Origin of the sequence: Pseudomonas sp. AM8 (genome assembly GCF_036346475.1) — a bacterium.
Lineage (GTDB): Bacteria > Pseudomonadota > Gammaproteobacteria > Pseudomonadales > Pseudomonadaceae > Aquipseudomonas > Aquipseudomonas marginalis.
Genome location: NZ_JAOTNX010000011.1, coordinates 1 through 115,343, shown reverse-complemented (window position 1 = coordinate 115,343; position 115,343 = coordinate 1). Strand labels below are relative to the sequence as shown.

Annotated in this window: 94 protein-coding genes and 3 tRNA genes; 34 read left to right on the top strand and 63 right to left on the bottom strand. The window is 61.0% G+C overall.

Annotation, left to right across the window (positions count from 1 at the left end):
• Nucleotides 1-105: 105 nt before the first annotated feature.
• Both V3W40_RS24235 and colR read right to left on the bottom strand, forming a co-directional pair.
• Nucleotides 106-1,386, bottom strand: coding sequence for a sensor histidine kinase (locus V3W40_RS24235; RefSeq protein ID WP_330215769.1), 1,281 nt, complete (start codon nucleotides 1,384-1,386; stop codon nucleotides 106-108).
• Nucleotides 1,376-2,059, bottom strand: a complete 684-nt coding sequence (gene colR, locus V3W40_RS24230) for a two-component system response regulator ColR (protein WP_027605482.1) — start codon at nucleotides 2,057-2,059, stop codon at nucleotides 1,376-1,378. The genes V3W40_RS24235 and colR overlap by 11 nt, the downstream gene beginning before the upstream one ends.
• Nucleotides 2,060-2,260: 201 nt before the next feature.
• Between colR and V3W40_RS24225 the strand changes: the two genes are divergently transcribed.
• Nucleotides 2,261-4,210, top strand: coding sequence for an LTA synthase family protein (locus V3W40_RS24225; protein WP_330215768.1), 1,950 nt, complete (start codon nucleotides 2,261-2,263; stop codon nucleotides 4,208-4,210).
• A gap of 51 nt (nucleotides 4,211-4,261) precedes the next feature.
• Nucleotides 4,262-4,978 carry a phosphatase PAP2 family protein gene (locus V3W40_RS24220; RefSeq protein ID WP_330215767.1) on the top strand — a complete coding sequence of 239 codons (717 nt, stop codon included), beginning with the start codon at nucleotides 4,262-4,264 and terminating at the stop codon, nucleotides 4,976-4,978.
• 78 nt (nucleotides 4,979-5,056) lie between these two features.
• Here V3W40_RS24220 and groL read toward each other — a convergent pair whose 3' ends face one another.
• The 5 genes from groL to V3W40_RS24195 all read right to left on the bottom strand — a co-directional run bounded on the left by groL (nucleotide 5,057) and on the right by V3W40_RS24195 (nucleotide 9,674).
• Nucleotides 5,057-6,703 carry a chaperonin GroEL gene (groL, locus tag V3W40_RS24215; protein WP_065925015.1) on the bottom strand — a complete coding sequence of 549 codons (1,647 nt, stop codon included), beginning with the start codon at nucleotides 6,701-6,703 and terminating at the stop codon, nucleotides 5,057-5,059.
• Between the two features lie 50 nt (nucleotides 6,704-6,753).
• On the bottom strand, nucleotides 6,754-7,050 hold the full coding sequence (locus V3W40_RS24210) for a co-chaperone GroES (protein WP_003175874.1): 297 nt from the start codon (nucleotides 7,048-7,050) through the stop codon (nucleotides 6,754-6,756).
• Nucleotides 7,051-7,297: 247 nt separating this feature from the next.
• A complete protein-coding gene (locus tag V3W40_RS24205) occupies nucleotides 7,298-7,774 on the bottom strand; it encodes an FxsA family protein (RefSeq protein WP_024077215.1) in 477 nt (158 codons plus the stop codon).
• A 66-nt stretch (nucleotides 7,775-7,840) separates the two neighbouring features.
• Entirely contained in the window at nucleotides 7,841-8,572 is a 732-nt protein-coding gene (locus V3W40_RS24200; RefSeq protein ID WP_065925014.1) for a HugZ family pyridoxamine 5'-phosphate oxidase, read from the bottom strand.
• 94 nt (nucleotides 8,573-8,666) lie between these two features.
• Nucleotides 8,667-9,674 carry a DUF481 domain-containing protein gene (locus V3W40_RS24195; protein ID WP_074847561.1) on the bottom strand — a complete coding sequence of 336 codons (1,008 nt, stop codon included), beginning with the start codon at nucleotides 9,672-9,674 and terminating at the stop codon, nucleotides 8,667-8,669.
• A gap of 144 nt (nucleotides 9,675-9,818) precedes the next feature.
• On the opposite strand from V3W40_RS24195, the gene V3W40_RS24190 reads away from it, so the two are divergent.
• The 4 genes from V3W40_RS24190 to V3W40_RS24175 all read left to right on the top strand — a co-directional run bounded on the left by V3W40_RS24190 (nucleotide 9,819) and on the right by V3W40_RS24175 (nucleotide 14,602).
• Entirely contained in the window at nucleotides 9,819-10,181 is a 363-nt protein-coding gene (locus V3W40_RS24190) for an MGMT family protein (protein WP_330215766.1), read from the top strand.
• A 43-nt stretch (nucleotides 10,182-10,224) separates the two neighbouring features.
• Complete coding sequence (locus V3W40_RS24185; RefSeq protein ID WP_092488974.1) at nucleotides 10,225-11,757, top strand: AmpG family muropeptide MFS transporter; 1,533 nt, start codon at nucleotides 10,225-10,227, stop codon at nucleotides 11,755-11,757.
• Between the two features lie 155 nt (nucleotides 11,758-11,912).
• Nucleotides 11,913-13,628: a proline--tRNA ligase gene (locus V3W40_RS24180; protein ID WP_065925012.1), complete on the top strand. Its 1,716-nt coding sequence runs from the start codon at nucleotides 11,913-11,915 to the stop codon at nucleotides 13,626-13,628.
• 20 nt (nucleotides 13,629-13,648) lie between these two features.
• Nucleotides 13,649-14,602, top strand: coding sequence for a hypothetical protein (locus tag V3W40_RS24175; protein WP_065925011.1), 954 nt, complete (start codon nucleotides 13,649-13,651; stop codon nucleotides 14,600-14,602).
• Between the two features lie 64 nt (nucleotides 14,603-14,666).
• Here V3W40_RS24175 and dinB read toward each other — a convergent pair whose 3' ends face one another.
• On the bottom strand, nucleotides 14,667-15,725 hold the full coding sequence (gene dinB / locus V3W40_RS24170) for a DNA polymerase IV (protein WP_330215765.1): 1,059 nt from the start codon (nucleotides 15,723-15,725) through the stop codon (nucleotides 14,667-14,669).
• A 283-nt stretch (nucleotides 15,726-16,008) separates the two neighbouring features.
• On the opposite strand from dinB, the gene V3W40_RS24165 reads away from it, so the two are divergent.
• The 4 genes from V3W40_RS24165 (at nucleotide 16,009) to V3W40_RS24150 (ending at nucleotide 20,610) form a co-directional block, all read left to right on the top strand.
• Nucleotides 16,009-16,085: transfer RNA gene (locus V3W40_RS24165), tRNA-Met, on the top strand.
• A gap of 259 nt (nucleotides 16,086-16,344) precedes the next feature.
• Nucleotides 16,345-16,421 (top strand) — tRNA-Met (locus V3W40_RS24160).
• Between the two features lie 266 nt (nucleotides 16,422-16,687).
• Nucleotides 16,688-19,330: a bifunctional lysylphosphatidylglycerol flippase/synthetase MprF gene (gene mprF, locus V3W40_RS24155; protein ID WP_065925010.1), complete on the top strand. Its 2,643-nt coding sequence runs from the start codon at nucleotides 16,688-16,690 to the stop codon at nucleotides 19,328-19,330.
• A complete protein-coding gene (locus tag V3W40_RS24150) occupies nucleotides 19,330-20,610 on the top strand; it encodes a virulence factor family protein (RefSeq protein ID WP_027605469.1) in 1,281 nt (426 codons plus the stop codon). Before mprF ends, V3W40_RS24150 begins: the two co-directional genes overlap by 1 nt.
• A gap of 133 nt (nucleotides 20,611-20,743) precedes the next feature.
• Here V3W40_RS24150 and recJ read toward each other — a convergent pair whose 3' ends face one another.
• Both recJ and V3W40_RS24140 read right to left on the bottom strand, forming a co-directional pair.
• A complete protein-coding gene (gene recJ / locus V3W40_RS24145; protein WP_330215764.1) occupies nucleotides 20,744-22,453 on the bottom strand; it encodes a single-stranded-DNA-specific exonuclease RecJ in 1,710 nt (569 codons plus the stop codon).
• Between the two features lie 98 nt (nucleotides 22,454-22,551).
• Nucleotides 22,552-23,094 (bottom strand): YaeQ family protein, encoded by a 543-nt coding sequence (locus tag V3W40_RS24140; protein ID WP_032890801.1) that lies wholly within the window; start codon nucleotides 23,092-23,094, stop codon nucleotides 22,552-22,554.
• Nucleotides 23,095-23,242: 148 nt separating this feature from the next.
• On the opposite strand from V3W40_RS24140, the gene V3W40_RS24135 reads away from it, so the two are divergent.
• Together V3W40_RS24135 and V3W40_RS24130 are read left to right on the top strand one after the other, a co-directional pair.
• Complete coding sequence (locus V3W40_RS24135) at nucleotides 23,243-24,442, top strand: CaiB/BaiF CoA transferase family protein (RefSeq protein WP_027605466.1); 1,200 nt, start codon at nucleotides 23,243-23,245, stop codon at nucleotides 24,440-24,442.
• Complete coding sequence (locus V3W40_RS24130; RefSeq protein ID WP_065924826.1) at nucleotides 24,442-25,326, top strand: TIGR02285 family protein; 885 nt, start codon at nucleotides 24,442-24,444, stop codon at nucleotides 25,324-25,326. The genes V3W40_RS24135 and V3W40_RS24130 overlap by 1 nt, the downstream gene beginning before the upstream one ends.
• A gap of 170 nt (nucleotides 25,327-25,496) precedes the next feature.
• On the opposite strand, the gene V3W40_RS24125 is transcribed toward V3W40_RS24130, so the two are convergent.
• Nucleotides 25,497-25,781, bottom strand: coding sequence for a DUF3509 domain-containing protein (locus V3W40_RS24125; RefSeq protein WP_065924827.1), 285 nt, complete (start codon nucleotides 25,779-25,781; stop codon nucleotides 25,497-25,499).
• Between the two features lie 311 nt (nucleotides 25,782-26,092).
• Here V3W40_RS24125 and V3W40_RS24120 point away from each other — a divergent pair, with 311 nt between their 5' ends.
• The gene (locus V3W40_RS24120) at nucleotides 26,093-26,314 is read left to right on the top strand and encodes a hypothetical protein (protein WP_027605463.1); all 222 of its coding nucleotides are present in this window, start codon (nucleotides 26,093-26,095) and stop codon (nucleotides 26,312-26,314) included.
• Between the two features lie 85 nt (nucleotides 26,315-26,399).
• On the opposite strand, the gene thrC is transcribed toward V3W40_RS24120, so the two are convergent.
• From thrC to ffh, 9 genes are all read right to left on the bottom strand, one after another.
• The gene (gene thrC / locus V3W40_RS24115) at nucleotides 26,400-27,809 is read right to left on the bottom strand and encodes a threonine synthase (protein ID WP_065947907.1); all 1,410 of its coding nucleotides are present in this window, start codon (nucleotides 27,807-27,809) and stop codon (nucleotides 26,400-26,402) included.
• A 103-nt stretch (nucleotides 27,810-27,912) separates the two neighbouring features.
• Nucleotides 27,913-29,217, bottom strand: a complete 1,305-nt coding sequence (locus tag V3W40_RS24110) for a homoserine dehydrogenase (RefSeq protein ID WP_330215763.1) — start codon at nucleotides 29,215-29,217, stop codon at nucleotides 27,913-27,915.
• Between the two features lie 129 nt (nucleotides 29,218-29,346).
• The gene (locus V3W40_RS24105) at nucleotides 29,347-30,078 is read right to left on the bottom strand and encodes a thioredoxin fold domain-containing protein (protein ID WP_027605460.1); all 732 of its coding nucleotides are present in this window, start codon (nucleotides 30,076-30,078) and stop codon (nucleotides 29,347-29,349) included.
• A 142-nt stretch (nucleotides 30,079-30,220) separates the two neighbouring features.
• Nucleotides 30,221-31,117 (bottom strand): site-specific tyrosine recombinase XerD, encoded by an 897-nt coding sequence (gene xerD / locus V3W40_RS24100; protein WP_065924830.1) that lies wholly within the window; start codon nucleotides 31,115-31,117, stop codon nucleotides 30,221-30,223.
• A gap of 112 nt (nucleotides 31,118-31,229) precedes the next feature.
• A complete protein-coding gene (rplS, locus tag V3W40_RS24095; protein WP_003175895.1) occupies nucleotides 31,230-31,580 on the bottom strand; it encodes a 50S ribosomal protein L19 in 351 nt (116 codons plus the stop codon).
• A 45-nt stretch (nucleotides 31,581-31,625) separates the two neighbouring features.
• Entirely contained in the window at nucleotides 31,626-32,399 is a 774-nt protein-coding gene (gene trmD, locus V3W40_RS24090) for a tRNA (guanosine(37)-N1)-methyltransferase TrmD (RefSeq protein WP_173390389.1), read from the bottom strand.
• A complete protein-coding gene (rimM, locus tag V3W40_RS24085; RefSeq protein WP_027605457.1) occupies nucleotides 32,381-32,917 on the bottom strand; it encodes a ribosome maturation factor RimM in 537 nt (178 codons plus the stop codon). The genes trmD and rimM overlap by 19 nt, the downstream gene beginning before the upstream one ends.
• Before the next feature lie 5 nt (nucleotides 32,918-32,922).
• On the bottom strand, nucleotides 32,923-33,174 hold the full coding sequence (rpsP, locus tag V3W40_RS24080; RefSeq protein ID WP_003238923.1) for a 30S ribosomal protein S16: 252 nt from the start codon (nucleotides 33,172-33,174) through the stop codon (nucleotides 32,923-32,925).
• A 250-nt stretch (nucleotides 33,175-33,424) separates the two neighbouring features.
• Nucleotides 33,425-34,801, bottom strand: a complete 1,377-nt coding sequence (gene ffh / locus V3W40_RS24075; RefSeq protein WP_065924831.1) for a signal recognition particle protein — start codon at nucleotides 34,799-34,801, stop codon at nucleotides 33,425-33,427.
• Nucleotides 34,802-35,035: 234 nt separating this feature from the next.
• Between ffh and V3W40_RS24070 the strand changes: the two genes are divergently transcribed.
• The 3 genes from V3W40_RS24070 to V3W40_RS24060 all read left to right on the top strand — a co-directional run bounded on the left by V3W40_RS24070 (nucleotide 35,036) and on the right by V3W40_RS24060 (nucleotide 38,767).
• On the top strand, nucleotides 35,036-35,848 hold the full coding sequence (locus V3W40_RS24070) for a cytochrome C assembly family protein (RefSeq protein WP_065924832.1): 813 nt from the start codon (nucleotides 35,036-35,038) through the stop codon (nucleotides 35,846-35,848).
• 12 nt (nucleotides 35,849-35,860) lie between these two features.
• On the top strand, nucleotides 35,861-37,099 hold the full coding sequence (locus V3W40_RS24065) for a transporter associated domain-containing protein (RefSeq protein WP_065924833.1): 1,239 nt from the start codon (nucleotides 35,861-35,863) through the stop codon (nucleotides 37,097-37,099).
• 357 nt (nucleotides 37,100-37,456) lie between these two features.
• Complete coding sequence (locus tag V3W40_RS24060; protein WP_065924834.1) at nucleotides 37,457-38,767, top strand: MFS transporter; 1,311 nt, start codon at nucleotides 37,457-37,459, stop codon at nucleotides 38,765-38,767.
• A gap of 97 nt (nucleotides 38,768-38,864) precedes the next feature.
• On the opposite strand, the gene purT is transcribed toward V3W40_RS24060, so the two are convergent.
• The 5 genes from purT to V3W40_RS24035 all read right to left on the bottom strand — a co-directional run bounded on the left by purT (nucleotide 38,865) and on the right by V3W40_RS24035 (nucleotide 42,122).
• On the bottom strand, nucleotides 38,865-40,046 hold the full coding sequence (purT, locus tag V3W40_RS24055) for a formate-dependent phosphoribosylglycinamide formyltransferase (protein WP_330215762.1): 1,182 nt from the start codon (nucleotides 40,044-40,046) through the stop codon (nucleotides 38,865-38,867).
• A 69-nt stretch (nucleotides 40,047-40,115) separates the two neighbouring features.
• Complete coding sequence (locus V3W40_RS24050; protein WP_065924836.1) at nucleotides 40,116-40,583, bottom strand: VUT family protein; 468 nt, start codon at nucleotides 40,581-40,583, stop codon at nucleotides 40,116-40,118.
• 164 nt (nucleotides 40,584-40,747) lie between these two features.
• Nucleotides 40,748-40,963 carry a DUF1289 domain-containing protein gene (locus tag V3W40_RS24045; RefSeq protein ID WP_330215761.1) on the bottom strand — a complete coding sequence of 72 codons (216 nt, stop codon included), beginning with the start codon at nucleotides 40,961-40,963 and terminating at the stop codon, nucleotides 40,748-40,750.
• A complete protein-coding gene (locus tag V3W40_RS24040; protein WP_065924838.1) occupies nucleotides 40,960-41,484 on the bottom strand; it encodes a gamma carbonic anhydrase family protein in 525 nt (174 codons plus the stop codon). Before V3W40_RS24040 ends, V3W40_RS24045 begins: the two co-directional genes overlap by 4 nt.
• Before the next feature lie 35 nt (nucleotides 41,485-41,519).
• The gene (locus V3W40_RS24035; protein ID WP_015885706.1) at nucleotides 41,520-42,122 is read right to left on the bottom strand and encodes a CoA pyrophosphatase; all 603 of its coding nucleotides are present in this window, start codon (nucleotides 42,120-42,122) and stop codon (nucleotides 41,520-41,522) included.
• A gap of 146 nt (nucleotides 42,123-42,268) precedes the next feature.
• Here V3W40_RS24035 and V3W40_RS24030 point away from each other — a divergent pair, with 146 nt between their 5' ends.
• From V3W40_RS24030 to V3W40_RS23995, 8 genes are all read left to right on the top strand, one after another.
• Nucleotides 42,269-42,820, top strand: coding sequence for an NUDIX hydrolase (locus V3W40_RS24030; protein WP_065924840.1), 552 nt, complete (start codon nucleotides 42,269-42,271; stop codon nucleotides 42,818-42,820).
• 37 nt (nucleotides 42,821-42,857) lie between these two features.
• Nucleotides 42,858-43,361, top strand: coding sequence for a L,D-transpeptidase family protein (locus V3W40_RS24025; protein WP_330215760.1), 504 nt, complete (start codon nucleotides 42,858-42,860; stop codon nucleotides 43,359-43,361).
• Between the two features lie 262 nt (nucleotides 43,362-43,623).
• Nucleotides 43,624-44,382: a GntR family transcriptional regulator gene (locus V3W40_RS24020; protein WP_330215759.1), complete on the top strand. Its 759-nt coding sequence runs from the start codon at nucleotides 43,624-43,626 to the stop codon at nucleotides 44,380-44,382.
• 10 nt (nucleotides 44,383-44,392) lie between these two features.
• Nucleotides 44,393-45,499: an N-acetylglucosamine-6-phosphate deacetylase gene (gene nagA, locus V3W40_RS24015; RefSeq protein WP_065924842.1), complete on the top strand. Its 1,107-nt coding sequence runs from the start codon at nucleotides 44,393-44,395 to the stop codon at nucleotides 45,497-45,499.
• Nucleotides 45,480-46,502 carry an SIS domain-containing protein gene (locus V3W40_RS24010; RefSeq protein ID WP_330215758.1) on the top strand — a complete coding sequence of 341 codons (1,023 nt, stop codon included), beginning with the start codon at nucleotides 45,480-45,482 and terminating at the stop codon, nucleotides 46,500-46,502. The genes nagA and V3W40_RS24010 overlap by 20 nt, the downstream gene beginning before the upstream one ends.
• A gap of 29 nt (nucleotides 46,503-46,531) precedes the next feature.
• Entirely contained in the window at nucleotides 46,532-49,042 is a 2,511-nt protein-coding gene (ptsP, locus tag V3W40_RS24005; RefSeq protein WP_330215757.1) for a phosphoenolpyruvate--protein phosphotransferase, read from the top strand.
• A gap of 26 nt (nucleotides 49,043-49,068) precedes the next feature.
• Entirely contained in the window at nucleotides 49,069-50,775 is a 1,707-nt protein-coding gene (gene nagE / locus V3W40_RS24000) for an N-acetylglucosamine-specific PTS transporter subunit IIBC (RefSeq protein WP_330215756.1), read from the top strand.
• 80 nt (nucleotides 50,776-50,855) lie between these two features.
• Entirely contained in the window at nucleotides 50,856-56,582 is a 5,727-nt protein-coding gene (locus V3W40_RS23995) for a membrane-targeted effector domain-containing toxin (RefSeq protein ID WP_330215755.1), read from the top strand.
• A gap of 94 nt (nucleotides 56,583-56,676) precedes the next feature.
• Here V3W40_RS23995 and V3W40_RS23990 read toward each other — a convergent pair whose 3' ends face one another.
• Nucleotides 56,677-56,988, bottom strand: a complete 312-nt coding sequence (locus V3W40_RS23990) for an NGG1p interacting factor NIF3 (protein ID WP_065924847.1) — start codon at nucleotides 56,986-56,988, stop codon at nucleotides 56,677-56,679.
• A 4-nt stretch (nucleotides 56,989-56,992) separates the two neighbouring features.
• Complete coding sequence (purL, locus tag V3W40_RS23985; RefSeq protein ID WP_330215754.1) at nucleotides 56,993-60,889, bottom strand: phosphoribosylformylglycinamidine synthase; 3,897 nt, start codon at nucleotides 60,887-60,889, stop codon at nucleotides 56,993-56,995.
• Between the two features lie 286 nt (nucleotides 60,890-61,175).
• On the opposite strand from purL, the gene mltF reads away from it, so the two are divergent.
• The gene (mltF, locus tag V3W40_RS23980; RefSeq protein ID WP_027605438.1) at nucleotides 61,176-62,636 is read left to right on the top strand and encodes a membrane-bound lytic murein transglycosylase MltF; all 1,461 of its coding nucleotides are present in this window, start codon (nucleotides 61,176-61,178) and stop codon (nucleotides 62,634-62,636) included.
• A gap of 131 nt (nucleotides 62,637-62,767) precedes the next feature.
• Here the strand turns inward: mltF and V3W40_RS23975 are convergent, their stop codons facing one another.
• The 5 genes from V3W40_RS23975 to treP all read right to left on the bottom strand — a co-directional run bounded on the left by V3W40_RS23975 (nucleotide 62,768) and on the right by treP (nucleotide 70,160).
• On the bottom strand, nucleotides 62,768-63,040 hold the full coding sequence (locus V3W40_RS23975; protein WP_065924849.1) for a PTS transporter subunit EIIB: 273 nt from the start codon (nucleotides 63,038-63,040) through the stop codon (nucleotides 62,768-62,770).
• A 2-nt stretch (nucleotides 63,041-63,042) separates the two neighbouring features.
• A complete protein-coding gene (gene ptsP / locus V3W40_RS23970; RefSeq protein WP_330215753.1) occupies nucleotides 63,043-65,568 on the bottom strand; it encodes a phosphoenolpyruvate--protein phosphotransferase in 2,526 nt (841 codons plus the stop codon).
• A 61-nt stretch (nucleotides 65,569-65,629) separates the two neighbouring features.
• Nucleotides 65,630-66,850: a maltoporin gene (locus V3W40_RS23965; RefSeq protein WP_065947919.1), complete on the bottom strand. Its 1,221-nt coding sequence runs from the start codon at nucleotides 66,848-66,850 to the stop codon at nucleotides 65,630-65,632.
• A gap of 164 nt (nucleotides 66,851-67,014) precedes the next feature.
• Nucleotides 67,015-68,661, bottom strand: coding sequence for an alpha,alpha-phosphotrehalase (treC, locus tag V3W40_RS23960; RefSeq protein ID WP_330215752.1), 1,647 nt, complete (start codon nucleotides 68,659-68,661; stop codon nucleotides 67,015-67,017).
• A 56-nt stretch (nucleotides 68,662-68,717) separates the two neighbouring features.
• Complete coding sequence (gene treP / locus V3W40_RS23955) at nucleotides 68,718-70,160, bottom strand: PTS system trehalose-specific EIIBC component (protein WP_330215751.1); 1,443 nt, start codon at nucleotides 70,158-70,160, stop codon at nucleotides 68,718-68,720.
• Nucleotides 70,161-70,398: 238 nt separating this feature from the next.
• Between treP and treR the strand changes: the two genes are divergently transcribed.
• Together treR and V3W40_RS23945 are read left to right on the top strand one after the other, a co-directional pair.
• A complete protein-coding gene (treR, locus tag V3W40_RS23950) occupies nucleotides 70,399-71,103 on the top strand; it encodes a trehalose operon repressor (protein WP_330215750.1) in 705 nt (234 codons plus the stop codon).
• Nucleotides 71,104-71,168: 65 nt separating this feature from the next.
• A complete protein-coding gene (locus tag V3W40_RS23945) occupies nucleotides 71,169-74,228 on the top strand; it encodes a membrane-targeted effector domain-containing toxin (protein ID WP_330215749.1) in 3,060 nt (1,019 codons plus the stop codon).
• 71 nt (nucleotides 74,229-74,299) lie between these two features.
• Here the strand turns inward: V3W40_RS23945 and guaA are convergent, their stop codons facing one another.
• From guaA to V3W40_RS23925, 4 genes are all read right to left on the bottom strand, one after another.
• A complete protein-coding gene (guaA, locus tag V3W40_RS23940) occupies nucleotides 74,300-75,877 on the bottom strand; it encodes a glutamine-hydrolyzing GMP synthase (RefSeq protein WP_027605430.1) in 1,578 nt (525 codons plus the stop codon).
• Between the two features lie 80 nt (nucleotides 75,878-75,957).
• Nucleotides 75,958-77,427 (bottom strand): IMP dehydrogenase, encoded by a 1,470-nt coding sequence (gene guaB / locus V3W40_RS23935; RefSeq protein ID WP_017478674.1) that lies wholly within the window; start codon nucleotides 77,425-77,427, stop codon nucleotides 75,958-75,960.
• 104 nt (nucleotides 77,428-77,531) lie between these two features.
• Nucleotides 77,532-78,080: a sugar ABC transporter ATPase gene (locus V3W40_RS23930; protein WP_065924854.1), complete on the bottom strand. Its 549-nt coding sequence runs from the start codon at nucleotides 78,078-78,080 to the stop codon at nucleotides 77,532-77,534.
• Nucleotides 78,081-78,171: 91 nt separating this feature from the next.
• Nucleotides 78,172-78,939, bottom strand: a complete 768-nt coding sequence (locus V3W40_RS23925) for a sulfite exporter TauE/SafE family protein (RefSeq protein WP_065947923.1) — start codon at nucleotides 78,937-78,939, stop codon at nucleotides 78,172-78,174.
• Nucleotides 78,940-79,038: 99 nt separating this feature from the next.
• On the opposite strand from V3W40_RS23925, the gene V3W40_RS23920 reads away from it, so the two are divergent.
• From V3W40_RS23920 to leuA, 5 genes are all read left to right on the top strand, one after another.
• A complete protein-coding gene (locus V3W40_RS23920; RefSeq protein WP_330215748.1) occupies nucleotides 79,039-79,929 on the top strand; it encodes a LysR family transcriptional regulator in 891 nt (296 codons plus the stop codon).
• A 10-nt stretch (nucleotides 79,930-79,939) separates the two neighbouring features.
• Complete coding sequence (gene xseA, locus V3W40_RS23915) at nucleotides 79,940-81,319, top strand: exodeoxyribonuclease VII large subunit (protein WP_065924857.1); 1,380 nt, start codon at nucleotides 79,940-79,942, stop codon at nucleotides 81,317-81,319.
• A 3-nt stretch (nucleotides 81,320-81,322) separates the two neighbouring features.
• Entirely contained in the window at nucleotides 81,323-82,144 is an 822-nt protein-coding gene (locus tag V3W40_RS23910) for a M23 family metallopeptidase (RefSeq protein ID WP_074847583.1), read from the top strand.
• 231 nt (nucleotides 82,145-82,375) lie between these two features.
• The gene (locus tag V3W40_RS23905; protein ID WP_330215747.1) at nucleotides 82,376-86,629 is read left to right on the top strand and encodes a membrane-targeted effector domain-containing toxin; all 4,254 of its coding nucleotides are present in this window, start codon (nucleotides 82,376-82,378) and stop codon (nucleotides 86,627-86,629) included.
• 408 nt (nucleotides 86,630-87,037) lie between these two features.
• Nucleotides 87,038-88,717 (top strand): 2-isopropylmalate synthase, encoded by a 1,680-nt coding sequence (gene leuA / locus V3W40_RS23900; protein ID WP_027605424.1) that lies wholly within the window; start codon nucleotides 87,038-87,040, stop codon nucleotides 88,715-88,717.
• Between the two features lie 90 nt (nucleotides 88,718-88,807).
• Here leuA and V3W40_RS23895 read toward each other — a convergent pair whose 3' ends face one another.
• The 21 genes from V3W40_RS23895 to trmJ form a co-directional block, all read right to left on the bottom strand.
• Nucleotides 88,808-89,599 (bottom strand): amidohydrolase, encoded by a 792-nt coding sequence (locus tag V3W40_RS23895; RefSeq protein WP_315872527.1) that lies wholly within the window; start codon nucleotides 89,597-89,599, stop codon nucleotides 88,808-88,810.
• On the bottom strand, nucleotides 89,587-90,735 hold the full coding sequence (locus V3W40_RS23890; RefSeq protein ID WP_065924862.1) for a pyridoxal phosphate-dependent aminotransferase: 1,149 nt from the start codon (nucleotides 90,733-90,735) through the stop codon (nucleotides 89,587-89,589). The genes V3W40_RS23895 and V3W40_RS23890 overlap by 13 nt, the downstream gene beginning before the upstream one ends.
• Nucleotides 90,736-90,870: 135 nt before the next feature.
• Nucleotides 90,871-92,340 (bottom strand): ribosome biogenesis GTPase Der, encoded by a 1,470-nt coding sequence (der, locus tag V3W40_RS23885; RefSeq protein ID WP_027605422.1) that lies wholly within the window; start codon nucleotides 92,338-92,340, stop codon nucleotides 90,871-90,873.
• Nucleotides 92,341-92,544: 204 nt separating this feature from the next.
• Nucleotides 92,545-93,696, bottom strand: a complete 1,152-nt coding sequence (bamB, locus tag V3W40_RS23880) for an outer membrane protein assembly factor BamB (RefSeq protein WP_065924864.1) — start codon at nucleotides 93,694-93,696, stop codon at nucleotides 92,545-92,547.
• The gene (locus tag V3W40_RS23875; protein WP_027605420.1) at nucleotides 93,689-94,330 is read right to left on the bottom strand and encodes a YfgM family protein; all 642 of its coding nucleotides are present in this window, start codon (nucleotides 94,328-94,330) and stop codon (nucleotides 93,689-93,691) included. Before V3W40_RS23875 ends, bamB begins: the two co-directional genes overlap by 8 nt.
• A 41-nt stretch (nucleotides 94,331-94,371) precedes the next feature.
• Complete coding sequence (gene hisS, locus V3W40_RS23870; RefSeq protein WP_330215746.1) at nucleotides 94,372-95,661, bottom strand: histidine--tRNA ligase; 1,290 nt, start codon at nucleotides 95,659-95,661, stop codon at nucleotides 94,372-94,374.
• Nucleotides 95,662-95,684: 23 nt separating this feature from the next.
• Nucleotides 95,685-96,794, bottom strand: a complete 1,110-nt coding sequence (gene ispG / locus V3W40_RS23865; protein ID WP_003175952.1) for a flavodoxin-dependent (E)-4-hydroxy-3-methylbut-2-enyl-diphosphate synthase — start codon at nucleotides 96,792-96,794, stop codon at nucleotides 95,685-95,687.
• A gap of 2 nt (nucleotides 96,795-96,796) precedes the next feature.
• Nucleotides 96,797-97,798: a RodZ family helix-turn-helix domain-containing protein gene (locus tag V3W40_RS23860; protein ID WP_330215745.1), complete on the bottom strand. Its 1,002-nt coding sequence runs from the start codon at nucleotides 97,796-97,798 to the stop codon at nucleotides 96,797-96,799.
• Entirely contained in the window at nucleotides 97,798-98,556 is a 759-nt protein-coding gene (gene pilW, locus V3W40_RS23855) for a type IV pilus biogenesis/stability protein PilW (RefSeq protein ID WP_330215744.1), read from the bottom strand. The genes V3W40_RS23860 and pilW overlap by 1 nt, the downstream gene beginning before the upstream one ends.
• Before the next feature lie 12 nt (nucleotides 98,557-98,568).
• Nucleotides 98,569-99,717 carry a 23S rRNA (adenine(2503)-C(2))-methyltransferase RlmN gene (gene rlmN / locus V3W40_RS23850; protein ID WP_027605416.1) on the bottom strand — a complete coding sequence of 383 codons (1,149 nt, stop codon included), beginning with the start codon at nucleotides 99,715-99,717 and terminating at the stop codon, nucleotides 98,569-98,571.
• Nucleotides 99,718-99,746: 29 nt separating this feature from the next.
• Entirely contained in the window at nucleotides 99,747-100,172 is a 426-nt protein-coding gene (gene ndk, locus V3W40_RS23845) for a nucleoside-diphosphate kinase (RefSeq protein ID WP_017846179.1), read from the bottom strand.
• Nucleotides 100,173-100,263: 91 nt separating this feature from the next.
• A complete protein-coding gene (gene iscX, locus V3W40_RS23840; protein WP_065924868.1) occupies nucleotides 100,264-100,464 on the bottom strand; it encodes a Fe-S cluster assembly protein IscX in 201 nt (66 codons plus the stop codon).
• Between the two features lie 14 nt (nucleotides 100,465-100,478).
• Nucleotides 100,479-100,820 carry an ISC system 2Fe-2S type ferredoxin gene (fdx, locus tag V3W40_RS23835; RefSeq protein ID WP_065924869.1) on the bottom strand — a complete coding sequence of 114 codons (342 nt, stop codon included), beginning with the start codon at nucleotides 100,818-100,820 and terminating at the stop codon, nucleotides 100,479-100,481.
• A gap of 3 nt (nucleotides 100,821-100,823) precedes the next feature.
• Complete coding sequence (gene hscA, locus V3W40_RS23830; protein ID WP_065939251.1) at nucleotides 100,824-102,686, bottom strand: Fe-S protein assembly chaperone HscA; 1,863 nt, start codon at nucleotides 102,684-102,686, stop codon at nucleotides 100,824-100,826.
• A gap of 53 nt (nucleotides 102,687-102,739) precedes the next feature.
• Nucleotides 102,740-103,261, bottom strand: coding sequence for a co-chaperone HscB (gene hscB, locus V3W40_RS23825; protein WP_027605413.1), 522 nt, complete (start codon nucleotides 103,259-103,261; stop codon nucleotides 102,740-102,742).
• A gap of 8 nt (nucleotides 103,262-103,269) precedes the next feature.
• Nucleotides 103,270-103,593 carry an iron-sulfur cluster assembly protein IscA gene (iscA, locus tag V3W40_RS23820; RefSeq protein WP_024077295.1) on the bottom strand — a complete coding sequence of 108 codons (324 nt, stop codon included), beginning with the start codon at nucleotides 103,591-103,593 and terminating at the stop codon, nucleotides 103,270-103,272.
• Nucleotides 103,594-103,621: 28 nt separating this feature from the next.
• The gene (gene iscU / locus V3W40_RS23815; protein ID WP_028617851.1) at nucleotides 103,622-104,008 is read right to left on the bottom strand and encodes a Fe-S cluster assembly scaffold IscU; all 387 of its coding nucleotides are present in this window, start codon (nucleotides 104,006-104,008) and stop codon (nucleotides 103,622-103,624) included.
• Between the two features lie 99 nt (nucleotides 104,009-104,107).
• On the bottom strand, nucleotides 104,108-105,322 hold the full coding sequence (locus V3W40_RS23810; protein ID WP_017530022.1) for an IscS subfamily cysteine desulfurase: 1,215 nt from the start codon (nucleotides 105,320-105,322) through the stop codon (nucleotides 104,108-104,110).
• A gap of 50 nt (nucleotides 105,323-105,372) precedes the next feature.
• The gene (iscR, locus tag V3W40_RS23805) at nucleotides 105,373-105,864 is read right to left on the bottom strand and encodes a Fe-S cluster assembly transcriptional regulator IscR (RefSeq protein ID WP_003194020.1); all 492 of its coding nucleotides are present in this window, start codon (nucleotides 105,862-105,864) and stop codon (nucleotides 105,373-105,375) included.
• Nucleotides 105,865-106,173: 309 nt separating this feature from the next.
• On the bottom strand, nucleotides 106,174-106,956 hold the full coding sequence (cysE, locus tag V3W40_RS23800) for a serine O-acetyltransferase (protein ID WP_065924871.1): 783 nt from the start codon (nucleotides 106,954-106,956) through the stop codon (nucleotides 106,174-106,176).
• A 2-nt stretch (nucleotides 106,957-106,958) separates the two neighbouring features.
• Nucleotides 106,959-107,729 carry a tRNA (cytosine(32)/uridine(32)-2'-O)-methyltransferase TrmJ gene (gene trmJ, locus V3W40_RS23795; RefSeq protein ID WP_027605410.1) on the bottom strand — a complete coding sequence of 257 codons (771 nt, stop codon included), beginning with the start codon at nucleotides 107,727-107,729 and terminating at the stop codon, nucleotides 106,959-106,961.
• Nucleotides 107,730-107,874: 145 nt separating this feature from the next.
• On the opposite strand from trmJ, the gene suhB reads away from it, so the two are divergent.
• Nucleotides 107,875-108,690: a type III secretion system regulator SuhB gene (gene suhB, locus V3W40_RS23790; protein ID WP_003175971.1), complete on the top strand. Its 816-nt coding sequence runs from the start codon at nucleotides 107,875-107,877 to the stop codon at nucleotides 108,688-108,690.
• A 108-nt stretch (nucleotides 108,691-108,798) separates the two neighbouring features.
• On the opposite strand, the gene V3W40_RS23785 is transcribed toward suhB, so the two are convergent.
• The 6 genes from V3W40_RS23785 to queA form a co-directional block, all read right to left on the bottom strand.
• Nucleotides 108,799-109,341: a glycine zipper 2TM domain-containing protein gene (locus V3W40_RS23785; RefSeq protein WP_015885750.1), complete on the bottom strand. Its 543-nt coding sequence runs from the start codon at nucleotides 109,339-109,341 to the stop codon at nucleotides 108,799-108,801.
• Nucleotides 109,342-109,465: 124 nt separating this feature from the next.
• Nucleotides 109,466-110,380 carry a protein translocase subunit SecF gene (gene secF, locus V3W40_RS23780; RefSeq protein ID WP_330215743.1) on the bottom strand — a complete coding sequence of 305 codons (915 nt, stop codon included), beginning with the start codon at nucleotides 110,378-110,380 and terminating at the stop codon, nucleotides 109,466-109,468.
• 9 nt (nucleotides 110,381-110,389) lie between these two features.
• The gene (gene secD / locus V3W40_RS23775) at nucleotides 110,390-112,258 is read right to left on the bottom strand and encodes a protein translocase subunit SecD (RefSeq protein ID WP_027605408.1); all 1,869 of its coding nucleotides are present in this window, start codon (nucleotides 112,256-112,258) and stop codon (nucleotides 110,390-110,392) included.
• A 62-nt stretch (nucleotides 112,259-112,320) separates the two neighbouring features.
• A complete protein-coding gene (gene yajC / locus V3W40_RS23770) occupies nucleotides 112,321-112,659 on the bottom strand; it encodes a preprotein translocase subunit YajC (RefSeq protein WP_003175975.1) in 339 nt (112 codons plus the stop codon).
• A 43-nt stretch (nucleotides 112,660-112,702) separates the two neighbouring features.
• Complete coding sequence (gene tgt / locus V3W40_RS23765; RefSeq protein WP_161985738.1) at nucleotides 112,703-113,818, bottom strand: tRNA guanosine(34) transglycosylase Tgt; 1,116 nt, start codon at nucleotides 113,816-113,818, stop codon at nucleotides 112,703-112,705.
• Nucleotides 113,819-113,823: 5 nt separating this feature from the next.
• Nucleotides 113,824-114,873: a tRNA preQ1(34) S-adenosylmethionine ribosyltransferase-isomerase QueA gene (gene queA, locus V3W40_RS23760; RefSeq protein ID WP_330215742.1), complete on the bottom strand. Its 1,050-nt coding sequence runs from the start codon at nucleotides 114,871-114,873 to the stop codon at nucleotides 113,824-113,826.
• A gap of 108 nt (nucleotides 114,874-114,981) precedes the next feature.
• On the opposite strand from queA, the gene V3W40_RS23755 reads away from it, so the two are divergent.
• Nucleotides 114,982-115,066, top strand: a tRNA-Leu gene (locus V3W40_RS23755).
• The last annotated feature ends 277 nt before the right edge of the window (nucleotides 115,067-115,343 follow it).

The following is a 115,343-nucleotide window of genomic DNA, read 5'->3' as shown; positions in this document are numbered from 1 at the left end:
TGTCCAATCTCATATATTTCAAGACTTTACAGATACAAGCAATATCATGGGGCCATCTTCGCCGAATTACGGGGATCTCTGGCAGGATAACGGCAGGGGAAACGGTCAGGCGTTGACCGGACTCAACTGGACATGAAAGCGACAGCCGTTAGGCTCCATGGTGCTGAGGGTAACGCTCCAGCCCTGGTTCTCGCAGATGCGCTGGACCAGTGACAAACCCAACCCCAGGCCCTCGCCGCGCTTCTCACTGCCGCGGACGAACGGCTCGAACATCGCTTCGCGCTTGTCTTCGGGAATGCCGACGCCGCTGTCTTCCACCACAAACCCGGTCGGCTCCAGGGTCAGCCGGATAAAGCCGCGTTCGGTGTAATGCAGGGCATTGCGCAACAGGTTGCCCATCACGGCATGCAGGAAGGTCGCGTTGTAGCGGGTATCCAAAGGGTTGCCCGGTTGGTAGATCAACTCCAGGCCCTTGTGCTCGATGGGCTCGCGCCAGATGCCGAGTAGGTCATCAGCCACCTGCGACAGGTTGACCTTGGGCGACATGCTGCCATCGTCATGTTGGGCACGGGCGAGCATCAGGAAGGTCTGGACCAGTTCACGCATTTCTTCACAGGCACGGGCGATTCGCTCGACCTGGTTACGCCCACGCTGATCGATGGCGGGGTTTTCCAGCAGCAGTTCGCAGGAGCTGGCCAGCACCATCAGGGGCGTGCGCAGTTCGTGACTCACATCGCTGGTAAACAACTGCTCGCGGGACAACGCCTGACGCAGGCGCCCCAGCGTGGCGTCAAAGGCCACGGCCAACTCGCCCACTTCGTCGGCGGCGTAGTCCGGTGCCAGCGGCGGCGCCAGGCCCAGCAACTGGTCGCGGTGCCGCACCTGGCGGGCCAGGCGCACCACCGGCGCCATCACCTTACGGGCCAGCACCCAGCCGAGGAACACCGCCAGCGCCAGGCTGAGCACGAAGCCCACCAGCACCACGGCAAACAGCACGCGCTCGCGCTCTTCGAAATCGCTTTGATCCTGCAGCAGCACATAGCGCCGACCGTCGACCACTTCTACCATCGCGTGGTACGACAGCGCCTCACGAAACACCTCATGAAACCCTGGTTCCAGATGCCGCAGGTCCTTGGGCAATTCAAAATCGCCGGGGCCACCGCTGAAGTAAAACAGCTGGTCGGGCTCGGGCCGGTGCCGCCAGTCCTCGACGGTGTCCATCAACAGCAGGCGCTGCAAGTCACCGCCCAAGCCTGCCGAGATCAACTTCTCTTCCACCAGGTGCACGGTCGCGACGATGCCCATGGCGAAGGCCCCCGCCACCAACGCACTCATCAAGGCAAAGGCGATGATGATCCGCTGGGCAAGGCTTTGCTTAAACTCCATCACGGCCCTCGGCCAAGCGGTAACCCACACCATGCACCGTTTGCAGCAACGGTTTGGCGAACGGTTTATCGATCACTTGACGCAACTGGTGCACGTGGCTGCGCAGGCTGTCGCTGTCGGGGCAGTCATCGCCCCACAGGGCCTCTTCAAGCACTTCCCGACGCAGCACATGGGGACTTTTCTGCATCAAGACCGCGAGCAGCTTCAGGCCGACCGGGTTGAGTTTGAGCAGGCGCCCTTCGCGGGTCACTTCCAGGGTATCGAGGTCGTAATTCAGATCGGCCACTTGCAGGGCGCGGCGACCGCCACCTTGGGCACGGCGCAGCACGGCTTCGATGCGCGCGGCCAATTCCGACAGGGCAAACGGTTTGAGCAAATAATCATCGGCGCCGGACTTGAAGCCCTGCAGCCGGTCATCCAACTGGTCGCGGGCAGTGAGCATGATCACCGGCGTGTCGCGGCGCGCGTCCTCACGCAGGCGTTTGCACAGGGTGTAGCCATCGATGCCAGGCAGCATGATGTCGAGCACGATCAAGTCGTAATGCTCGGTGGCGGCCAGGTGCAGGCCCGACAAACCGTCCTGCGCACAGTCCACGGTGTAGCCTTTTAGCCCCAGGTAGTCGGCCAGGTTGGCCAGAATATCGCGGTTGTCTTCAACCAATAGAATTCGCATGGGCAGTGTCTCCGTACGCGGTAACGGCCGTGTTGGCTCGCGCAGCTTAAGGCCAAGTGTGGCTCAGGGATAGAGCGGAAAGGCGTGCCAATATAGGTTTTCAACCGATTCAGCCTACCAACGAGTTTTTCACTATAGCTTCACAAACTGACTACAGTGTCAGGCAGAAGATCGCCCCCCATTGATATAAGGAACATGGACATGGGGTTGCTCAAGACGGCGCCAATGCGCTATTTGCTGTTGGTAACCGGTGCCTGGCTGGTTATTTTCCTGCTCACTCGCAGCGTACTGCTCATCACTCATTTGGATGAAGTCGGCGGCAACCTGCTGCCGGTGTTTGGCGTGGGCCTGCTGTACGACCTGGGTTTCCTGGCCTATGCGGCACTGCCGCTGGGGCTGTATTTGCTGCTGTGCCCACCCGCGCTGTGGCGCCGTCGCGGCCACCGCTGGTTCCTGCAGGCGGTGCTCACCGTCAGCCTGTTCGCCATGCTGTTTACCTCGGTGGCCGAGTGGCTGTTCTGGGATGAGTTCGGCGTGCGCTTCAACTTCATTGCCGTCGATTACCTGGTGTACTCCGATGAGGTATTGAACAACCTGCTCGAGTCCTACCCGATCGGCAAACTGCTGAGCCTGCTCGCCATGCTGGCGATTGTCTTGAGCCTGGCCTTGCGCAAGCCGTTCAATGCGGCGATGAGCGCCCCACTGCCGCCGATGCGCGGTCGCCTGGTGAATGCCCTGGCCCTGTTGGTGATTGCTGGCCTCAGCCTGCAACTGGTCAGCCAGGACAGCCCGCGAGCCCAGGGCGGCAACGCCTACAAGAACGAACTGGCCAGCAATGGTCCGTATCAGTTTTTCGCCGCATTCCGTAACAACGAACTGGATTACCCACAGTTCTACAAAACCCTGCCGACTGAGGTTATCGCCACGCAACTGCGTACAGAGCTGAGCGAACCCAACGCCCGCTTTATCGGCCAGGACTCGCTGGATATCCGCCGCGCCATCACCAACCCGGGCACGCCGCGCAAACCCAATGTCGTGCTGGTGACCATCGAAAGTTTCAGCGCCAAGTACATGGGCAGCAACGGCGACGAGCGCAACCTCACGCCTAACCTGGATGCGCTGCGTAAACAGAGCCTGTATTTCAATAATTTCTATGCCACCGGCACTCGCACCGACCGTGGCCTGGAGGCGATCACCCTGGCGATTCCACCCACGCCCGGGCGCTCGATCGTCAAGCGCATCGGTCGTGAAAGCGGCTTCGCCAGCCTGGGGCAACAGCTCACGGCCGTCGGTTACGACAGCGTGTTTGTGTACGGCGGGCGCGGGTACTTCGATAACATGAACGCGTTTTTCAGCGGCAACGGTTATCGCGTCGTGGACCAGAGCAGCGTGCCCGAGTCAGAAATCTCGTTCAAGAACGCCTGGGGCATGGCTGACGAGGACCTGTATAACCAAACCCTGAAACTGGCCGACATCGACTACGCCAAGCAGCAGCCCTTTTTGCTGCAACTGATGACCACTTCCAACCACCGCCCCTACACCTACCCGGATGGGCGTATCGACATCAAATCCGGGAATGGCCGCGACGGCGCGGTGAAATACACCGACCACGCCATTGGCCAATTCCTGGAAGCCGCCCGCCAAAAACCCTGGTTCGATAACACGATCTTCATCTTCGTCGCCGACCACACCGCCGGCAGCGCAGGCAAGGAAGACCTGCCCATCACCAACTACCAGATTCCGCTGTTCATCTATGCGCCCAAGCTGATCGACGCACGGGAAAGCGCACAACTGGCCAGCCAGATCGACCTGGCGCCCACGCTGCTGGGCCTGCTCAACCTGAGCTACGAATCCACCTTCTTTGGTCGCAACCTACTGCAAGACAACCCACTGCCACCTCGGGTGGTGCTCGGCAACTACCAGCACCTGGGCCTGTTCGACGGCAAGGACCTGGCCATTCTCAGCCCACGCCTGGGCCTGCGCCGCCACGACCAGGCCCTGGGTGAGAGCCAGGAGTTGCGGGTCGGCAGCGATGACCCGTTGATCCAGCGGGCGATCACCTACTACCAGGCCGCCAGCTATGACTTCAAACAACAGTTACTGAGCTGGAGAGCGCCCAAGGAAGAGGCCCCGGCACTGAGCACGCGCTAACCAAAACGCCCCGTACAGGTCAGTACGGGACGTTTTTCACCAGGGTCCACCATGGGAACCACCCCCGCCGTCCCCGTATCCAAACCTCTCAACCTATGGCTCTGCCTGGGCATCCCCGGCGGCGCTGCGCTCCTATTGCTGCTGGAGCTGACCTCGCTGGACATGAACCTCGCCAAGCTGTTCTACAACGGCGCGGAGGGCGGCTTCATCGGGCGTTACAGTTTCTTCCTCGAAGACATCCTGCATGATCGTGCCAAACAGTTGGTCATCCTGTTCTCGGTCCTGGCGATCCTGGGATTTGCCGGCACGTTTATTCTCCGACGGCTCAAACCCTATCGTCGTGAACTGGGCTGCCTGGTGCTGTCACTCGGGCTGGCGACCGCGTTTGTCGCTCCGCTGAAAACCATCACCGGCGTCCAGTGCCCGTGGAGCGTCCAGGAATTCGGCGGTCAGGAAACCTACAGCAAACTGCTGAGCCCTCGCCCGCCCACCGATAAACCGGGACGCTGCTGGCCAGGCGGTCATGCCGCCACCGGGTTCGCCTTGTTCGCCCTGTTTTTTGCACTGCGTGACCGGCAGCCGCGCCTGGCGCGCTACGCATTCATCTTCGCCGTCGGCTTGGGCAGCGTTTTTTCCGTCAGCCGTATGATGCAAGGCGCGCACTTCTTTTCCCATAACGTGTGGACGGCAATTTTCTCCTGGCTGATCTGCCTGGGGCTGTATTGCCTGTTGCTGTACCGGCCCTCCAAGCGCGCGGCGCCCACCTGAGCCCAAGCCGCCGCCCACAAAAAAGCCCCGCCTGCATCACTGCAGGCGGGGCTTTTTCAGTACAGGGGTAAGGCTGGCTTACATCATGCCGCCCATGCCACCCATGCCGCCCATGTCTGGCATACCGCCGCCAGCCGAGCCTTCAGCCTTTGGCTTGTCAGCGATTGCAGCTTCGGTGGTCAGGATCAGACCACCGATGGAGGCTGCGGCCTGCAGCGCGGAACGAGTCACCTTGGTAGGGTCCAGGATGCCCATTTCGATCATGTCGCCATAGACGCCAGTCGCAGCGTTGTAACCGTAGTTACCTTTGCCGTTCTTGACTTCGTTGACCACAACACTTGGCTCGTCGCCGGAGTTGGCAGCGATCTGACGCAGCGGTGCTTCAACCGCACGACGCAGCACAGCGATACCGACGTTCTGGTCAGCGTTGTCGCCGGCCAGGTTGGTCAGGGCTTCCAGGGCACGGATCAGCGCGACGCCACCGCCAGGTACCACGCCTTCTTCGACGGCTGCGCGGGTTGCGTGCAGGGCGTCTTCAACGCGGGCTTTCTTCTCTTTCATTTCAACTTCGGAACCCGCGCCAACCTTGATCACTGCAACGCCGCCGGACAGCTTGGCCAGGCGCTCTTGCAGTTTTTCACGGTCGTAGTCCGAAGACGTCTCGGCAACCTGGGCACGGATCTGAGTGATGCGCGATTGGATGTCGCCGTCAACGCCAGCACCGTCAACGATGATGGTGTTTTCCTTGGAGATGGTCACGCGCTTGGCGCTACCCAGGTTTTCCAGGGTGGCGCTTTCCAGGCTCAGGCCGATCTCTTCGGAGATAACGGTACCGCCGGTCAGGACGGCAATGTCCTGCAGCATGGCCTTGCGACGGTCGCCGAAGCCTGGAGCCTTGACGGCTGCGACTTTAACGATGCCACGCATGTTGTTCACAACCAGGGTCGCCAGGGCTTCGCCTTCAACGTCTTCGGAAACGATCAGCAGTGGGCGGCCGGCTTTGGCAACGGCTTCCAGCACTGGCAGCATTTCGCGGATGTTGGAAATCTTCTTGTCGACCAGCAGGATCAGCGGGCTGTCCAGCTCGGCAACCATGGTTTCCGGCTTGTTGACGAAGTACGGGGACAGGTAGCCACGGTCGAACTGCATGCCTTCGACAACCGACAGTTCGTTTTCCAGGCCAGTGCCTTCTTCAACGGTGATCACGCCTTCTTTACCGACTTTTTCCATGGCTTCGGCAATGATGTCGCCGATGGAGCTGTCGGAGTTGGCGGAGATGGTGCCTACCTGGGCGATAGCCTTGGTGTCGGCGCAAGGCTTGGACAGGTTTTTCAGCTCAGCGACGATGGCGATGGTGGCCTTGTCGATGCCGCGCTTGAGGTCCATCGGGTTCATGCCGGCAGCAACGGCCTTGTAGCCTTCGTTGACGATCGCCTGAGCCAGAACGGTGGCGGTGGTAGTACCGTCGCCTGCGTCATCGTTGGCACGGGAGGCAACGTCTTTGACCAGCTGCGCGCCCATGTTTTCGAAACGGTCTTCCAGTTCGATTTCTTTGGCGACGGAAACGCCGTCCTTGGTGATGGTCGGAGCGCCGAAGCTCTTCTCGATGATCACGTTACGGCCTTTCGGGCCCAGGGTCGCTTTTACTGCGTCAGCCAGGATGTTGACACCGGTGAGCATTTTCTTACGGGCGGAATCGCCGAATTTAACTTCTTTAGCAGCCATGATCGATATTCCTTAAATACTTTGTAGTAACGGGAAAATGAGCGGGGAAATCAGTCTTCCAGAACGGCGAGAATCTCGTTCTCAGCCATAACCAGCAGGTCTTCGCCGTCGACTTTCACAGTGTTGCTGCCGGAGTAAGGGCCAAATACAACCTTGTCACCGACTTTAACGGCCAGCGCACGTACGTCACCGTTTTCCAGAGTCTTGCCTGGGCCTGCAGCGACGATCACACCGTGGTTGGCTTTTTCAGCAGCCGAACCTGGCAGAACGATACCGCCAGCGGTTTTCTTTTCTTCTTCGCTGCGACGGATTACGACGCGGTCGTGCAGAGGACGAAGCTTGCTCATTGTCGATCTCTCCTAATTGTGTTTTTCATCGGCCGGTATCGATACCGGCGGGTTGTATTCCGGCAGTGCCGGTCGCGGTTCGCTGGGCGAAACACGGAAGTCTGTCCGGTGTCGCCACCAGAAACCTTGCGGTGACCGTTACATAAGGGCGCATAAGCTTATTACAAGGGGCCGGCGATGATTTTTTTTGCGTCTGCCAGCCTATAAAAGCACCACGGCACCCGAAGGTGCCGTGCCAGTGAAGCGGTTATTTGCTGTCGCGGTGTTCGAACTCGCCTTCGATCACGTCGCCTTCTCGCCCCAACGGTTGGCGCGGAGCCGGGCCGCCACGGGGTTGCAGGTCGTCGGCGAACGCACGTTGGCGAATAGCGGCCTCTTCGGCGCGCTGGCGCATCTTGCCCGCCAGCAATTTGCGGGTGAACGGCAGCAGCATCACCAGGCCCACTACGTCGCTGATAAAGCCCGGCAGGATCAACAGGCCGCCCGCCAACGCCATCATCAGGCCTTCGAGCATGGTCTGGGCCGGCAGTTCGCCGCGGTTCAGGCTCTCACGGGCACGCAGCGCCGTGGCCAGGCCGGCGACGCGCAGCACCAGGACGCCGAGCATCGAGCCGAGAATGATCAGCAACAGGGCCGGGAAAAACCCGATCGCACCGCTGACTTGAACGAATACGAACAGCTCCAACACCGGGAACAGCAGAAAGAGCAATAAAAAAGGGCGCATCAAAAGGTTCCTCAACGCAAGAATGCCTTGCCAGTCCACCTTAGATGACGTCGCCGTTTCGTGAATTCAAGCTTCAGCGGCGGCTTTTTTCGGCCAGACCTCGGCGTGGGCCAATGAAACCAGGGCTTCGCGTACTTGTGTCGGCGTGTTGCAAGACGCCGCAAACGGCAGCCAGTGCAGGGCCTGGCCGATGCGCAGGTGCAGGCCTTCGCTGTCGATGCCGGCCAATTGCGCAGGTTCGAAAGCAGGCAAGCCGGCCAACTCGACGTAATGGGCAATGGCCTTGGTGTGGTCGCTGTTCATGTGCTCGATCATGCTGCGCTCGGCCTTGCCCGCGAAGGGGTTGGCCAGGGTCAATTGGTCGACCCAGTGAATCGCGCCAAACCCGCCGATATAACGGTGACGCACCGGCTTGAGCACCCAGAAATCGAAATCGTGGGCCTGGTGGTAGTTGGCCGAATCGGGGAAGTAGCGGTAATAGCGCTCGGCCGCTGCTTCGATGGCGACCGGGTCCTCGAGTTTCTCGGCTTCGGCCAGGTAGGTCAGGCGCCCCACGGCCTGCACATCATCCGCTTCACGCTCGCCGACCAGCAGCGAACACTTGGGATCTTTTTGCAGGTTATGGGTGTGCTGGGCGATACGGCTGATCAGAATCAGCGGGCGGCCCTGCTCGTCGAGGCAATACGGCACGACCGAGCCGAACGGAAAGCCGGGCATGGCCTTGGACAGTGTGGAGAGAGCCCCACGGTATTCCTTGAGCAACAGCTCTCGGGCGTTCTTGGCAACCTGCGTGCTCAACGTATGACTCCTCGGGTATTCGGCCGCCCATAGCGTATGGGAATGGATCTCAACACAAGGTAATCAATCTACGCGCCGGTTGCCAGCGGCTCGATTACCAGGCGACGCCGAAGCCTGCGGTATAGCGGGTCTTGCTCAGGCTGCTTTCCGAATCGCCGCTGATCACGTCGCGCTCGGCCTTGAGGTTGAGCGACGCCCACTCGGTGACTTTATAGCGCAGGCCCATTTCCGCATCCAGGGAGTACTCGGCCGGGCCGTCGATAGGCTTGCCCACCTCGCCATTGGTGAAGAACTCAACGGTCTTGCCCACCAGGTAGCGGTTGTAGTTCCACTTCATGGCCAAGGAATAGAAGTTGTCCTTGCCGCCATCGGCGTACTCGTAATCGGTGCGGTTGACCAGCGAGCCGAGGGAGAACGCCCCCAGTTCGTCGTCCCAGAACTGGTAGCCCGGGCCGGTACCGACGGTACGTTGGCGCGCCAGGTCTTCAACCTTGTCGCGCTTGTAGGTCAGGCGCCCCTGCCAGAACCAGTGCTCGGTGATGAAGCGGTCCAGGTCATACTCCAGCGCCCAGTTGTCGGTGGTGGTGACGTCGTCCTGGAACTCGCGGTTGTACTCGCCCTGCCCGGTATGGCGCCATTGGCCATGGCGCGCGGTGGTCTTGAAGTCGATGTCGTAGTCATTGGTGTCTTTTTCGGCGCGCTTGTAGTCCAGCGCCATGTCGACATTGCCCTTCCACATCAGGTCTTCGATCACCGGCTTGGGCTTGATGATCTGCTGGATACTTGCCAGCTCGACGGTCTTGGGCGCCTCGCCATTGGCCAGCACCACCTTGCCATCGTCCGCCGCCTGCAGGGACTTGGCCTTCTCGCCGGTGTAGGCGTCCTGCTTGACCAGCAACTCCTGGTCGCTCTCCAGGGTTTTCACCTGCTTCCAGTCCACCGGAATGGCGCCGGCGTAGTCGGTCTGGATCAGCAGCTTGCCACCGTCGAAGACCTTGATCTTGCCGGTCAGGCGATCACCGTTTTTTAACCAGACGGTATCGGCCAGCAGGGGCGTGGAGGCACTGAAGACAGCGAGGCACAGCAGGGTTCTGGACAACATAAGCGGATGGGGAGCTCAAGGTTGGCGAAAAGGGGCGATTATCGTGTTAGATAGCTAGGACTGACTCAAGGATTTGTGTTGAGTTCAATTCTCAACAGCATACTTACAGACGTTTCTTACAAAAGACCGAAGATCCCAACGGATATGCCCACAGTCAATCAGCCTGCCGATTCCCCACAAACCCCCGCCGAAATGCGCCGCACCGCGCTGTACCTGACCCTGGCGCAAGTCCCCGCCGGTTGCGTGGTGAGCTACGGCGAACTGGCGCAACTGGCCGGGCTGGGGCGCGCCGCGCGCTGGGTGGGTCGTACCTTGAGCCAACTTCCCGAGGGCACCACATTGCCCTGGCATCGCGTGCTGGGTGCCGGTGGTCGGATAAGTCTGCCGGTGGGCAGCGCCTCAGGCGACGAGCAACGGGCGCGCTTGCGTGATGAGGGCGTCACGGTGCGCAACAATCGCGTGGATATTCAGCGCCATGGCTGGCGCCCGGTAGAGCACAGCGGTTAGAGTGCGCGCTTTGTTTCCGTGAATCTGAGGCAGACTCCAGCCCATGCCCCGTAAAACCTGGCGCGCCGCGCTCGCCGCCTATGCCAGCCCCTCGACGTTAGTGCTGTTGTTGCTCGGCTTTGCCGCCGGCTTGCCTTACATGTTGGTGTTCTCGACGCTTTCGGTGTGGCTGCGTGAGGCCGGTGTGGCCCGCGAGACCATCGGCTATGCGAGCCTGATCGGTTTGGCGTACGCCTTCAAATGGGTCTGGTCGCCGCTGCTCGACCAATGGCGCCTGCCACTGCTCGGTAAACTCGGACGTCGTCGCTCCTGGCTGGTGCTTGCACAGTCGCTGGTGATCCTCGGATTGATCGGCATGGGGTTCTGCGACCCGCAGAAACACCTGTCCTGGCTGATCGCCATTGCCGTCGTGGTGGCCTTCGCTTCCGCCACCCAGGACATCGCGGTCGACGCCTATCGCCTGGAGATCGCCGACGACAGCCGCCAGGCCGCCCTGGCCGCCAGCTATATGTCCGGCTACCGCATCGCCGCCCTGCTGGCCACGGCCGGTGCGCTGTTCTTTGCCGAAGGCTTCGGCTCCACCGGCTTCAACTATAAGCACTCGGCCTGGACCGGCACCTATGTGCTGTTCGGCGTGCTGATGATCCCGGCGCTGCTGACCACGCTGTTCATGCGCGAACCGAATGTACCGCTGCGCACCCAGTTGCAGGCCGGGCGCTACAGCTTCGTGCATCAACTGGTGTCGGTGTTCGTGCTGATCGTGTTGCTGGTGTCCGTACCGGCGATGTTCACCCAGCTGTTCAACACCGACTTCGCCAGCGTGCTGTTCCAGGGCGTCAGCCTGTGGGACTTGCTGATGGACGACCGCGCGTTCCTGCGCGCCATTCTCTATATCATTCTCACCACACTGTGCCTGTCGGCCATGGGCCGACGGGGCCTGGCGCCGGTGCTCACGCCGGTCAACGACTTTATCCTGCGCTACCGCTGGCAGGCATTGCTGCTGCTGGGGCTGATCGCCACCTATCGCATGTCCGACACGGTGATGGGCGTGATGGCCAACGTGTTCTATATCGACCAGGGCTTTACCAAGGATCAGATCGCCGGGGTCAGCAAGATCTTCGGCCTGATCATGACCCTGCTCGGTGCCGGCATGGGCGGCCTGCTGATCGTGCGCTTCGGCATCCTGCCGATCCTGTTTATCGGCGGCGTGACGTCGGCGGGGACCAACCTGCTGTTCGTGATGCTCGCCGACATGGGGCCCGACCTGCAGATGCTGATCTTTACCATCTCCCTGGATAACTTCAGCTCGGGCCTGGCCACGTCGGCATTCGTGGCGTACCTGTCGAGCCTGACCAACCTCAAGTTTTCCGCCACCCAATATGCGCTGCTCAGCTCGATCATGCTGTTGCTGCCGCGCCTGATCGGCGGGTACTCGGGGGTGATGGTGGAGAAGTTCGGGTACCACAACTTCTTCCTGATCACCTGCATGCTGGGCGTGCCGACATTACTGCTGATTGCGTTGCACTGGTATCAGGAGAATCGGCGGATGCGGTTGAATCCGCCGGTAGAGGACTGATTCTGGGGCCCCTTTAAAAGCCAGACCGCGGCGCCCCCATCGCAAGCGAGCTCTGCGCCTACAGACAGCCCTGCATTCTGATGCCTGTACGGCGGCAGTTTGCGCCCGTACAATCCCAAGTCATTTCAAGTTCAAGCAACCGACAACGGCCTACCATGCGTACCAGTCAATATTTGCTCGCCACACAGAAAGAAACGCCTTCCGATGCGGTCGTGATCAGTCACCAGCTGATGCTGCGCGCCGGCATGATCCGCAAACTGGCCTCGGGCCTGTACACCTGGCTGCCCATGGGCTTGAAGGTGATGCGCAAGGTCGAAGCCATCGTTCGCGAAGAAATGAACGCCGCCGGCTCTCTCGAAGTGTTGATGCCGAGCACCCAACCGGCCGAGCTGTGGCAGGAATCCGGGCGCTGGGAAGAGTACGGCCCTGAGTTGCTGCGCTTCAAGGACCGTCATGGCCGCGACTTCTGCGCCGGCCCGACCCATGAAGAAGTGATCACCGACCTGATGCGCAACGAGTTGAGCAGCTACAAACAGCTGCCTCTGAACCTGTATCAGATCCAGACCAAATTCCGCGATGAAATCCGCCCACGCTTCGGCTTGATGCGCGGCCGTGAATTCATCATGAAGGACGCCTATTCGTTCCACGCCGACCAGGCATCGCTGCAGGCCACCTACGACCGCATGCACCAGGCCTACTGCAACGTGTTCACGCGCCTGGGCCTGAAGTTCCGGGCGGTTGAAGCGGACAATGGCTCCATCGGCGGTGCAGGCTCCCACGAATTCCACGTGCTGGCCGAGTCCGGCGAAGACGATATCGCGTTCAGCAACGGTTCCGACTACGCGGCGAACATCGAGAAAGCCGAAGCCGTGCCACGGGAAACCTCCCGTCCAGCCCCGGCTGAAGAACTGCGCCTGGTGGATACGCCAGAAACCAAGACCATCGCGGCCCTGGTGGAGAAATTCAATCTGCCGATTGAAAAGACCATCAAGACCCTGATCGTGCACGCCGAAGAAGAAGGCAAGCTGATCGCCCTGGTGATCCGTGGAGACCACGAACTCAACGAAATCAAGGCCGCCCAGCAACCTGGCGTGGCCAGCCCGCTGGTCATGGCCAGCGATGCCGAACTGCGCGACGCCATCGGCGCCGGTGCCGGTTCCCTCGGCCCGCTGAACCTGCCGTTGCCGATCATCATCGACCGCTCGGTCGAGTTGATGAGCGACTTCGGTATCGGCGCGAACATCGACGACAAGCACTACTTCGGCGTGAACTGGGAGCGTGACCTGCCGGTGCCGACCGTGGCCGACCTGCGCAACGTGGTGGCCGGTGACCCAAGCCCGGACGGCAAGGGCACCCTGGAAATCAAGCGCGGCATCGAAGTCGGGCACATCTTCCAGCTGGGCAACAAGTACAGCAAGGCGATGAAGTGCGAAGTGCTGGGCGAGAACGGCAAGCCGATCACCCTCGACATGGGCTGCTACGGCATTGGCGTTTCCCGCGTGGTTGCCGCTGCCATCGAGCAGAACAACGACGAGAAAGGCATTATCTGGAGTGACGCCCTCGCGCCTTTCCAGGTGGCCCTGGTACCACTGCGTTACGAAACCGAGCAAGTACGCGAAGCCACCGACAAACTGTATGCCGAACTCACGGCCGCTGGTTTTGAAGTGCTGCTGGATGACCGGGACAAGAAAACCAGCCCGGGCATCAAGTTCGCCGACATGGAGCTGATTGGCATCCCGCACCGGATCGTGGTCAGTGACCGCGGCCTGGCCGATGGCAATCTGGAATACAAGAGCCGGACCGAAGCCGAAGCCCAACCCTTGCCGGTGGCTGACGTGCTGTCTTTCCTCCAGGCGCGTATTCGTCGCTGAAAACCAGATCAAGAGAAGTCATGTTCAAGCGAAACACCAGAGCCCTGGGGGGCGCCGCCTTGTGCGGCGCCCTGCTGGTCAGCGGCTGCGCCAACCAGATGTCGCAACGCAGTGAGCACGAGGAGCGGGTCGAGCGTAAGTTGCTCGACCACAGCCTGCAGATCGATGTAGGCGAACCCAAAGTGCTGGAGCTGCCGCAACGCCGGGTTCGCATTCACGAGCAAAAGACCTTTGAGGTCACCGAATTCGAAGTTACCCGTCGTTACGACCGCTACACGCCCTACCAGCCCTGGCGCAAACTCTATGAGATGCCCCTGGGTGCAGTGGCTTTGGTCGCGGGTGCGGGCGCCAACGTGGCGAACATCTTCGCCCTCGGTAACCTGCCGACCAGCATGACCCACGACTGGCTGACCTACGGCGTGGACGGTCTCAACCCGTTCATGAACGTGCAATCCCATGGGCGCGCGCAACAGAACCTGGCGGGTATCGATGAAGTCCAGCGCGACAAACGCGTGGAGTATTCGAGCCTGCCCTGGAGCGAGCGCCCGGTCCAGGTCACCGCCGGCAAACAGACCCATGAGCTGACCACCGACCGCAACGGCGTGCTGCGCCTGAACCTGTTGGACAGCCCGTTTGCCGAGCAGGACCTGAACCGCGTCACGACCTTGAAGATCAGCGTGGAAGATGGCCAGGACGACGTGCACTCGGACTCGACCCTGGCGATCAGCAGCACCCTGCGCGGCAAGTTGCTGGAAGCCCACGGCCTGATCTACGACGACCTGGAAGACGATGAAGTCAGCCAGTGGGTGCACCGGGTCAAGCGCCTGTCGGAGCTGGGCCTGGAGGAAGAAGCCAGCGAACTGGAACAAAGCCTGATCGAACTGACCCGCAATGATCCCGAGTTGCAGCAGGAATTCCTGCAGGCGTTGACCAAGGATGCGGGGCGGTTGGTGGCGGATCCCGGAGCACGCTGAGGCTTCGAAAACGCTGCAGATCCAAATGTGGGGGCTTGCTTCCTCCCACATTTTTTCCCGGCTTCTACCAGAAGAACTCTAACTGTTCGTTCCCGCCACTCAGGTCCAGCAACCGCACCCCAATCCCCAACAACCGCACCGGTTTCCCACCGCGATTGAACGCCTGGGTCATCAACTGTTGATAACTCTCCAGATCCCGCGCCGCGCCCGCCTGCTCCAACGTTGTCTGGGTAAAGTCATGAAACTTCACCTTAACGAACGGCTTGCCCGCCTTGTAGCTGCTGTCGATACGCGCCATGCGCCCTGCCAGGGTCTCCATCAGTTCGGGCAGTTTCGCCAGGCAGCTTGAGAGATCCGGCAGGTCCACATCGTAGGTATTTTCCACACTGATGGACTGCCGCCGGCTGTCGTTCTGCACCACACGTTCATCTATCCCACGGGCCAGGCTCCACAAGCGCTCGCCAAAGCTGCCGAACTCACGTACCAGCGCCAGCTTGTTCCATTCGCGCAATTGCAGGCAGTCTTCGATGCCCAGGCGCGCCAGCTTGTCTGCCGTCACCTTGCCCACGCCGTGCAACTTGCTTACCCGCAGTTGGGAGACAAAGTCCTCGACCTGATCCGGGGTGATGACAAACAGGCCGTTGGGCTTTTTCCAATCGCTGGCGATCTTGGCCAAGAACTTGTTCGGCGCCACGCCGGCGGACACGGTGATGTGCAATTGGTTGGAGACCCGGCGCCGAATGTCCTGGGCGATGCGCGTGGCGCTGCCGCCAAAGTGCGGGCTATCGGAGACATCCAGGTAGGCCTCGTCCAGCGACAGGGGCTCGATCAAGTCGGTGTAGTCGCGAAAGATCGTCTGGATTTCCTTCGAAGCCTCCTTATAGGCATCCATGCGCGGCTTGACGATGGTCAGGTCCGGGCAGAGCTTCAGGGCATGTCGCGACGACATGGCGGAACGCACCCCATACGCCCGCGCTTCGTAGTTGCATGTAGCGATCACGCCCCTTCGATCTGCCGACCCACCTACTGCCAGGGGCTTTTGCGCCAGGCTCGGGTCATCACGCATCTCAATGGCGGCGTAGAAGCAATCACAGTCAACGTGGATGATTTTGCGCTGCGTCATAAGTAGAAAGGCGGGTGTAATCCAACGGGTGGCCAGTATCGCATCCACCCCTGTATATAGCACCAGTAGTTTGAATCTTCCGTCTGAGCGGTAGGAAATTTCCCAGATGAATTTATTTTCTCAATCGAAATTAGCGCCCCAATAGAGCTGAAACCCTTGGCCCTTCTGGCCCGAACCCCTCAAACGGCTCTACATGGAGAGCTAACCGATTGAACCACAAGCGCTTTTCTTCGATTCACCGGTTGACACACTCGCGATCCTCTGTAGAATGCCGACACACAGACGCGGGATGGAGCAGTCTGGTAGCTCGTCGGGCTCATAACCCGAAGGTCGTCGGTTCAAATCCGGCTCCCGCAACCAAACATCAAAAAAGGCTACTCGAAAGAGTGGCCTTTTTTGTTGTGGCTGTCCCGTCCTGGGCTGCGAAGCAGCCCCACACAAGATAGTGTGCACTTCACCACGGACTGCTCCGCAGCCCGGCGCGGGCAAGCCCGCTCACTACAAAAAGCGTTTTCAATCGCGAACTTAGGTTACATGTCAGCTATTTCACACTTATTTGACCCATCGGCTCATTAACGGTTGACACCTCGCCATCTGGCTGTAGAATGCCGCCCACAGACGCGGGATGGAGCAGTCTGGTAGCTCGTCGGGCTCATAACCCGAAGGTCGTCGGTTCAAATCCGGCTCCCGCAACCAAACATCAAAAAAGGCTACTCGAAAGAGTGGCCTTTTTTGTATTCGATGAAAAAGTTCTTCTGAAACAATGGCATGGCATCTTTCATGAAACCGTACACGGTTTGTAGAGTCCATCTCATTGCACGCTATGCTTACGCCTCTACGACCAATGGCCGCAGTCGCCGCCCCCGGTGATCCGCGTTAATATTTGTAATTATTTTGTCCATAGGGATTGGTAACTTGGCTGGATACCTCCATCCTGTCGCGCACAATCCACGAGGTGATTGATGCGCGCCAACTCGTCTGAACCACAAGACACCGTCACAGCAGAACAACCTATCGCCCCCACCCGCTTGCGCTGGCTGGATCTGTTGAGCAAATACCGGCAACCCATCGGGCTGGCCGTTACCTTGTTGCTGTTCGCAATCGCCCTGATCGCCTGTCGGCACCTGCTATTGGAGCTGGATCTCTACGCCCTCCACGACTCGATCCTGGAAGTGCCCAAACCCGCATTGCTCGGTGCGTTCGCCGCCGCCGTCGCGGGGTTTGTCATTCTGTTGGGCTATGAGTTTTCCGGCGCACGTTATGCCGGGGTGAACCTGCCGGCGAAGACCTTGGCCCTTGGCGGCTTTACTGCCTTTGCGATCGGCAATGCCATTGGCCTGTCGATGCTCTCGGGCGGCTCGGTACGCTACCGTTTATATGCACGCCATGGCATCGGGGCTTCGGAAGTTGCCCACATGACCGTGTTCGCCAGCCTGGCACTGGGCTGCGCCCTGCCCCCGCTGGCTGCATTGGCCACGCTGAGCAACTTGCCGGCAGCGTCGACCTACCTGCATTTGCCACAAACGGTGCTCGGCGGCGTTGCCGGCGCAGTGCTGTTGCTGTCGGCCATGTTGTGCATCGGCATCTATCGCCGCCGCCTGCCGGAACAACCCTACCCGGACAACCTGCTGGTAAAAGCCGGGCGTCGGACCCTGCGTCTGCCCGGTCGCCGCCTGACATTCCTGCAACTGATCATCACCGCACTGGACGTTGCCGCTGCCGCCACCGTCCTTTATATGCTGCTGCCGGAAGCACCGCCTTTCGGCCCGTTCCTGCTCGTGTACCTGCTGGCGCTGGCCGCTGGTGTGCTCAGCCATGTGCCAGGGGGCGTGGGCGTATTTGAAGCCATCCTGCTCGCCGCATTCGCCGACAAGCTCGGTGCCGCGCCATTGGCTGCCGCCCTGCTGCTGTACCGCATGATCTACGTGGTCCTGCCGCTGCTGATCGCCTGCGTATTCCTGCTGGTCAACGAAGCGCAGCGCCTGTTCCAGACTCAGCAAAGCCTGCGGGTAGCCTCGGGTTTGGCGGCGCCGGTGCTGGCCGTACTGGTTTTTTTGTCCGGCGTGGTCCTGCTGTTTTCCGGCGCCACGCCAGAAATCGACTCACGCCTGGAAAACATCGGCTTCCTGATCCCCCACCGCCTGATTGACGCCTCGCACTTCGGTGCCAGCCTGATCGGCGTGCTGTGCCTGTTGCTGGCCCAGGGCCTGCGTCGACGCCTGTCGGCTGCGTGGATGCTGACCATGGTGCTGCTGCTGGTGGGCGCCCTGCTCTCGCTGCTCAAGGGGTTCGATTGGGAAGAAGCCAGCCTGATGACCATGACGGCGATACTGCTGGCGATCTTCCGCCGCTCGTTCTATCGCGCCAGCCGCCTGACCGAGCTGCCTTTCTCACCGCTGTATCTGGTGGCCAGCGTCTGTGTGCTGGGGGCTTCTATCTGGCTGCTGCTGTTCGCGTATCAAGATGTACCGTACAGCCATCAACTGTGGTGGCAGTTCACCCTCGATGCCAATGCCCCGCGCGGCCTGCGCTCGCTGCTGGGCGCCGCCGTGCTGCTGGTCATCGTCTCGCTGACCTGGCTGCTGCGCACCGCACGCCCGGTGATCCACCTGCCGACACCCGAGGAGCTGGAACGCGCCAGCAAGATCCTGATGGCATCGTCGCAACCCGACGGCGGCCTGGCGCTGACCGGCGACAAGGCGCTGCTGTTCCACCCGAATGACGAAGCGTTCCTGATGTATGCCCGTCGCGGCCGCAGCCTGGTGGCCTTGTATGACCCGATCGGTCCGACCCAGCCCCGTGCCGAAATGATCTGGCAGTTCCGCGACCTGTGCGACATCCATCATGCGCGCCCGGTGTTCTATCAGGTACGCGCCGAGAACCTGCCCTATTACATGGACATCGGCCTCACCGCGATCAAGCTGGGCGAGGAAGCCCGCGTCGACCTGAAACGCTTTGACCTGGAAGCCAAGGGCAAAGAGATGAAGGACCTGCGCTACACCTGGAACCGTGGCACCCGGGACGGCCTGTCCCTGGAGATCTTTGAACCCGGCACGGCACCGATGGATGAATTAAAAGTCATCTCGGACGCCTGGCTTACCGGTAAGAATGTGCGGGAAAAAGGCTTTTCCCTCGGACGCTTCAGCGACGACTACCTCAAGCACTTTCGTATCGCGATCATTCGCTTCGAAGGCCGCCCGGTGGCCTTCGCCAACCTGCTCGAGACCTACAACCACGACCTGGCCAGTCTCGACCTGATGCGCGCCCACCCGGATGCGCCCAAGTTGACCATGGAATTCATGATGGTCGGCCTGATTCAACACTATAAGAGTCACGGCTACGCCCGCTTCAGCCTCGGCATGGTGCCATTGTCGGGCCTGCAACCGCGACGCGGCGCGCCGCTGACCCAGCGCCTGGGCTCGATGGTGTTCCGTCGCGGCGAGCAACTGTATAACTTCCAAGGCTTGCGCCGCTTCAAAGACAAGTTCCAGCCTGACTGGGAACCCCGTTACATGGCCGTGCCCGCAGGACTTGACCCGCTGGTGGCACTGGCCGATACCGCCGCCCTGATCGCGGGCGGCTTGACTGGATTGGTGAAACGCTGATGATTCGACGCTCCTGGCGGTATGTATTGGCCTTTGTAGTGCTGCTCGCCCTGGTCCTGGGTGGCGGCTTTTGGTTCTGGAACCGCCCTGCCCCGCAGCCGACCCTGGAGCAACTGCCCCAGGCCGACGGCTCGGTGATGACCCGCGTGACCCCGGCCGGCACCCCGAAAGCCCGCGTCGCGGTGGCGGTGATGGCTGACGAAACACTGACCGATAGCCAGTTGATTACCCTGAGCCAGGGCGGCAAGGCGCAGATCGTCCAGGTGATCCTGCCAAAGGATGACTGCAAGCTCCAGGAACAAGCGCTGCAAAGCGCCCTGGGCCAGCTCAAGGGCCCCGCGACCCTGGTCAGCGGCATCGGCCCTGGCGCCGCCCTCGCCTGGCGCTGGCTGGCCACTCAGAGCGACGACAAGGCCAACGCCATCTCCGTTGGCTTCGCGTTGGTGCAGGAAGGGTGCAAGGACCCACTGCCGAAAACCGCCGCACACGGTAATTGGCTGGTGGCCTGGAACGACAACCCTGACGATGAAAGCGCCAGTTTCGTACGTGACACCCCGCGCGCCACTACCAGTATCAGCGACTACGACATTCACTATCCGCAAGTGCTGAACAACGAACTGCGCAAGCAACTGGTGGGTTCGGACAACGGCGGCCTGGCGATTCCCGTGGTGGAAGTGCCGGCTGGCCAGGCCAAGGACACCGTGACGTTGTTCCTTTCCGGTGATGGCGGCTGGCGTGACCTCGACCGCGACGTGGCCGGCGAAATGGCCAAGATCGGCTACCCGGTGGTCGGCATCGACACCCTGCGCTACTACTGGCAGCACAAGACCCCGGAACAAAGCGCCAAGGACCTCACCGAGCTGATGCAGCACTACCGGCAGAAGTGGGGCACCAAGCGCTTTGTACTGACCGGTTACTCGTTCGGTGCCGACGTACTGCCGGCGATCTACAACCGCCTGCCGGAAAACGAACAACAGCGTGTGGACGTCATCATCCTGCTGGCCTTCGCCCGCACCGGCAGCTTTGAAATCGAAGTGGAAGGCTGGCTGGGCAACGCCGGCAAAGAAGCCGCGACCGGCCCGGAAATGGCCAAGCTGCCGGCTGACAAGGTGGTGTGCATCTACGGTGCCGAAGAAGTCGACGAGAGTGGCTGCACCGACAAGACCGCCGTGGGCGAGGCGGTGAAACTGCCGGGCGGGCATCACTTCGATGAGAACTATCCGGCACTGGCCAAGCGGTTGGTGGATATCATCGTCAAGCACCAGGCCAAAAGCGAATAAACCCAGGCCTTACACAAATCAAACTGTGGGAGGGGGCTTGCCCCCGATAGCTGAGCACCAGTCAACAATGCTATGACTGACCCAACGCTATCGGGAGCAAGCCCCCCACAGTTTTTTGCGGCGTGGGTAAGATCTAGCGCGGTTCGATGTGGGCAATCATCAGTTGCACGGTTTCATTGCCACGAAACTCGTTCACATCCAACTTGTAGGCCAACTCCACCCAACGCACGGTCGGGTTCGGCCAGACTTCACGGTCGACGCCGAAGGCAATGCCATCGAGCTTCACCGACCCGCATTCGCTCTTGAGCACCACTTTCAGGTGCCGCTCCCCTACCACCCGCTGCTCCACCAGCTGGAACACGCCATGGAACAACGGCTCGGGAAAGTGCTGGCCCCACGGCCCGGCGTGGCGCAGTGCGCGCGCCAGCTCCAGGTGAAACTCTTCCACCGCCAGGGTGCCGTCGGACAGCAGGCGCCCGGTGAGGTCTTCTTCGCGCAGCTGCCGACGCACTTCGGCGTCAAAGGCCTCGGCAAACAGTGGGAAATGTTCCTCGGGCAAGGTCAACCCCGCCGCCATGGCGTGGCCGCCGTATTTGGCGATCAGGTTGGGATGCTGGCTCGCGACCACCGCCAGGGCATCGCGGATGTGAAAGCCCTGCACAGAGCGTCCAGAGCCCTTCAGCAGCCCGTCACCGGCATCGGCGAAGGCGATGGTCGGGCGGAAGTACCGCTCCTTCATGCGCGACGCAAGAATGCCGATCACGCCTTGGTGCCAATCCGGATCAAACAGGCACAAGCCGTAGGGCATTGAGTCCACCGGCAAGTCCTTGAGCTGAGCCAGGGCTTCGCGCTGCATGCCCTGCTCGATGGATTTGCGGTCCTGGTTCATGCCGTCCAGTTGTGCGGCCATTTCCCGTGCGGCGGCGAAATCCGTGGTGAGCAGGCATTCGATGCCCAGGCTCATATCGTCCAGGCGCCCGGCGGCGTTCAAGCGTGGCCCGAGGATAAAGCCGAGGTCGGTGGAGGTGATGCGCGCCGCATCCCGCTTGGCCACTTCGAGGATCGCCTTGATCCCCGGCCGTGCGCGACCGGCACGAATACGCTCCAGGCCCTGATGCACGAGGATGCGGTTATTGGCGTCCAGGGGCACCACGTCGGCGACGCTGCCCAGGGCGACCAGGTCGAGCAGCTCGCCAATGTTGGGTTGAGGCTTGTTTTCATACCAGCCCAAACTGCGCAAACGCGCGCGCAGGGCCATCAGTACGTAGAAGATCACGCCCACGCCGGCCAGGGCCTTGCTCGGGAACTCACAGCCCGGCTGGTTCGGGTTGACGATGGCATCCGCCGCCGGCAGCTCATCACCAGGCAAGTGGTGATCGGTCACCAATACCTGCAACCCCGCCGCTTTCGCCGCCGCCACGCCTTCGACACTGGAGATGCCATTGTCCACGGTGATCAGCAACTGCGGCTCGCGCTGCAGGGCCACAGCGACGATTTCCGGGGTCAGCCCATAGCCGTATTCGAAGCGGTTGGGCACCAGGTAATCGACATGGGCCGCACCGAGCAAACGCAGGCCCAGGGTACCTACGGTGCTGGCGGTGGCACCATCGGCGTCGAAGTCACCGACGATGAGGATGCGCTGGCGCTGCTCCAATGCCGTCACCAGCAAGTCCACCGCCGCGTCGATGCCCTTGAGCTGCTGATAGGGAATCAACCGCGCCAGGCTCTTGTCCAGCTCGGCCTCGGACTGCACGCCACGAGCGGCGTAGAGACGGGTCAATAGCGGTGGCAATTCACCCAGGAAGGGCAAGACGGCGGGCAACGGGCGGGGATCGATACGCATGGGACGTTGGGGAGTTCTCTGTAGGGGGATATTAGCTGCAAGCTTCAAGCTTCAAGCTTGTAGCTTGTAGCTTGCAGCTTGAGGCTTGCAGCTCCAATTCAACCGCGTTCGCCGACCAGCCATTGCAGTTGCACTTCGTGCTGGCCACGGTCGTCGGTGACGAAGATCGTGCCTTCACTGATCATCACGTCCCACTTGATCACGCGGGGCATGTCCTTGGCCAGGACCTCCAGAATCTCCTGAGGCACTGCTGCGATGTGTACATTCTTCAGGTTGTTCGCCACCGGCACCACTTTGCCCTCCCAAACGCGCAAGCTGCCGTATGCCAGCAGGCTGGTGCGCTCGGTGCGGCGCGAGCACCAGGTCAGGCGGTCGGCATCCGGCTGGCCGACTTCGATCCAATGCAAAACCCGATCATCCAGGCTTTTTTCCCACAGGGCTGGCTCGTCTACATCTGACAGGCCACGACCGAACGCCAACTGTTCGTTGTAAAAAAGGGCGTAGGCCAGCAGACGCACGGTCATGCGTTCTTCAGTTTCCGAGGGGTGGCGAGCGATGGTCTGCTTGACGCTCTCGTACACCGAACGGTCGAGGTCGGTGAGGTTGAGTTCGAATTTGTAGGTCGTGGACGGCTGGGCCATGAACGGGCTTCTAGAGACAGGGAAAGGCGGCCAGTCTAACCGATGGCGAGGCCATTCAACGAATCCTGCGCTGCATCATCCTTATCCCTGGCCTGCTCGCCTATGTTAAAAGGCTTCACATCACCGTTCTGCGCAGACAAGGATCCCCATGTCGTTTAATGCCAAGCCGCTTGCCGGCCTGAAAGTCATCGAACTCGGCACCCTGATCGCCGGGCCCTTCGCCTCACGCATTTGTGCTGAATTCGGTGCCGAGGTGGTCAAGGTCGAATCCCCGGACGGCGGCGACCCGTTGCGCAAATGGCGCAAGCTGTATGAAGGCACCTCGTTATGGTGGTTTGTGCAGGCGCGCAACAAAAAGTCCCTGACGTTGAACCTCAAGCACCCGGACGGGCTGGCGATTCTCAAGCAACTGCTGGCAGACGCCGACATCCTGATCGAAAACTTCCGTCCCGGCGTACTGGAGAAGCTTGGCCTGAGCTGGGAAACCCTGCATGGGCTGAATCCGAAACTGGTGATGGTGCGCCTCTCGGGTTTTGGCCAGACCGGGCCGATGAAAGACCAGCCCGGGTTTGGCGCAGTGGGCGAGTCCATGGGCGGGCTGCGCTATATCACCGGTTTCGAAGATCGCCCGCCGGTGCGCACCGGAATCTCCATTGGTGACTCCATCGCCGCGCTGTGGGCGGTCATCGGCGCCTTGATGGCGCTGCGTCATCGCGAGGTTAACGGCGGTGTGGGCCAGGTGGTCGATGTGGCGCTGTATGAAGCCATCTTCGCCATGATGGAAAGCATGATCCCCGAGTTCGACGTATTCGGGTTTATTCGCGAACGTACCGGCAACATCATGCCCGGCATCACGCCGTCGTCGATCCACACCAGCGCGGACGGCAAGCACGTACAGATCGGTGCCAACGGCGATGCCATCTTCAAACGCTTCATGAGTGCCATCGGCCGGGAAGACCTGGCGAACGATCCACAACTGGCCAGCAATGACGGGCGCGATAGCCGTCGCGATGAACTCTATGGCGTGATTGATCGCTGGGTGAACTCGCTGCCGCTGGAGCAGGTGGTGGAGCAACTCAACAAGGCTGAAGTGCCCGCCAGCCGTATCTACAGCGCCGAGGACATGCTGGGCGACCCGCAATTCCTCGCGCGCGAGATGTTCCTCAAGGCCCGGCTTCCCGGCGGCAAGGACTTCAAGATGCCGGGCATCGTGCCCAAGCTGTCGGACACACCGGGCAGTTGCGAATGGGTGGGGCCGCAACTGGGTGAACACAACGGCGTGGTGTTGGGCGAGCTGGGATACGACGCCGCCGCCATTGTCCGCCTGCGTGAGCAAGGTGCAATCTGATGCCCCACGGCTGCAAACACTGGCTCATTGCGCTGTACCTGGCCGCCATGCTGGCCGGCGGCTGGCCCGTACCGGCGAGCGCAGAGGGCACGTTGATCTGGTTATTGCGCGACTTGCCGCCGCTGACCATCTTCGAAGGGCCAGGCAAAGGCCAGGGTGCCCTGGACCAGTTGCTGCCGATACTGATCGGACACTTGCCGGAATATCGCCACCAGGTAATGCACGTCAATCGCGCGCGCGGCATGCAGATGCTGCGCGAACCCACGCTCACCTGCGATCCATCCTTGCTGTGGACGGCCGAGCGGGCCAGGTACATCGTATTTTCCAGGCAGGCGTTTGTGGTCGCCAGTAATGGCATCACGATCCGACGCAGCCAGCAGGGCGCCCTGGCGGCGTTTATCGTAGACGGCCAATTTGACCTGCAGGCCTTCTTCGACGCCCCTAAGGCAAGGGTAGGCGCGATCGCGGAACGCAGCTACGGCGCCGTTATCGATGAGCGACTGAAACAGGCCGACACACACAAACTGGCACTGCACTACGGCAACGATGCCCTTGGCAGCTTGCTGCAGATGCAGCGCCTGGGCCGGCTGGAGGCAGTGCTGGGCTATTGGCCGGAAATCCGCTACCACGCGATGCAACAGGGGATCGCAGCCGACGACCTCAGCTTCTACCCCATCAAGGGCACAGCGCCTTACCAGCGCACGCATATCGGCTGCTCGGATACACCTGAGGGGCGCGAAGCCATGGAACGGATCAACCGGGTTCTGCCCAGCCTCCCGCTGGCACAAGTACAACAGTCCTATGCCGCCTGGCTGGACCCTGTCATGCGTGAACATTACCTGCGAGACAACCCGAGCTTTTTCCAGGACTCGCCGGCGCCGTGACAAATCCCAGGCAAAAAGAAACCCCGAAGAGTGGGGAGACACTTCGGGGTTAAACGTGGCCTACAAAGACCAGTACAACAAGGCACAAACACCGGAGCACAATGTTTGCTCTTGCTGTTACGAAATCTGACCGGCCATGACGTGGGAAGTTTCCATCTATAAACAATTCTTCATGCAACGGCAGCGCTGCGGGTCTGGGCGGCGTTGCGCAAGGCCGCGATGACCGAGGGTTCCAGGCGTCCTTCAGCGATCTTGAGATCACGCAGCAGGCAATCCACCACATCCACCAATAGGCGCTTATCGAGCAATTGCGCCCGGTCGACTTCACGCTCGACCATGATCGCACCGGCGGGGTTCTTCACGGTTACCAGGCACTCTTCCTGCACACCTGCGGTGGTCAACGTCACCTGATAAGGGCTCAGTGCCTCTTCGAGCAATAGGCTGATACTTTCCATCTCGATCACCACTCAATAGTTCGCAAACATTCTTGTAAACGGGAGCTGCATCTATCCTAAGTGACTGGTTGTGACGTAGGAAAGTTCGCTTTTTCGTTTATGCGGGGTTGTCGGGGGATGACGTTTCCAGCATGCGCTTGCAACATGACAGGCAAAAAACGGCGGCACATAAATGCTTACGCAATGGGCTGCTGTTTTGGGCTTCCCCTGCCGCGCAGGCCATGGGTGAATCCTATACTCGATGAGCGCTGATCACAGTGCCACGTGGGTAAAGCGTATGCCAAAGGCCCTTATTGCGAAGGAGGAATGCGATGGTGGAAAACGATGAGCGACTGGCGACGATGGAGAAAATGCATGCCGATGTAAGGCGCATTTACGCAGAAATATCACGCATGCAGGCTGAGCAAGACAAGCTCAGATCGGAATCCCTGAAAATAAACTGTGAAACTTTCTGGTACCCCATGGGCGTAGCAATGGCCGTGGTCGCAACGATTGCTTCGATTACTGGAGTAGCGATTAAGTTGCTCTTGTAAACGGCACGCTGTCGGGCCTGCCAGAAACAAAAAACGCCGCTGACCCAAGGAAGGGAAAGCGGCGTTTTTGTCTTGGTGACCTGCCTTACAAAGGCTTGCCACGATTGCCATGCTGGCTGACAAACGCCTGCATCGCCTTCAAGTCATTCGGCAGCACCGTGCAACGCTCTTCACGCTCGAACAGGTCGGTCAGGTGCACCGGCAGTTCCAGCGCCTTGCCGACACCCGCCTTCTCCACCGCTTCCGGGAATTTCACTGGATGGGCGGTGCCGAGGATCACCATCGGGATATCCAGGCTACGACGGCATTCGCGGGCGGCCTTCACCCCAATGGCGGTGTGCGGGTCGAGCAGCTCGCCGGTCTGGGCGTAGACCTCGGCGATGGTTTCACAGGTCTGCGCGTCGTCCACGGCCAGGGAGTCGAACAGCTTGCGGGTTTCGGTCCAGCGCTCTTCATCAACGCTGAAACCGCCGCCGCTCTTGAAGGTGTCCATCAAGCCGGCGATGGCTGCGCCGTTGCGACCGTGCATGTCGAACAGCAGGCGTTCGAAGTTCGACGACACCATGATGTCCATGGACGGCGACAAGGTGGCGTGCAGGGTTTCCTTGACGTATTGGTTGCCGCTCATGAAGCGGTGCAGGATGTCGTTACGGTTGGTGGCGACGATCAACTGGTTGACCGGCAGGCCCATGTTACGGGCCAGGTAGCCGGCGAAGATGTCGCCGAAATTGCCGGTCGGCACCGAGAACGACACCGAGCGCGCCGGGCCACCCAACTGCAGCGAGGCGTGGAAGTAGTAGACGATCTGGGCCATGATCCGCGCCCAGTTGATCGAGTTCACCGCCACCAGGCGTGTGCCTTTGAGGAAGTCCTGGTCGGCGAAGCTGTTCTTGACCATTTCCTGGCAGTCGTCGAAGTTGCCTTCGATGGCGATGTTATGGATGTTCTCGCCGAAGATGGTGGTCATCTGGCGGCGCTGTACTTCCGAGACACGCTTGTGCGGGTGCAGGATGAAGATGTCGACGTTTTCGCAGTGCTTGCAGCCTTCGATGGCGGCCGAACCGGTATCACCCGAGGTGGCGCCGATGATCACCACGCGCTCGCCGCGCTTCTCCAGCACGTAGTCCAGCAGGCGACCCAGCAGTTGCAGGGCGAAGTCCTTGAACGCCAGGGTCGGGCCATGGAACAGCTCGAGCACCCATTCGTTGCCGTTGAGCTGGCGCAGAGGCGCGATGGCGCTGTGGGAAAACACGCCGTAGGTCTCTTCCAGAATCTTTTTGAAATCCGCATCGGGGATGCTGCCGGTGACGAACGGGCGCATCACCCGGAACGCAAGCTCGTGGTACGGCAGGCCGGCCCACGAAGCGATTTCTTCCTGGGTAAAGCGTGGCAGGTTTTCCGGCACGTACAGGCCGCCGTCAGTGGCAAGGCCTGCCAGCAAGACGTCTTCGAAATTCAGGGCCGGTGCCTGGCCGCGGGTGCTGATGTAACGCATAAAAGCAAACCTTTGGTTTGAGCTTCAAGCTTCAAGCTACAAGCGGCAAGTTAAAGCTGATCGGCTTTTACTTGCAGCTTGCAGCCAATAGCTTGCAGCTGGATTAATTCAAATGTTCGACGCGAATCCGTACTACCGGCCCAACCACACCCTGGAGAGCTTCCAGGGACTGGATGGCATCGTTGATGTGCTGCTCGAGCACCCGGTGGGTCAGCAGGATCATCGGCACCTGGCCGTTCTGCTCCTCGACTTCCTTCTGCATGATCGACTCGATGTTGATACCGCGCTCCGACAGGATGCTGGCCACCTGGGCCAACACGCCCGGGTGATCCTTGGCCTGGATGCGCAGGTAGTAGGCGCTTTCGCATGCCTCGATCGGCAGGATCGGGTGGGCCGACAGCGAATCCGGCTGGAAGGCCAGGTGCGGCACGCGGTTTTCCGGGTCGCTGGTCATGGCGCGCACCACGTCCACGAGGTCGGCGATCACCGACGAAGCGGTCGGTTCCATGCCGGCGCCGGCACCGTAGAACAGGGTGGAGCCGGCGGCATCACCGTTGACCATCACGGCGTTCATCACGCCATTGACGTTGGCGATCAGGCGGTCAGCCGGGATCAGCGTCGGGTGCACACGCAACTCGATTCCCGCCGGGGTGCTGCGCGCGACACCGAGGTGCTTGATGCGGTAGCCCAGGGCTTCGGCGTAGTTCACGTCGGCAGTGGTCAGCTTGGTGATGCCTTCGGTGTAGGCCTTGTCGAACTGCAGCGGGATACCAAAGGCGATGGACGCCAGGATGGTCAGCTTGTGCGCCGCGTCGATGCCTTCCACGTCGAATGTCGGGTCGGCTTCGGCGTACCCCAGTGCCTGGGCTTCGGCCAGTACGTCTTCGAAGGTACGGCCCTTCTCGCGCATTTCGGTGAGGATGAAGTTACCGGTGCCGTTGATGATGCCGGCCACCCAGTTGATGCGGTTGGCGGACAGGCCTTCACGGATCGCCTTGATCACCGGGATACCGCCGGCAACCGCGGCCTCGAACGCCACGATCACGCCTTTCTCGCGGGCCTTGGCGAAGATCTCGTTGCCGTGTACGGCGATCAGCGCCTTGTTGGCGGTGACCACGTGCTTGCCGTTTTCGATCGCCTTGAGCACCAGCTCGCGGGCCACGGTGTAACCGCCCACCAGCTCGATGACGATATCGATTTCAGGGTTGGTGGCCACGGCGAAGACATCGTTGGTAATCGCAATACCGGTCGTTTTGAACTGAGGCTTTGGCGAACGCGTGGCAATTTGCGCCACTTCAATCCCACGCCCTGCACGGCGGGAAATTTCTTCAGCATTACGCTGAAGTACGTTGAAGGTGCCGCCACCGACGGTCCCTAACCCACAGATGCCTACTTTGACCGGTTTCACTGAAGAACTCCCCATGAAACGGCCGACGCTAGGTCGGCCGTGAAAAACAGCCGCACAACTGCGGCTTTCAATTAATGGCCCGTCGACTTATCCACGAGCCATGATCGCCAAAGGTTCGACGATGCTGGTTTATTTGGCACCCAGCGCCAGTTTGGCAACTTGTGGTGCCGGCTGGTAGCCCGGAATCACCTGGCCGTCAGCCAAAACGATGGCCGGTGTACCGTTGACGCCGATGGACTGGCCCAGTGCAAATTGCTTCGACACCGGGTTGGCGCACTTGGCGGCCTTGATTTCCTTGCCATCGACCATCTTGTCCATGGCCGCTTTCTTGTCGGCCGAGCACCATACGGCCTGCAACTGCTCGTCGCCTGGCGAACCCAGGCCCTGGCGCGGGAACGCTACGTAGCGGACTTCCACACCCAGCTTGTTCAGCGCAGGCACTTCGGCATGCAACTTGTGGCAGTACGGGCAGGTGGTGTCGGTGAACACGGTGATATGGGTCTTGGTCTCGCCGATAGCCGGGTAAACCACGGTTTCAGCCACCGGGATGCCGTTGATCAGCTTGGACACGCCCAGGCGCTCGGCTTTCTCGGTCAGGTTGACCGGCTTGCCGTCCTTGAGCTGGAACAGGTAGCCCTGGACGATGTACTGACCGTCTGCACTGGCGTACAGCACGCGGCTGCCCTTGAGCTTGACTTCATACAGGCCGGCCATCGGGCTGGCGCTGATGCTTTCGATCGGGGTATCGAGCTGCAGGTTGGCCAGGCTCTTGCGGATGGTCTGCTCGGCCGCGTCATCGGCGACGGCAAAGGTGGAAACCAACGCAATGGCTGCGGCGGCAATAATCTGGGTCAAGCGCATGGAAACTCCTGAAGGCAGATGCAGGGACGGGTGCAGGTACGCCAATACGGAAACACGGGTGCGGGCCGTCCCCTTTGCTAACCGGCAAAGCCTACCACAGTTGGGCCGCAGGGCAGCCCGTGGCGGCATAAATTGGCGGTTTTCAGCCTCGCGGGTGATGCTTGGCATGCATATCCTGCAAGCGCGCACGCGCCACATGGGTGTAGATCTGGGTGGTGGATAAGTCGCTGTGCCCGAGCAGCATTTGCACCACGCGCAAATCCGCACCGTGGTTGAGCAAATGGGTGGCGAATGCATGGCGCAAAGTGTGGGGCGACAGGCTCTTGCCGATCCCCGCGACCTTGGCCTGGTGTTTGATGCGATGCCAGAACGTCTGGCGGGTCATCTGTTCGCCGCGTTGGCTGGGAAACAGCACATCGCTGGGCCGCCCGCCCAGCAGCTCGCTGCGGGCATCGCGCATGTAGCGCTCGACCCACACAATCGCTTCCTCCCCCATCGGCACCAGCCGCTCCTTGCTGCCCTTGCCCATTACCCGCAGCACACCCTGGCGCAGATTGACTTGCTCCAGAGTCAGGCTGATCAGCTCCGTGACCCGCAGGCCACAGGCATACAACACTTCCAGCATGGCGCGGTCACGCTGGCCGATGGCTTCGCTGAGGTCGGGCGCAGCGAGCAAGGCATCGACGTCGGCTTCCGACAGGGATTTGGGCAAGGGCCTGCCCAGTTGCGGCATATCGATTTGCAGGGTCGGATCGAGGGTAATCAGTTTCTCCCTGAGCAAATAGCGATAAAAGCCACGCACACCGGAGAGAAATCGTGCAGTGGAACGGGGTTTGTAGTTCTGCTCCAGACGCCAGGCCAGGTGATCGAGGATCAGCTCGCGGCCGGCATTGATCAGTTCCAGGTGTTTCTCCTGCAGCCAGCCGTTGAACAGCGCCAGGTCGCTGCGGTAGGCCTGGCGGGTGTTATCTGACAGGCCTTTTTCCAGCCATAGGGCATCGAGGAAACGGTCGATCAGGGGGTGGTCGATGGCGGGCATAGGGACTCGAACAGAAAAATGGCGGAATCAGGTAGATCCTATCCCGGACCTCAAATCGCGGGCACAAAAAAGCAGCCCGTAGGCTGCTTTTTTCTGCATCGGGAAGCTGGACTTAAGCCAGTTTTTCCTTGATGCGAGCTGCTTTACCGGACAGGTCACGCAGGTAGTACAGCTTGGCTTTACGTACGTCACCGCGACGCTTGACGGCCATGCTGTCGATTTGCGGGCTGTAGGTCTGGAAAGTACGCTCTACGCCAACACCGTTGGAGATTTTACGAACAGTGAAAGCACTGTTCACACCACGGTTACGCTTGGCGATTACCACGCCTTCGAACGCTTGCAGACGCGAACGGTCGCCTTCCTTCACTTTCACCTGGACGACAATAGTGTCGCCCGGGGCAAAGGTAGGGATCTCTTTGGTCATCTGCTCTGCTTCGAGTGCAAGGATGATTTTGTTAGTCATGCTGTGCTCCTAAGGTAAGTCAATGGACCTACCATCGATACGTTGTTAACTATCGTCCCGCGCGAGGATGTATTCCTCGAGCAGCTTCTTCTCTTCTCCAGAAAGCGAGCGGCTTTCCAGAAGATCGGCGCGTCGTTCATAGGTCCGACCAAGGGACTGCTGTAAACGCCAACGCCGGATGTGTGCGTGATTGCCACTTAGCAATACGTCGGGAACACGCTGATCCGCATACACCTCCGGTCGGGTGTAATGCGGGCAATCCAGCAAACCGTCCGTGAAGGAATCTTCCTCCGCGGAGTCCGCATGCCCTAAAGCTCCAGGCAGCAGTCGTGTAACCGCATCTATCAGGACCATCGCCGGCAGCTCACCGCCAGACAGGACATAGTCCCCAATCGACCACTCTTCATCGACATGAGCCTCAATAAAGCGCTCGTCAATGCCTTCATAGCGACCGGCAATCAGGATCAGTGCTTCCTCATTCGCCAGTTCGCGGACCCCAGCCTGTTTCAGCTGGCGGCCTTGAGGGGACAGGTAAATCACCTTCGCCTTCTCCCCGGCAGCAGCCTTGGCCTGAGCCAACGCGTCTTCCAGGGGCTTGATCTTCATCACCATGCCCGGGCCACCGCCAAATGGGCGATCGTCCACAGTGTGATGTCGATCCGTCGTGTAGTCTCGCGGGTTCCAACAGGTAAGCTGCAACAGCCCCTGTTTCACCGCCCGACTGGTGATGCCGTACTCACTGATGGCGGAAAACATCTCGGGAAACAAACTGATCACTTCAATGCGCAAATTAGCCACGCTTAGAAGTCCGCGTCCCATTCCACCTTCATCTCGCCCGCCGCCAGGTCGACAGCCAACACGCATTGCTCGGTATAGGGCAACAGGCGTTCGCGATCATCCAGGCTGCCAGCGCAAGGCTTGACCACCATTACATCATTGGCGCCGGTTTCCAGAAGATGATCGATTTTCCCGAACAATTGCCCGAGTTGATCAATAACCTTCAGACCTTCCAACTGGTACCAGTAGTACTCGCCGTCGGTCAATTCAGGGAACAGGTTGCGCGGCACGCAGATCTCATAACCGGCCAGAAGACGAGCTTCTTCACGATCATCAAGACCCTTGAGCTTTGCGACCAGGAACTTATCGCTCCCGCGCCCACTGACCAGCTCGACCTGTTTCACACTACCTTCGCGCTTGAGCGTCCAGGTCTTGTACTGCAACAGGTTTTCAGTCGGATCAGTAAAGGAATACACCTTCACTTCGCCGCGAACGCCATGAACAGAATAAATCTTGCCGATAACGATCAAATCATCAGCAACAGTTGGCGTCGCGTTCATATTGCTCAGGCTGCGGCCTTAGCCGAGTCCTTCAACAACTTGGCAACACGCTCAGACGGTTGTGCACCAACGCTCAGCCAGTAGGCTACGCGCTCTTGGTTCACGGACAGGCGGACTTCTTGACCACGAGCGATCGGGTTGAAGAAACCTACTTGTTCCTTGTGAGAGCCGTCACGTGGGTTGCGGCTGTCAGTTACGGTCAAGTGGTAAAACGGGCGCTTTTTGGAGCCGCCAAGGGCAAGACGGATTGTTAGCATGTGAACATCGTTCCTGTAGTCGGTGCTGCAAATCTAAATGCACAGCGGGCATAGGTGCCCGAAAGGCCGCATATTCTAAGGAATATCCGGACTTTTGCAAATGTCTTTTTCTGGCGCCTATCAGCGGGCCATTCAGATCTGCTAGAGAGCCGTCGGTTAAAACGGCAGGTCAGCCCCCGCCAACGGCGGGTTTGCTGGAGATCCCACATCCCTGTGGGTCGGAGCAGGAGTGAACTCCCGCTCGAATACTTTACATTTTCGGCATGCCGCCGCCGGGCAACATACCGCCCATGCCGCGCATCATCTTGGCCATTCCGCCCTTGGCGGAGAATTTCTTCATCATCTTCTGCATCTGCTTGTGCTGCTTGATCAAGCGCCCGATGTCCTGCACCTGGGTGCCGGAACCCATGGCGATCCGACGCTTGCGCGAACCGCTGATCAGCTCAGGGTCGCGGCGCTCGGCCGGGGTCATGGAGTTGATGATGGCTTCCATCTGCTTGAACTGCTTCTCTGCCGCGCCCTGGGCATTGCCCATTTGCGCCAGGTTCACACCGCCGATGTTCGGCAGCTTGTCCATCAGGCCGCCAAGGCCGCCCATGCTCTTCATTTGTTGCAGTTGGTCGCGGAAGTCTTCGAGGTCGAAGCCCTTGCCCTTCTTCAACTTTTTAGCAAGCTTATCGGCTTTGTCCTTGTCGAGCGTCGCTTCAGCCTGTTCGATCAGGCTGAGCACGTCGCCCATGCCGAGGATACGCGAGGCGATACGCTCAGGGTGGAACGGTTCGAGCGCTTCGCTCTTCTCGCCCATACCGATGAACTTGATCGGCTTGCCGGTGATGGCACGCACCGACAGCGCGGCACCGCCACGGGCGTCGCCGTCCACCTTGGTGAGGATCACGCCGGTCAGCGGCAGCGCGTCGCCGAAGGCCTTGGCGGTATTGGCCGCATCCTGGCCGGTCATGGCGTCGACCACGAAAAGCGTCTCGACCGGGTTGATCGCGGCATGCAGCGCCTTGATCTCGCCCATCATCTCTTCATCGATGTGCAGGCGACCGGCGGTATCGACGATGACCACGTCGATGAACTTGAGCCTTGCTTCTTTAATAGCGGCGTTGGCGATGTCGACCGGCTTCTGGCTCAGGTCGGACGGGAAGAAGGTCACGCCCACTTCGCCCGCGAGCATTTCCAGCTGCTTGATGGCCGCCGGACGGTACACGTCGGCCGATACCACCATCACGGACTTCTTCTTGCGCTCTTTAAGGAAGCGCGCCAGCTTGCCGGCGGTGGTGGTCTTGCCCGCACCTTGCAGGCCGGCCATCAACACGACGGCCGGTGGCACGGCACTGAGGTTCAAATCTTCGTTGGCCGCACCCATCAGGCTTTCGAGTTCGGCCTGGACGATCTTCACAAAGGCCTGGCCCGGCGTCAGGCTGCGGGACACTTCAGTGCCCACTGCGCGCTCTTTGACCGAGTTGACGAAGTCCTTCACCACTGGCAAGGCCACGTCGGCTTCCAGCAACGCCATGCGCACTTCGCGCAGGGTGTCTTTAATATTGTCCTCGGTCAGCTTGGCCTTGCCGGTTACATGGCGCAGCGTCTGCGAGAGACGGTCAGTCAAGTTTTCAAACATGCGCGATCCTTTCAGGCCCTAATCATCGAAATGCATTGGTAGACCGAGGTAATGGCAGCCCAGGCTGTGGTAAATCGCTATTAAACACAGCGCTCGGCGAGCCTGCGGCGTGGGCAGATCGCGGATTATAGCGAAGACTGCGTCCATGCACACCCGCTGTCTGGTCCGGGAGTCTTTCGTGGAACGCAGGTGTATGCCAAACTCAGCGCCTTTCGGGCTTGTCTATCAGGATTTATGGTCCCCTTGTCACCCAGTTTGCTACCCAGCCTCGCCGCCGCACTCCTTTATGCCGCTGCGACCCTCTATCAGGGCACTCGTCTTGCCCAAGGCACCAAGGCGGACAAACGCCTGCTGGTCGGCCTGGGCGTCCTCGCCCTGCTGGCCCACGCCGCGAGCCTGTTCACCCACCTGATGACCCCGGTTGGCCTGGGCCTGGACTTTTTCAGCGCCGCCAGCCTGATCGCTGCAGCAGTCATCGCGCTGACATTGCTGGCCTGCTACCGGATCCCCGTCGAGAACCTGCTGGTCCTGCTCTTTCCCCTGGGCGTGCTGACGGTGCTGCTGGCGCAGTTCGCCCCCACCGGCACCGTACAGGTGATTGACGAAGAGCCCGGCATCCTCGCGCATATCCTGTTGTCGATCCTGGCCTATGGCATGTTCACCATCGCGGTGTTCCAGGCCCTGCTCCTGCTGTTGCAGGACCACCAACTCAAGCACAAGCACCCTTCCGGCCTGATCAAGAACTTCCCACCGCTGCAAACCATGGAAAGCCTGCTCTTCGGTTTCCTGTGGGCCGGCTGGACCCTGCTTTCGCTGTCGCTGATCTCCGGCTGGCTGTTCGTCGAAAACCTGTTTGCCCAGCACCTGGTGCACAAGACCCTGCTGGCCTGCCTGGCCTGGATCGTGTTCAGCGTGCTGCTGTGGGGCCGCAACCGCCTCGGCTGGCGCGGGCATAAAGCGATCCGCTGGACCCTGGCCGGTTTCTGCCTGCTGATGCTGGCCTATTTCGGCAGCAAGCTGGTTCGCGAATACATCCTGCATATCTGACGGGCAGCAATCATGGACAACTTGCCCCTGGGGCCGATGCTCGCGGTAATCGCCTTGCTGGTGTTATGGGCCGGGCTGTTTACCGCCATCGAAGCCGCACAACAGCACCTGCTGGCCCTGCGCCCCGGCACTCGCCAGGGAGACAAAGCGGCCGCCCGCCTGAATTTCCCGCGTCACAGCCTGATCCTGTGCAACAGCCTGTGTCGCGCCGCCGTGGTGATTCTCTGCACCCTGCTGGCGATCTATGCTTGGGCACAGAACGGCCCTTGGCTCGGCTGGCTGATGTCCTGTGCACTCCTGCTGGTGCTGGCCGACTACCTGCCGCGCGCCCTGGCCACCCGTTATCCGCAAGCGATCCTGGGCTTTGGCAATACGCTGCTGGGCGTACCGCTGAAAATCCTCTATCCCCTGGCCTGGCTGCTCAACGGCATCAGCCTGCTGTTATTGCGCCCGTTTGCGCGCAAATCCGGGGTGGTTAAAAAGAGCGATGAACCGCTACCCGACCACGATGACGAACCCGAGCCTGATGCCGACGCCGACCGCACCCCCGGCATGCCTGGCATCCACGCGCTGGACAACATCACGGTCAATGACATCCTGGTGCCACGCAGTGAAGTGGACGGCATCAACCTCGACGACTCGATTGAAGACATCATCGAACAACTGCGCACGTCCCCGCGCACCCGCCTGCCGGTGTTCCACAGTGATATCAACCAGGTCCAGGCCGTGCTCAATACCCGCCAGGTCCAGCACCTGCTGCCCGATGCCAGCCTGACCAAGGACGCATTGCTCGCCGCCTGCCACGAACCCTACTTCGTCCCGGAAAGCACCCCACTGCAACTGCAACTGCTGAACTTCCACAAACAGCAGCGGCGCCTGGGCATGGTCGTGGATGAGTACGGCGAAGTGCTGGGCATCGTCACCCTGGAAGACATCCTCGAAGAAATCGTCGGTGAATTCGAAAGTGAGCAAAGCACCGACAACCCGCACATCGAAGCCCAGACCGACGGCCGCTACATCATTGATGGCGCCGCCTCGATCCGCGAACTGAACAAGAGCCTGGGCTGGCACCTGCCCAGCGACGGCCCAAAGACCCTCAACGGCCTGGTGACCGAAGCGCTGGAAACCATTCCGGATTGCGCGGTGTGCCTTAAGATCGGGCGCTATCGCCTGGAAATCCTCGAGACCGAAGACAACCGCGTAGCGAAAGTGCTGATCTGGCACACCAGCCGAGTGCCTGTCGCCGCGTAGCTCTCCTGACAAACCAAAATCCAATGTGGGAGGGGGCTTGCTCCCGATAGCGGTGTGCCATTCACTGCATTCGGGGACTGACCCACTGCCATCGGGAGCAAGCCCCCTCCCACATTTGGATTTGCAGCGTGTCAGCCCCTTGTTGGATCCACACACCCCTTCCTATAATCCCTGCGGCTTACCCAAGCCCCGCCCGACCGCGTGCTACCCGCACTCCGCGCGTCCAGGCTCCGCTGCATCGTGTCTGACCGGTGTTCGCTCCCATCCCGAGCCGCCCCGCGCACTACCCTGATCCAAGGGGGTTCGACCCAATAATAATCCGCGTCCAAACGCGCAACGACTGTCAGGGATAACTCAATGAGCACCACCTATAACGAGGCTGCGACCGCCGCCCCGACCAACTCGACTGCACGAGTCGCCACCGCGAGCATCGTCGGCACCGCCATCGAGTTCTACGACTTCTATATTTACGCCACCGCCGCAGCCCTGGTGATCGGCCCGGTGTTCTTCCCGCAGACCTCCGGCACTGCGCAGATGCTGGCGTCATTCCTGACCTTTGGCATCGCCTTTATCGCGCGTCCGCTGGGCTCGGCATTGTTTGGCCACTTTGGCGACCGTATCGGCCGAAAATCCACGCTGGTGGCCTCGTTGCTGCTAATGGGCGTGTGCACCACGCTGATCGGTTTGCTGCCCGGCTATGACAGCATCGGGGCCTGGGCGCCGATCCTGTTGTGCGTGCTGCGTTTCGGCCAGGGCCTTGGGTTGGGCGGGGAATGGGGCGGCGCCGCCTTGCTGGCCACCGAGAACGCGCCCAAAGGCAAACGCGCCTGGTTCGGCATGTTTCCGCAACTGGGCCCCTCCATCGGGTTCCTGGCCGCCAACGGCCTGTTCCTGATCCTGGCCATGAGCCTCAACGACGAGCAGTTCCGCAGTTGGGGCTGGCGTATTCCGTTCATCCTCAGCGCGGCGCTGGTGATGGTCGGCCTGTATGCACGCTTGAAACTGCACGAAACTCCGGTGTTCGCCAACGCCGTGGCCAAGGAAAAGCCGGTGAAAGTGCCGCTGGTGGAGTTATTCAGCCAGCATTGGCTGCCGGTGCTGCTGGGCGCCGCGTCGATGGTGGTGTGCTACGCGCTGTTTTACATCACCACTGCGTTTTCCCTGAGCTACGGCGTGTCGACCTTGGGCTACAGCCGCGAGACATTCCTTGGGCTGCTGTGCTTTGCCGTATTGTTCATGGGCCTTGCCACGCCTTTGGCCGCCTTGGCCAGTGATCGCTACGGACGCAGGCCGGTGCTGATCGTCGGCGCAATCCTGGCGATCCTGTCCGGCTTCACCATGGAGCCCCTGCTGACCCACGGTTCGACCTGGGCCGTGGCATTGTTCCTGGCGCTGGAGCTGTTCCTGATGGGCGTAACCTTCGCGCCGATGGGCGCCATGCTGCCGGAACTGTTCCCGACCCGCGTGCGTTATACCGGTGCTTCGGCAGCGTATAACCTGGGTGGGATTGTGGGCGCTTCGGCTGCACCGTTCTTCGCGACCAAGCTGGTGGCGATGGGTGGGCTGAGTTATGTCGGTGGGTATGTGTCGGCGGCAGCGTTGCTCAGCTTGATTGCTGTGCTGTGCCTGAAAGAGACGCGGGATAACGATTTGAACAAGGTCGTCTGATAAACAGCTATCGGGAGCAAGCCCCCTCCCACATTTTGACCGCATTTCTACTGGAACAATGCGATCAAAATGTGGAAGGGGGCTTGCTCCCGATGCTTTAAAGCTCTACCACAACCGCCTGGGAAGCACGGGTCGCCTTGGCCCGAGCCGCTTCAATCGATTCATCCCGCGCCAACGCCACGCCCATGCGGCGCTGGCCATTCACTTCTGGCTTACCAAACAGACGCAACGCCGTGTCCGGCTCGCTCAGTGCAGCGCCGAGGTTGGCAAACGCGGTCTGGGTCGACTGCCCTTCCACCAGAATCACCGCCGACGCCGAAGGCCCGAACTGACGGATCAACGGGATTGGCAAGCCCAGGATGGCACGCGCATGCAGGGCAAACTGCGACAGGTCCTGGGAAATCAACGTCACCAAACCCGTGTCGTGCGGGCGTGGCGACACTTCGCTGAACCACACCTGATCACCCTTGATGAACAGTTCCACGCCAAACAGACCACGGCCACCCAAGGCTTCGGTCACGGCTTTGGCGACGCGCTCGGACTCTGCCAGCGCAACCGGGCTCATGGCCTGTGGCTGCCAGGATTCCTGATAGTCGCCTTTCTCCTGACGGTGGCCGACCGGCGCGCAGAAGGTGGTGCCGCCGATGTGGCGCACGGTCAGCAGGGTGATTTCGTAGTCGAAGTCGATAAAACCTTCGATGATCACTCGGCCCTTGCCTGCACGTCCGCCTTCCTGGGCGTAATCCCAGGCTTTGCGCACGTCGTCAGCGGTGCGCAGCAGGCTCTGGCCCTTGCCCGACGAACTCATCACCGGCTTGACCACGCAGGGGAAACCCAGGTCCTGGACGGCCTTGCTGTAGTCCTCGAAGGTGTCGGCGAAATGGTACGGCGAGGTCGGCAGGTCCAGTTCTTCGGCGGCCAGGCGACGGATGCCTTCACGGTTCATGGTCAGCGACGTGGCGCGCGCAGTCGGGATCACGGTGAAGCCTTCGGCTTCCAGCTCAACCAGCGTCGCGGTGGCAATGGCTTCGATTTCCGGCACGATGAAGTGCGGTTTTTCCGCTTCGATCACCGCACGCAGGGCGGCGCCGTCGAGCATGTTGATCACATGGCTGCGATGGGCAACCTGCATGGCCGGCGCATTGGCGTAGCGATCCACGGCAATCACTTCAACGCCCAGGCGTTGCAGTTCAATCACCACTTCCTTGCCCAGCTCACCGCAGCCACACAGCAAAACGCGGGTCGCGGTTGGCGACAATGGAGTTCCGATTCGGGTCATCTCAGGTCCTCAGGGGAGCGGATCATGGGGAGAAAGGCCGGCATTTTACATGAACTGTAAAAATTGGCCTCAGTTGGCGACGGCCCGCTTGCGGATGCGCCAGGCCATGATCAGCCACACCGCCGTGACCCCGGCGAACTTCGACGCCAAGGCGGTGCCCACCACGGCAGGGGTGAGCGCACCGATCAGGCCGAAAAAGATAAAGGTATCAAGGGGAATGCTCAGCGCCGAACTTATCCACAGGCGGTCGTGGAGCGGGCGCTTGGTGATGCTGAACACCAGCCAGTCAATGCATTCCGACACCGCGAATGCCGTGGCGCTGGCCAGGGCGATGGACGGGTCCGAAGTGATATACGACAACACCAGCGCCGCCAGCATGGCGATGATCGCCCCGTGGCCGAAGCGGGTTTGCACCATGTCGCGCAGAATAAACACCAGGCCGCCCCAGGCCGACCAGATGACGTCCAGGTGCGGGGCAGTGGAGAAGGCGAAGTTGATCAGCACGACGCTGCTGATGTAGGCGATCAGGAAGAGCATGGGGCGAGGGACCTGTGAACAAGGGGCACAGGGTACTTCACATTTTGAAATATGTCGTCTGGGAGGGCCTCATCGGGGGCAAGCCCCCTCCCACACTTAACCGCGTTTAATCTGTAGGAATGCGGTCAAAATGTGGGAGGGGGCTTGCCCCCGATGGCGATCCATCAGGCGCCGGATTTACCAGAAGCCATAAACACCAACCCACCCGCCACCGCCCGCTCATGACACAAGCCCAACACCACCCGGCGCTCAGCGTTGTCCATGCGGCTCCAACGCGTAATCTCATCCACGGTGCGCTGGCAGCCGGTGCAGATATCGTCATCGTCCAGCGCACAAATGCTCACGCACGGCGAGGCGACGGGGCGTTCAATCGGGTTCATTCTTCCTGCTCAACCAGGTCCCGCGCGTAACGCTGGGCGTTATGCACATAGTGCGCGGCGCTGGCTTCCAGCATCCGCTTCTGTGCGTCGGTCAACTCACGCACGACTTTGCCCGGCGAGCCCATCACCAGGGAGCCATCGGGGATTTCCTTGCCTTCGCCGATCAACGCGTTGGCGCCGATGATGCAGTGCTTGCCGATCTTGGCGCCGTTGAGGATCACCGCGTTGATACCGATCAGGCTGTAATCGTCGACCGTGCAGCCATGCAGCATGGCGTTATGGCCGATGGTCACGCCGGTGCCCAGGGTCAGCGGGTAGCCCATATCGGTGTGCATCACGCTGCCGTCCTGGACGTTGCTGTTCTTGCCGATCAGGATCAGCTCGTTGTCGCCACGCAGCACCGCGTTGAACCAGACGTTGGCGCCCTCCTCCAGCTTGACCTTGCCCACCAGCGTGGCATTCGGCGCCACCCAGCTGTGTGGATGGGTCTCGACGCGGGCATCGCCCAGGCGGTATTTCATGCTGTTCCCTCACGGCTGGCCGTTCAAACGACGGCTTAGGTATTGATGAAGCTCTTGGGCGGCTGGTGCAGGCTTATCTGGGCGTCGTCATAAAGCAGATTGATCAACTCGACGATCATGATTGCCGTCAGGCCCCAGATCTTGTATTCGCCGAAGCGATAACTGGGCACGTACCAACTGCGACCCTGGTAATCGATTCGGTGGGTATGTTCGCGTGGATCCTGTCGGAAAAAGTCCAGGGGAACGCTGAAGACGGCAGCGATTTCAGCATCGTTGGCCAGGTACTCGACGTAGTCGGGGATCACCCCCACATAGGGCGTGACCCGGATGCCGTGCAGGGAGATCAGCGGGCTCAGCGGGCCGATGACTTCCACCAGGCCGGGGGGCAGGCCGATTTCTTCTTCGGCTTCACGCAGGGCGGTGAAGATCAGGTCCGGGTCTTCGGGGTCGCGGCGCCCGCCGGGAAAGGCCACTTCGCCACCATGGGTCGACAGGCCGCTGGCGCGCAGGGTCAGGATCAGCTCAGGTTCGTCACTGCGGGTAATCGGCACCAGCACCGCGGCCTCGGGGAAACGCCCGTCGGTTTCCAGCGTGTGGGGGGTGTGATTGCTTACCCGGCGAAGTAGCTCGTCCAGCATGAGTCATCTCGGTCTGTTGGCTACCTTGCATCATGCACCAAAGCGTGCGGGTGCCCAACCCCAAAACCCGGCAGGTGTCGCTAAACGACAACTTGCAGGCCCCCGCCCGCCACGCCAAGATAGGCGCACTTTCCAGGAACCCCAGCATGAATTTCTGTAGCCAGTGCGGTAAACCGGTGACCCAACGCATTCCCGAAGGCGACGGGCGCCTGCGTTTTGTGTGTGATCACTGCTCCACCATCCACTATCAGAACCCCAATATCGTCGCCGGTACCGTGCCAGTGTGGGGCGATAAAGTGCTGCTGTGCCGTCGTGCCATCGAGCCGCGCCTGGGTTACTGGACCCTGCCCGCCGGTTTTATGGAAAACGGCGAGACCGTCGAACAGGCCGCCACGCGCGAAACCCTGGAGGAAGCCTGCGCCCGCGTGCGCAACCTGGCGATCTATACGCTGATCGACGTGCCGCATATCAGCCAGGTGCATATCTTCTACCGCGCCGAACTGGTCGACCTGGACTTCGCCGCCGGCCCCGAAAGCCTCGAAGTGCAGCTGTTCGACGAGGCGGACATCCCTTGGTCCGAGCTGGCTTTCCGCACGGTCGGGCGTACCCTAGAATACTTTTTCGCCGACCGCCGCCAGCAGTCCTTCCCGGTGCGCAGCGAAGCCGTGCCACCTCTTTCTTCAAAGCCCGCCCAATAACCATTCGGCAGCTCGTCGCCACAGGGATACCGTTTTAATGCGTTGGTTGCTTGCTCTGATCTGCCTGTCGTTCGCCACGCTTTCGCCGGCCTCTACCGTGGAAACCCTGGGCGGCAAGACGGTCGAAAAAGTCCTGGTGCTCAAGTCCGCCCACCAATTGCAGTTGATCAACGACGGCAAGCCCCTCAAGACCTATCGGATTTCCCTGGGCAAAAACCCCAAGGGCCACAAGCTGATCGAGGGCGACCGTCGCACCCCGGAAGGCCTGTACTGGATCGACTGGCGCAAGACCAGCGACCGCTACTACCTGTCCATGCACATCTCCTACCCGAATATCAGCGATGCCGCCCGCGCCCGCCGCGAAGGGGTGAAGCCCGGCAGCATGATCATGATCCACGGCACGCCCGACACCGAAGACTACCCGGAGCAGTGGTTCCACACCCTGGACTGGACAGACGGCTGCATCGGTATGCGCAACGTCGATATGCGTGAAGTCTGGGCCCTGGTCAAAGACGGCACGCTGATCGAGATCCGCCCGTAAATCTTCGACCGTTCGTAATTTAATTAAAAATATTTCCCTCCCCCTCCCACGCCTGCCGGTGAATACCAGTTCACCGCGCGGGCTGCGCACTTCTGCGCGCGATAAAGACCTCTCTAATACCACTTGATACCGGGCACCATTAAGGCGCCCTGAAACCGTTACTCGCACCGTTTTGGCAGCATTGACATGGTATTTAAGTGGTATTAGCTTCCGGCCAATACCGGGCGACAACACTCCAATAACCGCATCGGAAACCTCATAGATGAACCCCATCCTGACGCTGCGTCCCGACGACAAACAATCCACGCCGCTGTACCTGCAATTGGCCCGCAACCTGGAAGCGGCGATCCATGCCGGCCAGTGGAAATCCGAACAGGCCCTGCCCTCGGAGCGCGCCCTCAGCGAACAGCTGAGCATTTCGCGGGTGACCGCCCGTAAAGCGCTGGAAGTGTTGTTCGCCCAAGGCCTGATCCGCCGCAGCCAGGGTTCCGGCACCTTTATCACGCCACGCCTGGAACAGCCGCTGTCGCGCTTGTCGGGGTTCAGCGAGATGTTGCGCCTCAAGGGCTTTGTGCCCAGCTCCCAATGGCTGGAGCGCGAGATCACCCCGCCGACCCATGAAGAACTGATCCGCCTGTGCCTGTCGCCGACCGACAAGGTGGCGCGCCTCAAACGCCTGCGTAAAGCCGATGACACGGTAATGGCCATCGAGATGACGGCCATGCCCGCCTCGGTGCTGCCGCAGCCGCAAGCCATCGGCAATTCGTTGTACGAACACCTCGAAAGCATCGGCAAGCCCATCGTTCGCGCCCTGCAACACATCCAGGCGATCAACGCCTCGGACGAATTCGCCAGGCTGGTGGGCATCGCCCCCGGCACCGCCATGCTGCTGATGACCCGGGTCGGCTACACCGCCGACAACACGCCGATCGAAATCACCGACACCTACTGCCGCAACGACTACTACGACTTTGTCGCAGAGCTTCGCCGTTATGACTTTGCCGCCGAGTTGCGGCCTTAGAGAACTGCCCATGTCCGAAGACAATATCCTCACGCCCCACGGCTGGATGCGCGGCCGCCTGGTGCACCAGCACGGCAAGGTCATCGCCATCGAGGGCGAACCTTGCGACCCGGCTGAAAACGACTTGCCCTACCTGCTGCCGGGTTTTATCGACCTGCACGTCCACGGCGGCGGCGGTAAAGACATCATGGAAGGCGCCGACGCTTTCGAGACCATCACCCGCACCCATGTGCGTTTTGGTACGACGTCGCTGTTGGCCACCACCATGACCGCGCCGGTGGATGAAATCTCCAGCGTGCTCGGCCAACTCGGGCGCTTCTGCGAGCAGCGTCCTACGGGCAGCGCCCGGGTACTCGGCGTGCACCTGGAAGGCCCCTACATCAACCCGGGAAAACTCGGCGCGCAGCCCAACTTCGCCCACACCGCCTTGATGGCCGAAGTCGAAGCCTACCTGCGCCTGGCGCCGATCCGGGTGATCACCATCGCCCCGGAAATCGCCGGCCACGACGCCCTGATCCGCGCCCTCAGCGAGCGCGGCGTGCGCATGCAGATCGGCCACACCCTGGGCAGCTATGAAGAAGGCGTCGCCGCCCTCGCCGCCGGCGCCACCAGCTTTACCCATTTGTACAACGCCATGAGCCCGTTGCATCACCGTGAGCCGGGCATCGTCGGCGCCGCGCTGGCCCACGCCAAGTACGCAGAATTGATTCCGGACCTGCTGCATGTGCACCCCGGTGCCATGCGCGTAGCCCTGCGGGCGATCCCGTGCCTGTATTGCGTCACCGATTCCACCGCCGCCGCCGGCATGCCCGATGGCGAATACAAGCTGGGCAGCCACACCGTGACCAAATGCCTGGGCGGTGTACGCCTGGCCGACGGCACCCTGGCCGGCAGTACGCTGACCATGGACCAGGCGCTGCGCAACCTGGTGAAGATCGGCCTGCCGATCAGCGAAGCCTCACAACGCCTGTCGCAATTTCCGGCGGATTACCTGGGCCTGGAAGAACGCGGCCGCCTGCAACCGGGCAGCTTTGCCGACTGCGTGCGCCTGGACCGCTCCCTGCACCTCACCGACGTCATGGTCGAAGGAGAAACCATTGTCTTCAAAAATGCTTGAAGAGGCCTTGGCCTCCGCTGACGCCGTCGCGGCGCAACTGCAACGCCTGGGCCCGCTGCTGGAAGAAGTCGCCGGCCGCCTGCGCCGCCAGCCGCCGCAGGTGGCGATGACCATTGCGCGGGGCAGCTCGGACCACGCCGCCAGCTACTTCGCCTACCTGGCCATGCAGCATGTCGGCATCCCGGTGGCGTCGTTGCCGATGTCGGTGGTGACCTTGTTGCAAGCACCCATGAAAGTCAGCGGCCAGGTAGCGTTCGGTTTCTCCCAGTCGGGGCAAAGCCCGGACCTGGTCAACAGCCTGCGCCTGCTGCGCAAGCGTGGCGCCTTGAGCATCTCGCTGGTCAACGCCGAAGACTCGCCCCTGGAAGCCGCCTGCGAATTCCACGTGCCGCTGTGCGCCGGGCCGGAGCTCAGCGTGGCCGCGACCAAGAGCTTTATCGCCACCCTCAGCGCCAGCGCGCTGTTGATCGGCCACTGGAACCAAGAGCCCGACTTGCTGCAAGCCTGCCAGGCCCTGCCCGAAGGCCTGCGTGAAGCCGCCGGGCAGGACTGGACGCCCGCCATCGAGGCGCTGCGCGGCTGCCAGCAACTGATGGTGATTGGCCGGGGCGCCGGTTTTGCCATCGCCCAGGAAGCGGCGCTCAAGCTCAAGGAAACCTCGGCGATCCAGGCCGAAGCCTTCAGCAGCGCCGAGGTACGCCACGGGCCGATGGCCTTGATCGGCGCGGACTACCCGTTGCTGGTATTCGCGCCACGCGGTGCCGAGCAAGCCGGGTTGTTGAGCCTGGCCGCCGATATGCGCCAACGCGGCGCCCGTGTCTTGCTGGCCGCGCCGGACGATATCGCCGAACGCGACCTGACCCTCAGCCGCGCCGACCACCCGAGCCTGGACCCGATCCTGGCGATCATGAGTTTCTACGTAATGGCCGCCGGCCTCGCAGTTGCCCGCGGCATGGACCCGGACCAGCCGCGCCACCTGAGCAAAGTCACCCGCACTCACTGAGTCGCGCTTTCCTGATGAGTACCGTGCCCATGCCCAACAACAATAATGAACTGACCCTCAACGCCCCCCTCAGCGGGCCGTTACTGGCCCTGGGCAACGTGCCTGACGACGTGTTCGCCAGCGGCGCCCTGGGCGACGGCATGGCGATCGACCCGCTCAACGATTGCCTGCATGCGCCGTGCGATGGCGTGGTCATCCACGTCGCCCGCACCGGCCACGCCTTGACGATACGCGCCGACAACGGCGCCGAAGTGTTGCTGCACATCGGCATCGACACGGTCGAATTGAACGGCGAAGGGTTTGCCCTGCTGGTCAAGGAAGGCGCCCGGGTCAGCAATGGCCAGGCGCTGGTGCGCTTTGACCTGGACCGTATCGCCCGCCAGTGCAAAAGCCTGGTCAGCCTGATCATCCTCACCAATGGCGAACACTTTGAACTGCGCCCGCTGGCCGCGAAAACCGTCAAGCAGGGCGACCCCTTGGTGCAGGTTGTGCCGCGTGCGAACGCAGCGCAGCAAACGGCTGTGGATAACGCCGTCGCCGAAACCAGCGCCAGCGTGCGCGTGACTCACCGTGGCGGCCTGCACGCACGGCCGGCGGCGTTGATTCGCAAGACCGCCCAGGGTTTCAGCAGCCAGGCGCAGGTGCACTTCGGCGCCAGGTCGGCCGCCTGCGACAGCCTGATCGGTCTGATGGGGCTGGGCATTGGCGAAGGCGACGAGGTGCGCGTGACCTGTCGCGGCAAGGACGCCGAGGCCGCGCTGCAGGCGCTGGTCGCGGCCTTGTCCGCCGCCGTCAAGGCTGAACGCCACGCACCGGTCGTCGCCATGCCGCGCCGGGCAACCACGGAAGTTGATGTGTTGCAGGGCGTGTGCGCGGCACCGGGACTGGTCTGCGGGCCGTTGTTTCGGCTGGCGGGTATCGAGTTGCCGTCGGACCCCGGCCATCACGTCACTGACGAACAACTGCAACGCCTGGACGCAGCCCTGGAGCAGGTGCGCGGTGAAATCCGCAGCACCCTGGACCAGGCTCGCCAACGCAAGGCCGTCGAAGAAGAAGAGATCTTCGCCGCCCACCTGGCCCTGCTCGAAGACCCCGCCCTGCTGGACGCCGCCACCGAAGCTATCGAACACGGCAGCGCCGCCACCCATGCCTGGCGTGATGCGATCCAGGCGCAGTGCGCGGTATTGCTGGCCCTGGGCAAGCCGCTGTTCGCCGAACGCGCCAACGACCTGCGCGACCTGCAACAACGGGTCCTGCGCGCACTGTTGGGTGAAGCCTGGCATTTCGAATTGCCTGCGGGAGCGATTGTCAGCGCCCATGAACTGACCCCTTCGGATTTGCTGCAACTGAGCGCGCAACAGGCTGCCGGGATCTGCATGGCCGAAGGTGGCGCCACGTCCCATGTCGCCATCCTGGCGCGGGGCAAAGGCTTGCCATGTGTCGTCGCGTTGGGCGCTGAGGTGCTCGATGTGCCGCACGGCCAGCGCGTGGTGCTCGACGCCGGCAACGGCCGCCTGGAACTGGCCCCCAGCGAGGCGCGTCATGCCGAAGTCCACCGGATCCGCGACGCGCAGATACTGCGTCGCCGGCAGCAACAGGCCCAGGCCCAACAACCGGCGCAAACCCGCGATGGCGTGAACATCGAAGTGGCCGCCAATGTCGCCTCCAGCGCCGAGGCCCAGGTGGCCTTTGAAAATGGCGCTGACGGCGTCGGCCTGCTGCGCACCGAATTCCTCTTCGTCGACCGCCGCACGGCGCCGGATGAACAGGAGCAGCGCCAAGCCTATCAAGCTGTGATGGATGCTATGGGCGACAAGTCGGTGATCATCCGCACCATCGACGTCGGTGGCGACAAGCAGCTCGATTACCTGCCACTGCCCGTCGAAGCCAACCCGGTGCTGGGCCTGCGCGGTATTCGCATGGCCCAGGTGCGCCCTGAACTGCTCGATCAGCAATTGCGCGCCCTCCTGCAAGTCAGCCCCTTGCAACGCTGCCGCATCCTGTTGCCGATGGTCAGCGAAGTCGACGAACTGCTGCAGATTCGCCAGCGCCTGGATGAGTTGTGTGCAGAGCTGGAACTGAGCCAACGCCCCGAGCTGGGGGTGATGATCGAAGTGCCCGCTGCGGCGCTGATGGCCGAACAATTGGCCGAGCACGCAGACTTTCTGTCCATCGGCACCAACGATCTGTCCCAGTACACCCTGGCCATGGACCGCGACCATGCCGGCCTCGCCGCGCGTGTCGATGCGCTGCACCCGGCGCTGTTGCGGCTGATCGCCCAGACCTGCGCCGGTGCGGCGAAACACAAACGTTGGGTCGGCGTGTGCGGCGCCCTGGCGTCCGATCCGCTGGCCACGCCGGTGCTGGTCGGCCTGGGGGTCAGCGAGTTGTCCGTCAGCCCGCCGCAAATCGCAGAAATCAAGGACCGCGTCCGTCACCTGGACGCGGCGCAATGCCGGCAACTGAGCCTTGGCCTGCTTGACCTGAGCAGCGCCAGGGCGGTTCGCCAAGCCTGTCAACACCACTGGCCGCTGAGCTGACAACAACAAGAAAAAGGAGACCCGCCATGCACCAATTATTCATCGAAGGGCTGCAACGCCTGGGCCGCGCGCTGATGCTGCCCATCGCCATCCTGCCGATTGCCGGCCTGCTGCTGCGATTGGGCGACACCGACTTGCTCAACATCGCGGTGATGCACGATGCCGGGCAGGCGATCTTCGCCAACCTGGCGCTGATCTTCGCCATCGGTATTGCCGTGGGTTTTGCCCGTGACAATAACGGCACCGCTGGCCTGGCCGGGGCAATTGGTTACCTGGTGATGATCTCCACGCTCAAGGTGATGGACACTACCATCAACATGGGCATGCTCGCCGGTATCGCCAGCGGCTTGATGGCCGGTGCGCTGTATAACCGCTTCAAGGACATCAAGCTGCCGGAGTACCTGGCGTTCTTCGGCGGGCGGCGGTTTGTGCCGATTGTCACCGGGTTTTCAGCGGTGGCGCTGGGGGTGATTTTTGGCTTGATCTGGCCGCCGATCCAGCACGGGATCAACAGCTTCGGCGTATTGCTGATGGAAAGCGGCAGCCTCGGCGCGTTCGTGTTTGGCGTGTTCAACCGCCTGCTGATCGTCACCGGCCTGCACCATATCCTTAACAACATGGCGTGGTTTGTGTTCGGCAGTTTCACCGACCCGCTGACCGGTGCGGTGGTCACTGGCGACCTGACCCGCTACTTCGCCGGCGACCCCAAGGGCGGCCAGTTCATGACGGGGATGTTCCCGGTGATGCTGTTCGGCCTGCCCGCTGCCTGCCTGGCGATGTACCGCAACGCCCTGCCGGAGCGGCGCAAAGTCATGGGCGGGATCTTCCTGTCGATGGCGCTGACCTCCTTCCTGACCGGCGTGACCGAACCCATCGAATTCGCGTTCATGTTCCTCGCGCCGTTCCTTTACCTGCTGCACGCGCTGCTCACAGGCCTGTCGATGGCCGTCACCAATCTGCTGAACATCCACCTGGGCTTTACCTTCTCCGGTGGGTTTATCGACATGGTGCTGGGCTGGGGCAAGTCCACCAATGGCTGGCTGATGGTGCCGGTGGGCCTGGCCTATGCCGTGATCTACTACAGCGTGTTCAGCTACTGCATCCGTCGCTTCAACCTCAAGACACCGGGCCGGGAAGATATCCAGGCCGCCCCGACCGAAGTCATGACCGACCATCAACGGGCCAGCGCCTACATCCGTGCGCTGGGCGGCGCTGACAACCTGCTGAGTGTCGGCGCGTGCACCACACGCCTGCGCCTGGACATGGTCGATCGCAACAAGGCCGTGGATGCAGAGCTCAAAGCCCTGGGCGCGATGGCCGTGGTGCGCCCCGGTAACGGCGGCAGCTTGCAGGTGGTGGTGGGCCCACTGGCGGACAGCATTGCCGACGAGATTCGCTTGGCCATGCCCACGTCCGGCCAGCCATCGTCGCCCTCGGCCCCCGCTCAACCCGAGGCCGGCGCTGTCACCCCGCCACACGCCGAACAATGGCTGAATGCACTGGGCGGTGCGCGTAATGTGTTGCAGTTGGAGTGCGTGGCCATGAGCCGCATTCGCTTGAAGCTGGCTGATGACCAAGCGCTGTCCGAGCAGCAGCTCACAGCCTTGGGTTGCCAGGGAATCCGCCAGCTCGACGACGGCATCTGGCACTTGCTGGTGGGTGAATCGGCCCAGGGCTTGAGCAGCGCACTCAAGGCCCTGGCCAACCGTGATCCGGTGCCCACCAGCGCCTGACATCGCGACTTATCTACCGCCTTGCCAACGGTGCAGCGCTCCATGCTGAGGTTCCTATCATCAGCATGGAGAGCGCGCCTGTGAACACACCATCCCAGGCCTTTGAAGGCATCGAAAGCAACCTCAATCAGATCGGTCATCACCTGCTCAATGTCGAAGCACCGCTGTTGCCAGAACACAAATCCTCAGCCGAACAGGCCTATCTGGAAAAAACCAACGCAATCCTGGCGAGCTACCGGCAGCAGTTCCTGCACAAGAGCCGAACGCTTTACCAATCGCTGAAACAGCGTGACCTGCCCCAACAACTGGTCACGCTCAAGGCCACACTCAACACCCATCTGGAACACCTCGACCGCTACGAGCAGATCGACGGAAAACCGCGTAAATCCTTCATGACCTTTGAAGCCGGTTTCACTGCCCTTGCCAACGAAACCGCCCTGAGCGCCCAGGACCGTCTGCTGCACCCGCAACAACAGGCCATGCTGGAGCGTGTGCCGCTGGGCAGCACACTGCGGCCTGGTTTCTATGCGTTGACCCTGGACTATCAAGCACAAACCATCGAACTGGCCGGGGCCTTTGTCCTGACCGAACGCACCAGCCCGGTCGTCACCGACCTTTCCTCCATGCCGGCCGTGGGCGAAGTGATGCTGTTCACCCCCACGCGCGGGATTGAAACCTTTGGCTCCCTGCCTCAACTGAACGCGCATTTGCAGCGCGGCATGGATGACGCCGCGCAACGCCGCGACTTCATGCACCTGCTGCCGGTGCGCTACCACCACATCAGCCCCGGCGCGATCTGGCCGCTGGCACTGACGCCCATCAATGACCGGCCGCTGTTCGAACACACCTACAACGCCCTGATCGATAAGCGCAACGCAGACATTGACCATGCCCTGAGCCTGGTGAACAACCCCGAGCAGGCCGTGGACACGCTGATCAGCGCACTGGACCACGCCATCGTCGCGTCCCTGCCCGACCTGGCCGCACGCCTGGCATGGCGTGCCCAGCGCGTGCTGGAGCGCTACCTGCGCCAGAGCGCCCCGGACTGGTACCGGAGCGCCAGCGAAACCCGCCGGGCCGAATTGGCCAGGCACCTGGCAGACTACAACACCGCCCGCCAACACCTGCTTGAACTGCTGGGCCCGGTCACCACGCCTGCAACACTGGCCCGCTATCAACTGCTGGAGCGGCTGAGCGAAGACCTGGATATCCACGACCTGGAACCGGAACGCCTGGTGATCAATACCCGTCGCTACGTCTCCCCCATCGGCGAGTACGAACACGACCGCAACCTGATCGACCTGACCCTGCGCGGGCTGCACGAAGGTGACGAGCAGACGGGCTCGGACTTCCTGAGAAAAACCACGCTCACCTATCAAGAGGCGCCACTGCCAGAGGCATACAAGGACCTCACCGTGACCTGGCTGGTACAGACGCTTAGCACCCTGCAACCGCGCCTCGACTTCGCCGCTGCGCAACAACAGATGCATGCAAAACCCGAAACCAGCCTCGCGATCGAACAGATGCTCGACCAAAGGATCAACGCGCTGGCCTATACCGCCGTGCTCGAGGGCCATCTCAGTGAAGACGACTTCCAATTGGTGCAGACCCTGCGCCAAGGCACCGACGCCCGCCTGAGCGCCGCAACCCTGTCTCTGCATGAGGCCCAGTTGCAGGATATGTGGGTGCTGCGCCAGAGCGACGGCAACGGCAAGGTCATACGCCTGCTGCTGTGTACCCCTGAGGCACCTGGGCGGCAGCAATTCCAGGCATTCGACGATGAGGTTGCCTGCCAGCAGCACATCCTTGGCTGGAGCCTGGACAACGGTTCGAAACAACCGCCCGGCACCCTCACCGATTACCTGATCACGCGGGTCGCCTTGCGCTTTCGTGCAGCGATGAAGCAGGTCTTGACTGGCCTGAGTTTCAAGCCTCATGCCGAGGAATACAAAGAGGTCCGCTTTGGCAACATCGGCAACCATGCTCATTGCCTCAAGGCCATGTCGGCCCATGTGCTGGCGACACGGGTCGACGACTATGCCTTCAGCACACCGGACTGGTACCGCTCCACCAGTAACGCCAACCGCCAGAAGCTTTTGAAACTGGCTGACGACGCCGAGGGTGCACTGCATGCCTACAACGCCTTTGCGCTGTCCGATGCGCACTTCCCCAGCTTCCCCAGCTTTGTGCATAAGCAGGCAAAAAAGCGCCTGAACGAGCTGCTGGGACGTCACCAGAACGATGTCGACCCCGATACCGTCTGGGCCTTCTCGCCGCCGGCACTGCTCGGCGCCTGGACGCCGAAACCGCTGACCTACACCCAGCTGTACCGTGACGGCTACGCGGACGGCGTGGGTTTTCTCGACGAAAAGTTTTCGCGGGCGGCCCGCTTCAAAGGTCCCAACGGCATTGACCTGAGCCCGCTGACCGCAGAAAAGGTCGCCCGCTCGGTCACCGGTGTGTGGATCGGCCAGCGCTACATCAACGAGGTCAGGGCCCGCCTATTGAATGTCGGCAGCGCGGATTACGAGTTGCGGCGCAATGCAACCCTGAGCATCACCCAACGCCAGATGCAGAACGCTGCCTTGGAGTGCCGCCTGCAAGGGCATATCGCCGGGGTCGATTGGGAGTGGCTTGAACGCAGTATCGCCAGCATGGGCAGTACCGCCACCGACCAGCGCGGTACCTATGCCATCCATCGACTGCTGGTCGACGGGGAGTGGGTCATCGACACCTTCCTGTTCAGCCACAGCGGCTTCCCGACGTTGCTCTACACCCCCAACGCACCGGATGGCATCAGCTTTCGCGAGGCCCGGCAGTTCAATTACCTGCTGAAAAAAATTCCCGGCATGGTCGGCTATTTGACCCTGCGGGTAGGGGCCCAGTCGCAGACGCGGGTACGGACTTTCCTGGAAAACGCCAAGGCGCAGTTACCCGAGGACCTGAACAAGACCTCCGTCAGCCTTGCGCGCTACGACGCCACCCGCGTGCCCCTGCCGGACCTGCGCCAAGCGCTTTACAACATGAAGCTGCAGCGCAAGATCGACGATGTTGAAGGCACCACGGTCAATCGACTCAAGATGATCACCGGTATTCTGTGGACCTGCGTGGAGTGGGTCACTGCGATTGCCACCGCGCCCTTCCCCGTCCTCAGCCTGAGCCTGGGCATGCTGCTGGCGTTCAAGGACGGCATGCTGGCCTTGCACGCTTACCAGCAGGGCGATACCGGCGCCGCACTGGAGCACTTGATCGGCTACATGCTCAACAGTGCCGGCGCCGCATTCACCGATCTGCGCCCGGCCCTAGTGTCCCTCAGGCAGCTTGCCCGACCCGCCGTGAGCCCGATCGCCAGGCGCACTGCCGTCCCCAGCGAAGCCTTGAAACTTGTCCAGCCTCTGCAACCCAAGCCCTTGGCCCTGGAAGACATGCAAGCGGTACTCTTCGATGGCCAAGCGCTGTGGGCGAAGAAAACCCCGGACCCCATCGGCCGCTACCTGCTCTACCGACTGGACCCGGCCAGTGGCAAACTGGTCTCCACCACACGCGTGGCAGCCCCGGATGCGCAAGGCGTCTGGAGCCGCACCGGGATCACCGGCGGCGCACCTAAATATGAAAAACTGCCCGACACACCGGAGCCGCTCAAGCCCTATGAAATACCGGTGAAGTACGCGAGCAAACTGGAACTGGCGATCAATCCGGATGTGCGGGCCAGCATCGTGCAGCGGACTGAATGGGAGTTCGGCTCGCGGGAGGGCGCGCTGGGGCACGTCGCCAGCGAGTTGCACTCCCTGCGCACCACTTATTTGCAACAGGCCGAACGCTTGACGAGTGACGCCGAAGAGTTCTTCAAACACCTTGATCCGTTGCCGGCCCGCGCCGACGTCCCGGCCATCGACGCCGACGCCTCATTTACGCAACTACTGGCCAGCGATGCCTTGGCCGCAAACCGGCACTTGGTCATCGGCGCGGCACCAGGCTCCATCGCCAGTAAAGAACTCCTGATAACGCAAATGGACAGCTTGCTGAGCAAAGGCTTCAAGTACCTGTACATCGAGCACCTGCCTGCCGATTTATTCCGCACAAAACTGCAGAAGCTCAACACCGGTAAATCCTGGCAGCACATCGAACGCCACCTGAAGACGATTGACCAGGCGTTTGGCTTCGCCGAAGACGCCGAGTATTCGTTTGTCGCCCTGGTGCGCCAGGCGCAAAAAAAGGACTTGAAACTCAGAGCCCTCGACGCCTCGACCTCGTATCAACTGGAGGATGCCCTGCAAATGGGCGACACCCCGGTGACTACGCCGCGGGATAACGCTTCGAGGAATTTCTATTCCCACAAGACCATCGAGACCGACGCCATCGACGAGCCAGACGCACGCTGGATCGCGTTAGTGGATTCCTCGCGCCTGCGTACCTTCGATAAAACGCCGGGCCTGGCCGACTTGCACGACGCGGTGGCCTTGCGGGTGGACGATGTCGGCCCAGGCCAGCCGGTGGGCATCTGGATCGACGAGCCGGGCGCCATCGTCGGCGATCCACTGGCCCACGCTGACTACCGGCTGACCCTTCACACAGCCTATGCGGCGCCCGAGCCGGTAACGCCATCCGGTGCTGCGTCAGTCGCTGTCGCCAACCACTTCAGCGACTACGACATCGCGCCGCCGTTGCGCGCCAGCATCGCTCAACAGGCTACTACGCGATATGGGCTCAATACACGTTACTACTCGACGGCCCCCGATCATCGCGAAGCACTCCAGGCGTTCCAGAACACCAGGGAACGCCTGAGCACCGAGGCACAAACCTATATGGCCAGCCACGTGCCGCCCACCAGGCCCGACCCTTCGGTTCTGGGCTCGCCGAAAACCCCAGAGGCGCTGCTGGAAAGCATCCGTCACAGCGAGTTCACCGGACTGGTGATCGGTGAAGGGCACCGGGCGGAGTCCAGCAAACGGTTGTTGCGCGAGCACATGGGGCACCTCAAGGCGCAGGGGTTCAAGACCCTGTACGTAGAACACCTGATGACCGATTTGCATCAGGCAGAGCTGGATGCCTTCCTGCGCACCCAACACCTGCCGGACACCCTCAAGCGCTACCTGAACTATCTGGACCAGGGGCAAATGCGCGGCTACAAAGGCCGCGATACGTACACGGAAGTCGTCCAGGCAGCCGGCAAGCACGGCTTGCGCGTCCGCGCCCTGGACTGCGCCGCCAGTTATCACCTCAAAGGGCTGGGTGGGGACATGTCTGTAACGCGCAACCAAATATTCAGCTACTTCGCCTCCAATGTGATCAAGGCCGACCAGGCGGCGCATGGGCCACACAAGTGGGTCGCGTTCATCGGCAGCACTCACACCAACAACAACCTGGGGGTGCCCGGACTGGCGGAACTGCAAGGTGCCGTCAGCCTGCATGTCAGGGACACGCCCCCCGCGTTGGCGCGAAACATTCGCCCCGGCACCTGGGAGACATTTTCCGAAGGCATAGACCTCGATGCCAGGGCCTTGCGTAGCGACTTAGTTCTGGAGGCCGGTGTGGAAGGCTTAACGGCGCCAGCGCCGTTCGTTCCGGTCGACCGGTCTCGGCTGAAAAGACCCGGCCATTTCCTGATCGAACGCCCAACACCGGCGCAGAACAATGTGCTGCACCGTTCGCGCACCGGGGAAATTGTGTCGACGCCCATCAAGGTCAATGCTGACGGCCTGTATTACGTCGACCGCTGGGAACCGATGCAGGGCAAGCGCTTCAGCTACGAAAGCACCTTGATCAGTGCACTGCGGGTGGAAGTCGGGCTGACCCCCGCGCCCTGAGTCGTTGAAGGCCTGGCCCTGATTGCATGACAGCCAACAAAAAACCCGCTGGCCAAACTGGCCCAGCGGGTTTCTTGTTTTAACAGCCAGCCGATCAGAAATCTGCCAACTGCCACACTTCATACGCCGGTGTCTCGTAGGGGTGGCTGAGCTTCAAGGCCGCGACAACCGCCTTGACCCACTCATCGGCCACCACCAACTCGACCTTCCACTCTTCAACCACTTCAACCTGGCCAACCTGCCCGATAAACGGCTGGCTGCCGTCCAACGCGCGAAACTGGCCCTGGCCCAGCACTTGCCAGGCGCAGCGGTCGTAGTCGCCGATGCGTCCGCCGCCAGCAGCGAAGACGGCGGTTTTCACCGTCTCCACATGGCTGTCGGGCACAAAGAAGGCGAGCTTGTACACGGTCTTAGTTCACCCACACGCGGGCGTTGCGGAACATGCGCATCCAGGCACCGTCTTCGTTCCATTCTTCCGGGCGCCAGGAGTTCTGCACGGCGCGGAACACGCGCTCCGGGTGCGGCATCATGATGGTCACGCGACCGTCGCGGCTGGTGAGGCCGGTGATCCCGCGCGGCGAGCCGTTCGGGTTGGCCGGGTAGCTTTCGGTGACCTTGCCGTGGTTGTCGACGAAACGCATGGCCACGCAGCCGGACAGATCGGCCTCGAGCAACGCCTCTTCGCTTTCGAACTCGGCATGGCCTTCACCGTGGGCGATGGCGATTGGCATGCGCGAACCGGCCATGCCCTGCAGGAAGATCGAGTTGGATTCCTGCACCTGCACCATGGCGACACGGGCTTCGAACTGCTCGGAACGGTTACGCACAAAGTGCGGCCAGAACTCGCTGCCCGGGATCAGCTCGTGGAGGTTGGACATCATCTGGCAACCGTTGCACACACCCAGGGTGAAGCTGTCGTTGCGTTCGAAGAAGCCCTGGAACGCATCGCGGGCACGGCTGTTGAACAGGGCCGATTTGGCCCAGCCTTCACCGGCACCCAGCACGTCGCCGTAGGAGAAACCGCCGCAGGCCACCAGGCCTTTGAACTCGTTGAGGTCAACGCGACCGGCGAGGATGTCGCTCATGTGCACGTCGATCGCATTGAAGCCGGCGCGGTCGAACGCGGCCGCCATTTCCACCTGGCCGTTGACACCCTGCTCACGCAGCACGGCAACCTGTGGGCGGATGCCTTTCTTGATGTACGGCGCGGCGATGTCCTGGTTGACGTCGAAGCTGAGCTTGGTGCTCAGGCCCGGGTTGTCTTCTTCCAGGATCACGTCGAATTCCTGCTCGGCGCAGTCGGCGTTGTCACGCAGGCGTTGGATCTGGTAGCTGGTCTCGGCCCACTGGCGTTGCAGCAAGCGGCGCTGGCCGGCAAACACGGTGTCGCCGTTGAACGAGATGTTGATTTCACCGTTGTTGATCGGCTGGCCGATCACCGCCACGCAGTCGTCCAGGCCAGCGGCGCTGAATTGTGCGAGGACGTCCGGCGTGGCGTCCTGGCGCACCTGGATTACCGCGCCCAACTCTTCGTTGAAGAGGATGCCGTTGATTTCAGAGGCGTCCTCGGCAACGCTGTCGAGCACGATGTTCAGGCCGCAGTGACCGGCGAAGGCCATCTCGACCACGCTGGTCAGCAGACCACCGTCGGAACGGTCGTGGTAGGCCAGCAGGTGGCCGTCGGCGTTGAGGCCCTGGATCACGGCGAAGAAGGCTTTCAGGTCTTCGGCGTCATCCACGTCCGGCGCCTGTTTGCCGAGCTTGCCGTGGGTTTGCGCGAGGATCGAGGCGCCCATGCGGTTCTGGCCACGGCCCAGGTCGATCAGGATCAGGTCGGTGGTGCCCTTGTCCATGCGCAGTTGCGGGGTCAGGGTCTGGCGGATGTCGGTGACCGGCGCAAAGCCGGTGACGATCAGCGACAGCGGCGAGGTGACGCTCTTGTCCACGCCTTCATCGTTCCAACGGGTGGCCATGGACATGGAGTCCTTGCCCACCGGAATGGTGATGCCCAGCTCCGGGCACAGCTCCATGCCGACCGCTTTCACGGTGTCGTACAGACGCGCGTCTTCACCTGGGTGACCGGCAGCGGACATCCAGTTGGCCGACAATTTGATGTCGGACAGCTTGCCGATGCGCGACGCGGCGATGTTGGTGAGGGTTTCACCAATGGCCATGCGGCCCGACGCCGGGGCGTCCAGCAGGGCCAGCGGCGTACGCTCGCCCATGGCCATGGCTTCACCGGTGTAGACGTCGAAGCTGGTAGCGGTGACGGCAACGTCGGCCACCGGCACCTGCCATGGGCCGACCATCTGGTCACGGGCCACCAGGCCGGTGATGGTGCGGTCGCCGATGGTGATCAGGAAGCTTTTGCTCGCCACGGCCGGGTGGTGCAGCACGCGTTCGATGCTGTCGGCCAGTTCGAGTGTGCTTGGGTCGAAATCATCGCCCAGCTCGGCTTCACGCACGGCCGAACGGTGCATGCGCGGGGCTTTGCCCAGCAGCACTTCGAGGGGCATGTCCACCGGGCTGTTGCCGAAGTGGCTGTCGGTGACCGTCAGTTGCGGCTCGGCAGTGGCTTCGCCGACCACGGCAAACGGGCAACGCTCGCGTTCGCAGATGGCCTGGAAGCGCGCGAAGTCTTCAGGGCCGACCGCCAGTACGTAACGTTCCTGGGATTCGTTGCTCCAGATTTCGTGCGGGGCCATGCCCGGCTCGTCGTTTGGAATGTTGCGCAGTTCGAAACGGCCACCGCGGTCGCCATCGTTGACCAGCTCCGGGAAGGCGTTGGACAAACCGCCGGCGCCGACGTCGTGGATAAAGCTGATGGGGTTCTTGTCACCCAACTGCCAGCAACGGTCGATGACTTCCTGGCAGCGGCGTTCCATCTCAGGGTTTTCGCGCTGTACGGAAGCGAAATCGAGGTCTGCCGAGCTGGTGCCGGTGGCCATGGAGGAAGCCGCGCCGCCGCCCAGGCCGATCAACATTGCCGGGCCGCCGAGCACGATCAGCTTGGAGCCGACCAGGATCTCGCCTTTCTTGACGTGCTCTTCACGGATGTTGCCCATGCCGCCGGCCAACATGATCGGCTTGTGGTAACCGCGCACTTCATCACCATGAGGGGTGGTGATGGACTGTTCGAAGGTACGGAAGTAGCCGGTCAGCGCCGGGCGCCCGAATTCGTTGTTGAACGCGGCGCCGCCCAGCGGGCCTTCGATCATGATGTCGAGTGCGGTGACGATGCGCTCAGGCTTGCCGTACGGCACTTCCCACGGCTGCTCGAAGCCTGGGATCTGCAGGTTGGACACGGTGAAACCGGTGAGGCCGGCCTTTGGCTTGGCGCCACGGCCGGTGGCACCTTCGTCGCGGATCTCGCCGCCGGAACCGGTGGCCGCGCCCGGGAACGGGGCAATCGCGGTCGGGTGGTTGTGGGTCTCGACCTTCATCAGGATGTGCACCGGCTCCTGCACCGCGCCGTACTGGCGGGTTTCAGGGTCCGGGAAGAAACGGCCGGCGACCGAGCCGACGATCACCGAGGCGTTGTCCTTATAAGCCGACAGAACGCCTTCGCTGTGCATCACGTAGGTGTTCTTGATCATGCCGAACAGGCTTTTTTCCTGGCTTTCGCCGTCGATGTCCCAACTGGCGTTGAAGATCTTGTGACGGCAGTGCTCGGAGTTGGCCTGGGCGAACATCATCAGTTCGATGTCGTGGGGGTTGCGCTTGAGACCGGTGAAGGCGTTGACCAGGTAGTCGATCTCGTCTTCGGCCAGGGCCAGGCCCAGCTCGGTGTTGGCCTTCTCCAGCGCAGCGCGGCCACCGCCCAGCACGTCAATCGCGGTCAGCGGCTTGGGCTCGGCGTGGCTGAACAGGCCGGCAGCCTGTTCCAGCTGGCTGACGATGATCTGGGTCATGCGGTCGTGCAGGCTGCTGGCGATCAGCTCGGCCTCGGCGTCGCTGAACTGCCCTGCTACATAGAAGGCGATACCGCGTTCCAGGCGCTGGATTTTTTCCAGGCCGCAGTTACGGGCGATGTCGCTGGCCTTGCTCGACCAGGGCGAGATGGTGCCGAACCGTGGCAGAACCAGGAACAAGCGGCCGGTCGGCTCTTGAACGGGAACGCTTGGGCCGTACTTCAGAAGGCGTGCGAGCACTTGCTGTTCGTCGGCGGTCAAGACGCCGGTAACGTCGGCGAAGTGAGCAAATTCAGCATACAGGCCTGTAACCGCTGGAACCTTCTGGCTCAGTTGTTCAAGGAGTTTGCTGTGGCGAAAGGCAGAAAGGGCAGGAGCGCCGCGCAGGATCAACATCTTCGGGACAGCCTCGGGAAGGGGTGTGCTTTGAGGCCGTGCATTCTAGCGTAAACCATCGCCAACGGCACCCGAAACGGCACCGCTGGCGGCTGCCGAACGTCAGTTGGCACGGTTTGCACGCTATCGGGGCGTTATCCAAGGCATTCCGCGCAGTTATTTTAACCGTCACAATCGGGCGCCAAGCCACGTTTCTGCGGGTTGCAGCACAGTTTTGGCGGCGCTAGCAGACAAGTCCGCCGCTGTCGAGATATGGCGCCGTGGGCCGTTTGCGTATACTGCGCAGATGTTCTCCCCAACTGCTTTGCGCCCGCGATGCGCCAGATGGCTCATCGTCACCGGACTCTTCCTGATGCTCAGCGCCTGTGTTGATAAACCCAGCACGCTCGAGCGAATCAAGGAGGATGGCGTATTGCGGGTGATTACCCGAAACAGCCCGGCGACTTACTTCCAGGACCGCAACGGTGAAACCGGTTTCGAATACGAACTGGTCAAGCGTTTTGCCGATGACCTGGGCGTGAAGCTGGAAATCGAGACCGCCGACAACCTCGATGACCTGTTCGGCCAGCTGGGCAAACCCAACGGCCCGGTGCTCGCCGCCGCCGGCCTGGTCAGCAGCGAGCAGCGCCAGCAACAGGTGCGTTTCTCCCATCCTTACCTGGAAGTCACCCCGCAGATCATCTACCGCAACGGCCAGTCACGCCCGACGAACGCGGCGGACCTGGTGGGCAAGAAGATCATGGTGCTCAAGGGCAGCACCCACGCCGAACAACTGGCGGCGCTTAAAAAGCAGAACCCGGCCATCGAATACGAAGAATCCGATGCTGTCGAGGTGGTCGACCTGCTGCGCATGGTGGACGAGGGGCAAATCGACCTGACCCTGGTGGACTCCAACGAAGTGGCGATGAACCAAGTGTACTTCCCCAACGTACGGGTGGCGTTCGACCTCGGCAATGCCAGCAACCAGAGCTGGGCCGTGGCGGCCGGCGACGACAACAGCCTGCTCAACGAGATCAACAGCTACCTGGACAAGGTGGAAAAGAACGGCACCCTGCAACGCCTTAAAGACCGCTATTACGGGCACGTCGATGTACTCGGCTATGTCGGCGCCTACACCTTCGCCCAGCATTTGCAGCAGCGGCTGCCCAAATACGAGAAACACTTTCGCGCCTACGCCAAGGAAGAAAAAGTCGATTGGCGCCTGCTTGCGGCTATCGGTTATCAGGAATCGCTGTGGCAACCGGCGGTCACCTCAAAGACCGGCGTGCGCGGCCTGATGATGCTGACCCAGAACACCGCCCAGGCCATGGGCGTGTCCAACCGCCTGGATGCCAGGCAAAGCATCATGGGCGGCGCCAAGTACCTGGCCAAGATCAAGGACGAGCTGGACGACAAGATCGCCGAGCCCGACCGCACCTGGTTCGCCCTCGCTGCTTATAACGTCGGCACCGGCCATCTGGACGACGCGCGCATCCTGGCGAAGAAGGAAGGCCTGAACCCGAACAAGTGGCTGGATGTGAAGAAGATGCTGCCGCGCCTGTCGCAGAAGCAGTGGTACAGCAAGACCCGCTACGGCTACGCCCGAGGCGGCGAGCCGGTGCACTTCGTGGCGAACATCCGGCGCTACTACGACATCCTGACCTGGGTGACCCAGCCCCAGCTGGAGGGTAACCAGGTGGTGGAAGGTAATCTGCATGTGCCGGGTGTGGATAAAACCAAGCCGCCGGAAGACACCCCGCAGCTATAAGAACACTGAAAAAACTAAAATGTGGGAGGGGGCTTGCTCCCGATGGCACAGTGTCAGCCACTGCATAGGCTGACTGATACACCGCCATCGGGAGCAAGCCCCCTCCCACATTTTTTGGATCTCCACCGGTTTCAGAGGCCGGTGATCAGGTGTACCACTCCTCCCGCCAACACCATCACACCCGGCACACCTGCCGCTTTCAAAGCCGCCTCATCCAGCCGCCCCGCATCCTGCAATTGCACCCTCACCCGCGTCAGCGCCACCCGCCGCTGCGACTTGAGATTATCCGCCCCACCCAACGCGCTCAGCACCTCAGCCGACAACAAACCCGGCGCCGCTACGGTCTCGGCAATCAAGTCCGGCGTCAGAGCCTTCCAGAACGCCTGCTTCAATTTATCCAACATGCTCATTTCTCCAGCACAGGTGAAGTTTCAACGGTAGCCGCGTGATATTCGCGCAAGGCCTCGCGTACCTGGACAGCTTCTTCCAGGCCCAGTACCTGGCGGGCGATGGTCTGGCAGTCGGCCAGGTCCAGCTCGCGCACGGTGGCTTTGATGGTGGGGATCAGCGGCACACTGACCGACAACTCATCCACGCCCAGCCCGATCAACACCGGCACCGCCAGCGCTTCGGAGGCCAGTGCACCGCATACACCCACCCACTTGCCATGGGCGTGGGCGGCCTTGACGGTGGTGGCGATCAGGCGCAGCACCGCCGGGTGAAAGCTGTCGGCCTGGCTGGCCAGGCGCGGGTGATCACGGTCCATGGCCAGGGTGTATTGGGTCAGGTCGTTGGTGCCGATGGAGAAGAAATCCACATGGGGCGCAAACACATCGGCCATCAGGGCCGCCGACGGCACCTCGATCATGATGCCCAGTTTGGGCAACTCGCTGAGCCCAAGGACCCAGGCTTCTTCTTCCAGAATCTGGCGGGCCAGGTGCAGCTCCGACAGCAGGCTGATCATCGGCAACATGATATGCAGGCGTGCCAGCCCGGCACTGGCGAGGATCGCGCGCAACTGTTCACGCAACAGTTCCGGGCGCTCCAGGCACAGGCGTATGCCGCGCAGGCCCAGGAACGGGTTGGTTTCACTGTCCATCGGCACGTACGCCAGGGGTTTATCGCCGCCGACGTCCAGGGTGCGCACCACCAGATTGCGCTCGGTGCCCAGGGCTCGGGCGATGGCGCTGTAGGTGGCGGCCTGCTCATCCACGCTTGGGGCGCGATTGCGATCCAGGTACAAAAACTCCGAGCGCAGCAGGCCGACGCCTTCGCCCCCGAGGGCCAGGGCTTGCTCCACCTCCTGCAACGAAGCGACGTTGGCGGTCACCTCGACGTGATGGCCGTCGCGGGTAATCGCAGGCACTGACGCCTGCGCCACGTCACGCTGGCGTCGCAGCACGTGCTGCTTACGCGCAGCTTCCAGCTGTTCGATCTCGACCAGGTTGGGGTTCAGGTGCAACTCGCCTTTGTCGGCATCGAGCAGGACCTGTTTGCCATTGGCCAGCGCCAGCACTTCAAGCCCGACCCCGCATATGGCAGGCAGGCCCAGGGCCCGCGCCAGGATCGCGACATGGCTGGTCGCCCCGCCGCCGACGGTGACAAACCCCAGCACCTTTTGGGGATCGAGGCTGGCGGTTTGCGAAGGCGTCAGTTGCTCGGCGACCAGGATCGCGCGGTCGGGCAGGTCCCAGGCGCGGTCTTGAATTCCGAGGATCAGCCTCAGCACACGCTGGCCGACATCCGCGAGGTCCGCCGCACGTTCGGCCAACAGGGCATTGCCCAGGTTCTGGAACAGCTGGGCAGTGGCGACCGTGGCGCTGTTCCAGGCAAATGCGGCGCTCTTGCCTTCGGCCAGCAGGCCGTGGGCTTGTTCCAGCAGCGTCGGGTCTTCGAGCAATTCCTGATGGGCGCGGAAAATCTCCGCCTGGGCACTGCCTGCCGCCTGGGTTTGCAGGGCTTGCAGCGCTTCGGTTGCAACCAGCAAGCCACGGTCCAAAGCGCCGCGCTCGAACGCCTCGCCAGCGCCCTGTTCAGTCACCTTCAGCTCGGGCTCAGCAACCTGGACCACCTGGCCAAACGCCGATCCCGGCGATGCGCAAACGCCTCGCAGCAGCGTCGCCGACGATACCGGCACGGGCGCTTCAAGCTGTGCAGCCGGCGCCGCAATGGCCTCGCCGCAGCCTTCAAGCAACAGCGCGACCAGAGCTTGGATCGCCGCCTCGGCATCGTCACCGGCCGCACTCACTTGCAAGGTATCGCCCTGCACGGTTTGCAGCGCCATGATCGCCACCAGCGACTTGGCGTTGGCACTCTGGGTTTGCTTGTGCAGGTAAATGCTCGCGTTAAAACCTTTCGCGGCTTGTGCAAACACGGCGGCCGGGCGCGCGTGTAAACCGTTGGCGTTGGGTAAGGTCAACGGCTTTGAGAAGCGTGCATCGCCCTCCTCCTCATCGGCCTCCTCTACCCGGTTGCCGGGCGCTACCTGCAACACCGGCTGGCCCCGTTCCACCAGGCCGCTTGCCAACGGCGTGAACGGCTCGCCGCTGACCACCAGCATCAAGGTCAGCAAACTGCGTGCGTGGAGTGCCACATAGTCGGCATCGAATTCGATCAAGGCTTGCCCGGCTTCTACCCGCTGGCCTTCCTCGACCAGGCGGGTGAAGCCCTTGCCGGCCAGGCTCACGGTGTCCAGGCCGATATGCATCAGCACCTGCACGCCGTTGTCGTCGGTGACGCTGACCGCATGCCCACTGTCCTGGATATTGCTGATCACCCCGGCCAGGGGGGCGCACAGGGTCTGCGAGGTGGGATCGATGCACAGGCCGTCGCCGATCATGCGGCTGGCGAACACCGGGTCAGGCACCTTGTCCAGTGCCAGCAGCACGCCGGACAAGGGCGCCAGCAGTTCCAGGGGTTGAGTTGCGGTCATGACGTCACCTGCTGTTTTGTTCTGTAAAGATCCTTGGGTGGATGCCTATCCCATGGATGACTTATTTCCACCAGTATTCAACCTGCACGCCAACGTTCGACCCATGCCGCGCGGTGCCATAGGCGCCGGTGTCGGACAACGCCGAGCCCGCCGCCAGTTCATTCGCTGCACGCTTGGCCGCTTCGTTCCAGGTCGCATAGGTGTAGTACAAACGCACTTCCGGCCGCGCCCAGAAATCCGGGCCGTTGGGCGACCAGGTCGGGGCAAAGGTAAATTTGCTCAGCTTGCGCGTGCCGCCGGTGGCATCGACCTGATCATGCCCAAGCTCGGTGACCAACTTGAATTGTTCGCTGATCGCATACGCAGGGCGCACGCCGATGGACATCCAGGTCTGGTCCTGGCTGCCGGGGCGAATATCCTTCTGGTACACCGCCTCGATCTGCCCACCAAAACGCGGGGTCACCTGCCAGTCGAAGAACTCCACGGCGCGATAACTTTTGCTGCTGTTATCCAGGAAGGTATTGCCGGTGTAGCCCAGGCCGGTGCCGGGGCCTTCGCCGTACTGCAAAGCGAATTTGTTCTTGCCGCCCAGGAAGTTTTTTTGCACATGCTGCGCGGTGAGCGCCCAGCCGCTGTGGGTGTCGCGCCCGCCGGCCTTTTCGATATGGCTCAAGCCCAGCTCCAGCTCGCCGCCGGGGTTGGTCTTGAAGCCCGCGACGTTGAAGTCGTGACGGGTGGCGTATTCCTTCTGGTACAGGTTGTCCTTGCGCGAAATGGCGTAGCTGTACTTGAGGTCGCCGATCAGCACGTCCTCGATACCGCCGCCGGTGGCGCTCTGGTTCCAGTAGTAGAAGTCGGAAATATGGATGTCATTGCGTTTGTAGTAACGCCGACCGGCCCACAGCGAACCGCCATTGAGGGCAGGCAGGTTCGACCACTGCGCATACATCTGCGGCATGCGCGCCGAGCCGTTGTCTTCGCCCTGGAATTTAAGGGCGCGGTCGTATTGGTTGTACAGCGACGCCATGGCGTCGACGCTGAGCACCGAGCCATCGTCGAGGGTCAGCAGGTCCTGACGCAGTTCCAGTTCGGCGTACTGCTCGCATTCGTTGCCCAGTCGGTATTTGGTTTGCGCCCCCGGCAACTGGAAACATTGCTGCTTGCCACTGCCTGTCGACGTCCCCGCGCCGCTGCGCAAGTAACCGGCAAATTCCAGGGCCTGCGCGCCGAATGGCAGGCTCAGGCAGGATGCAACGAGGCCCAGCTTTATTGTTGTTTTCATGAATGCTCCTTCTATTTTTATTGTTTTATTACTGTCCTTGCACGACACGATTCCCTGTAGGAGCGAGCTTGCTCGCGAAGAACGCCAACGATTACGCAGCGATACTGGTTTAACGCGGCGCTCTCAGGTTTTTCGCGAGCAAGCTCGCTCCTACAGGGGGCGTATCAATCGATCAGGTGCAGCACGAACGATTCGTAGGGACGCAAGACGACCGTGGCCGAGCGTCGCGGGCAGTCGGGGTAGTTGCTGATCAGCAGGCGTTGCTCGGTCGCGGCGTCGATCACGTCGCCAGGTAGCTGGACCTCACAGGGCTGGCCATAGAAGTTGTTCAGCACCAGCAGGCGCTCGCCGTGGCCTTCGCGCAGGTACGCCCAGACCTGCAAATGGTCTTGCAGCAGTTGGCGGTAAACCCCCTCTTGAATCAGCGGTTCGTGACGGCGCAGGGCGATCAGTGCGCGGTAGTGATGCAGCACGGAGTCGGGATCGTCGCGCTGGTGTTCAACGTTGATCTGCGCGGCATTCGCCGGGAGGCTGATCCAGGGCTCGCCGCTACTGAAACCCGCATTCGGCTGCGCGTTCCACTGCATCGGCGTACGGCCGTTGTCGCGGGACTTCTGCATGATCGCCGCCATGCTCGCCGCTTCGGATTCACCGGCATCGCGCTTGAGGCGGAAGATGTTCAGGGTCTCCACATCGCGGTACTGATCGATGCTGTCAAAGCCCGGATTGGTCATGCCCAGTTCTTCGCCCTGGTACACGAACGGCGTGCCCTGGAGGAAGTGCAGCGCGGTGGCGAGCATCTTGGCCGAGACCACGCGATGCTCACCGTCGTCACCAAACCGCGAGACCACCCGGGGTTGATCGTGGTTACACCAGAACAGCGCGTTCCAGCCGCCACCGGCCTGCATGCCCAGTTGCCAGTCGGAGAGGATCTGCTTGAGTTGCAGGAAGTCGAAGTCAGCCTTCACCCACTTCTGCAGGTTCGGGTAATCGACTTTCAGGTGATGAAAGTTGAAGGTCATCGACAGCTCTTTCGACTCTGGCCGCGAGTAGCGAATGCAATGCTCAAGGCTGGTGGACGACATCTCGCCGACGTTGATCAGGTCATGGCCTTCAAAGACTTCGCGGTGCATCTCCTGCAGGTATTCATGCACGTTCGGGCCGTCGGTGTAGAAGCGGCGGCCGTCGCTGCTGTCTTCGGGGAAATCGGCGGGCTTGGAGATCAGGTTGATCACGTCCAGGCGGAAACCGCCCACACCCTTGTCACGCCAGAAGCGCATCAGCTTGAACACCTCGGCACGCACCTGGGGGTTGTCCCAATTGAGGTCGGCCTGGGTGTGGTCGAACAGGTGCAGGAAGTACTGGCCGGTTTGCGCCTCGTATTCCCAGGCCGAACCGCCGAACTTGGACTCCCAGTTGTTCGGCTGGTCGCGCCAGATGTAGAAGTTGCGGTAGGGGTTGTCGAGGCTGCTGCGCGCCTGCTGGAACCACTCATGCTCGATGGACGTGTGGTTGACCACAATGTCGAGCATCAGCTTGATGCCACGCTTGGCCGCTTCGCTGATCAGCAAGTCGCAGTCGGCCATGGTCCCGTAGCTGGGGTCGATGGCGTAGTAGTCGCTGATGTCGTAGCCGTTGTCCCGTTGCGGCGAGCGCAGGAACGGGGTGATCCACAGGCAATCCACGCCCAGCCATTTGAGGTAGTCGAGTTTGTCCACGATGCCCAGCAGGTCACCGGTGGCGTTACCCGCGTGGCTGTGGAAGCTCTTGGGGTAGATCTGGTAGATCACCGAGTGTTGCCAGTCTTGCATGGTGGGTTCCTTCAGTAGAGTTTTGTGCTGGCCTCTCGGGCCTCGATGGCGATTGATCAGGCGACGCGATAACCCGGCCGAACAATCTTCATGCTCAACGCACAGGTCAGTACAAACGGCACGACCATCGCGATGACCATCCCGAGCACAAACATCGCGATGGATTGCGGCACGATCGAGATAAACCCAGGTAAACCACCGACGCCGATGGCCGAGGCCTGCACCTTGTTCAGCGACAGGAAAATGCTGCCCAGCGCCGAGCCCACCAGGGCCGCGTAAAACGGAAACTTGAAGCGCAGGTTCACCCCGAACATCGCCGGTTCCGTGATGCCGAAGTAGGCGGAAATCGCCGAGGTCGAGGCCATGCTTTTATCCCGCGCATTGCGGGTGGTGTAGAACACCGCGAGCGCGGCGCTGCCCTGGGCCAGGTTGGACATCACGATCATCGGCCAGATAAACGTGCCGCCCTGGGTGGAGATCAATTGCAGGTCCACGGCGAGGAACATGTGGTGCATGCCGGTGATCACCAGCGGCGCATACAGCAGGCCGAAAATCGCTCCGCCGACCATCGGCGCCAGGTCAAACAGGGTGACCACGCCTTCGGTGATCAGGATGCCGAGGTGACGGGTCACCGGGCCGATGATCGCCAACGCGAGCACGCCGGTGACGACGATGGTGGTGATTGGCACGACCAGCAATTGAATGGCGTTGGGCACACGAGCGCGCAGCCATTTCTCGATGACGCTCATGACATACGCCGCCATCAGGATCGGCAGGATCTGCCCCTGGTAGCCGACTTTCTCAATCTTGAACCAACCGAAAATATCGAAGTACGGCAGGCTCTGGCCGTCGAGCCCGGCGACCGCCTTGCCGTAGTTCCAGGCATTGAGCAGATCGGGATGCACCAGCATCAGGCCGAGCACGATGCCGAGGATTTCACTGCCGCCAAAGCGCTTGGCCGCCGACCAACCCACCAACGCCGGCAGGAACACGAACGAGGTGTTGGCCATCAGGTTGATCAGGCTCCACAGGCCATCCAGGTTCGGATACGCCTCCAGCAGCGTCTGGCCCTCGATGAACATGCCCTTGGCGCCCATCAGGTTGTTCACGCCCATCAGCAGGCCGGCGATGATCAACGCGGGCAGGATCGGCATGAACACATCGGAGAACACCCGTACCAGGCGCTGCATGGCGTTGGTCTTGTCGGCGCCCTTCTTCTTCACGTCGGCGATGGTGGCGGCGGCGAGGCCGGTCTGTTCGCGCAGGGCGGCGTAGACCTTTTCCACTTCGCCGGGGCCGATCACCACCTGGAACAAACCGCCGGTGAAGAACGAGCCCTTGACCAGATCGACCTGGTTCAACGCGCTGTTGTTGACCAGGCTCGGATCCTTGAGCGCCAGGCGCAGGCGGGTCACGCAGTGGGCAGCTTGCTCAAGGTTGTCGCTGCCCCCGAGGTGCTCGAGGATCTCGCGGGCAATGTTGGAATAGTCGTGGCTCATGCTTGGTTTCCACTTTGATTTTTTTTATTGGGGGCAGTCATTGGCAGCACGCCGAAGGCAAAAGTACTCGTACAGACGAGTTAAAGCAACAACTCGTCTGTACGAGTTTGATTTTGTTTATTCCCTGCAGGACACCGCTGCGCTGCAAGCCGCAGAAATCCATGGGTCTAATGGACAAACTCCCGCTCTGCCTCTAAGGTTCCTGCCTTGAACGCCAACGCGGCACAGAGCCCTATCCATGAGCAAATACAACCAGATCTATACCGATCTGCTTGCCAGCATCACCACCGAACGCCTGCAACGCGGCACGCGCCTGCCCTCCGAAACCGAATTGATGGACAGCTACCAGGCCAGCCGAGGCACCGTGCGTCGCGCCATCGAGCAACTGCAGGAACGTGGGTTTGCGCAAAAGATCCACGGCAAGGGCACCTTCGTGCTCTCGCCCAACCCGATTGAGTTCCAACTCGGCGGCATCGTCAGCTTTCACGAAACCCACGCCGACCTGGGCGATGACGTACGCACCGAAGTGGTCGAATTCACCCAGCTCCCCCTGGAAGGCCCATTGTTGCAACACATCGAGGCCGAACCCGGCAGCCTCATCACACGCATCAAACGGGTACGGCGCATCGGCGGCAAACGGGTGATCCTCGACATCAACCACTTCGTCGCCGACCTGATCCCAGGCCTGGACCAGGCGATCGCCGAACAGTCGATCTACGCCTTCATCGAGCAGACCTTGCAACTGCAGATCAGCTACGCCCAGCGCACCATCGAAGCGCTGCCCCGCAGCAAGGACGACCAGGCACACCTGGACCTCGACGGCCAAAGCCATGTGATCGTGGTGAGCAACCAGACGTTTTTGCAGGATGGGCGGCAGTTCGAGTACACCGAGTCGCGGCATACGTTGGATAAGTTTTACTTCTCCGATATCGCCAGGCGCTAACTATCTACCCATCGCCCGTCTAAACGGCTTGGCATGCTCGGCTCTTCCCCCTTAAGGAGAGCAGCATGCCGCTTGCCGACACCTCCCCCGCCGCTCAGCAACAACTCAGGGCCCTGGCGCCCATCGTGCTGGATGCGTGCCCGAACATGCAGAGGATGGCCATCGAGGCCGCCCGCGAGATTCTCGCAAAACACGGTCTGGCGACCCTGGATCCCGATCACGTGCACTGGCACCGCTTCACCGGCGGTGTCGGTGACCCGGCGACGTTTACGGGCTGGAGCCACAACGAAAAACCCCAGGCGTCGATGACGCTGACGCAGCTGGTCATTCACCGCTTCGAGGTACATGACCAGGACAATGCCGACCTGCTCGACGGTGATGGTGGCTTTTATCGCGAGGGTGCCGAGGCACGGTTATTCGATCAGCATAACGAAGTGCGGCTGTCCGCCAGCGCGGTGCTCAAGGACTTCTGGGCGATCAATTTCAGCGATCGCTACACCACGCGCATGGATGCATTCTGGAGCGCTCACTTCGATGATTTTCGCACCCTGGCCAAGGTCAACTGCCTGGCCGAGGCCCTGCAAGCACGACAGGCCGGGGATCTCACCACGTCGCAGTTGCAGACGGTGATTCGGGCCCTGGCCAGCAATCTGTGCTGGCCCCCAACCCTGTCCAACCTGCAGGCCAAGGCCACTTCAGCCGGCGGGCTGCGTGTGGCGGCGCTGGATATCGGTGGACATACCGCCACGGATATCCTGCGCATCGTCGACGGCGATGGGCGGCAAATCCTTTATGTACCAGGCGAGTCACAGGCCTTCCACTGTTTCGAGACCCCTGCCGACCTGCATTTCTGGCTGCTGAACCAGACCAGCCACCCGGATAACCGCGCCCGCTTCATGACCCATTTCCCGCTGTCGGCGCAGATCCAGCAGGACGACACCGCTGCCGTGACGTGGAAACAGATGCTGCTCACCCCCGTGCTGATCTATCGCACCGCCCAGGCCCTGGCGGGTACCCTGCCGCCGGACTGGGTGGACAAGGGCCTGTCCCACCAACTCGACCAGTTGTTTGTCGACTGGGGCACCTGGGACCACCGCCTGATCAATCAAGCCGACCAGGCCATCGAGGACGATGCCTTTACCTGGCTGGCGCAATCGAGTCAGACGCGCATGCGCAATGACGCGGATTTTTCCCTGCGCAGCAATGGCGACCTGCGCAAGAAACTCTGGATCGGCTACCTGAACGCCTTTGGCAAAACCTTTGGCCCGATGGCCGTGGTCGGCTGGCCGGTGGCGTTGGTGGTCGTGGGGGCCAGTGCGGCAAATCTTGGCCTGAACATCGACCAGGCCATCAACGGCAAGACCCCGGCCGAACGCCACGCCGGGGAGCTGGGCGCGGTATTCAGTGCCATCGATACGCTGTTTAACCTGGCACTGTTGAAAGCCGACGGGGTCATGCCCGATATCGCCGAAGCGGCCGACACCCTCGCAGTGGAGCCCATTGAGTTGACGCCGCCCACAGCGCCCGCCAGCGCACCGCCGGTGCCTGAGCCTGCGGTACCTGCCACCTACCAGGCCAACCTGATACTGGAAGGAGAACACCTGGATACCGCCCCCGGAAAATTCCAGCAGGTCTATAGCCTGCGGACCTCCGACGGCATGCCTCAGCAAGCCATCCTGATGAACGATCAAGCCTATTACGTGCGCTACGAAGCCGCCCCCAACGGTCGTGGGCATTGGGCGATTGTCGACCCGAACAACCCCCATGGCTTTTCCGGCGCGCTGCCGGTGCGCCTGAACGAACTCAACGAATGGGAACCTGTGCCCCACAGCAACGGGTTGAAAGGCGGCGGGGGAAACTCCAGCAAAAGCGCCCGGGGGCCGGCCCCCTCGCGGGTCCCGCCACCGCCACAAGCGATGACCACGCCACCCCACTCGCTGCGCAGGGTGACCAGCCCCTTCGATACCCCGCCATCCACCCGCCCGGAAGTGAAACGCTGGGCAATGGGCCTCACTGAAACCCATGTTCACAGCCGCTTCGGCCGTATTGACCGCTTCACCTACTACTTCGGCGAAACGCACCGCAAACTGCTGCAATCGGCGCAAGACTTCTACAAGGAACTGTCCTGGACCCGCCTGCCACCTCGTCCGGACATCCCCACCTTTGAACCGACAACGGCCTTCGAAGAAGTCCTCGAACGCCTGCCCGAAGACCTACCGGGCTACGTCATCGGCGAAACCCTGGACCGTATCAGCAGCACCCGCCTGCTGATCAACAACATGCCGCTCTTCGCGCGCAAGGGCGTGAAAACCCTGTATATGCGGCGCCTGCTCAACGACTTCGCCCAGGATGATCTGAACCACTACTTCCAGACCGGCAAGATGCCGGAGGACCTGGAAAGCTACCTTGGCAAGCTGGGCACCGATCCATCCGGGCAGTTCAATGAACTGGAACTGGTCAAGACCGCCAGGGCCAATGGCATACGCGTGCAGGCTATCGATTGCGCAGCCCATTACAAATACCCCACCCCTATCGCCGATCTTTCAGAGCAGGTGATGAGCAATTACCTCGCCCACCTCCTTATCCAAGCCGACATAGCGCTGAACGGCGGCGGTAAATGGCTGGTACTGACCGGGGCCAGAAACATCAATACCTTTAATGGATTCGCCGGTCTCAGTGAACTGGAAGGAGGTATCGGGCTGCGTATAGAAGAGGTCTTTCCGGGGCAAGGCAACGAGGTGCGTATCGACCCCGGCATCGCCATTGATCGCGACAACGCCCCCAGTCATGAAAGCGTCGGCGACAGCTTCGACACCTTGAATGCCGACCTACGCGTACAAGTGGAAGCCCCGCCGGTGCACAGGACGCTGGAGCAACAGCAGCGACTGCTGTTTCGCAAGGGCATGTACCTGATCGACAAAAACCAGGGCAACTACACCCTGCGGCACCACAGCAGAGACAGGGGCATCGTTGCGACCCCCATCAATCGACTGGCCGACGGCAGCTTTTACATCGACCGCCCGGCCTGGGCAGGCGTGCATGACATACGGTTCCCCACGCTGGAACAGCTGTCCAGCGCCCTTACCAATATGGGCATGAGCCTGCAAAGTCGGCTTCCTGCCTGACAGGCAATAAAAAACCTGGCCGAGGCCAGGTTTTTTACTCACTCAACGCAGGCCATTCAGGCTCGCCTTGCTTATTCCCACTCAATCGTCGCCGGCGGCTTGCTCGACACGTCATAAGTAACGCGCGAAATACCTTCGATCTCATTGATGATACGGCCGCTGACGGTTTCCAGCAGTTCGTACGGCAGGTGTGCCCAACGGGCGGTCATGAAGTCGATGGTTTCCACGGCACGCAGGGCCACGACCCAGGCGTAACGACGGCCATCGCCTACAACGCCTACGGACTTAACCGGCTGGAACACCACGAACGCCTGGCTGACCTTGTGGTACCAGTCGGCCTTGCGCAGTTCTTCGATGAAGATGTGGTCGGCACGGCGCAGCAGGTCGGCGTATTCCTTTTTCACTTCACCGAGGATGCGCACGCCCAGGCCCGGGCCGGGGAATGGATGGCGGTAGACCATATCGTACGGCAGGCCCAGTTCCAGGCCAAGACGGCGGACTTCGTCCTTGAACAGTTCGCGCAGTGGTTCTACCAGCTTGAGGTTCATCTCCTCAGGCAGGCCACCCACGTTGTGGTGGGACTTGATCACGTGGGCCTTGCCGCTCTTGGCACCGGCCGACTCGATCACGTCGGGGTAGATGGTGCCCTGGGCGAGGTACTTGATGTTGTCCAGCTTGTTGGACTGGGCATCGAATACGTCGATGAAAGTGCGGCCGATGATCTTGCGCTTCTTCTCCGGGTCGGATTCGCCGGCCAGGTTGTTCAAGAACTGCTCTTCGGCGTTGGCGCGGATCACCTTGACGCCCATGTTCTCGGCGAACATGGCCATTACCTGCTCGCCTTCGTGCAGGCGCAGCAGGCCGTTGTCGACGAACACGCAGGTCAGTTGGTCGCCGATGGCCTTGTGCAGCAGCGCAGCGACCACGGAGGAGTCAACGCCGCCGGACAGGCCGAGCAGCACGTTGTCGGTGCCGACCTGGGCGCGTACGTTGGCGATCGCGTCTTCAGCGATTTTCGACGGGGTCCACAGGGCTTCACACTCGCAGATGTCGAGAATGAAGCGCGACAGGATGCGCCCGCCTTGCTTGGTGTGGGTCACTTCCGGGTGGAACTGCACGCCGTAGTAACGACGCTCGTCGCTGAACATGCCAGCGATCGGGCAGCTCGGGGTGCTGGCCAGGATGTGGAAGTCTTCCGGCATCCTGGTGACCTTGTCACCGTGGCTCATCCATACGTCGAGGCCGAACAGGCCATCGGCGTCGATGTGGTCTTCGATGCCGTCCAGCAGGCGGCTCTTGCCGACCACGTCGACACGGGCATAACCGAATTCACGCAGCTCGGAACCTTCAACCTTGCCGCCCAGTTGCTCGGCCATGGTCTGCATGCCGTAGCAGATACCAAAGACAGGAACGCCCAGGTCGAACACGGCTTGCGGGCAACGCGGGCTGTTGGCTTCGTGCACGGACTCGGGGCCACCGGCGAGGATGACGCCTTTCGGTGCGAATTCGCGGATCGCTTCGTCATCCATGTCGAACGGGTGCAGTTCGCAGTACACGCCGATTTCACGCACGCGGCGGGCGATCAGTTGGGTGTACTGGGAACCGAAGTCGAGGATCAGGATGCGGTGGGCGTGAATGTCGAGGGCCATGAAGTCAGTCTCGTCTAATGAATCAGAAACAACTCGGGGCTGAAGAACAGCCCCGGTTACTTAACATTTTGCTGGAAGCCTCAACCTACGCGGTAGTTTGGCGCTTCCTTGGTGATCTGCACGTCGTGGACATGGGATTCAGCCATGCCCGCGCCGGTGATCCGCACGAACTCTGGCTTGGTGCGCATTTCTTCGATGTCGGCGCTGCCGGTGTAGCCCATCGAGGAACGCAGGCCGCCCATCAGTTGATGGATGATGGCGCTCAGGGTGCCCTTGTACGGCACACGGCCTTCGATGCCTTCCGGCACGAGCTTCTCGGCGCCTGCCGAGGAGTCCTGGAAGTAACGGTCGGAAGAGCCTTGCGCCTGGGACATGGCGCCCAGCGAACCCATGCCGCGGTAAGCCTTGTAGGAACGGCCCTGGAACAGTTCGATCTCGCCCGGCGCTTCTTCGGTACCGGCGAACATCGAGCCCATCATTACGCAGGAAGCACCGGCAACGATGGCCTTGGACAGGTCACCGGAGAAACGGATGCCGCCGTCGGCGATCAACGGTACGCCAGTGCCTTCAAGGGCCGCGGCGACGTTGGCGATGGCGCTGATTTGCGGCACGCCCACACCGGCAACGATACGCGTGGTGCAGATCGAGCCAGGGCCGATACCGACCTTGACCGCATCGGCACCGGCTTCGGCCAGGGCCTTGGCGGCCGCGCCGGTGGCAATATTGCCGCCGATCACCTGCACCTCAGGGAAGTTCTGCTTGACCCAGCGAACGCGGTCGATCACGCCTTTGGAGTGACCGTGGGCAGTGTCGACCACTACCACGTCAACGCCGGCAGCCACCAGGGCCGCCACGCGGTCGCCAGTGTCTTTGCCGGTACCGACCGCAGCGCCGACGCGCAGACGACCTTGGTCATCCTTGCTGGCCAGCGGGTAAGCTTTGGCTTTTTCGATGTCATTGACGGTCATCATCCCTTTGAGGGCGAATTTGTCGTCGACGATCAGCACGCGCTCGATGCGGTGCTTGTGCAGCAGTTCGCGCACGTCGTTCTTGTCGGCGCCTTCCTTGACAGTCACGAGGCGCTCTTTAGGCGTCATCACTTCGCGGACGGTGACTTCAAGACGGTTCTCGAAACGCACGTCACGGGAAGTGACGATGCCGACCAGGTCGCCATCGTGCAGTACCGGAACGCCGGAGATGTTGTGCAGGCGAGTCAGGTCGAACAGGTCACGCACGGTAGCGTCGGCTTCGATGGTGATCGGATCCTTCACCACACCGGCTTCGTAACGCTTGACCTTGCGCACTTCGGCAGCTTGCTGCTCGATGGTCATGTTCTTGTGGATGATGCCGATGCCGCCTTCCTGGGCCATGGCGATTGCCAAACGGGCTTCGGTGACGGTGTCCATGGCAGCGGAAACCAGGGGAATATTCAGCTCGATGCCACGGGTTAGGCGGGTCTTGAGACTGACTTCGTTAGGAAGCACCTCGGAATAACCGGGCACTAGGAGAATGTCGTCGAATGTCAGAGCTTCTTGGCTGATACGCAGCATCGCGGGGGCTCCCGAGCGGGAAAATGGAAGCGCGCCATTATACTCAGACACCCCCCAGGTCTCAATGTAAAACTCTGACATATTTGGGAATAGTGATAGAAGGACTACAGCTCGACTTTGACCCAGCTGATCTTCTGGTCCAGCCAATCGGCGAATTCGTCGATAAAGCTCTGCTTGAACCCCGCCTCCGCCCAGTTGTTGAAGATGAACCCCAGGTTGGAAAACCCGCACGCCTGCAGGAACAAGAAACCGTTGATGTCATCTTCATGCCCACACAGCGGGCAGGTGAAGTTGTCGGTGTGGCCGGGCATCCAGTCTTCCAGGCTTTCGAACAGCGCCTCGCCGACTTCCTTGAGGCATTCCGGGCAGCCGGCCTCCTCGAGAAAGCCCTTGGCCGGGGTATAGATGCAGCGCTTGTAGATGATCTCCAGGCCGTTGACCGGCTCGTTGAACGGCAGCGCCTCGGGGTGCAGCACCACGGCGCGGGCGCCGTCGGCCAGGGCATAGGCCATGCGGTTGCCGGTGCGGCCACAGGTGGTCAGTTCTTCCTTGATGATGTTCTTGCGCACCAGCCACCGCACGATCGCCCGGGCGCGGGGTTCGTGGACGGGCAAGGTGGAGATTTTCGGGACAAGGATGCTTTGGGAATTCATGGGAGACCTGCGGCGTGGCTTCTGGCCTCATCGCGGACAAGCCCGCGATGAGGCCCGGGAGGACGGCAGCTTAATCCCTGAAGAAATCAGGTCAAGTGCTCAAGTACCGCCCAATCAACGCAATGCCACTGGCCAGCACCAACCACGTCACCAGCCGGACGAAGGCCTCACGGGACATGCGCATGGTCAGCCTGCGCCCACACCACAGCCCCAGGGCCATCGCCGGCAGCAGGCACAGCGCCAACATCAACAGCGGCCAGTCAGCATACACCCCGGCGATCAGGAACAGGCTCAGGCGCACCACCGTGCTGCAACTGATCAGCGCGCTTTGGGTGGCGCGCGCCGCGTCCTTGGGCAAGCGGCTGTTGAGGTAGATTGCATATAAAAAGCCACCACTGCCGAACAACGCACCGAACAACCCGCCTACGGTGCCCATGGGGATCGACCAGCCAGCGGCCAGCTGCGTTGGCCGGGTTTTCACCGCCAGGCTGTAGATCGCATAGGCGCTGATAAACAGCCCCATCAGCAGCAGCAACAGGTCCGAATGCAGGTTGAGCAGAAACACCACGCCCAGGGTGCAGCCAATCGCCATGCACGGCAGCAATCGCAGCAGCTCCGGCTTGTTCACGTCCCGGCGCGTTTGCAGCAGGCCGCCGAAGGCCGCGACGAAATCCAGCAGCACCAGCAGCGGGATGATCTTCGACAGCGGCATAAACACAATCAGGATCGGCCCCGCCACCAGCGCCGTGCCAAAACCGGCGATGCCGAACACGATATAGGCCACCACCACGCCCAGGCCGATCACCAGCCAATCCATACCACCAAACGACCACTGACTCATCAGCTCAACCGGGCTCATGGGTAATTCCTTATTGGAGATGACCATCACTTTAGCCATCGGTAAGGGATGCGACTAATATCTTCAAGGCCCTCCACCTATCTCGAAAAGGCATGACGTGTGATCTCCACCCGCCAACTGCGTTACTTCGTCGAAATCGCCGACAGCGGCAGCTTCAGTGCCGCCGCCGAACGTTTGTTCGTGGCGCAATCGGCCCTGAGCCGGCAGATCAAGGAGCTGGAAAACCAACTGCGAACCCCGCTGTTCGAACGCACCGCGCGCCAGCCGCGGCTGACTGCCGCCGGTGAAGCCTTCTATCCACGGGCGCGCAACCTGCTGGGCGAATTGCTCAAGGCCAGCCAGATGGCGACCCAAGTGGGCAACGGCGAATTGGGCACACTGCGCCTCAGCCATTCGAGCACCGTGCCGATGAGCGGGCCTTTACTGCAAGGCATCGGCACCTGGCTGGAGCGCTGCCCTGGGGTGTCGATGGATATCGGCAAACTGTCCTCCGAAGCGCAGCTGGAAGAAATCGCCGACGGTCGCCTGGAAGTCGGGGTGCTGCGTTTACCCGTGCTGCGCCAGCGCGAAGGTGTACGGGTCATGCCTTTATACAGCGAACCCCTGCTGCTGGCCGTGCCTGCGAGTCATGCGCTGGCACGCAGCCAGGCGCCCATCGAACTGGAGCAACTGAAAGACCAGGCGTTTATCTCGATCCCCCATCCCCAGCGTGGCGGCCTGAGTTATCTGTCGGCCGAACTGTGCATGCGTGCGGGATTTTTCCCCAAGGCCGCGCGAGTGATGTCACGCAAAACCACCCAGTTGCAGTTGATCCAGGCCGGTTTCGGTATAGCCTTTCTGCCAAAGTCCATGCAGGACATCGCCCCCGCCAACGTGCACTTTTTGCCCCTGGCCGACCCGGACTGCCTGAGCACCGTCGCCCTGGCCTGCCAGCAGTCACCGAGCGCGTTGGTGGAGCAGTTCTGTCAAACCCTGCACGAATGCCTATAAACTGCCGCCCATGATTAAAGATCCCTTTGCCCGCTTGGGCCTGGACCGCGAAGTCCTGACTGTCAGCCAGCTCAACGGCCGCGCGCGGGTGTTGCTGGAAGACGTGTTCACCAATATCTGGGTCGAAGGCGAGATCTCCAACCTCGCCCGCCCGGCCTCCGGCCATGTGTACTTCACCCTCAAGGACAGTGGCGCCCAGGTGCGTTGTGCGCTGTTTCGCAATAACGCCGCGCGGGTCCGCCAGGCGTTGAAGGATGGCCTGGCGGTGAAGGTACGCGGCAAGGTCTCGCTGTTCGAGGGCCGTGGCGACTACCAGTTGATCCTCGATACCGTGGAGCCGGCCGGTGATGGCGCGTTGCGCCTGGCCTTCGATGCGCTCAAGGAAAAGCTCAGCGCCGAAGGCCTGTTCAGCGCCGAGCGCAAGGTGCCGCTGCCGGCTCACCCGCGCCGCATCGGCATTATCAGTTCGCCCACGGGTGCGGTGATCCGCGACATCATCAGCGTGTTCCGTCGTCGCGCGCCCCAGGTGCAATTGACGTTGATCCCCACCGCCGTACAAGGCCGCGAAGCGATCCCGCAGATTGTGCGCGCGCTGAAGCTGGCGGATGCCCGTGGCTTTGACGCGCTGATCCTGGCCCGTGGCGGCGGTTCGCTGGAAGACCTCTGGTGCTTCAACGAAGAAGCCGTGGCGCGGGCAGTGGATGCTTGCGTGACGCCAATCGTCAGTGCCGTCGGCCATGAAACCGATGTGTCCATCAGCGATTTCGTTGCCGACGTACGCGCGCCCACACCTTCGGCGGCCGCTGAGTTGCTGGCCCCCGACGCCGGCAACCTGGTGCGCCAGGTCGAAAGCCTGCACCGCCGCCTGGTGATGCTGATGCGCAATCGCCTGACCCACGACCGCCTGCGCCTGGAAGGCATGGCCCGGCGCCTGCGGCACCCCGGCGAACGTCTGCGCCAGCAGGCCCAGCGCCTGGATGACCTGGATATGCGCCTGCGCCGCGCCTTCGAGCGCAGCCTCAATACCCGCCGCGAACGCCTGATCCGCCTGGAAACCCGTCTCGCCGGCCAGCATCCGGGGCGCCAGTTGGCCCTGCTGCGCCAGCGCCTGGACAGCCTTGCCGAACGCCTGCCCCGCGCCATGCGCGAAGGCCTCAAGGCGCGTCGCCTGCAACTGCAAAGCCAGGTGCAGACGTTGCACGTAGTCAGCCCGCTGGCAACCTTGGGCCGTGGCTACAGCATTTTGCTCGACGAGCGTGGCCAGGCCATCCGCAACGCCGCGCAGACCCACACCGGCCAGCGCCTCACCGCACGCCTCGGTGAAGGCCAATTGCAGGTGCGAGTGGAAGATAACCACCTGACCCCCGTCACCCTTTCGTTATTGGATTGATTGATGCCACGTTTCTTTAGTGTGTTGTTGCTGCTATGCCTCGCCGTTAACGCTCATGCCGATAGCTATATCAGCCGTACCTTGAACAAGCCGGTGCCCGGCGGCGTTGCGGTGGTTGAACTCGGCCCTTCGGCTACCGCGCCGAAAGCCACGTACCAGGGCAAACCCGTGCTGGTGGTGAAGGAGCAGGACAACTGGCTGGCGATTGTCGGCATCCCGCTGACGGTCAAGCCGGGCAACGAGCGCATCAGCAGCGGCGGGCGCAGCCTGCCGTTTATCGTCGGCTACAAGAAATACCCGGAACAGCGCATCACCCTGAAGAACAAAAGCCAGGTCAACCCCAACCCGGCGCAGCTCAAGCGCATCGAGGGCGAGTTGGCCGTGCAGCTCAAGGCCTATCGCAGTTTCAGCCCGAACCTGCCGAGCAACCTGGTGCTGGACAAACCGGTGAACGGGCCGCTGTCGAGCAAGTTTGGCGTACGCCGTTTCTTCAACGATGAAGAGCGCAATCCTCATTCGGGCCTGGACTTTGCCGTGCCGGCCGGTACACCGATCAAGACGCCGGCGAACGGTAAGGTGATTCTGACCGGCAACTACTTCTTCAATGGCAATACCGTGTTTGTCGACCACGGCCAGGGCTTTATCAGCATGTTCTGCCATATGTCGAAGATCGATGTAAAAGTCGGCGATCAATTGGTGCGCGGTACGGTGGTGGGCAAGGTCGGCTCGACGGGCCGTGCGACCGGGCCGCATATGCATTGGAATATCAGCCTCAATGACGCACGGGTCGATCCTGCGATATTTATCGGCGCCTTCCAGCCCTGATACGCGGCAGCGCATTCAGCCCGGTCTGGACGTTCAAAACCAACGGGTAGACCGGTCACTGACGGCCGCCCTCTTTCAACGACCACTGCGCCGAATTCGACACAGTGCGTCGCCATTCCTGCCTATTTTCGAAGGAACCGTCATCGCTTGACTTGCCACCCACACACCGAATCCCAGGGAGGACAATCCGCTCACAAGGACACATAAAGTAAGTCTTGTGGAGTTTCCTTAATGCATATCTCTGACTTCAGGCCCGCGCCCCCCCAAACCGGTGTTCCACCTGCTCGTCCCGCATCATCTACACCAGCAGCCCAGAACGACAGCCCAGGCCCACAACCCGCCCCCGCCAGGTCTCGTTCGTCCGTACGGGGACTCGCCAGCCTCTCCGCCCCTTACTCGTCGGGCATAAATCCCGCCACTGCCATCCGCAGCCCTCTCTCGAATCACTTCAAGATCGGCGATCTGCAGTTACTGAATGAACAGTACTCCGGCCTCATGGACGAGATGGCCTCACAGCAACGCCAGCGTCCTGATTTCAAAAGCTTTTTGCAGACACGGCTGGCACAGGCGTTTCCTCAACTGAATCCCCTCGACCCGGACAAGGTTTCGTTCAATAGCTATACGTCAAGCAACGGCGTAGAACAGTTGAAATCCTCCGAGCCAATAATGACTGCCTTGAGCCGCGCGATTCGGGAAATCTATGCCAACCCGAGCAAACAGCTATTCGAGACACCGGGGGTCAGGACCGAATTCGTGACCCAGCCAGCGCCCGATCAGGCCGCCAATGTCCTCCAGCCCACCGGCTCGCTGCACACCATCGCCAGGAGCATTGCCACCGAGTACGCTCAGACGCTTCGGGAATACTGGACCACGCCCCAGCTTTCAGCGAACTCGCCCTCGCCACAGGACCAACTGCTATGGGTCCACAAACAGCAACTGTCGACCTTGGCAGCCATCCGCAAGATGGACGGCACCCTGAGCCCGGCCAGTAAAGAGTTGATCGACAACGCGCTGCGCTACCCGTCTCTAAAGGAACGGGAAAGTAAACTGCCTGACGGATCAAGACCCGGTGTGTACCCCATCACCATTGATGACGGCACACTACAGGGTGCAGCCTTCGCCGGTGCGTTCATGATCACCAGCAAGGATGGCTCTTCAGCGTCCACCCCGACCTGGCCTGCCACCGGTCGGGAGATTAAGCTCAACGACCAGAATGGCCCCGTGGTGCTCTATACCCCCAGCGAAGGTTTCGAGGAGTTCGCAACCCCGGCACTGTTACGCGAAGCACTGGCGCAACGGCTCGACAGCGGCGGGCCGGCCGCCGAGCTGTTGAGGCAAAGCCTGCCGCTTTCGCTGCAAAACCGCGCGTCGCCGCCTACGGGAGATGACTTGATGCTAGGCGTGGCGCCCCTGGCCGGGGATGTGCAGGCAGAGGGGATAAATTTGCTGCTCCAGCGCCAGGGCGCGGAAGTCGATGCGTTGATGGCCAGGACATTCACCCCGCAGCGGCCATCAAGCCCCGCACCAACGCTGGGGCCCACGCTCATGACGGCCCTGGATGATGCCGCTGACTGGTCGGCACAAGTCGACGGCAGCAACGCCATGCTTGCGCGTAACGAGAAATTGGCCGAGAAAGGCCAGCCGGACTGGTTGAAAAACCTCAGTCCCGCTCAGGAATTTCTCTACAGCCGCTTGGAAGGGAAAGCGACAAAGAGCGCTGAACAACTCGCGCCCCTGCTGGAAAACATTCCTTCCTTATCCAGCTTTGCCACGTCGCAAATGAATGAGGCGCTGAAACAGGCTTACCCCCAGGCTAATGTGGACGCCGATCAACTGATGGTTAAAGTAGTCACCAAGACGCGTTTCCACCTCGGTCGCTCCGGTATTCCACACCCCCCCTCCACGACCACCACCTACCTGCCACTGTCCGACCTGGCCCTGAAAAACCCAAGCCAATGGGAAATGGGCGAAAGCCACAAGCACACCGAGACCACCATGACCCTGGCGCTGCAAGACACCAAGGGCTCACCGGTTCTAGATGATCAGAAGCGGCCGATCACCCTCGATACACAACAACTCAAGCGCCTGGTCAACACTGCGGATGTGGGTGGCGAATACACCAAGCTGCTGGAGACGCGCATGGCACCGGATGCCGAATCGGGGCCGGCGGCTGATTTACACAAGACGTGGAAGGCCAGCAATGCCGACTTGATGGAGAAAGAAGCGTTCCTGGCACAACTCAACCCCGGTGGGTTCCAAGCAGATGCCAGCACCGACAAGACCTTGAAGCGGGGCGTACAGTGGATCAACGCGGTCCTGGATCATCCGGACCCGGCCCAGCGTGCGGAGGTGGATGGACAAACGATTGTTGCCAACACCCTGCTCCAGTTGGGCCAACCGGTTCGCGGCGTGATGGTCATCGGCAATCAAACGGACGCTTCTGTAGTGCTCTACAGCCCCGGAGCCCCCGACGGACTGGCGTTCAGGGAACTGCCCAACCTGGACGCATTGACGACGTTGCTGGAGAAGAAAGAATGGCAGGCCTATACCCAGAGCAGAAAATCGCCAACGGAAAAGAACGATTTTCAGCAATCCGTGGACGCTGCGCGCCGAGTCGTCACCAGTGGGGGCACCGATCTTCTTGCAGCCGCCGAGATTCTGGACAATGCAAGAAAACGTCTCCCCGGTTCCATAACCCTAAAGCCGATAGAAACAGACATCCACGATGAATTGTTCACTCAACAGACGCGCCTGCTAATCGATAAAGCCGACTTCCAGTCAACCAGCAGTGCAGAAGTGAACGCCGAATCGACGCGTAACAAGATCATGTTTGGCGTGGAGGTGGGCAGCCTGTTTCTGGACCTCATACCGGTCATCGGCCGGGGCATTTCTACCGGGGTGAAGGTGGGCAGTCGGCTCGGCCGAGCGGCACTGAAAGCCATCCAGAGCAATGCCCGGCACTTGCCCGGTGGGCTGCTCACACGCGGCGGCCGGGTCAACCTTTTCGCCGACTTCACCGCGCTTGCATCAGGCCTGCCCAATGTGCCGAGCACGCCTTTGCGTCCGGTGTTTCGCGCGGCGGGAACGCCCGTCCCCGTCGCTCCCGTCGCAAGGTCGCTGCTCACCCAGGGAACGCCCCCGCCCGGCGCGCCTGTCCCGCCTGCCGTCCCTTCGACCAGCGCGGGCATCAGGGCGTCCCAGGCAACCCCCTCTCCCAGCGTGCCCGTCCCGCCCGCCATCCCTTCGACCAGCGCGGGCATCAGGGCGTCCCAGGCAATCCCCAGCCCCGTCGTGCATTCCGTTACGCCACCGCGAGACCTGAGCGCCTACTCCGTCCCTGAAGACACGCTTAGAGGCGTCCGACCAAACGCCAATGGCATTTATCAAGTGGGAGAAAACTGGTACATCCGCTATACCGACAGTACAGGGATCAACAAGCCGTATCAGATCGACTCTGCGTTCAAAGCAAGGTACGGACAGGTGAGCATTGTTGACCCAAACGCAGCGCCGGATGCGCCGAGGACCATCAGGAACGTGGCACATATGCAATCCACGGGGAATGGAGAATGGAGGCAGAGTGAGTTGTCGGGCGGCAGGCGTGGTGCGCAAAGAAGGCAAAGCCCTACTCCCCCAGTCGAATACCTGGACTACCTGTTTGCCGGTGGTGCCGACTTCACGGCCCAGCAGGGCACCCGGGGCACCGCTCGTCGCTGGTTCAGAAATGACATGAATGCGTTTTACGAACGCCAGGCTGCTGGTGCATTACCCCCTCGCCCGAATGTCCAGGCTAACGCAGCGGGCACCTCACCAAGTGACTTGATGCGGTCACAGCTCGAGAGATTCAACGGCGTGGTTTTAGGCGAACAACACAATCAGGTTGCCACCGATCTTCTACTGATAAACAACATGCCCATGTACAGGGAGCTTGGAGTGACAACTCTGTTGCTCGAAGGCGCACCCGGCATACAGCTGACCCCCTACTCCATGGCCGATGTAAACATGATACCTGCGCGCCCACGTAACTCGGAATACTTGGGCAATACCCCTTCTCGAGCGGCATTGCTGGCAGCGGCAGAAAAAAATGGCATCAAGATAGTAGGACTGGAACATGAACACCTGACACAGCATGTCACCCGCAGTTCTGAAGCCGACAGCCTCAATCTGCGTCACACCAATGATCGCCAGAAAGAGCTTAATTACTATGCCGCCAAGCTCATCAATAGAATTCCACCGGAAGAAAAATGGATTGCTGTTGTAGGAAGGTCACACATGAATACCAGCAGGGGCGTTCCGGGCATTGCGGAACTGACCGGCACACCCGGGATAGGCGTCTATGACAGCGCCAGAGGAGCCCCCAGCGTGGTTCACCCCTCGAACGGCTCACGACCGGACCCAAACAAACGTCTTAGCCCGGACGAACTAGTCGGTGACTATCAAATCCATCTAAATGTGGACCAGTACCGCAAGCCTCTTCCTGACCAATAACGGGTGTGGAACACACCTGGCATCAACAATCCGGCGGTTGTTTTTTCAGCCGCCGGACTTGCTTGGGGAAACCGTCTTTGCAAAAAGCAAGATTGCCCCAACCCAAAACCTTACGCAAAAAAATAAATACAAAGAGATAAAAACAGCTATAAAATCTCGAATCCAGCTAAAAAAGTGGAACTTATCTCAATTCGTCCGCACCTACTTGTCATCTTTCAACCCTGCGGTTAGGGTTGGGCCTATGAAAACCTCTCACACCCTCATCCAGCTTCGCCAGCACCGCAGCCTGTGCCTCGTCAGCGCACGACTGCCAGGCTGAATCGATCTGCCTCGTCTTTACGTTTTATCCCTAAAAACAGTTCTACGGCAGGCCGCCTTTTCTCGGCCCCTACAACAAAGGATTTCCCGATGAGCATGCTCAAAGACCCGTCTTCGAAGTACCGCGCGTTTCCGACCATCGATATCCCGGACCGCACCTGGCCTTCCAAAACCATCACCACCGCGCCGATCTGGTGCAGTTCCGACCTGCGTGATGGCAACCAGTCGCTGATCGAGCCGATGGACGCGGTGAAAAAGCTGCGCTTCTGGAAGACCCTGGTCGCGGTCGGCGTGAAGGAAATCGAGGCGTCGTTCCCTGCCGCATCGCAAACCGACTTCGACTTCGTGCGTACCCTGATCGAAGACAACCACATCCCCGAGGACACCACCATCCAGGTGCTGACCCAGGGCCGTGAAGACTTGATCGCACGCACCTTCGAATCCCTGCGCGGCGCCAAAAAGGCCATTGTGCACCTGTACAACGCCACATCGCCGTCGTTCCGCCGCATCGTGTTCAACCAGGACAAGGACGGCATCAAGGCCATCGCGGTCAACGCGGCCAAGCTGTTCGTCAAGTACGCCGCCCAGCAGCCGGAAACCCAGTGGACCTTCGAGTACTCGCCGGAGACTTTCAGCGCTACCGAACTGGAGTTCGCCAAGGAAGTCTGTGACGCGGTGATCGAGGTCTGGAACCCGACGCCTGAGCACAAGATGATCCTCAACCTGCCGGCCACCGTCGAGTGCGCCACGCCGAACATCTATGCCGACCAGATCGAGTGGTTCGGTCGCCATATCAATCGTCGTGACAGCGTGATCATCAGCCTGCACACCCACAACGACCGCGGCACCGGCGTAGCCGCCACCGAGCTGGGCCTGATGGCCGGCGCGGACCGTGTCGAGGGTTGCCTGTTCGGTAACGGCGAGCGTACCGGTAACGTCGACCTCGTCACCGTGGCGTTGAACATGTACACCCAAGGCCTCGACCCGCAGCTGGACTTCTCCGACATCGACGGCGTGCGTAAAGTCGTCGAGGAGTGCAACCAGATCCAGGTACACCCACGTCATCCGTACGTCGGCGATCTGGTGCATACCGCCTTCTCCGGTTCTCACCAGGACGCGATCCGCAAGGGCTTCTCCCAGCAGAAAGAGGATGCGCTGTGGGAAGTGCCGTATTTGCCGATCGACCCGGCCGACATCGGTCGCAGCTACGAGGCGGTGATCCGCGTGAACAGCCAGTCGGGCAAAGGCGGCATCGCCTACCTGCTGGAGCAGGAATACGACATCAGCCTGCCGCGCCGCATGCAGATCGAGTTCAGCCAGGTGGTCCAGGCCGAAACCGACCGTGTGGGCCTGGAGATGACCGCACCGCAGATCTACGCCTTGCTGCAGCGTGAATACCTGCAAGCCAACACCCCGTATGCGCTGGTCAGCCATCGCCTGCAGGAAGAGAACGGCAACAGCTTTGTCGAAGTGGAAGTCTCGGGCAAGGGCCAGGGCGAAACCAACCTGCACTGGAAAGGCAAAGGCAACGGCGCACTGGAAGCGCTGGTGGCCGGCCTGCCAATTGGGGTGGAGATCATGGACTACAACGAACATGCCATCGGCGCAGGCACCAACGCCAAGGCCGCGGCCTATATCGAACTGCGTGTGAACGGTGAACGCCCGGTGCATGGCGTGGGTATTGATGAAAACATCACCACAGCGAGCTTCAAGGCACTGTTCAGTGCACTGAACCGCTCGTTGAGCCAGCAGGAAGCGAAAGCGGCGTAACCTTCGCCGTCATACAGAAGGCCCCTGGGTGAGAACCCAGGGGCCTTTTTTATTGAGTTTCAGATTTGGGTTGCCCCCGATAACGGCCTGTCAGACAAACTGAAAGCTATCGGCATCCAGGTTCGCCGGAAACCTGGTGCGGTACGCCGCCAGTTCAGCCGCGTCCAGGCACACCTGGAACACCCCGTCCGCCTCCCCCGCACTCAGCAGGCTCTCACCCTGGAAATCCAGCACCTGGCTATCACCGGTGTAGGCAAAGCCCTTGCCGTCGGTGCCCACTCGATTCACCGCCGCTACGTAGCACAGGTTCTCGATAGCCCGCGCCGGCAACAAGCGGTTCCAATGCTGGCGCCGCGCCCCCGGCCAATTGGCGGTGTACAGCAGCAAGTCAGTGTCCTGGGCATCCCGACTCCACACCGGGAAGCGCAGGTCGTAGCAAATCAGCGGCCGAACACGCCAGCCTTTTAATTCGAACTGCACCTGGCGCTCGCCGGGGGTGTAGTGATTGTGTTCACCGGCCATACGAAACAGATGACGCTTGTCGTAGTGCAACACCTCGCCATCCGGCCGCGCCCACAACAGGCGGTTGCGGTGGCTGCCATCAGCGGCCTGGATGATCACGCTGCCGGTGATCACGGCGTTGTACTTCGCAGCCTGGGCCTGGAGCCACTGATGGGTCGGGCCGTTTTCCGGCTCGGCGAGGGTTTGCGACGCCATGGAGAAACCGGTGGTGAACATTTCCGGCAGCACGATCAGGTCGGCACCGCGGGCCTGCTCCAGCAGCCCCTCGAAATGCTCGAGGTTGGCCTGGCGGTCGTGCCAGGCCAGGGTGGTCTGGACCAGGGCGATATTCAAGTCAGGCAATGCCGTCAGATCACGCATAGTTTTTCAGCCGCTTGTCGCAGCGTCTCCTCGCGCTTGGCAAAACACAGGCGCACCAGGCGCTGGCCTTGCGGTGGGCTCTGGTAGAACACCGAGACCGGGATGGTCGCCACGCCATGCTCGCGGGTCATCCACAGGGACATGGCGACGTCATCCAGGTCCGGGCGTATTTGTGAGTAATCGACCAACTGGAAGTAGGTACCGGCCACCCGGCTAAAGCTGAAACGCGACGGTGCCAGCAGGTCGCAGAACAGGTCGCGCTTGGCCTGGTAGAACCCCGGCAGTTCATCGACGTGCTCCGGGTGTTCGGCCATGAAATCGGCCAACGCGAACTGCAACGGGGTCACGCCACAGAAATTGACGTATTGATGCACCTTGCGCAGTTCGGCCGTCAGGGCCGGTGGCGCGACCACGTAGCCGGTTTTCCAGCCGGTGACGTGGTAGGTCTTGCCGAAGGAGCTGACCACGAACGCTCGCGGGTACAGCTCTTCATGGGCCAGCACGCTGACGTGGGGCACGCCGTCGAATACCAGGTGTTCGTAGACCTCGTCGCTGACCAGGTAGATATCGCGGTCGCGGATCAGTTCGGCCAACTGGTCCAGCTCGGCGCGGCTGATCAGCGCGCCGGTTGGGTTGTGCGGAGTATTGAGGATGATCATGCGCGTACGTGGCGACAGCGCAGCCTTGATCCTCTCGAAGTCCAATGCAAAGCCTTGCAGGCTCAGTTGCACATGCACGCAGCGGCCACCGGCCAGTTCTACTGAAGGCTCATAGCTGTCGTAGCAGGGGTCGAACACTATGACCTCATCGCCAGTGCGAATCACCGCCTGGATCGCGCAGAAGATCGCGGCGGTGGCGCCAGGGGTGATGGTCACTTCACTGTCGGCATTCACCGTGGCGCCATAGCTGCGGGCGATCTTGGCCGCCACTTGCTGGCGCAAGGCCGGCAGGCCGGTCATCGGTGAATATTGGTTGTGCCCGCTGGCGACATGTTTGCCCACGGCATCGAGCAAAGCCTGAGGCCCATTGAAGTCGGGAAACCCCTGGGACAGGTTGAGCGCGCCGGTTTCGGCAGCGAGTTGCGACATGGTAGTGAAAATAGTCGTGCCGACATTTGGCAGCTTGCTGGTGATCATGGGAGCCCCCTTCGGGTGAGCTGCAAGTTTTAAGCTGCAAGCTGCAAGCAGGTCAAGGGGCAAACCGCCAGGCACAAAAAAGGGCTCCAAAGGAGCCCTCTCTTGCAGCCTGTAACTTACAACGTGAAGCGGCTGCTATTTCTTGTCGCGACGCTTCTTGTCGGCCTTCTTGTGGTGAGTCATCAAACGACGCTTCTTGTTCACCTGACGGTCAGTCAATGTGTTCTTGTTGCCTTCGTATGGGTTCTCGCCCCCCTTGAACTCGATACGGATCGGCGTACCGACCAGTTTCAAGACGCGGCGGTAGGTGTTTTCCAGGTAACGCACGTAGGACTTGGGTACCTTCTCGATCTGGTTACCGTGGATCACGATAATCGGCGGGTTGGCACCACCCAAGTGGGCGTAACGCAGCTTGATCCGGCGGTTGTTGACCATCGGCGGCGCGTGCTCGCCAACGGCGTCTTCGAGGATCTGGGTCAGACGGTTGGTCGGCCAACGGGTAACGGCGGACTTGAACGAGTTCTGTACGGAAGCGTAGAGATTACCCACACCCGTGCCGTGCAGGGCCGAGATAAAGTGGATATCGGCGAACTCGACGAAGAACAGGCGGCGCTGCAGCTCGATCTTGACGAAATCGCGCTCGCTCGGCGTCATGCCGTCCCACTTGTTGATCGCAATAACCAGCGCCCGACCGGCTTCGAGGGCAAAGCCCAGCAGGTTGAGGTCGTGGTCCACCACGCCTTCGCGGGCGTCCATCACGAAGATCACCACGTTGGCGTCTTTGATCGCCTGCAGGGTTTTCACCACGGAGAACTTTTCAACTTCCTCGTGGATCTTGCCGCGCTTGCGCACACCGGCGGTGTCGATCAGCGTGTACTTCTCGTCGTTACGCTCGAACGGGATGTAGATGCTGTCGCGGGTGGTGCCGGGCTGGTCGTAGACGATTACCCGGTCTTCACCGAGCATGCGGTTGACCAGGGTCGACTTGCCCACGTTCGGGCGGCCGATGATCGCGATCTTGATACCGTCTTTTTCGCTTGGACCCGGAATGCGCTTGGCTTCCTCGCCTTCGGCAACGACCTCTTCTTCGCCTTCTTCTTCCTCGGCGTCATCCTTGGGGAAGTCGCGCAGGGCGATTTCCAGCATCTGGGTGATGCCGCGACCGTGGGCACCGGCGACCGGGATCGCGTCGCCAAGACCCATCGGACTGAATTCGGCACGGGCCGCCTCAGGGTCGATGTTGTCGATCTTGTTGGCGACCAGATAGGAACGCTTGTTGCGCTTGCGCAGGTGCTCGCCAATCATCTGGTCGGCAGCGGTGTAGCCCGCGCGGGCGTCCACCAGGAACAACACGACATCGGCTTCTTCAATGGCCAGCAGGGACTGCTCGGCCATCTTTTCGTCCATGCCATGCTCATCACCGGAGATACCACCGGTGTCGACAATAATGTAGGAGCGCCCTTGCCACTTTGCCTCACCGTATTGGCGATCACGGGTCAGACCGGACAAGTCGCCGACGATGGCGTCACGAGTCCTGGTCAGGCGGTTGAACAAGGTGGACTTGCCGACGTTAGGTCGGCCCACCAGGGCGATTACGGGAACCATGCGGCTCTCCACTTCGTTATTTCAGAAAATACAAAAGCCGCTGCAAGGCAGCGGCTGGTGCTCGACTGTAGGAGCGAGCTTGCTCGCGAAAAACGCAATGGCACCGCGTTTATTCAGACAGCACGCGTTATCGTTAACGATTTTCGCGAGCAAGCTCGCTCCTACAGGTGAAGCTGCTTGAGGGGTTACCCCCAAGCATAGTTCTTACTTGATGGTCAGGGCTTCCAGCTTGCCGCTGTTGCCAAACACATAAAGCATGTTGCCCACCACCAGCGGACGAGCACGCAGGCCGTCGCTGTCGATACGCTCACGACCTACAAAACGACCATCCACCTGGCTCAGCAGGTGCAGGTAGCCTTCGAAGTCGCCGACCGCTACATAGCTGGAGAACACTTCCGGAGCCGACAGTTGACGACGGGCCAGGGAGTCATTGCTCCACAGTGCAGTGGTGGAACGCTCATCGACACTTTCAACGGTGCCGGACGCCAGGCTTACGTAGACGCTGCCAAACCCTTGGGCGACACCCGCATAACTGGAAGCATCACGCTGCCAGTTGACCCGGCCGCTCTGCAGGTCCAGCGCGGCAACGCGGCCCTGGTAAGTGGCGACGTAGAGGGTTTCGCCCGACAGCAGCAAGCCACCGTCGATGTCCACTACGCGATCCAGCTCGGAACGACCTTGGGGGATGGCCACACGGGTTTCCCAGGCCGGCACGCCGTTCCTGGTGTCCAGGGCAACTACTTTACCGGTCGACAGGCCTGCAACGGCCAGATTGTTGGTCACAACCGGACCACTGGTACCGCGCAAGGTCAGCACCGCCGGGGTGCTGTCGTACAACCAACGCTGTTCGCCGGTGCTGGCGTCCAGGCCGATCACACGGTCATCCTGGGTTTGCACCACGACGATATCGCCGTTGGTGGCAGGCGGTGCGAGGACTTCACTGGTCACGCGAGCGCGCCATTTCTCTTCACCGGTGCTGGAGTCCAGCGCCACGACTTCGCCCTTGAGCGTGCCGAGCATGACCATGCCGTAACCCACGCCTACGGCGCCGGATACAGGCAATTCGAGGTCTTTCTTCCACTTCACGTCGCCGTTCATGCGATCCATGGAGATCACCACGCCGGTTACGTCAGCGGCCACAATGTTGTCACCGTCGATTGCCGGCACCAGCATGTTGTAGGTCTCGCCCTGGCCATCACCGATGGAGCGGCTCCATTGCTTTTGCAGGACGACTTCTTCCTTGAAGCTGGTCAGCTCGGCCGGAGGCAGTTCTTTTTTACTGTTGCTGCTGCAACCCGCGGCCAGAACGGCCAGAGCCAGCAATGCTGCATGTTTCCAACGGATCACGTCATGCATCCCCTTTGGCCAAGTCGTCCAGCTTGATTTGTAAGCCACCGACCGCCGCTTCATCAGACAGCGCCGCCTTGGCTTTCTTGTACGCAGCATTGGCTTCGTCGGTACGACCCAATTGGACCAACAGGTCGCCCTTGAGCTCTTCGCGAGTGGCTACAAATGCCTTGTCCGCATCGCCGTCGAGCAGTTTGAGTGCTTCGTCAGCCTTGTTCTGTGCCGCCAATACCTGGGCCAGGCGCTGACGCGCGATTTCACCCAGGGTCGGGTTGGTCGGCTTGTCGGCGATGGCCTTGAGTTCTGCGGCGGCGTCATCCAGCTTGCCGGTATCGACCGCGACTTTCGCGACGAACAGGCTGCCGTATTGGGCGTAGGTGCTGCCGCCGAATTCGTTCTTCAGCTTGCCTGCCAGGTCTGCAACCTGCGCGGGGTCGGGCTTGCCGTCCGGCGTCAGGGTGGTTTCCAGCAATTGCTGATAAACGATCGAGGCGCCCTGGGACTGGTTGGCCTGATACTTTGTCCAGGCTTGCCAGCCGAACACCACCACTAAAGCCAGCAGACCGCCAGTAACCAAGGGCTTGCCGTTACGCTGCCACCAGTCCTTGAACTCGGCCAACTGCTCATCATCAGTACTCGACACCCCAATACTCCTTAATCGCTAAATTCGGCTGTTCGACAGCTTCAACCCTGCACGACGCAGGTGGCCAAGTGCGCAGCGAGCGCATCAAAGGCAATGTTCTGTTGCTCGCCCTGGCCACGCAGGGGTTTGAAACCTATCACTTGCTGGGCCAGCTCGTCATCGCCAAGGATCAGTGCGTACAGCGCACCGCTCTTGTCGGCCTTCTTGAACTGGCTCTTGAAGCTGCCTGCGCCGGCATTGACCTGAAGGCGCAGGTTGGGCAACTGGTCACGTACTTTTTCGCTCAGGGCCAGGGCGGCCAGTTCGGCGGCCTCGCCAAAGGCGCACAGGTACACGTCCACCTGACGGGAGATTTCTTCCGGAACCTGCTCCAGGGTTTCCAGCAGCAGGATCAGCCGCTCGATCCCCATGGCGAAGCCCACGCCGGTGGTCGGCTTGCCGCCCATCTGCTCGACCAGGCCGTCGTAACGGCCGCCCGCACACACGGTGCCCTGGGCGCCGAGCTTGTCGGTGACCCACTCGAACACGGTCTTGCTGTAGTAATCGAGGCCACGCACCAGCTTGGTATTGATCACGAACGGAATGCCGGCCGCGTCCAGACGAGCCTTGAGGCCTTCGAAGTGAATGCGGGATTCGTCGTCCAGGTAATCGGCCATTTTCGGCGCATTGACCAGCACGGCCTGGGTGTCGGCGTTCTTGGTATCGAGGACGCGCAACGGGTTGGTCTTCAGACGACGCTGGCTGTCTTCATCCAACTTGTCCAGGTGGGCGGACAGGTACTCGACCAGGGCCACTTTATAGCGGCCGCGGGATTCACTGGTGCCCAGGCTGTTGAGCTCAAGCTTGACCGCGTCGCGGATGCCCAGCAGGCCCCATAGGCGCCACGTCAGCACGATCAGCTCCGCGTCGATGTCCGGGCCGTCGATGTTGAATACTTCCAGGCCGATCTGATGAAACTGGCGATAACGGCCTTTCTGTGGACGTTCGTGACGGAACATCGGGCCGATGTACCACAGTTTCTGCGGCTGGCCAGCACCGGTGAGGCCATGCTCAAGCACGGCGCGCACGCACGCGGCAGTACCTTCCGGACGCAAGGTCAGGGAGTCGCCGTTACGGTCTTCAAAGGTGTACATCTCTTTTTCGACGATGTCGGTCACTTCACCGATGGAGCGTTTGAACAGCTCGGTGAACTCGACGATCGGCATGCGGATCTGCTTGTAACCGTAGTTATCCAGCAGGCGCGCGACAGTACCCTCGAGGTAGCGCCACAACGGCGTTTGCTCCGGCAGGATGTCGTTCATGCCACGAATGGCTTGCAGAGACTTGCTCACATCAAATCCTTAAATTCGTTCAATCAGCCGCGAGCGATCAGCGCTGCGTCAGCCGCGACCTTTTCGGCCGCTTTCTCGCGGATCAGCTTTTCCAGCTCATCCACCAGATTGTCATTCGTTAACTTCTGCGACGGCTTACCGTCGATGTAAATCAGGTTCGGTGTACCGCCGGTCAAGCCCACATGGGCTTCCTTGGCTTCACCCGGGCCGTTGACCACACAACCGATCACTGCAACATCCAGCGGCACCAGCAGGTCTTCGAGGCGCAACTCCAGGTCGTTCATGGTTTTCACCACGTCGAAGTTCTGCCGCGAGCAACTCGGGCAGGCAATGAAGTTGATGCCGCGTGAACGCAAACGCAGGGATTTGAGAATGTCGTAGCCGACTTTCACTTCCTCTACCGGGTCTGCCGCCAACGAGATGCGGATAGTATCGCCAATCCCTTCGGCGAGCAGCATACCGAGACCCACCGCAGATTTCACTGTGCCTGAGCGCAAACCGCCGGCTTCGGTGATGCCCAAGTGCAGCGGCTGCACGATTTCCTTGGCCAGCAGGCGGTAGGCTTCCACCGCCATGAACACGTCGGAGGCCTTTACGCTGACCTTGAAGTCCTGGAAGTTCAGGCGTTCGAGGTGTTCAACATGACGCAGTGCAGACTCGACCAGCGCTGCCGGGGTCGGCTCGCCGTACTTCTTTTGCAGGTCTTTTTCCAGGGAACCGGCGTTGACGCCGATGCGGATCGGGATCCCGCGATCACGGGCAGCGTCCACCACAGCGCGCACACGGTCTTCACGACCGATGTTGCCCGGGTTGATGCGCAGGCAATCGACACCCAACTCGGCCACACGCAAGGCGATCTTGTAGTCGAAGTGAATGTCGGCAACCAGCGGCACCTTGACCAGCTGCTTGATGCGACCGAAAGCCTCGGCAGCGTCCATGTCCGGGACGGATACCCGAACGATGTCTACACCGGCCGCTTCCAGGCGATTGATCTGGGCAACGGTAGCGGCAACGTCATTGGTGTCGCTGTTGGTCATGCTCTGTACCGCGATGGGGGCGTCGCCACCCACCGGCACCGAGCCGACCCAGATCTTGCGCGATACGCGACGTTTGATTGGAGATTCGCCGTGCATGACTATTGTCCCAACTTCAGGCGAGCGGTCTCGCCAGTGGTGAACGGCGCTACGTCTACAGGCTGGCCGTTGTAGGCCACTTGCGCGCCACGGGCGAAGCCCAGACGCAGCGTCAAAGGAGGCTTGCCGCCCAGGTCGAGCGTATCGCCCTTACGCTTGAGACCACTGACCAGCACTTTGCCGTTGCCATCGGTGACTTGCGTCCAGCAGTCAGCGACGAAGGTAATTTGTACACGCCCGTCACCGGCAATCAACGCAGGGGTGGTGGGTGGTGAAATCGCAGGGGCTGCCGGAGCGGTTGGCGCCGTAGTCGCTGGCGCCGGGACCGGAGCAGCCGGTGTATGAGCCTGGGCAACCGGAGCCGCGGGGGTATGGGCTGGCGTGGCCGGTGTCACTGGGGCCGGTACGGCAGCGGTCGGGGCACTTTCCGGTTCGGACGGCTCAGCGGTGGCCGGGGTTTCGGGGGCAGCCTGGCCTTGGGCAACGGCCTGGTCTTCCGGCTCATCCAGCGGATGAATCTGGGTGGTGCCGTCGGCGCTCTCGACTTCGACGTGCTCCATGGCGTTGCTGGTCAGGTCTTTACTGCGCTGGGACGTCTGGTCTTGCCACCAGACGAAACCGCCGCCGATCACGGCGATCAGCAACAACAGGCTGACAATCCGCAGGATTGTGTGGGAAACCCGCACCGGCTCTTCGATGCGACCCAGGCCATGCACATTGCTGCCCTGGGAGTCGGTGCCGGTGAACTGGTCGAATTCCTGGACCAACACGGCCTGGTCGATGCCCAGCAACTTGGCGTATGCGCGGATATAGCCACGGGCGAAGGTATGCCCAGGCAGCTTTTCGAATGCGCCGGCCTCAAGGTTGCCCAGGGAGGTGGTGGTCAAATTGAGCTTGAGGGCCACTTCCGCCAGCGACCAACCATTGCTTTCGCGGGCCTGACGCAAGGTGTCGCCTGGGTTTACGCGATTAGCTGCTACAACTTCCGGGTGCGCCGCTTTCATCATTGCTCCGACAGGTATTGCTGATATTCCGGCGTACCGGGATAGAGTCGTTCGAGTTGCTGGCCAAAACGTGCGGCCGTGTCGTGTTCTTCATGAACCGTCGCCAGGCGCACGCCGAGCAATAGACTACGTGCATTTTGCCCGCTGAGCAGGCTAAAACGCTCGTAATAGTCACGTGCCGGCACATAATGCCTGTCTTCGTAGGACAACTCAGCCATTTCGAGCAACGCTCGTGGCTGATGGCCGTTCAAGTGCAGGGCTTTTTCCAGCTGCTGGCGTGCGCTGTCGCGCTGGCCGAGGTGCATCGAGGTCACCCCAAGGTTCTCGAACACCCGCGCGCGCCCAGGATAGAGGGTATCGGTACTGGCTTGCTGGAAATAAAGGGCGGCCTGGCCAAAACGCTTTTGCTTGAACAGGAAACTGCCGTAATTGTTCAGCAATTTCGGATCGGCAGGCCGTGCGGCCAGGGCTTTGTTGAAATACCGGTCAGCCAGTTCAGGCTCGGCCTGGGCCTGGAACACCAGGGCCAGCGCAGCATTGGCGTCGGCATCTTCGCTGTCCAGTTCAAGGGCTTTTTTCAACGGCACCTTGGCCTGCTCGCTCATGCCTTGGCGCAGGTAACCCAACCCCAGTTGCACATAGGCAACCCGCGCCTCGTCACGGCCCTTGCCGGTTTGCAAAGGGCTGTCATAGCCCGATGAAACACAACCGGCGGTGAGGCCGGTAACAAGCAAAAGCAGCGCAAGGCGCAAGGGCATAGAGATCCTCTCTCAGATTCGATTCACAGCAATTTGCGGCAGATCGTCGGCGGCGTTCAATTCACGCACGGCGATATAGCGCTCGCTGCGGCGGGTGCGGTCCATCACCTGCCCGACCAATTGACCACACGCGGCGTCGATGTCTTCACCACGGGTGGTGCGCACGGTGACGTTGTAGCCGGCCTGGTGCAGTTGATCCTGGAAACGGCGAATGGCGTTGTTGCTTGGCCGCTCGTAACCAGAATGTGGAAACGGGTTAAACGGAATCAGGTTGATCTTGCACGGGGTGTTCTTGAGCAGTTCAATCATCTCGACCGCGTGTTCGACCTTGTCGTTAACATCCTTGAGCATGGTGTACTCAATGGTCAGCACACGTTTTTCGCCCAAGGTCGCCATATAACGCTGGCAGGATTCGAGCAGCATCTTAAGCGGATACTTCTTGTTGATCGGCACCAATTGGTTACGCAATGCGTCATTGGGTGCGTGCAGCGACAACGCCAGGGAGACGTCGATGTGCTTGGCCAGCTCATCGATCATCGGGACCACGCCGGAGGTCGACAGGGTCACACGGCGCTTGGAGATGCCGTAGCCCAGGTCGTCCATCATCAGGTGCATGGCTGCGATGACGTTGTCGAAGTTCAGCAGCGGCTCACCCATGCCCATCATCACCACGTTGGTGATTGCACGGTCGACGGTCGCCGGGACGCTGCCAAAGGATTTGTTGGCAATCCACACCTGGCCGATCACTTCGGCGGCAGTGAGGTTGCTATTGAAGCCTTGCTTGCCGGTGGAGCAGAAACTGCAGTCCAGGGCACAGCCTGCCTGGGACGAAACGCACAAGGTACCGCGCTTGCCCTGGGGAATGTACACGGTCTCGACGCAGCTGCCGGACGCTACGCGCACCACCCACTTACGGGTGCCGTCGCTGGAGATGTCCTCGCTGACCACTTCGGGGCCACGTACTTCAGCAATAGCCTTGAGCTTGTCGCGCAGGGCCTTGCTGACGTTCGTCATGGCGTCGAAATCGTCGACGCCAAAGTGGTGAATCCATTTCATTACCTGACCGGCACGGAAACGCTTCTCCCCGATTGAGTCGAAGAATTTTTCCATTTCCTGTTGAGTCAGACCCAGCAGGTTGGTTTTTACAGTCGATGTCGTCATGGATTCACCCTCACTCTTTAAGCCGATGCTTAGCGAGTGGTTACTTCGGTAGCTGCGAAGAAGTACGAGATTTCGCGAGCAGCAGCGGCTTCGGAGTCCGAACCGTGAACAGCGTTGGCGTCGATGGAGTCAGCGAAGTCAGCACGAATGGTGCCGGCAGCGGCTTCTTTAGGGTTGGTAGCGCCCATCAGCTCACGGTTCAGAGCGATGGCGTTTTCGCCTTCCAGAACCTGAACAACAACAGGACCGGAGATCATGAAGGCAACCAGGTCGCCGAAGAAGCCACGAGCGCTGTGCTCAGCGTAGAAGCCTTCAGCTTCAGCCTTGGACAGTTGCTTGAGTTTCGAAGCTACAACCTTCAGGCCGGCTTTTTCGAAACGAGTGGTGATCTCGCCGATGACGTTTTTTGCAACAGCGTCAGGCTTGATGATGGAGAAAGTACGTTGAACAGCCATGGTGTAACTCCAGAAACGGTAATTTACGAAAAATTAAACCCGCGAATTATACGCGGGTTCTTGGGTATTGCCTAACTGCGTAAGGGAGGCGTCAGTCCTGCTCTTCTTTCCAGGCAGTCTGGATAGCTTCCAGGACCTTTTCGCCACCGCGATCGCGCTCATCATCAAAGCCTGGCAAGGCCATGACCATGTCACGCAAAGCAACAAAATTCAGGGAATAGGGATCCGTATCCGGGTTGCCGTCGGCCAACAGGATAGCGATCTCTTGCACATCAACCCATTTAAGACTCATGACACTTCCTTGAATCAGTGCGGCGCTTCGGCCGCATGGTTGAGCGAATATTTCGGAATTTCGACGGTGATGTCTTCAGTCCCGACCTTTGCCTGACAGCTTAGGCGAGAAGTGGCTTCCAGGCCCCAGGCGCGATCAAGAAAATCCTCTTCCAGCTCATCGGCCTCTTCCAGGCTACTGAAGCCTTCGCGAATGATGCAGTGGCAGGTGGTGCAGGCGCACACACCACCACAGGCACTTTCGATCTCGATGTGGTTGTCATGGGCAACTTCGAGGATGGACTTGCCGGTCTCAGCCTCAACAACCATACCGTCCGGGCAATGCTCGGCGTGTGGCAGAAAAATGACCTGCGGCATTAATTATTCCTCGATTTCATTCAGGTTGCGCCCGGCCAGTGCGGCTTTTACCGTCTGATCCATGCGGCGGGCAGCAAAGGCGTCAGTGACCTGCGACAAGCGCTTGGTCTGCTGCTCGATGGCGTAACCATCGTTGCCTTTCATCAGTTCGGCCAGCTCCTGCATCTGCAGGTCGATGACCATGCGCTCTTCGGCATCCAGCAAACGCTCGCCGTCGGCATCAAGGGCGCCCTGCACCGCTTCAAGCAGGCGCTGGGCATCCACTTGTTGCTCGCGCAGTACACGCGCGACCTTGTCGTCACCGGCGTATTGGAACGAATCCTTGAGCATCTTGGCGATTTCACCGTCAGTCAGGCCGTAGGACGGCTTGACCTGGATGCTGGCCTCCACGCCGGACGCCAGCTCGCGCGCGGCGACGCTGAGCAGGCCGTCGGCGTCGACCTGGAAGGTCACGCGAATCTTCGCCGCACCCGCGACCATGGCCGGGATGCCGCGCAATTCAAAGCGCGCCAGGGAGCGGCAGTCACTGATCAGCTCGCGCTCGCCTTGCAGCACATGAATCATCATCGCCGTCTGACCATCTTTATAGGTCGTGAAGTCCTGGGCGCGAGCGACGGGGATGGTGGTGTTCCGTGGAATCACCTTCTCCATCAGCCCGCCCATGGTCTCCAGCCCCAGGGACAGCGGGATCACGTCAAGCAGCAGCAGTTCGCCGCCATCGCGCTTATTGCCGGCCAGGGTATCGGCCTGGATGGCGGCGCCGATGGCGACCACCTGGTCCGGGTCGATTTCCGTCAGCGGCTGGCGACCAAAGGCTTCGGCCACGGCTTCGCGAACCCTTGGCACACGGGTTGAACCGCCGACCATGACCACGGCACCGACGTCTTCCAACTCGATACCGGAGTCACGCACGGCACGACGGCAGGCTTTCAGGCTGCGGGCGATCATCGGTTCGATCAGCGAATCAAAGGCTTCGCGAGTCAGCTTGGCGCACCAACTGCCGTAGGAAACGTCAACAGAAGCAGCGTCAGTCAGCGCCTCCTTGGCGGCACAGGCCGTTTGCAGCAAGTTACGCTGCTCGCCCGGATCCAGGTCAGCGGACAAGCCGGCGCTGCTGATGATCCAACCCGCGATGGCGTGGTCGAAGTCATCGCCACCCAGCGCTGTATCGCCACCGGTAGCCAGTACTTCGAACACGCCGCCAGTCAGGCGCAGGATCGAAATATCAAAAGTGCCACCACCCAGGTCGTAAATAGCGACCAGGCCTTCGGCATGCTGGTCCAGGCCATAGGCCACGGCCGCAGCAGTCGGCTCGTTGAGCAGGCGCAACACGTTCAGGCCGGCGAGTTTCGCCGCGTCCTTTGTGGCCTGGCGCTGGGCATCATCGAAATACGCCGGGACGGTGATCACCGCACCGACCAGTTCGCCACCCAGCGTGGTTTCCGCGCGCTGGCGCAGCACCTTGAGGATATCCGCCGACACTTCCACCGGGCTTTTCGGGCCCTGGACCGTGTCGATGAACGGCATATGGGATTCACCACCGACAAAGCGGTACGGCAGCTGGTCGCCCAATTGCTTGACGTCGGACAGGCCACGACCCATCAAGCGCTTGACCGACAGCACGGTGTTCAAAGGATCGGTAGACGCCGCCAACTTGGCCGACTCACCGACTTCGGTGCGGTCAGCGTGATAGCGCACGGCGGACGGCAGGATCACCTGGCCGTCAGCGTCGGGCAGCGGCTCGGACAGGCCGCTGCGCAAGGCAGCAACCAGGGAATTGGTGGTACCCAGGTCAATCCCCACCGCCAGGCGACGCTGGTGCGGTTGAGGGCTTTGGCCGGGTTCGGCGATTTGCAGTAGAGCCATGGTAATCAGGTCTTATCTGTCTATCAGGCGCGCATCACGGGCAGCACACTGGGTTAATCGTCGAGGCGCTCTTCCAGCTGGCGCACTTCGTAGGTGAGCTTGTCGAGGAACTGCATGCGCCGCATCAGGCGCTCGGCCTGTTCACGTTGCGCTGCATCGTCCCAACAGGCTGCGAAGCTTTCGTTGAGCTCATCCTGGGCAACTTTCAGACGACGCTTGAAGACCGCGACACCCGCCACATCGGCTTCGTCCTGCAGGTCTTCGAGCTCTTCACGCCACTGCATCTGCTGCATCAGGAAGTCCGGGTCGTGCACGGTCACTTCCAGGGGCAACTCGCCACCGTTCATCGCGAGCAGGTAACGCGCGCGCTTCGGTGGGCTTTTGAGCGTCTGATAGGCTTCGTTGAGGCTGGCCGATTGCTCCAGCGCCAGGCGCTGCTCACGCTCGGAAGCGTCAGCGAAGCGGTCCGGATGCACCCCACGCGCCAATTCTCGGTAGCGCGTGGCAAGCTGCTCGAGGTCCAGCCGAAAACTCGGCTGCAGCTCGAATAAAGCGAAATGACAAGGAGTACCCACGAATAGCCTCAGATGTTGAAGCTTTCGCCGCAGCCACATTCACCGCGTACGTTGGGGTTGTTGAACTTGAAGCCTTCGTTCAACCCTTCCTTGACGAAATCGAGTTCGGTGCCGTCCAGGTAAGTCAGGCTTTTAGGGTCGATGATCACTTTCTCGCCGTGACTTTCGAACACCTGGTCCTCATCAACCACCTCGTCGACGAACTCCAGCACATAGGCAAGGCCGGAGCAGCCCGTGGTGCGAACACCCAGACGAATCCCCTCACCTTTACCGCGCCCATCCAGGGAGCGTCGCACGTGCCGCGCAGCCGCTTCTGTCATGCTGATAGCCATCGTTGACTCCTTACTCGTCGCCAAATGCTTAGATCAAGCCTTTCTTCTGCTTGTAGTCGCGAACGGCCGCCTTGATGGCGTCTTCTGCGAGCACGGAGCAGTGGATTTTCACTGGCGGCAGGGCCAGTTCTTCGGCCAGCTGGGTATTGCTGATAGTCACAGCCTCATCCAGGGTCTTGCCTTTCATCCATTCGGTCGCCAGGGAGCTGGAGGCGATGGCCGAACCGCAACCGTAAGTCTTGAACTTGGCGTCTTCGATAACGCCAGCGTCGTTGACCTTGATCTGCAGGCGCATCACATCGCCGCACGCCGGAGCGCCGACCATGCCGGTGCCGACATCAGGGTCTTCCGCGTCCATCTTGCCGACGTTGCGCGGGTTTTCGTAGTGGTCGATGACCTTTTCGCTGTAAGCCATGGTACTGAATCCTCACTCATCAGGGCCGCTCTGGAACCCTGTAGAAACGCCTGCGTTTTCCGCCACGTTCCTACAGAGCTTGGGTGGCGGCTTCTATAGTTAGTGTGCCGCCCACTCGATCTTGGAAATATCGACACCGTCTTTGTACATGTCCCACAGCGGCGACAGGACGCGCAGCTTGTTGACGGCTTCGCAAACCTTCTGCGCGGCGTAGTCGACTTGCTCTTCGGTGGTGAAGCGGCCGAACGTAAAGCGGATCGAGCTGTGTGCCAGTTCGTCGTTGCGGCCCAGGGCGCGCAGTACGTACGAAGGCTCAAGCGAAGCCGAGGTACAGGCCGAGCCGGACGAAACCGCCAGGTCCTTGAGCGCCATGATCAGCGACTCGCCTTCGACATAGTTGAAGCTCAAATTCAGGTTGTGCGGTACACGGGCAGTCATGCTGCCGTTGATGTACAGCTCTTCAAGGTTCTCGACCTGCTTGTAGAAGCGATCGCTCAGGGCCTTGATACGTACGTTTTCGGCAGCCATGTCTTCCTTGGCTACGCGGAAGGCTTCGCCCATGCCGACGATCTGGTGGGTCGCCAGGGTGCCCGAACGCATGCCGCGCTCGTGACCGCCGCCGTGCATGGTGGCTTCGATGCGCACGCGTGGCTTGCGGCTCACGTATAGTGCGCCGATGCCTTTGGGGCCATAGGTCTTGTGGGCCGAGAACGACATCAGGTCGACTTTCAGCTTGGACAGGTCGATATCGACCTTGCCGGTGGACTGAGCAGCGTCGACGTGCAGCAGGATGCCTTTGGAGCGAGTCAGCTCGCCGATGGCCGCGATGTCGTTGATGGTACCGATTTCGTTATTCACGTGGATCACGGAAACCAGGATGGTGTCTTCACGCAGCGCGGCTTCGATCATGGCCGGGGTGACGATACCGTCGGTGGTTGGCTCAAGGTAAGTGACCTCGAAACCTTCACGCTCCAGTTGGCGCATGGTGTCGAGGACAGCCTTGTGCTCAATCTTGGTGGTGATCAGGTGCTTGCCTTTGGTCGCGTAGAAATGCGCCGCGCCCTTGATAGCCAGGTTGTCGGACTCGGTGGCACCGGAGGTCCAGACGATTTCACGCGGATCTGCGCCAACCAGGTCGGCAACCTGGCGACGAGCGTTCTCGACCGCTTCCTCGGCTTTCCAGCCGAAAACGTGGGAACGGGAGGCCGGGTTGCCGAAGTTTCCGTCGACCAGCAGGCACTCGCTCATCTTTTGCGCGACACGCGGATCAACCGGGGTGGTCGCTGAGTAATCAAGGTAAATCGGCAATTTCATGGACTTTCTCCTAAATCAGGCTGGCTGGCGTGCCGTTAGCTCTTCGGCTGTCACTCGACGGCGGACGCTTCGATCTTGTCCAGACGCGGCGCCTTGGTATTGCAACGGCGCTGGTCCTGACGCTGGGCTACTTCTTGCACCTCACGGCGAGTCACAAGATCAGCCAAGCTGATACCACTCAAAAACTCATGGATCTGCAGGCTCAAGTCACACCACAAGTGGTGCGTCAGGCAGGTGTCGCCGGCGTGGCAGTCACCCAGGCCCTGGCACTTGGTCGCGTCGACGGATTCGTTGACCGCGTCGATCACCTGGGCCACCTGGATGCCCTGCATGTCGCGGGACAGCTGATAGCCGCCGCCCGGCCCACGCACACTGGAGACCAGATTGCTACGGCGCAACTTGGCGAACAGCTGCTCAAGGTAGGACAGGGAAATGCCTTGGCGCTCGGAGATATCGGCCAGGGACACCGGCCCAGTTTGCGCGTGCAAGGCCAAATCAAGCATGGCGGTCACCGCGTATCGGCCTTTTGTAGTCAGTCTCATGGACAAGTACCAAGGTGTTTCAGAATGGGAGCAAGTATGCGATTCCCGAGTATTTAAGTCAACTATAAGACCTAGTACTTTAGTCAGGATTACCCGTAAAAAGGGCGCGCGAATCATAGCAGGACGGGGCGAGGACGAACAGCGGCAGCGCGGCGATGGCTCGATATCGAGACCAATGGAGATCACATGTGGGAGGGGGCTACACCCCGATAGCGGTGGATCAGTCAATATATTGGGTGACTGACAGATGGCCATCGGGGGGGGGGGGGGGCAAGCCTCCCACATGGGCCTAGCAGCAAATGTGAGATCTCATCCAGCTTTGGTGGCGGGCTCACTCTTGATCTCGGCGAAGTCCTCTTCGCGCAGCTCAGGCAGGTCTTTCGCACAGTAGCTGCTGCCCAATTCCTTCAGCGCGCCGCACATACCGTCCAGCTTGCCGTCCACCGCTTGCAGGTGGTCAAGCAACTGGCCGATGGCGCGCGCGACAGGGTCGGGCATGTCTTCGCTGACACCGTAGGCATCGAAACCGATTTTTTCGGCCATGGCCTTGCGCTTGGCTTCCTGCTCATCGCCCACTTCCGGCTTGACGATGATCCGCCCCGGAATCCCCACTACAGTGGCGCCGGCCGGCACGGCCTTGGTCACCACGGCGTTGGAGCCGACTTTGGCGCCAGCGCCTACGGTGAACGGACCAAGCACCTTGGCGCCCGCACCCACCACCACACCATCCTCCAGCGTCGGGTGGCGCTTACCCTTGTTCCAGCTGGTGCCGCCCAATGTCACGCCCTGGTAGAGGGTCACGTCGTCACCAATCTCGGCAGTCTCGCCAATGACGATGCCCATACCGTGATCGATAAAGAAGCGACGTCCCACCTTGGCACCTGGGTGAATCTCGATCCCGGTCAACCAGCGGCCGAAGTTCGACACCAGCCGCGCCAACCATTTCCAGCCCATATTCCACAAGGCGCCGGACAGGCGATGGATCCAGATCGCGTGCATGCCCGGGTAGCAGGTCAGCACCTCAAAGGCGTTGCGCGCCGCCGGGTCACGATGGAAAACACTCTGGATATCTTCTCGCAAACGCTCGAACATTTTTAATCCTTCCGCTTAAGAAGCTCGCCACGGGCCGCTTTCTGGGTTTCCGTGAGGATGCCACGCAATATATTCATTTCCGCTCGACTGACCGAGCTGCGCCCGTACAGGCGGCGCAGGCGCGCCATCAAGTGCCGAGGTTTTTCCGGATCGAGGAATTCGATGGCCACCAGGGTTTGCTCCAGGTGCTCATAGAACCGCTCCAGCTCGTCCATGGTGGCCAGTTCGCCACTCTTGGTCGACGCCACTTCATCCTTCTCTACCTTGCTCGGCTGCCCTTCAGCGGCCAGCCAGGCCATGCGCACTTCGTAACTCAACACCTGCACCGCTGCCCCGAGGTTCAGCGAACTGAACCCAGGGTCTGATGGAATGTGCACGTGATAATGACATCGTTGCAGCTCTTCATTGGTGAGGCCGGAGTCTTCACGGCCGAATACCAGGGCGATTTCAGCACCGCCGGCCGCCTCTTCCACTACCTTGGTACCGCACTCACGCGGATCCAGCAGCGGCCAGGGGATGCGGCGGTCACGGGCGCTGGTGCCAAGCACCAGGTTGCAGCCGACCAAGGCGTCTTCCAGAGTGGCGACCACCTGGGCTTTTTCCAGGATGTCATTGGCGCCGGATGCGCGGGCATCGGCCTCGTGGTGCGGGAACACGCGCGGTTCGACCAGCACCAGGCGCGTCAGCCCCATGTTTTTCATGGCTCGCGCCACTCCGCCGATATTGCCGGGATGACTGGTATTGACCAAGACGACACGAATGTTCTGCAGCAAGGTAGGCGCTCTCGGACACGGGAAAGGGGAGCAAATCTTACAGAACAGCCTAAGGTTATGCCATGAAAGCTAACGTCGTCCTTCACCTGAAGAAAGTTTCTGCTAGAATGCTCGGCTTTCTTTAACAACCTTAGGTGACACATCCATGCAGCCCATGCTGAATATCGCGCTGCGCGCCGCCCGCAGCGCCAGTGAATTGATCTTCCGCTCCATCGAGCGCCTGGATACCATCAAGGTCGACGAAAAAGACGCCAAGGATTATGTGTCCGAGGTGGATCGCGCCGCTGAACAGAAGATCATCGACGCGCTGCGCAAGGCCTACCCTACCCACGGCATCCTCGGCGAGGAAACCGGCCTGCACAAAGGCAGCGGCGAAGGCGAAGACTACCTGTGGATCATCGACCCACTGGATGGCACCACCAACTTCCTGCGCGGCATCCCGCACTTTGCCGTCAGCATTGCCTGCAAATACCGTGGCCGCCTGGAACACGCTGTAGTACTCGATCCTGTTCGCCAGGAAGAATTCACCGCCAGCCGTGGCCGTGGTGCCCAGCTGAACGGTCGTCGCCTGCGCGTCAGCGGTCGCACCAGCCTGGACGGCGCCCTGCTGGGTACCGGCTTCCCGTTCCGTGACGACCAGATGGACAACCTGGAGAACTACCTGGGCATGTTCCGCGCCCTGGTTGGCCAGACTGCCGGCATCCGTCGTGCTGGCGCGGCCAGCCTGGACCTGGCCTATGTGGCTGCCGGTCGTTTTGATGCGTTCTGGGAGTCGGGCCTGTCCGAGTGGGACATGGCTGCAGGCGCCCTGCTGATCCAAGAGGCCGGCGGCCTGGTGAGCGACTTCACCGGCGGTCATGACTTCCTGGAAAAAGGCCACGTCGTTGCTGGCAACACCAAATGCTTCAAGGCAGTACTGACGGCGATCCAGCCGCACCTGCCGGCTTCGCTGAAGCGCTAAGCGAGCGAGCAAAAAAAAGCACCCTGTGGGGTGCTTTTTTTATGCCTGGGATTTGCTTGGTGTGAGCTTAAATACCAACACCACCACAAATCAAATACAAGAGAAGACTTACTGCTGGTTCTGGCCCAGGACGAGACGCCCTTCCTTGTCGACTGGAATCTGGCCGCCCGGATCACGATCCATGCGCACCGAACCTTCCTTGCCATCCAAGGTGTAACGCACGTCATAGCCAACGACCTTGTCACTGATGTCGTTGACGGTGTTACAGCGAGTCTGGGTGGTGGTATAGGTATCGCGGTTCTGCATGCCTTCCTGAACCTTGTTACCGGCGTAACCACCACCGACCGCACCGGCCACAGTGGCCAGCTTCTTGCCGTTACCGCCACCGACCTGGTTACCCAACAGGCCACCGGCCAGCGCACCAACCACCGTACCGACGATCTGATGTTGATCCTGCACCGGCTTCTGCCGGGTCACTGCGACGTCCTTGCAGACTTCGCGAGGTGTTTTAATCTGGGTTTTCACCGGCTGCACCGCCAGCACTTGCGCATACTCAGGGCCGCTTTTTACCAGGCTGTAGGTGGCAACAGCACCCCCGGCAGTTACACCGACAGCACCCAATACCGCACCAACCAGTAACGACTTGTTCACGTTGAACCTCCTGACCATCACAAACGGACCGAAAGATCCGCGCTATACCCAGCCTTGGAGCAAAAAAAAAGGCACGAGTTCAATACTCGTGCCCTTTTTGTAACAGCAGATCAACAAGCGCCCCTCAAGGACGGTCGTCGACCTCCTTGCCAGTGGCGGCAGGAGGGATCAGGTCTTCGCTGTTGAGGTTCAGCCAGATCAGCACCACGTTGGCGATGTAGATCGACGAGTAGGTGCCTGCCAGGACGCCGATGAACAGCGCCAGGGAGAAGCCCCACAGGTTGTCGCCACCGAAGATCATCAGCGCCGCGATCGCCAGCAAGGTGGAGATCGACGTCGCCATGGTCCGCAGCAGGGTCTGGGTGGTGGAGATGTTGATGTTCTCGATCAGCGACGCCTTGCGCAGTACGCGGAAGTTCTCGCGAACCCGGTCGAATACCACGATGGTGTCATTGAGGGAGTAACCAATGATCGCCAGCACGGCCGCCAGCACGGTCAGGTCGAAGGTGATCTGGAAGTACGCCAGGATACCCACGGTCACGATCACGTCGTGGATCAGCGACACAATGGCGCCGACACCGAACTTCCACTGAAAGCGGAAAGCCAGGTAGATCATGATACCGACCAGCGCCATCAGCACGCCGAGGCCGCCCTGGTCGCGCAGCTCTTCACCCACTTGCGGGCCCACGAACTCGACGCGCTTGACCGACGCAGGGTTGTCACCACCCACCTTCTGCAAGGCTTCGGCTACCTGGTGACCCAGTTGCGGGTCTTCGCCAGGCATGCGCACCAGCAGGTCGGTGGTCGCACCGAAGCTCTGCACGATGGCTTCGTGATAGCCGGCCTTGACCAGCTCACTGCGTACCAGGGTGACGTCGGCGGGCTTCTCGTAGGTCAGCTCGATGAGCGTACCGCCGGTGAAGTCCAGACCGTAGTTCAGGCCCTTATGGAACCAGCTGAACAACGCCAGAACGGTAAGGAGCAAGGTGACGCCGAACGCAATGTTGCGAACGCCCATGAAGTTGATTGTACGTAACATGGCAGCCCCTTAAATCCACAACTTCTTGAAGTCACGCCCGCCAAAGATCAGGTTGACCATTGCGCGGGTCACCATGATGGCCGTGAACATCGAGGTAAAGATACCGAGGGACATGGTTACCGCAAAACCTTTGACCGGGCCGGTGCCCATGGCAAAGAGAATCCCGCCAACCAGCAATGTGGTCAGGTTGGAGTCGAGAATCGCGGTAAATGCCCGGCCGAAGCCTTCGTTGATTGCACGCTGTACGGTCATGCCGGCGGCGATCTCTTCACGAATCCGCGAGAAGATCAGCACGTTGGCGTCTACCGCCATACCCATGGTGAGTACGATACCGGCGATACCTGGCAAGGTCAGCGTAGCGCCCAGCAGCGACATCAGGGCCAGCAGCATCACCATGTTGCCCGCCAGGGCCACGGTGGCAATGATGCCGAAGAAGCGGTAGATGGCGATGATGAACAGCGACACGAACAGCATGCCCCACAAGGCCGCGTCGATACCCTTGGTGATGTTGTCGGCACCCAGGCTCGGGCCGATGGTACGTTCTTCAGCGAAGTACATCGGCGCAGCCAGGCCACCGGCACGCAGCAACAGGGCCAGCTCCGAGGATTCGCCCTGGCCGTTCAGGCCGGTGATGCGGAATTGAGCACCCAGCGGCGACTGGATGGTCGCCAGGCTGATGATCTTCTTCTCTTCCTTGAAGGTCTGCACCGGTACGTCTTTCTCGACGCCGTTGACCATTTGCTTGGTGTAGGTGGTCACCGGGCGCTGCTCGATGAAGATCACCGCCATGCTGCGACCAACGTTGCTGCGCGTGGCGCGGCTCATCAGTTCGCCGCCGTGGCCATCCAGGCGGATGTTCACTTCAGGGGTACCGTGCTCGCCGAAACCGGCCTTGGCGTCGGTCACCTGGTCACCGGTGATGATCAAGCCACGCTCGATCAGCGCCGGAGGACGGTTGCCTTCACGGAACTCGAACTCTTCGGAAGTTGCACGGGAAGCACCCGGCTCAGCCGCAAGACGGAACTCCAGGTTGGCGGTTTTACCCAGGATACGCTTGGCTTCAGCGGTGTCCTGCACGCCCGGCAGCTCAACCACGATGCGGTTGGCGCCCTGACGCTGAACAATCGGCTCGGCCACACCCAGCTCGTTGACGCGGTTACGTACCGTGGTCAAGTTCTGCTTGATGGAGTATTCGCGGATTTCCGCGATTTTGGCCGGGCTCATCGCCAGACGCAGTACCGCCTGACCATTCAGGTCGGCCGGTACGATGTCGAAATCGTTGAAGTTCTTGCGGATCAGCGCACGGGCCTGTTCACGGGAGGCCTCGTCAGAGAAGCCCAGCTGGATGGCACCGTTGAGCTGCGGCAGGCTGCGATAACGCAGCTTCTCTTTACGCAGCAGGCTCTTCACGTCGCCTTCATAGACCTTCAGGCGTGCGTCGAGGGCTTTGTCCATGTCGACTTCCAGCAGGAAGTGCACACCACCGGACAAGTCCAGACCCAGCTTCATCGGGTGCGCGCCAATGCTGCGCAACCACTGTGGCGTGGTCTGTGCCAGGTTCAGGGCAACAACGTAATCGTCACCCATGGCCTTGCGTACGACATCTTTTGCCGGCAATTGGTCTTCTTGCTTGGTCAGGCGCAACAACCCGCCCTTCGCACCAGCTGCCAATGTTGCCGCTTTAACCTGGATACCCGCGTCGGCCAGCGCCTTGCTCGCGCGCTCCAAGTCAGCCTGGTTGACCTGCAGCGAAGTGCTGGCGCCAGTGATCTGGATCGCCGGGTCATCAGGGTAAAGATTGGGAGCGGAATAAATAAAACCGATCGCCAGCACCGCCAGGATCAGTACGTATTTCCACAGAGGGTATTTGTTCAGCATCACGCCGCCCGCTTATAACGCGGGGCGCCTTGCGCGCCCCGTCGATTGGTAAAGGTTGGAACTTAGATCGCTTTGAGCGTGCCTTTTGGCAGCGTGGCGGCGATGGCGCCCTTCTGGAACTTCATTTCCACGGTGTCGGAGACTTCCAGAACCACGAAAGCATCGGAAACCTTGGTGATCTTGCCCGCGATGCCGCCGGTGGTCACGACTTCGTCGCCTTTCTGCAGGCTGCCCAGCAGGTTCTTCTGCTCTTTGGCACGCTTGGCCTGTGGACGCCAGATCATCAGGTAGAAGATGACCAGGAAGCCCACCAGGAAAATCCACTCGAAACCACCGCCCATAGGGCCGGCAGCAGCAGGCGCAGCGGCGTCAGCCATGGCGTTAGAGATAAAAAAGCTCATTTAGCACTCCAGTTGCAAATAGTGAATCTTAGGGTCGGAAAACTCAGTCCAAGGGCGGCACAGGGAGCCCGCGCTTGGCATAGAAGGCATCGACGAAGGCGGCCAATGTACCCTGTTGAATAGCCTCGCGCAAACCAGCCATCAGGACTTGGTAGTGACGCAAATTGTGGATGGTATTCAACATGCTACCCAGCATTTCCCCGCATTTGTCCAGATGGTGCAGATAAGCACGGGAGAAGTTCTGGCAGGTGTAGCAATCACAGGTGGGATCCAGCGGCGAATCATCATGGCGATGGAACGCGTTACGGATCTTGAGCACGCCTGTATCGATGAACAGATGCCCATTGCGGGCATTACGGGTTGGCATCACGCAATCGAACATGTCCACACCGCGGCGCACACCCTCTACGAGATCTTCGGGTTTGCCAACGCCCATAAGGTAACGAGGTTTGTCAGCGGGCATCAGGCCTGGCAGGTAGTCCAGTACCTTGATCATCTCGTGCTTGGGTTCGCCCACCGACAAACCGCCGATGGCCAGGCCGTCAAAACCGATCTTGTCGAGGCCTTCCAGCGAGCGTTTGCGCAGGCTTTCATGCATGCCGCCCTGGACAATGCCAAACAGCGCCGCGGTGTTGTCGCCATGGGCATTCTTCGAACGCTGGGCCCAACGCAGGGACAGCTCCATGGAAATCCGCGCGACGTCCTCATCAGCCGGGTACGGTGTGCATTCGTCGAAAATCATCACGATGTCCGAGCCCAGGTCGCGTTGCACCTGCATGGACTCTTCCGGGCCCATGAATACCTTGGAACCGTCCACCGGCGAGGCGAAGGTCACGCCCTCCTCCTTGATCTTGCGCATGGCGCCCAGGCTGAACACCTGGAAACCACCCGAGTCCGTGAGGATCGGGCCATGCCACTTCATGAAGTCATGCAGGTCGCCATGCTTCTTGATCACTTCAGTGCCTGGACGCAGCCACAGGTGGAAGGTGTTACCGAGGATGATCTCGGCGCCGGTGGCGACGATGTCACGCGGCAGCATGCCTTTAACGGTGCCGTAGGTGCCCACGGGCATGAATGCCGGGGTCTCTACCGTACCGCGCGGAAACGTCAGGCGACCGCGACGGGCCTTGCCGTCGGTGGCGAGCAATTCAAACGACATACGACTCATAGTTGTTCCTCTGGGCCGCGCGGCGCCGGATTACGGGTGATAAACATCGCATCACCGTAGCTGAAAAAACGGTATCCATTGTCGATGGCTGCTTTGTACGCCGCCATTGTTTCGGGATAACCCGCGAAGGCCGACACCAGCATCAACAGCGTGGATTCCGGCAAATGGAAGTTGGTAACCAGGCAATCGACCACATGGAACGGCCGGCCTGGGTAAATAAAGATATCGGTGTCGCCACTGAACGGTTTGAGCACGCCATCACGCGCCGCGCTCTCAAGGGAGCGCACGCTGGTGGTACCCACCGCAACCACCCGCCCGCCGCGCGCCTTGCAAGCGTTAACCGCGTCCACGACGTCCTGGCTGACTTCCAGCCATTCGCTGTGCATATGGTGGTCTTCGATGTTATCCACACGCACCGGCTGAAACGTACCGGCCCCCACGTGCAGGGTCACATAGGCGGTCTCGACGCCCTTGGCGGCAATCGCATCCAGCAGCAGCTGGTCAAAATGCAGCCCGGCAGTCGGCGCGGCAACCGCACCGAGGCGCTGGGAATAGACCGTTTGATAGCGCTCACGGTCCGAGTCTTCGTCCGGGCGGTCGATATAAGGAGGCAACGGCATATGGCCGACACGCTCCAGCAACGGCAAAACCTCTTCGGCAAACCGGAGTTCGAACAGCGCATCACGACGCGCCACCATCTCGGCTTCACCGCCACCCTCGATGAGGATGCTCGAACCCGGTTTCGGCGACTTGCTGGAGCGTACATGGGCCAGCACACGATGGCTGTCCAACACCCGTTCCACCAGAATTTCCAGCTTGCCGCCGGATGCTTTCTGGCCAAACAGCCGTGCCGGGATGACCCGGGTATTGTTGAACACCATCAGATCGCCAGGACGCAAATGCTCAAGCAAATCAGTGAATTGACGGTGTGCGAGGGTGCCGCTGGCCCCGTCCAGGGTCAGCAGTCGACTGGCGCGACGCTCGGCCAAAGGGTGGCGAGCAATCAGCGAATCAGGGAGTTCAAAAGTAAAGTCAGCAACGCGCATGATGGGGTTCGTCTAGCAGGGCCGGGAAGTCTAGCGGAAATAGTGAAAATAGACCATGAAACGTGATTGACCAACGGTAATCTCATCTCTATACTTCGCCGCCATTGAGCCCTGATGGCGGAATTGGTAGACGCGGCGGATTCAAAATCCGTTTTCGAAAGGAGTGGGAGTTCGAGTCTCCCTCGGGGCACCATCTTAAAGAAAGACCTTGAATTTCAAGGTCTTTTTTTTCGTCTGCAGAAAAGCGCTCTGAGGCCGCGACAGCCTCCAGAGAGCGAGATAGTGCGAATCCCCCTCAACCCCCACCATAAAGTCCAACAGGCCCACTCACAGGCCTTGCGAGAACACTAAAACGACCCTTGGTTACCCCTGGCCCCACCCAAAGTACTGCTAGCACTTCGAGCGGAGATCCTGTTTCCTTTAATGGGCATGGACTTTAGCACTGAAGCCCCTCCCGAGGCGCCTCCTCG

What these genes read in the sequence shown, in the direction of transcription:
- V3W40_RS24235 (WP_330215769.1), bottom strand. Translation starts at nt 1,386, where the DNA reads ATGGAGTTTAAGCAAAGCCTTGCCCAGCGGATCATCATCGCCTTTGCC.
- colR (WP_027605482.1), bottom strand. Translation starts at nt 2,059, where the DNA reads ATGCGAATTCTATTGGTTGAAGACAACCGCGATATTCTGGCCAACCTG.
- V3W40_RS24225 (WP_330215768.1), top strand. Translation starts at nt 2,261, where the DNA reads ATGGGGTTGCTCAAGACGGCGCCAATGCGCTATTTGCTGTTGGTAACC.
- V3W40_RS24220 (WP_330215767.1), top strand. Translation starts at nt 4,262, where the DNA reads ATGGGAACCACCCCCGCCGTCCCCGTATCCAAACCTCTCAACCTATGG.
- groL (WP_065925015.1), bottom strand. Translation starts at nt 6,703, where the DNA reads ATGGCTGCTAAAGAAGTTAAATTCGGCGATTCCGCCCGTAAGAAAATG.
- V3W40_RS24210 (WP_003175874.1), bottom strand. Translation starts at nt 7,050, where the DNA reads ATGAGCAAGCTTCGTCCTCTGCACGACCGCGTCGTAATCCGTCGCAGC.
- V3W40_RS24205 (WP_024077215.1), bottom strand. Translation starts at nt 7,774, where the DNA reads ATGCGCCCTTTTTTATTGCTCTTTCTGCTGTTCCCGGTGTTGGAGCTG.
- V3W40_RS24195 (WP_074847561.1), bottom strand. Translation starts at nt 9,674, where the DNA reads ATGTTGTCCAGAACCCTGCTGTGCCTCGCTGTCTTCAGTGCCTCCACG.
- V3W40_RS24190 (WP_330215766.1), top strand. Translation starts at nt 9,819, where the DNA reads ATGCCCACAGTCAATCAGCCTGCCGATTCCCCACAAACCCCCGCCGAA.
- V3W40_RS24185 (WP_092488974.1), top strand. Translation starts at nt 10,225, where the DNA reads ATGCCCCGTAAAACCTGGCGCGCCGCGCTCGCCGCCTATGCCAGCCCC.
- V3W40_RS24180 (WP_065925012.1), top strand. Translation starts at nt 11,913, where the DNA reads ATGCGTACCAGTCAATATTTGCTCGCCACACAGAAAGAAACGCCTTCC.
- V3W40_RS24175 (WP_065925011.1), top strand. Translation starts at nt 13,649, where the DNA reads ATGTTCAAGCGAAACACCAGAGCCCTGGGGGGCGCCGCCTTGTGCGGC.
- dinB (WP_330215765.1), bottom strand. Translation starts at nt 15,725, where the DNA reads ATGACGCAGCGCAAAATCATCCACGTTGACTGTGATTGCTTCTACGCC.
- mprF (WP_065925010.1), top strand. Translation starts at nt 16,688, where the DNA reads ATGCGCGCCAACTCGTCTGAACCACAAGACACCGTCACAGCAGAACAA.
- V3W40_RS24150 (WP_027605469.1), top strand. Translation starts at nt 19,330, where the DNA reads ATGATTCGACGCTCCTGGCGGTATGTATTGGCCTTTGTAGTGCTGCTC.
- recJ (WP_330215764.1), bottom strand. Translation starts at nt 22,453, where the DNA reads ATGCGTATCGATCCCCGCCCGTTGCCCGCCGTCTTGCCCTTCCTGGGT.
- V3W40_RS24140 (WP_032890801.1), bottom strand. Translation starts at nt 23,094, where the DNA reads ATGGCCCAGCCGTCCACGACCTACAAATTCGAACTCAACCTCACCGAC.
- V3W40_RS24135 (WP_027605466.1), top strand. Translation starts at nt 23,243, where the DNA reads ATGTCGTTTAATGCCAAGCCGCTTGCCGGCCTGAAAGTCATCGAACTC.
- V3W40_RS24130 (WP_065924826.1), top strand. Translation starts at nt 24,442, where the DNA reads ATGCCCCACGGCTGCAAACACTGGCTCATTGCGCTGTACCTGGCCGCC.
- V3W40_RS24125 (WP_065924827.1), bottom strand. Translation starts at nt 25,781, where the DNA reads ATGGAAAGTATCAGCCTATTGCTCGAAGAGGCACTGAGCCCTTATCAG.
- V3W40_RS24120 (WP_027605463.1), top strand. Translation starts at nt 26,093, where the DNA reads ATGGTGGAAAACGATGAGCGACTGGCGACGATGGAGAAAATGCATGCC.
- thrC (WP_065947907.1), bottom strand. Translation starts at nt 27,809, where the DNA reads ATGCGTTACATCAGCACCCGCGGCCAGGCACCGGCCCTGAATTTCGAA.
- V3W40_RS24105 (WP_027605460.1), bottom strand. Translation starts at nt 30,078, where the DNA reads ATGCGCTTGACCCAGATTATTGCCGCCGCAGCCATTGCGTTGGTTTCC.
- xerD (WP_065924830.1), bottom strand. Translation starts at nt 31,117, where the DNA reads ATGCCCGCCATCGACCACCCCCTGATCGACCGTTTCCTCGATGCCCTA.
- rplS (WP_003175895.1), bottom strand. Translation starts at nt 31,580, where the DNA reads ATGACTAACAAAATCATCCTTGCACTCGAAGCAGAGCAGATGACCAAA.
- trmD (WP_173390389.1), bottom strand. Translation starts at nt 32,399, where the DNA reads ATGGGACGCGGACTTCTAAGCGTGGCTAATTTGCGCATTGAAGTGATC.
- rimM (WP_027605457.1), bottom strand. Translation starts at nt 32,917, where the DNA reads ATGAACGCGACGCCAACTGTTGCTGATGATTTGATCGTTATCGGCAAG.
- rpsP (WP_003238923.1), bottom strand. Translation starts at nt 33,174, where the DNA reads ATGCTAACAATCCGTCTTGCCCTTGGCGGCTCCAAAAAGCGCCCGTTT.
- ffh (WP_065924831.1), bottom strand. Translation starts at nt 34,801, where the DNA reads ATGTTTGAAAACTTGACTGACCGTCTCTCGCAGACGCTGCGCCATGTA.
- V3W40_RS24070 (WP_065924832.1), top strand. Translation starts at nt 35,036, where the DNA reads ATGGTCCCCTTGTCACCCAGTTTGCTACCCAGCCTCGCCGCCGCACTC.
- V3W40_RS24065 (WP_065924833.1), top strand. Translation starts at nt 35,861, where the DNA reads ATGGACAACTTGCCCCTGGGGCCGATGCTCGCGGTAATCGCCTTGCTG.
- V3W40_RS24060 (WP_065924834.1), top strand. Translation starts at nt 37,457, where the DNA reads ATGAGCACCACCTATAACGAGGCTGCGACCGCCGCCCCGACCAACTCG.
- purT (WP_330215762.1), bottom strand. Translation starts at nt 40,046, where the DNA reads ATGACCCGAATCGGAACTCCATTGTCGCCAACCGCGACCCGCGTTTTG.
- V3W40_RS24050 (WP_065924836.1), bottom strand. Translation starts at nt 40,583, where the DNA reads ATGCTCTTCCTGATCGCCTACATCAGCAGCGTCGTGCTGATCAACTTC.
- V3W40_RS24045 (WP_330215761.1), bottom strand. Translation starts at nt 40,963, where the DNA reads ATGAACCCGATTGAACGCCCCGTCGCCTCGCCGTGCGTGAGCATTTGT.
- V3W40_RS24040 (WP_065924838.1), bottom strand. Translation starts at nt 41,484, where the DNA reads ATGAAATACCGCCTGGGCGATGCCCGCGTCGAGACCCATCCACACAGC.
- V3W40_RS24035 (WP_015885706.1), bottom strand. Translation starts at nt 42,122, where the DNA reads ATGCTGGACGAGCTACTTCGCCGGGTAAGCAATCACACCCCCCACACG.
- V3W40_RS24030 (WP_065924840.1), top strand. Translation starts at nt 42,269, where the DNA reads ATGAATTTCTGTAGCCAGTGCGGTAAACCGGTGACCCAACGCATTCCC.
- V3W40_RS24025 (WP_330215760.1), top strand. Translation starts at nt 42,858, where the DNA reads ATGCGTTGGTTGCTTGCTCTGATCTGCCTGTCGTTCGCCACGCTTTCG.
- V3W40_RS24020 (WP_330215759.1), top strand. Translation starts at nt 43,624, where the DNA reads ATGAACCCCATCCTGACGCTGCGTCCCGACGACAAACAATCCACGCCG.
- nagA (WP_065924842.1), top strand. Translation starts at nt 44,393, where the DNA reads ATGTCCGAAGACAATATCCTCACGCCCCACGGCTGGATGCGCGGCCGC.
- ptsP (WP_330215757.1), top strand. Translation starts at nt 46,532, where the DNA reads ATGCCCAACAACAATAATGAACTGACCCTCAACGCCCCCCTCAGCGGG.
- nagE (WP_330215756.1), top strand. Translation starts at nt 49,069, where the DNA reads ATGCACCAATTATTCATCGAAGGGCTGCAACGCCTGGGCCGCGCGCTG.
- purL (WP_330215754.1), bottom strand. Translation starts at nt 60,889, where the DNA reads ATGTTGATCCTGCGCGGCGCTCCTGCCCTTTCTGCCTTTCGCCACAGC.
- mltF (WP_027605438.1), top strand. Translation starts at nt 61,176, where the DNA reads ATGTTCTCCCCAACTGCTTTGCGCCCGCGATGCGCCAGATGGCTCATC.
- V3W40_RS23975 (WP_065924849.1), bottom strand. Translation starts at nt 63,040, where the DNA reads ATGTTGGATAAATTGAAGCAGGCGTTCTGGAAGGCTCTGACGCCGGAC.
- ptsP (WP_330215753.1), bottom strand. Translation starts at nt 65,568, where the DNA reads ATGACCGCAACTCAACCCCTGGAACTGCTGGCGCCCTTGTCCGGCGTG.
- V3W40_RS23965 (WP_065947919.1), bottom strand. Translation starts at nt 66,850, where the DNA reads ATGAAAACAACAATAAAGCTGGGCCTCGTTGCATCCTGCCTGAGCCTG.
- treC (WP_330215752.1), bottom strand. Translation starts at nt 68,661, where the DNA reads ATGCAAGACTGGCAACACTCGGTGATCTACCAGATCTACCCCAAGAGC.
- treP (WP_330215751.1), bottom strand. Translation starts at nt 70,160, where the DNA reads ATGAGCCACGACTATTCCAACATTGCCCGCGAGATCCTCGAGCACCTC.
- treR (WP_330215750.1), top strand. Translation starts at nt 70,399, where the DNA reads ATGAGCAAATACAACCAGATCTATACCGATCTGCTTGCCAGCATCACC.
- V3W40_RS23945 (WP_330215749.1), top strand. Translation starts at nt 71,169, where the DNA reads ATGCCGCTTGCCGACACCTCCCCCGCCGCTCAGCAACAACTCAGGGCC.
- guaA (WP_027605430.1), bottom strand. Translation starts at nt 75,877, where the DNA reads ATGGCCCTCGACATTCACGCCCACCGCATCCTGATCCTCGACTTCGGT.
- guaB (WP_017478674.1), bottom strand. Translation starts at nt 77,427, where the DNA reads ATGCTGCGTATCAGCCAAGAAGCTCTGACATTCGACGACATTCTCCTA.
- V3W40_RS23930 (WP_065924854.1), bottom strand. Translation starts at nt 78,080, where the DNA reads ATGAATTCCCAAAGCATCCTTGTCCCGAAAATCTCCACCTTGCCCGTC.
- V3W40_RS23925 (WP_065947923.1), bottom strand. Translation starts at nt 78,939, where the DNA reads ATGAGCCCGGTTGAGCTGATGAGTCAGTGGTCGTTTGGTGGTATGGAT.
- xseA (WP_065924857.1), top strand. Translation starts at nt 79,940, where the DNA reads ATGATTAAAGATCCCTTTGCCCGCTTGGGCCTGGACCGCGAAGTCCTG.
- V3W40_RS23910 (WP_074847583.1), top strand. Translation starts at nt 81,323, where the DNA reads ATGCCACGTTTCTTTAGTGTGTTGTTGCTGCTATGCCTCGCCGTTAAC.
- V3W40_RS23905 (WP_330215747.1), top strand. Translation starts at nt 82,376, where the DNA reads ATGCATATCTCTGACTTCAGGCCCGCGCCCCCCCAAACCGGTGTTCCA.
- leuA (WP_027605424.1), top strand. Translation starts at nt 87,038, where the DNA reads ATGAGCATGCTCAAAGACCCGTCTTCGAAGTACCGCGCGTTTCCGACC.
- V3W40_RS23895 (WP_315872527.1), bottom strand. Translation starts at nt 89,599, where the DNA reads ATGCGTGATCTGACGGCATTGCCTGACTTGAATATCGCCCTGGTCCAG.
- V3W40_RS23890 (WP_065924862.1), bottom strand. Translation starts at nt 90,735, where the DNA reads ATGATCACCAGCAAGCTGCCAAATGTCGGCACGACTATTTTCACTACC.
- der (WP_027605422.1), bottom strand. Translation starts at nt 92,340, where the DNA reads ATGGTTCCCGTAATCGCCCTGGTGGGCCGACCTAACGTCGGCAAGTCC.
- bamB (WP_065924864.1), bottom strand. Translation starts at nt 93,696, where the DNA reads ATGCATGACGTGATCCGTTGGAAACATGCAGCATTGCTGGCTCTGGCC.
- ispG (WP_003175952.1), bottom strand. Translation starts at nt 96,794, where the DNA reads ATGCACGGCGAATCTCCAATCAAACGTCGCGTATCGCGCAAGATCTGG.
- V3W40_RS23860 (WP_330215745.1), bottom strand. Translation starts at nt 97,798, where the DNA reads ATGAAAGCGGCGCACCCGGAAGTTGTAGCAGCTAATCGCGTAAACCCA.
- pilW (WP_330215744.1), bottom strand. Translation starts at nt 98,556, where the DNA reads ATGCCCTTGCGCCTTGCGCTGCTTTTGCTTGTTACCGGCCTCACCGCC.
- rlmN (WP_027605416.1), bottom strand. Translation starts at nt 99,717, where the DNA reads ATGACGACATCGACTGTAAAAACCAACCTGCTGGGTCTGACTCAACAG.
- ndk (WP_017846179.1), bottom strand. Translation starts at nt 100,172, where the DNA reads ATGGCTGTTCAACGTACTTTCTCCATCATCAAGCCTGACGCTGTTGCA.
- iscX (WP_065924868.1), bottom strand. Translation starts at nt 100,464, where the DNA reads ATGAGTCTTAAATGGGTTGATGTGCAAGAGATCGCTATCCTGTTGGCC.
- fdx (WP_065924869.1), bottom strand. Translation starts at nt 100,820, where the DNA reads ATGCCGCAGGTCATTTTTCTGCCACACGCCGAGCATTGCCCGGACGGT.
- hscA (WP_065939251.1), bottom strand. Translation starts at nt 102,686, where the DNA reads ATGGCTCTACTGCAAATCGCCGAACCCGGCCAAAGCCCTCAACCGCAC.
- iscA (WP_024077295.1), bottom strand. Translation starts at nt 103,593, where the DNA reads ATGGCTATCAGCATGACAGAAGCGGCTGCGCGGCACGTGCGACGCTCC.
- iscU (WP_028617851.1), bottom strand. Translation starts at nt 104,008, where the DNA reads ATGGCTTACAGCGAAAAGGTCATCGACCACTACGAAAACCCGCGCAAC.
- V3W40_RS23810 (WP_017530022.1), bottom strand. Translation starts at nt 105,322, where the DNA reads ATGAAATTGCCGATTTACCTTGATTACTCAGCGACCACCCCGGTTGAT.
- iscR (WP_003194020.1), bottom strand. Translation starts at nt 105,864, where the DNA reads ATGAGACTGACTACAAAAGGCCGATACGCGGTGACCGCCATGCTTGAT.
- cysE (WP_065924871.1), bottom strand. Translation starts at nt 106,956, where the DNA reads ATGTTCGAGCGTTTGCGAGAAGATATCCAGAGTGTTTTCCATCGTGAC.
- suhB (WP_003175971.1), top strand. Translation starts at nt 107,875, where the DNA reads ATGCAGCCCATGCTGAATATCGCGCTGCGCGCCGCCCGCAGCGCCAGT.
- secF (WP_330215743.1), bottom strand. Translation starts at nt 110,380, where the DNA reads ATGTTACGTACAATCAACTTCATGGGCGTTCGCAACATTGCGTTCGGC.
- secD (WP_027605408.1), bottom strand. Translation starts at nt 112,258, where the DNA reads ATGCTGAACAAATACCCTCTGTGGAAATACGTACTGATCCTGGCGGTG.
- yajC (WP_003175975.1), bottom strand. Translation starts at nt 112,659, where the DNA reads ATGAGCTTTTTTATCTCTAACGCCATGGCTGACGCCGCTGCGCCTGCT.
- tgt (WP_161985738.1), bottom strand. Translation starts at nt 113,818, where the DNA reads ATGTCGTTTGAATTGCTCGCCACCGACGGCAAGGCCCGTCGCGGTCGC.
- queA (WP_330215742.1), bottom strand. Translation starts at nt 114,873, where the DNA reads ATGCGCGTTGCTGACTTTACTTTTGAACTCCCTGATTCGCTGATTGCT.